The 115,343-nt window shown below is 59.4% G+C and carries 102 protein-coding genes and 2 pseudogenes (1 of these 104 running past the window's edge); 44 read left to right on the top strand and 60 right to left on the bottom strand.

The features are described 5' to 3' along the window. From BUA94_RS23855 to BUA94_RS20995, 3 genes are all read left to right on the top strand, one after another. Positions 1-345, top strand: partial view of a LysR family transcriptional regulator gene (locus tag BUA94_RS23855; protein ID WP_073015339.1) — the 3' portion only. Its footprint begins 762 nt before the window's first position; 345 of the gene's 1,107 nt are visible here — the last part of the coding sequence; its start codon lies beyond the left edge, outside the window; it ends in the stop codon at positions 343-345. Positions 346-411: 66 nt separating this feature from the next. Further along, entirely contained in the window at positions 412-825 is a 414-nt protein-coding gene (locus BUA94_RS21000; protein ID WP_073015396.1) for an MbcA/ParS/Xre antitoxin family protein, read from the top strand. A gap of 3 nt (positions 826-828) precedes the next feature. Next, positions 829-1,521: an RES family NAD+ phosphorylase gene (locus BUA94_RS20995; RefSeq protein ID WP_073015338.1), complete on the top strand. Its 693-nt coding sequence runs from the start codon at positions 829-831 to the stop codon at positions 1,519-1,521. A gap of 531 nt (positions 1,522-2,052) precedes the next feature. Here the strand turns inward: BUA94_RS20995 and attM are convergent. The 3 genes from attM to BUA94_RS20980 all read right to left on the bottom strand — a co-directional run bounded on the left by attM (position 2,053) and on the right by BUA94_RS20980 (position 5,558). Next, positions 2,053-2,847: an AttM family quorum-quenching N-acyl homoserine lactonase gene (attM, locus tag BUA94_RS20990; RefSeq protein ID WP_073015337.1), complete on the bottom strand. Its 795-nt coding sequence runs from the start codon at positions 2,845-2,847 to the stop codon at positions 2,053-2,055. Positions 2,848-2,914: 67 nt separating this feature from the next. Then, complete coding sequence (locus BUA94_RS20985) at positions 2,915-4,069, bottom strand: iron-containing alcohol dehydrogenase (RefSeq protein WP_408011979.1); 1,155 nt, start codon at positions 4,067-4,069, stop codon at positions 2,915-2,917. Between the two features lie 34 nt (positions 4,070-4,103). After that, positions 4,104-5,558, bottom strand: coding sequence for an NAD-dependent succinate-semialdehyde dehydrogenase (locus tag BUA94_RS20980; RefSeq protein ID WP_073015335.1), 1,455 nt, complete (start codon positions 5,556-5,558; stop codon positions 4,104-4,106). A gap of 79 nt (positions 5,559-5,637) precedes the next feature. Here BUA94_RS20980 and BUA94_RS20975 point away from each other — a divergent pair, with 79 nt between their 5' ends. The 3 genes from BUA94_RS20975 to BUA94_RS20965 are packed head-to-tail and all read left to right on the top strand — an operon-like array spanning position 5,638 to position 7,593. Then, complete coding sequence (locus BUA94_RS20975) at positions 5,638-6,447, top strand: IclR family transcriptional regulator (RefSeq protein ID WP_073015334.1); 810 nt, start codon at positions 5,638-5,640, stop codon at positions 6,445-6,447. An 8-nt stretch (positions 6,448-6,455) separates the two neighbouring features. Next, positions 6,456-6,686, top strand: a complete 231-nt coding sequence (locus BUA94_RS20970) for a hypothetical protein (protein ID WP_073015333.1) — start codon at positions 6,456-6,458, stop codon at positions 6,684-6,686. A gap of 58 nt (positions 6,687-6,744) precedes the next feature. Next, positions 6,745-7,593, top strand: a complete 849-nt coding sequence (locus BUA94_RS20965; protein WP_073015332.1) for an SseB family protein — start codon at positions 6,745-6,747, stop codon at positions 7,591-7,593. A 233-nt stretch (positions 7,594-7,826) separates the two neighbouring features. Here BUA94_RS20965 and BUA94_RS20960 read toward each other — a convergent pair whose 3' ends face one another. After that, positions 7,827-8,441 carry a TetR/AcrR family transcriptional regulator gene (locus tag BUA94_RS20960; protein WP_073015331.1) on the bottom strand — a complete coding sequence of 205 codons (615 nt, stop codon included), beginning with the start codon at positions 8,439-8,441 and terminating at the stop codon, positions 7,827-7,829. A gap of 74 nt (positions 8,442-8,515) precedes the next feature. Between BUA94_RS20960 and bdcA the strand changes: the two genes are divergently transcribed. Beyond that, positions 8,516-9,226: an SDR family oxidoreductase gene (gene bdcA, locus BUA94_RS20955; protein WP_073015330.1), complete on the top strand. Its 711-nt coding sequence runs from the start codon at positions 8,516-8,518 to the stop codon at positions 9,224-9,226. A gap of 92 nt (positions 9,227-9,318) precedes the next feature. On the opposite strand, the gene BUA94_RS23205 is transcribed toward bdcA, so the two are convergent. The 8 genes from BUA94_RS23205 to BUA94_RS20910 all read right to left on the bottom strand — a co-directional run bounded on the left by BUA94_RS23205 (position 9,319) and on the right by BUA94_RS20910 (position 16,123). Continuing rightward, on the bottom strand, positions 9,319-9,816 hold the full coding sequence (locus tag BUA94_RS23205) for a hypothetical protein (RefSeq protein ID WP_084082169.1): 498 nt from the start codon (positions 9,814-9,816) through the stop codon (positions 9,319-9,321). Between the two features lie 73 nt (positions 9,817-9,889). Next, positions 9,890-10,168: a YrhB domain-containing protein gene (locus BUA94_RS20945; protein WP_073015329.1), complete on the bottom strand. Its 279-nt coding sequence runs from the start codon at positions 10,166-10,168 to the stop codon at positions 9,890-9,892. A 305-nt stretch (positions 10,169-10,473) separates the two neighbouring features. Continuing rightward, complete coding sequence (locus BUA94_RS20940; protein ID WP_235860668.1) at positions 10,474-11,106, bottom strand: hypothetical protein; 633 nt, start codon at positions 11,104-11,106, stop codon at positions 10,474-10,476. Between the two features lie 1,233 nt (positions 11,107-12,339). Next, positions 12,340-13,371 (bottom strand): leucine-rich repeat domain-containing protein, encoded by a 1,032-nt coding sequence (locus BUA94_RS20930; protein WP_073015326.1) that lies wholly within the window; start codon positions 13,369-13,371, stop codon positions 12,340-12,342. Positions 13,372-13,596: 225 nt separating this feature from the next. Then, positions 13,597-14,979, bottom strand: a complete 1,383-nt coding sequence (locus BUA94_RS20925) for a nicotinate phosphoribosyltransferase (protein ID WP_073015325.1) — start codon at positions 14,977-14,979, stop codon at positions 13,597-13,599. A gap of 248 nt (positions 14,980-15,227) precedes the next feature. Further along, positions 15,228-15,542: an HNH endonuclease gene (locus BUA94_RS20920; protein ID WP_073015324.1), complete on the bottom strand. Its 315-nt coding sequence runs from the start codon at positions 15,540-15,542 to the stop codon at positions 15,228-15,230. Between the two features lie 40 nt (positions 15,543-15,582). Continuing rightward, positions 15,583-15,861 (bottom strand): Txe/YoeB family addiction module toxin, encoded by a 279-nt coding sequence (locus tag BUA94_RS20915; RefSeq protein WP_073015323.1) that lies wholly within the window; start codon positions 15,859-15,861, stop codon positions 15,583-15,585. 10 nt (positions 15,862-15,871) lie between these two features. Then, the gene (locus tag BUA94_RS20910; protein WP_073015322.1) at positions 15,872-16,123 is read right to left on the bottom strand and encodes a type II toxin-antitoxin system Phd/YefM family antitoxin; all 252 of its coding nucleotides are present in this window, start codon (positions 16,121-16,123) and stop codon (positions 15,872-15,874) included. Between the two features lie 423 nt (positions 16,124-16,546). Between BUA94_RS20910 and BUA94_RS20900 the strand changes: the two genes are divergently transcribed. Further along, positions 16,547-17,158, top strand: a complete 612-nt coding sequence (locus BUA94_RS20900) for a hypothetical protein (protein ID WP_139251237.1) — start codon at positions 16,547-16,549, stop codon at positions 17,156-17,158. Between the two features lie 135 nt (positions 17,159-17,293). Here BUA94_RS20900 and BUA94_RS20895 read toward each other — a convergent pair whose 3' ends face one another. Then, the gene (locus BUA94_RS20895) at positions 17,294-17,638 is read right to left on the bottom strand and encodes a hypothetical protein (protein WP_139251236.1); all 345 of its coding nucleotides are present in this window, start codon (positions 17,636-17,638) and stop codon (positions 17,294-17,296) included. 8 nt (positions 17,639-17,646) lie between these two features. Further along, positions 17,647-18,075: a hypothetical protein gene (locus BUA94_RS20890; RefSeq protein WP_073015318.1), complete on the bottom strand. Its 429-nt coding sequence runs from the start codon at positions 18,073-18,075 to the stop codon at positions 17,647-17,649. Positions 18,076-18,245: 170 nt separating this feature from the next. Here BUA94_RS20890 and BUA94_RS23420 point away from each other — a divergent pair, with 170 nt between their 5' ends. Together BUA94_RS23420 and BUA94_RS23415 are read left to right on the top strand one after the other, a co-directional pair. Further along, positions 18,246-18,476 (top strand): hypothetical protein, encoded by a 231-nt coding sequence (locus BUA94_RS23420; protein WP_139251235.1) that lies wholly within the window; start codon positions 18,246-18,248, stop codon positions 18,474-18,476. Between the two features lie 209 nt (positions 18,477-18,685). Further along, positions 18,686-19,003: pseudogene (locus tag BUA94_RS23415) on the top strand (DDE-type integrase/transposase/recombinase); the annotation flags it as partial. A gap of 13 nt (positions 19,004-19,016) precedes the next feature. Here BUA94_RS23415 and BUA94_RS20875 read toward each other — a convergent pair. The 4 genes from BUA94_RS20875 to BUA94_RS20855 all read right to left on the bottom strand — a co-directional run bounded on the left by BUA94_RS20875 (position 19,017) and on the right by BUA94_RS20855 (position 23,955). After that, the gene (locus tag BUA94_RS20875; RefSeq protein ID WP_175558097.1) at positions 19,017-20,771 is read right to left on the bottom strand and encodes a TRAP transporter large permease; all 1,755 of its coding nucleotides are present in this window, start codon (positions 20,769-20,771) and stop codon (positions 19,017-19,019) included. Positions 20,772-20,959: 188 nt separating this feature from the next. Beyond that, positions 20,960-21,931: a TRAP transporter substrate-binding protein gene (locus BUA94_RS20865; RefSeq protein ID WP_073015316.1), complete on the bottom strand. Its 972-nt coding sequence runs from the start codon at positions 21,929-21,931 to the stop codon at positions 20,960-20,962. A gap of 46 nt (positions 21,932-21,977) precedes the next feature. Then, positions 21,978-22,745, bottom strand: a complete 768-nt coding sequence (locus BUA94_RS20860) for an SDR family oxidoreductase (protein ID WP_073015315.1) — start codon at positions 22,743-22,745, stop codon at positions 21,978-21,980. Positions 22,746-22,755: 10 nt separating this feature from the next. After that, positions 22,756-23,955 carry a mandelate racemase/muconate lactonizing enzyme family protein gene (locus BUA94_RS20855; RefSeq protein ID WP_073015314.1) on the bottom strand — a complete coding sequence of 400 codons (1,200 nt, stop codon included), beginning with the start codon at positions 23,953-23,955 and terminating at the stop codon, positions 22,756-22,758. Positions 23,956-24,168: 213 nt separating this feature from the next. Between BUA94_RS20855 and BUA94_RS20850 the strand changes: the two genes are divergently transcribed. Continuing rightward, a complete protein-coding gene (locus BUA94_RS20850) occupies positions 24,169-24,888 on the top strand; it encodes a FadR/GntR family transcriptional regulator (protein ID WP_084082167.1) in 720 nt (239 codons plus the stop codon). Between the two features lie 15 nt (positions 24,889-24,903). Then, a pseudogene (locus BUA94_RS23410) lies at positions 24,904-25,041 on the top strand (IS3 family transposase); the annotation flags it as partial. A 203-nt stretch (positions 25,042-25,244) separates the two neighbouring features. On the opposite strand, the gene BUA94_RS20840 reads toward BUA94_RS23410, so the two are convergent. From BUA94_RS20840 to BUA94_RS20815, 6 genes are all read right to left on the bottom strand, one after another. Continuing rightward, a complete protein-coding gene (locus BUA94_RS20840) occupies positions 25,245-25,661 on the bottom strand; it encodes a hypothetical protein (protein WP_073015313.1) in 417 nt (138 codons plus the stop codon). Positions 25,662-25,767: 106 nt separating this feature from the next. Next, positions 25,768-25,965 carry an Imm27 family immunity protein gene (locus BUA94_RS20835; RefSeq protein WP_175558096.1) on the bottom strand — a complete coding sequence of 66 codons (198 nt, stop codon included), beginning with the start codon at positions 25,963-25,965 and terminating at the stop codon, positions 25,768-25,770. 92 nt (positions 25,966-26,057) lie between these two features. Beyond that, entirely contained in the window at positions 26,058-27,410 is a 1,353-nt protein-coding gene (gene repC / locus BUA94_RS20830) for a plasmid replication protein RepC (protein ID WP_073015311.1), read from the bottom strand. A 279-nt stretch (positions 27,411-27,689) separates the two neighbouring features. After that, positions 27,690-28,934, bottom strand: coding sequence for a plasmid partitioning protein RepB (gene repB / locus BUA94_RS20825; protein WP_208980184.1), 1,245 nt, complete (start codon positions 28,932-28,934; stop codon positions 27,690-27,692). 106 nt (positions 28,935-29,040) lie between these two features. Continuing rightward, a complete protein-coding gene (repA, locus tag BUA94_RS20820; RefSeq protein WP_073015310.1) occupies positions 29,041-30,300 on the bottom strand; it encodes a plasmid partitioning protein RepA in 1,260 nt (419 codons plus the stop codon). Positions 30,301-31,085: 785 nt separating this feature from the next. Beyond that, positions 31,086-31,379: a hypothetical protein gene (locus BUA94_RS20815; RefSeq protein ID WP_073015309.1), complete on the bottom strand. Its 294-nt coding sequence runs from the start codon at positions 31,377-31,379 to the stop codon at positions 31,086-31,088. Between the two features lie 156 nt (positions 31,380-31,535). On the opposite strand from BUA94_RS20815, the gene BUA94_RS23190 reads away from it, so the two are divergent. From BUA94_RS23190 to BUA94_RS20800, 3 genes are all read left to right on the top strand, one after another. Further along, positions 31,536-31,991: a nucleotidyltransferase domain-containing protein gene (locus BUA94_RS23190; RefSeq protein WP_084082165.1), complete on the top strand. Its 456-nt coding sequence runs from the start codon at positions 31,536-31,538 to the stop codon at positions 31,989-31,991. After that, on the top strand, positions 31,992-32,360 hold the full coding sequence (locus BUA94_RS20805) for a HepT-like ribonuclease domain-containing protein (protein ID WP_073015308.1): 369 nt from the start codon (positions 31,992-31,994) through the stop codon (positions 32,358-32,360). It begins immediately after the preceding gene. Positions 32,361-32,454: 94 nt separating this feature from the next. After that, positions 32,455-33,492 (top strand): glycosyltransferase family protein, encoded by a 1,038-nt coding sequence (locus BUA94_RS20800; RefSeq protein WP_073015307.1) that lies wholly within the window; start codon positions 32,455-32,457, stop codon positions 33,490-33,492. Positions 33,493-33,495: 3 nt separating this feature from the next. Here the strand turns inward: BUA94_RS20800 and BUA94_RS23645 are convergent, their stop codons facing one another. Then, positions 33,496-35,025 carry a glycosyltransferase gene (locus BUA94_RS23645; protein WP_175558095.1) on the bottom strand — a complete coding sequence of 510 codons (1,530 nt, stop codon included), beginning with the start codon at positions 35,023-35,025 and terminating at the stop codon, positions 33,496-33,498. Positions 35,026-35,169: 144 nt separating this feature from the next. Here BUA94_RS23645 and BUA94_RS23400 point away from each other — a divergent pair, with 144 nt between their 5' ends. The 16 genes from BUA94_RS23400 (at position 35,170) to BUA94_RS20715 (ending at position 55,227) form a co-directional block, all read left to right on the top strand. Next, positions 35,170-36,369 carry a glycosyltransferase family 4 protein gene (locus BUA94_RS23400; protein ID WP_073015305.1) on the top strand — a complete coding sequence of 400 codons (1,200 nt, stop codon included), beginning with the start codon at positions 35,170-35,172 and terminating at the stop codon, positions 36,367-36,369. Next, complete coding sequence (locus BUA94_RS20785; RefSeq protein ID WP_073015304.1) at positions 36,369-37,343, top strand: glycosyltransferase family 2 protein; 975 nt, start codon at positions 36,369-36,371, stop codon at positions 37,341-37,343. Before BUA94_RS23400 ends, BUA94_RS20785 begins: the two co-directional genes overlap by 1 nt. A 129-nt stretch (positions 37,344-37,472) precedes the next feature. Continuing rightward, positions 37,473-38,246 (top strand): methyltransferase domain-containing protein, encoded by a 774-nt coding sequence (locus tag BUA94_RS20780; protein ID WP_073015303.1) that lies wholly within the window; start codon positions 37,473-37,475, stop codon positions 38,244-38,246. A 63-nt stretch (positions 38,247-38,309) separates the two neighbouring features. After that, positions 38,310-39,380: a hypothetical protein gene (locus BUA94_RS20775; protein ID WP_073015302.1), complete on the top strand. Its 1,071-nt coding sequence runs from the start codon at positions 38,310-38,312 to the stop codon at positions 39,378-39,380. Positions 39,381-39,534: 154 nt separating this feature from the next. After that, positions 39,535-42,558, top strand: coding sequence for a hypothetical protein (locus BUA94_RS20770; protein WP_073015301.1), 3,024 nt, complete (start codon positions 39,535-39,537; stop codon positions 42,556-42,558). A gap of 8 nt (positions 42,559-42,566) precedes the next feature. After that, a complete protein-coding gene (locus BUA94_RS20765) occupies positions 42,567-43,610 on the top strand; it encodes a hypothetical protein (protein ID WP_073015300.1) in 1,044 nt (347 codons plus the stop codon). A 32-nt stretch (positions 43,611-43,642) separates the two neighbouring features. Next, entirely contained in the window at positions 43,643-44,320 is a 678-nt protein-coding gene (locus BUA94_RS20760) for an acylneuraminate cytidylyltransferase family protein (RefSeq protein ID WP_073015299.1), read from the top strand. A 3-nt stretch (positions 44,321-44,323) separates the two neighbouring features. Next, entirely contained in the window at positions 44,324-45,301 is a 978-nt protein-coding gene (locus BUA94_RS20755; protein ID WP_073015298.1) for a phosphoglycerate dehydrogenase, read from the top strand. Between the two features lie 86 nt (positions 45,302-45,387). Further along, a complete protein-coding gene (locus tag BUA94_RS20750; RefSeq protein ID WP_073015297.1) occupies positions 45,388-46,344 on the top strand; it encodes a glycosyltransferase family 2 protein in 957 nt (318 codons plus the stop codon). An 8-nt stretch (positions 46,345-46,352) separates the two neighbouring features. Further along, positions 46,353-47,330, top strand: a complete 978-nt coding sequence (locus tag BUA94_RS20745; protein WP_073015296.1) for a hypothetical protein — start codon at positions 46,353-46,355, stop codon at positions 47,328-47,330. 513 nt (positions 47,331-47,843) lie between these two features. Next, a complete protein-coding gene (locus BUA94_RS20740; protein WP_073015295.1) occupies positions 47,844-50,021 on the top strand; it encodes a glycosyltransferase family protein in 2,178 nt (725 codons plus the stop codon). Continuing rightward, a complete protein-coding gene (locus BUA94_RS20735) occupies positions 50,018-51,061 on the top strand; it encodes a hypothetical protein (RefSeq protein WP_073015294.1) in 1,044 nt (347 codons plus the stop codon). Before BUA94_RS20740 ends, BUA94_RS20735 begins: the two co-directional genes overlap by 4 nt. A gap of 231 nt (positions 51,062-51,292) precedes the next feature. Continuing rightward, positions 51,293-52,303, top strand: coding sequence for a hypothetical protein (locus BUA94_RS20730; RefSeq protein WP_139251232.1), 1,011 nt, complete (start codon positions 51,293-51,295; stop codon positions 52,301-52,303). 248 nt (positions 52,304-52,551) lie between these two features. Continuing rightward, a complete protein-coding gene (locus BUA94_RS20725; protein ID WP_139251231.1) occupies positions 52,552-53,373 on the top strand; it encodes an SGNH/GDSL hydrolase family protein in 822 nt (273 codons plus the stop codon). Next, a complete protein-coding gene (locus tag BUA94_RS20720; protein ID WP_139251230.1) occupies positions 53,364-53,660 on the top strand; it encodes a hypothetical protein in 297 nt (98 codons plus the stop codon). Before BUA94_RS20725 ends, BUA94_RS20720 begins: the two co-directional genes overlap by 10 nt. Before the next feature lie 7 nt (positions 53,661-53,667). Further along, positions 53,668-55,227, top strand: a complete 1,560-nt coding sequence (locus tag BUA94_RS20715; RefSeq protein ID WP_073015290.1) for an HAD-IIIC family phosphatase — start codon at positions 53,668-53,670, stop codon at positions 55,225-55,227. Positions 55,228-55,369: 142 nt separating this feature from the next. Here the strand turns inward: BUA94_RS20715 and BUA94_RS20710 are convergent, their stop codons facing one another. From BUA94_RS20710 to BUA94_RS20660, 11 genes are all read right to left on the bottom strand, one after another. Continuing rightward, positions 55,370-56,080, bottom strand: coding sequence for a hypothetical protein (locus BUA94_RS20710; protein ID WP_073015289.1), 711 nt, complete (start codon positions 56,078-56,080; stop codon positions 55,370-55,372). 155 nt (positions 56,081-56,235) lie between these two features. Then, entirely contained in the window at positions 56,236-57,444 is a 1,209-nt protein-coding gene (locus BUA94_RS20705) for a hypothetical protein (protein ID WP_139251229.1), read from the bottom strand. A 151-nt stretch (positions 57,445-57,595) separates the two neighbouring features. Beyond that, positions 57,596-58,417, bottom strand: a complete 822-nt coding sequence (locus tag BUA94_RS20700; RefSeq protein WP_084082162.1) for an ABC transporter permease — start codon at positions 58,415-58,417, stop codon at positions 57,596-57,598. 23 nt (positions 58,418-58,440) lie between these two features. Then, positions 58,441-59,706 carry a KpsE/RkpR family capsule polysaccharide export protein gene (locus BUA94_RS20695; RefSeq protein WP_073015287.1) on the bottom strand — a complete coding sequence of 422 codons (1,266 nt, stop codon included), beginning with the start codon at positions 59,704-59,706 and terminating at the stop codon, positions 58,441-58,443. A gap of 32 nt (positions 59,707-59,738) precedes the next feature. Next, positions 59,739-60,392, bottom strand: coding sequence for an ABC transporter ATP-binding protein (locus BUA94_RS20690; RefSeq protein ID WP_073015286.1), 654 nt, complete (start codon positions 60,390-60,392; stop codon positions 59,739-59,741). A gap of 2 nt (positions 60,393-60,394) precedes the next feature. Next, positions 60,395-61,603: a KpsE/RkpR family capsule polysaccharide export protein gene (locus BUA94_RS20685; protein WP_073015285.1), complete on the bottom strand. Its 1,209-nt coding sequence runs from the start codon at positions 61,601-61,603 to the stop codon at positions 60,395-60,397. A 144-nt stretch (positions 61,604-61,747) separates the two neighbouring features. After that, a complete protein-coding gene (gene rfbD / locus BUA94_RS20680) occupies positions 61,748-62,566 on the bottom strand; it encodes a dTDP-4-dehydrorhamnose reductase (protein ID WP_073015284.1) in 819 nt (272 codons plus the stop codon). Next, positions 62,563-63,636: a dTDP-glucose 4,6-dehydratase gene (gene rfbB, locus BUA94_RS20675; RefSeq protein WP_073015283.1), complete on the bottom strand. Its 1,074-nt coding sequence runs from the start codon at positions 63,634-63,636 to the stop codon at positions 62,563-62,565. The genes rfbD and rfbB overlap by 4 nt, the downstream gene beginning before the upstream one ends. Positions 63,637-63,639: 3 nt before the next feature. Next, the gene (rfbC, locus tag BUA94_RS20670) at positions 63,640-64,206 is read right to left on the bottom strand and encodes a dTDP-4-dehydrorhamnose 3,5-epimerase (RefSeq protein ID WP_073015282.1); all 567 of its coding nucleotides are present in this window, start codon (positions 64,204-64,206) and stop codon (positions 63,640-63,642) included. Continuing rightward, entirely contained in the window at positions 64,206-65,081 is an 876-nt protein-coding gene (gene rfbA / locus BUA94_RS20665; RefSeq protein WP_073015281.1) for a glucose-1-phosphate thymidylyltransferase RfbA, read from the bottom strand. The genes rfbC and rfbA overlap by 1 nt, the downstream gene beginning before the upstream one ends. 247 nt (positions 65,082-65,328) lie before the next feature. Continuing rightward, on the bottom strand, positions 65,329-66,174 hold the full coding sequence (locus BUA94_RS20660) for a hypothetical protein (RefSeq protein WP_073015280.1): 846 nt from the start codon (positions 66,172-66,174) through the stop codon (positions 65,329-65,331). Positions 66,175-66,914: 740 nt separating this feature from the next. Here BUA94_RS20660 and BUA94_RS20655 point away from each other — a divergent pair. The 6 genes from BUA94_RS20655 (at position 66,915) to BUA94_RS20630 (ending at position 72,306) form a co-directional block, all read left to right on the top strand. After that, positions 66,915-67,658 (top strand): GntR family transcriptional regulator, encoded by a 744-nt coding sequence (locus tag BUA94_RS20655; protein WP_073015279.1) that lies wholly within the window; start codon positions 66,915-66,917, stop codon positions 67,656-67,658. 224 nt (positions 67,659-67,882) lie between these two features. Beyond that, complete coding sequence (locus tag BUA94_RS20650; protein ID WP_073015278.1) at positions 67,883-69,013, top strand: ABC transporter substrate-binding protein; 1,131 nt, start codon at positions 67,883-67,885, stop codon at positions 69,011-69,013. Between the two features lie 68 nt (positions 69,014-69,081). After that, complete coding sequence (locus BUA94_RS20645) at positions 69,082-69,963, top strand: branched-chain amino acid ABC transporter permease (protein WP_073015277.1); 882 nt, start codon at positions 69,082-69,084, stop codon at positions 69,961-69,963. Between the two features lie 2 nt (positions 69,964-69,965). After that, complete coding sequence (locus BUA94_RS20640; RefSeq protein WP_073015276.1) at positions 69,966-70,808, top strand: branched-chain amino acid ABC transporter permease; 843 nt, start codon at positions 69,966-69,968, stop codon at positions 70,806-70,808. Further along, positions 70,805-71,593 carry an ABC transporter ATP-binding protein gene (locus BUA94_RS20635; protein ID WP_073015275.1) on the top strand — a complete coding sequence of 263 codons (789 nt, stop codon included), beginning with the start codon at positions 70,805-70,807 and terminating at the stop codon, positions 71,591-71,593. Before BUA94_RS20640 ends, BUA94_RS20635 begins: the two co-directional genes overlap by 4 nt. Continuing rightward, complete coding sequence (locus BUA94_RS20630; RefSeq protein WP_073015274.1) at positions 71,590-72,306, top strand: ABC transporter ATP-binding protein; 717 nt, start codon at positions 71,590-71,592, stop codon at positions 72,304-72,306. The genes BUA94_RS20635 and BUA94_RS20630 overlap by 4 nt, the downstream gene beginning before the upstream one ends. A gap of 207 nt (positions 72,307-72,513) precedes the next feature. On the opposite strand, the gene BUA94_RS20625 is transcribed toward BUA94_RS20630, so the two are convergent. Continuing rightward, positions 72,514-73,932, bottom strand: coding sequence for an RtcB family protein (locus tag BUA94_RS20625; protein ID WP_073015273.1), 1,419 nt, complete (start codon positions 73,930-73,932; stop codon positions 72,514-72,516). Between the two features lie 531 nt (positions 73,933-74,463). After that, entirely contained in the window at positions 74,464-76,017 is a 1,554-nt protein-coding gene (locus BUA94_RS20620; RefSeq protein ID WP_073015272.1) for an RNA-binding protein, read from the bottom strand. Positions 76,018-76,226: 209 nt separating this feature from the next. Here BUA94_RS20620 and rtcR point away from each other — a divergent pair, with 209 nt between their 5' ends. Further along, positions 76,227-77,846, top strand: coding sequence for an RNA repair transcriptional activator RtcR (gene rtcR, locus BUA94_RS20615; RefSeq protein WP_073015271.1), 1,620 nt, complete (start codon positions 76,227-76,229; stop codon positions 77,844-77,846). A 57-nt stretch (positions 77,847-77,903) separates the two neighbouring features. On the opposite strand, the gene BUA94_RS20610 is transcribed toward rtcR, so the two are convergent. From BUA94_RS20610 to BUA94_RS20580, 7 genes are all read right to left on the bottom strand, one after another. Then, on the bottom strand, positions 77,904-78,899 hold the full coding sequence (locus tag BUA94_RS20610; RefSeq protein ID WP_073015270.1) for a Gfo/Idh/MocA family protein: 996 nt from the start codon (positions 78,897-78,899) through the stop codon (positions 77,904-77,906). Then, positions 78,896-79,777, bottom strand: a complete 882-nt coding sequence (locus tag BUA94_RS20605; RefSeq protein ID WP_073015269.1) for a sugar phosphate isomerase/epimerase family protein — start codon at positions 79,775-79,777, stop codon at positions 78,896-78,898. Before BUA94_RS20605 ends, BUA94_RS20610 begins: the two co-directional genes overlap by 4 nt. Positions 79,778-79,814: 37 nt before the next feature. Next, positions 79,815-80,648 carry a carbohydrate ABC transporter permease gene (locus BUA94_RS20600; protein ID WP_073015268.1) on the bottom strand — a complete coding sequence of 278 codons (834 nt, stop codon included), beginning with the start codon at positions 80,646-80,648 and terminating at the stop codon, positions 79,815-79,817. Beyond that, on the bottom strand, positions 80,645-81,568 hold the full coding sequence (locus tag BUA94_RS20595; protein ID WP_084082161.1) for a carbohydrate ABC transporter permease: 924 nt from the start codon (positions 81,566-81,568) through the stop codon (positions 80,645-80,647). Before BUA94_RS20595 ends, BUA94_RS20600 begins: the two co-directional genes overlap by 4 nt. Positions 81,569-81,665: 97 nt before the next feature. Then, on the bottom strand, positions 81,666-82,865 hold the full coding sequence (locus BUA94_RS20590) for an ABC transporter substrate-binding protein (protein WP_073015267.1): 1,200 nt from the start codon (positions 82,863-82,865) through the stop codon (positions 81,666-81,668). Between the two features lie 30 nt (positions 82,866-82,895). Continuing rightward, entirely contained in the window at positions 82,896-83,894 is a 999-nt protein-coding gene (locus BUA94_RS20585) for an alpha/beta hydrolase (RefSeq protein WP_073015266.1), read from the bottom strand. Continuing rightward, entirely contained in the window at positions 83,891-84,580 is a 690-nt protein-coding gene (locus tag BUA94_RS20580; protein ID WP_073015265.1) for a GntR family transcriptional regulator, read from the bottom strand. The genes BUA94_RS20585 and BUA94_RS20580 overlap by 4 nt, the downstream gene beginning before the upstream one ends. 155 nt (positions 84,581-84,735) lie before the next feature. On the opposite strand from BUA94_RS20580, the gene BUA94_RS20575 reads away from it, so the two are divergent. Continuing rightward, a complete protein-coding gene (locus BUA94_RS20575; RefSeq protein WP_073015389.1) occupies positions 84,736-85,812 on the top strand; it encodes an ABC transporter ATP-binding protein in 1,077 nt (358 codons plus the stop codon). A gap of 96 nt (positions 85,813-85,908) precedes the next feature. Here BUA94_RS20575 and BUA94_RS20570 read toward each other — a convergent pair whose 3' ends face one another. The 6 genes from BUA94_RS20570 to BUA94_RS20545 form a co-directional block, all read right to left on the bottom strand. Continuing rightward, positions 85,909-86,409 carry a hypothetical protein gene (locus BUA94_RS20570; protein WP_073015264.1) on the bottom strand — a complete coding sequence of 167 codons (501 nt, stop codon included), beginning with the start codon at positions 86,407-86,409 and terminating at the stop codon, positions 85,909-85,911. 415 nt (positions 86,410-86,824) lie between these two features. Next, positions 86,825-88,111, bottom strand: a complete 1,287-nt coding sequence (locus tag BUA94_RS20565) for a TRAP transporter large permease (protein WP_073015263.1) — start codon at positions 88,109-88,111, stop codon at positions 86,825-86,827. Continuing rightward, positions 88,108-88,635 carry a TRAP transporter small permease gene (locus tag BUA94_RS20560; RefSeq protein ID WP_084082160.1) on the bottom strand — a complete coding sequence of 176 codons (528 nt, stop codon included), beginning with the start codon at positions 88,633-88,635 and terminating at the stop codon, positions 88,108-88,110. The genes BUA94_RS20565 and BUA94_RS20560 overlap by 4 nt, the downstream gene beginning before the upstream one ends. 6 nt (positions 88,636-88,641) lie before the next feature. After that, positions 88,642-89,634 (bottom strand): TRAP transporter substrate-binding protein DctP, encoded by a 993-nt coding sequence (dctP, locus tag BUA94_RS20555; protein ID WP_073015262.1) that lies wholly within the window; start codon positions 89,632-89,634, stop codon positions 88,642-88,644. A gap of 175 nt (positions 89,635-89,809) precedes the next feature. Continuing rightward, on the bottom strand, positions 89,810-90,766 hold the full coding sequence (locus tag BUA94_RS20550) for a beta/alpha barrel domain-containing protein (protein ID WP_073015387.1): 957 nt from the start codon (positions 90,764-90,766) through the stop codon (positions 89,810-89,812). Further along, positions 90,766-91,953: a CaiB/BaiF CoA transferase family protein gene (locus BUA94_RS20545; RefSeq protein ID WP_073015261.1), complete on the bottom strand. Its 1,188-nt coding sequence runs from the start codon at positions 91,951-91,953 to the stop codon at positions 90,766-90,768. The genes BUA94_RS20550 and BUA94_RS20545 overlap by 1 nt, the downstream gene beginning before the upstream one ends. Before the next feature lie 90 nt (positions 91,954-92,043). Between BUA94_RS20545 and BUA94_RS20540 the strand changes: the two genes are divergently transcribed. The 3 genes from BUA94_RS20540 to BUA94_RS20530 all read left to right on the top strand — a co-directional run bounded on the left by BUA94_RS20540 (position 92,044) and on the right by BUA94_RS20530 (position 95,785). After that, entirely contained in the window at positions 92,044-92,973 is a 930-nt protein-coding gene (locus BUA94_RS20540; protein WP_073015260.1) for a LysR family transcriptional regulator, read from the top strand. Positions 92,974-93,202: 229 nt separating this feature from the next. Continuing rightward, a complete protein-coding gene (locus tag BUA94_RS20535; protein WP_139251228.1) occupies positions 93,203-94,780 on the top strand; it encodes a B12-binding domain-containing radical SAM protein in 1,578 nt (525 codons plus the stop codon). A gap of 48 nt (positions 94,781-94,828) precedes the next feature. Then, positions 94,829-95,785 (top strand): hypothetical protein, encoded by a 957-nt coding sequence (locus BUA94_RS20530; protein WP_139251227.1) that lies wholly within the window; start codon positions 94,829-94,831, stop codon positions 95,783-95,785. Positions 95,786-95,805: 20 nt separating this feature from the next. Here the strand turns inward: BUA94_RS20530 and BUA94_RS20525 are convergent, their stop codons facing one another. From BUA94_RS20525 to BUA94_RS20495, 7 genes are all read right to left on the bottom strand, one after another. Then, positions 95,806-97,494, bottom strand: a complete 1,689-nt coding sequence (locus tag BUA94_RS20525; protein ID WP_073015257.1) for a carbamoyltransferase family protein — start codon at positions 97,492-97,494, stop codon at positions 95,806-95,808. Continuing rightward, entirely contained in the window at positions 97,491-97,748 is a 258-nt protein-coding gene (locus tag BUA94_RS20520; RefSeq protein WP_073015256.1) for an acyl carrier protein, read from the bottom strand. Before BUA94_RS20520 ends, BUA94_RS20525 begins: the two co-directional genes overlap by 4 nt. A gap of 20 nt (positions 97,749-97,768) precedes the next feature. Continuing rightward, positions 97,769-99,943 (bottom strand): cytochrome P450, encoded by a 2,175-nt coding sequence (locus BUA94_RS20515; protein WP_073015255.1) that lies wholly within the window; start codon positions 99,941-99,943, stop codon positions 97,769-97,771. Next, positions 99,940-101,607, bottom strand: coding sequence for a fatty acyl-AMP ligase (locus tag BUA94_RS20510; protein ID WP_084082158.1), 1,668 nt, complete (start codon positions 101,605-101,607; stop codon positions 99,940-99,942). Before BUA94_RS20510 ends, BUA94_RS20515 begins: the two co-directional genes overlap by 4 nt. A 291-nt stretch (positions 101,608-101,898) precedes the next feature. Beyond that, positions 101,899-102,597 (bottom strand): pirin family protein, encoded by a 699-nt coding sequence (locus BUA94_RS20505; RefSeq protein ID WP_208980182.1) that lies wholly within the window; start codon positions 102,595-102,597, stop codon positions 101,899-101,901. Between the two features lie 2 nt (positions 102,598-102,599). Continuing rightward, positions 102,600-103,259: an alpha/beta hydrolase gene (locus tag BUA94_RS20500; protein ID WP_073015252.1), complete on the bottom strand. Its 660-nt coding sequence runs from the start codon at positions 103,257-103,259 to the stop codon at positions 102,600-102,602. Positions 103,260-103,322: 63 nt separating this feature from the next. Then, positions 103,323-104,255, bottom strand: a complete 933-nt coding sequence (locus BUA94_RS20495) for a ring-cleaving dioxygenase (RefSeq protein ID WP_073015251.1) — start codon at positions 104,253-104,255, stop codon at positions 103,323-103,325. Between the two features lie 122 nt (positions 104,256-104,377). Between BUA94_RS20495 and BUA94_RS20490 the strand changes: the two genes are divergently transcribed. After that, complete coding sequence (locus BUA94_RS20490) at positions 104,378-105,277, top strand: LysR family transcriptional regulator (RefSeq protein ID WP_073015250.1); 900 nt, start codon at positions 104,378-104,380, stop codon at positions 105,275-105,277. 515 nt (positions 105,278-105,792) lie between these two features. Here BUA94_RS20490 and BUA94_RS20485 read toward each other — a convergent pair. Both BUA94_RS20485 and BUA94_RS20480 read right to left on the bottom strand, forming a co-directional pair. Then, positions 105,793-106,491, bottom strand: a complete 699-nt coding sequence (locus BUA94_RS20485) for a response regulator transcription factor (protein WP_073015249.1) — start codon at positions 106,489-106,491, stop codon at positions 105,793-105,795. Further along, positions 106,488-107,990, bottom strand: a complete 1,503-nt coding sequence (locus BUA94_RS20480; RefSeq protein WP_235860666.1) for a sensor histidine kinase — start codon at positions 107,988-107,990, stop codon at positions 106,488-106,490. The genes BUA94_RS20485 and BUA94_RS20480 overlap by 4 nt, the downstream gene beginning before the upstream one ends. A 251-nt stretch (positions 107,991-108,241) precedes the next feature. Between BUA94_RS20480 and BUA94_RS20475 the strand changes: the two genes are divergently transcribed. Then, positions 108,242-115,343 (top strand): YDG domain-containing protein (locus tag BUA94_RS20475; RefSeq protein WP_139251226.1); only part of this gene is annotated, 7,102 nt, incomplete at its 3' end.

Here is a 115,343-nt window from a genome sequence, read left to right as displayed (position 1 = left end):
GAAAAAGGTGCGCTGGAGCAGGAAGCCGGAAACCGGGTCACAGAAGGCACAGGCAGCGCCAGCCCCGCAGCGGCCGCATGCGGCGCCTTTGGCAACGGGCATCTGGAACAGGCCAGCCTGACCTTCGACTCTTCCATCGCCATGGCCGAGCTTGCGGCCAGCGGCTATGGGGTGGCGCTTCTGCCCTGGCGCATGTTCGAAGCGCAGCTTGAAAGCGGCCGCCTGGCCCGCCCCTTCCGCACCGAACTCTCCAAGGGCCGCTACTGGCTCACCCGCCCAAGCCTCAAGCCCGCCACCCCGGGCGTGCATGCGCTGGAGGTGTGGCTTAAGGCAGAGGCGGGGTGAAATCCAACATTTTGGTTGTCAATTGAGGAAAATGATATAGATTTCCATCAAATGATGGAGGTCGATATGCAACTACGGCCTATAACACCGACACCTTCGCACACGCTCAACCCGGTCATCACGGATGAAGAGGCCGGCGCCTTGGCTCGGGCGACGGTCAACCTGTTCAAGGCATGGGGCCTCACCGATGCCCAGTCGCGCACCCTGCTTGGCGACATGTCGCCAAGCACATGGGACCGCTGGAAGCGCGGAGAAATCAGCCGGATGGACCGTGACCGCAAAATGCGCATGGCCCACCTCATGGGCATCCACAAAGGTATCCGCCACCTCTTCAACGACCCTCAGCGCGGGTACGCCTGGGTGAAGAAGAAGAACACCGCATTTGGGGGGCTTTCGGCCCTTGATGTGATGTTGCGCGGCGAAATGTCGGATCTCGAATCCCTGCGCAATTGGCTGAACGCAGAACGTGGGGCGTGGTAATCCATGCCTCACATCCGGCGCGTTACGTGGCCTCGGACCTTCCGCATCATTCGCTCCATCTATCCACCCATAGATTTATTTGAAGACATTGCAGACCCACGGGACTGGGAAGCGATTGCCTCGGTTGAAGCAAAAACCAATCCCCGTGTGCGCGGTGAAATCGGAGATCTGGGCAAGGTGCCGGTGCATCGCCGTGTGACGGGTCCCGGCGCCAGCTATGTGATGGCCCCCTTTGTCCATTGCTCACCGCTCCGGCCCGGACGTTTCACAGACGGCAGCTACGGGATCTATTACGCGGGAGACTCGGAAGACGTCGCCCTTGCCGAGACCATTCATCACCACGCCAAATTCATGGCATCCACTGACGAACCGGCCGGATGGACGTCTCAGTTCCGCCTGCTGGTCGGAGCCGTCGACGCTGATCTGACTGACGTCAATGATTTGCCAGGCGTCCTGCACGCTTCGGATTATGGTCCCTCCCAAACAGCGGGTGCGAAACTCAGAGCTGAGGGCAGTGATGGCCTCGTCTGGAACAGTGTCCGCAGTCCGGGCGGTGAATGCATCGGCGTGTTTTGGCCCGATGTTGTGCCGGTCCCCGTCCAGTCCTCTCATTTCAGCTACCATTGGAGCGGAACGCGCGTGGACTTCATCAAGCGCCTTGATACAGGTGACGTTCTGGAAGTGACGGACCACTGAATAAACCGGGACTGAGCACTGCCCCAGCGTTCAAACTCACCCCTTCGTCTTCGTCCTGCCATGGCTTGACCCACTGTTGTCCGGTTAAGATGCCTGCGGTTGCCGGACAAACGGTTCGGCAGGCTCCAATCTCCCCCCTTGCGGGGGAGATGCCCCCAAATTGGGGGCAGAGGGGGGAGTATAAGCCCCTCGGAACATTCCAACTTTTTCTGATTATGCCGAAGCCTCACCCCCCTCTGTCAGCTGAAGCTGACATCTCCCCCGCAAGGGTGGAGACGGGCGTATGCCGCGCCACTTTCGTGTCTCATTCAGCTTTGGGCCGGAAATCAGGTCTGATTTGAATACCTAAAATGAAAATCCGAAACTTAAACTGGACACCAGGGGCTTGACCCGGCCATCTGCAAGCCATTGACTTGCATAAATCCTCGGCTCAAGGCAGAGGATGACGATGGAGGGGATGCAACTTTGCCCTCAAGCAAAAGGGGCCAAGCGGCCCCTTTCCCAGTGTCGTGATCGTCCTGTGCCGGAGGCTCAGGAGTAGAAGTCCGGGGCCTTCTTGAAGGTGGACCAGGCGTCCGGGTCGTGGCCGGTGACGACCAGGGCGTCCGTGCGCTCTGCCAGGGTGCGCAGCTTCTGGACCGAGCGCACCGTGTCGACGGTGGAGGCCAGGAAACCCGGCAGGGCCTTTTCTTCCCAATGATCGACCGTATAGGCCGCATCGATGGTCAGGAGGATCGGCTTCGGGCTGTTCGGCAGGCGCACCAGGAAGGACTGGTGGCCCGGCGCGTGGCCCGGGGTGAACACGGTGGTCAGGGTGCCGTCGCCATAGATGTCGTAATAGTCATCCTGGGTTCCGTTCAGGAACTGCCACTTCAGGCCCGGACGGTCGAAATCCTTGCGGATATAGCCGCCACCGGCGAACCAGTCCGGCGTGAAGGCATATTCATACTCGCAGCGCTGGACGATGTGGGTGGCGTTCGGAAAGCGGCCGATGGCGCCGGTGTGGTCGAGGTGCAGGTGGGACTGAACCACGTATTTCACGTCGGCCGGGTCGATGCCCAGAGCCTTCACCTGGTCTACGCAGCCCTGGTCCTTGTCCAGAACCGGCGTGTAGACGTCACAGATGCCGCCCCAGTAGCCCCGCGGATCGGTGGCCACCTCGATGGCGTTGCCGCCGTCGATGATGGTGTGACCGTCCGGATGGGTGATCAGGAAGAAGGGAACCGGGATTTCATAATCCGCGCCGTCGCCCTGGTTCATCTTGATGTTGTGCACCTTGCACTTCAAGGTGCCGGACTGGAGCATGTACAGTCTGATATCGGTCACTTGGGTCCTCCCGTTTGATGTGACATTCCGGATTTCAAAAGATCGGGTTTCAAGCCGTCTGGCGGGCTCAATAGGCTTCCCGGTAAAGGGCAAGCGCATCTTCCTCGCTCACTTCGACAGGGTTGTTGACGAGCAGGCGGGTCTGCTTCATCGCGTCGGCAGCCAGCATGGCCAGGCTGTTGTCGGTCACGCCCACATCGCGCAGGCGGCGCGGCGCACCGCTTTCGTCCATCAGCTTTTCCATATGGGCGACGAAGGCAGTGGAGCGGGTGGCTGCATCACCGGTTCCCGGCACGCCCAGAACATCGGCGAGTTCCGCATAAAGCGGGGCCGCGGCCTTGGCGTTGTAGCGCAGGACCGGCCCGAGCATCAGCGCGTTGGAGAGGCCGTGAGGGATGTGATAGTGGCCGCCGAGCGGATAGGCGAGCGCATGAACCGCTGCCACCGGCGAGTTGGCGAAGGCCTGACCGGCCAGCGTCGCGCCCAGCAGCATGCCTTCGCGGGCCGCCCGGTTGGTGCCGTCCTTGCACACGGCAATCAGGTTGGCGCCGAGCAGGCGCAGGGCTTCGCGGGCCAGCGCATCGGACAGCGGGTTCTTCTTGTGCTGGCTGGTATAGGCCTCGATGGCATGCACCATGGCGTCAATGCCGGTGGCGGCGGTGTGGATCTGCGGCAGGCCAACGGTGGTTTCCGCATCCAGCAGCACGTAATCGGCATAAAGCTGCGGGGAAACGACACCCATCTTGGTGGTCTCGCCCGTGGTGATGATGGAGATGTTGGTGACTTCCGAGCCGGTTCCGGCGGTCGTCGGCACCAGGACCATGGGCAGGCGTCCGCCCTTCACATTGCCGATGCCGTACATTTCGGACAGCGGCTGATCGGACTTCAGCAGGATGGCCACCAGCTTGGCAATGTCCAGAGACGAGCCGCCGCCCAGACCCACCACGATGTCCGTGCCGGCCTTGCGCGCATCTTCCACACAGGCCTGAACCACATGTTCCGGCGGATCGGCCACCACCTTGTCGAAGATGGTGACGGTCAGGCCGGCAGCCTTCATGTTCTGAGCAATCGGCGCGATCAGCCCGGCCTTGACCAGACCGGCATCGGTCACCAGCAGCACATTTTCCGCCGCAAAGCGGGCCTTGAGGATCTCGCCCAGCCGCTGCGCGCCGCCCCAGGCCACTTCCATGGCCGGAACCGTGCGGAATTCAAAGGGATTCATCGTCATCTTGTTTCCTCCTTTGCGCCCGTCCGCTTCACGCGATGGCCGAGCACAGGTATTTGACTTCCAGATATTCCTCGATGCCGTAGTGGGACCCTTCCCGCCCCAGCCCGGATTGCTTGACGCCGCCAAAGGGGGCAACCTCGTTGGAGATCAGGCCGGTGTTGTGGCCGACCATGCCGTAGTCGAGCGCCTCGGCGACCCGCCAGGTGCGGCGGACGTTCTCGGTGTAGAAATAGGCGGCGAGGCCGAATTCGGTGTCATTGGCCATGGCCACCACTTCCTCTTCGGTCTCGAAGCGGAACAGCGGCGCGACCGGGCCGAAGGTCTCTTCCCGGGCAACCTTCATCGCCTGGGTCGCCCCGGTCAGCACGGTCGGCTCGAAAAAGGTGCCGCCGAGCGCGTGGCGCTTGCCGCCGGTCAGGACGCTGGCGCCCTTTGCCAGAGCATCGCCGATGTGGTCCTCGATCTTGGCAATGGCATCGCCGTCGATCAGCGGGCCGATCAGAACGCCCGCGTCCGTGCCCACGCCAACGGAAAGCGCCTTGACCCTTGCCGCCAGCTTTTCGGCAAAGGCGTCATAGACCCCGGCCTGAACATAGATCCGGTTGGAACAGACGCAGGTCTGCCCGGCATTGCGGTACTTGGAGGCGATCGCCCCCTCCACGGCCGCGTCCAGATCCGCGTCGTCGAAGACGATGAACGGCGCGTTGCCGCCCAGTTCCAGGGACAGTTTCTTGATGGTCGGGGCCGACTGGGCCATCAGGATGCGGCCGACCTCGGTGGATCCGGTGAAGGACAGTTTGCGCACGGTGTCCGAGCCGGTCAGCACGGCACCGATCTCACGGGCATCCCCGGTCACGACCTGGAAGACACCGGCCGGAATGCCGGCTTCCTCGGCCAGAACCCCAAGGGCGAGCGCGGTCAGCGGCGTCTGCTCGGCGGGCTTGACCACCATGGTGCAGCCAGCCGCCAGGGCCGGGGCCGCCTTGCGGGTGATCATGGCCGCCGGGAAATTCCACGGGGTGATCGCGGCGCAGACGCCGATCGGCTGCTTCAGCACGATCAGCCGCTTGTCCGCAGTCGGCGAAGGAATAGTGTCGCCATAGACGCGCTTGGCCTCTTCCGCGAACCATTCCACGAAGGAGGCCGCGTAAAGCGCCTCGCCGCGGGCCTCGGCCAGGGGCTTGCCCTGTTCGGCGGTCATCAACGCGCCCAAATCATCCGCATTCTGGACGATCAGGTCGAACCAGCGGCGCAGCAGCGCGGTGCGCTCGCGGGCAGCCAGACGGCTCCAGCTGGCAAAGGCCGTGTCGGCAGCGGCAACCGCCTGTTCCGTTTGGGCACCGGAGACAGAGGGAACCGTTCCGATCACGTCTCCCGTCGCCGGATTGGTGACTTCGATGACAGCGCCACTGGCCGCATCGACCCAGGCTCCGCCGATCAGGCACTTGCTGCGCAAGAGCCCCTTATTTTTCAGGTTGACCATTTGATCCTCCCTCTGTAAAGTTCAATATATTGAACCAGAGTCAATTTGTTGAACTCATGAGTGAGGGGGGCTGAGAAAAATGTCAAGGCCATTATCTGCAGTTGCAGACGCGGGCGAAGCTGTGCCCTCGACGGACTCCGTGCCCGCGCTGCGGCGCACAGTGCTCATTCTGGATCTGGTCTCCGCCTCCTCCACGCCGCTGAATGCGGCCGACATCACCCGGGCCTTGAAGCTGCCGAAAAGCACTGCGCACGGGCTGCTCAACGTGATGCAGGAACTGAACCTTCTGGCCCGCAATCCGGACGGCACGTTCCGCCTCGGGCCCCACCCCATGCGGTGGGCCAACAGCTTCCTGTCGGAGATGGATGTTCTGTCGGTTTTCCGCGAGTATTTCGCAAAAGACACGGCGCTCGCCAGCTACACGCTGACCCTGACGATCTTGGATGGGCCGGAGGTCGTCTATATCGGCTGCCGCAACTCCGATCAGCCGCTGGGGCACACATTCCGCATCGGCATGCGCCTGCCCTCGCCCTTCACCGCCACCGGCAAGATGCTGCTTTCAGAACTGCCGGACGCGGAGCTTGACCTGCTTTTCGCAGACCGGTTTCCGGAGCCGATGACCCAGCATGGCGTGGCCAGTCTTGCTGCATTGCGGGAGGAACTTTCAGCGACAAAAAATCGCGGATATTCCATCGATGACGGCCAGATCCGCGAGGGCATGGTCTGCGTCGGCGCCGCCGTGCGCGACCATTCGGGCAAGGCCATCGCAGGCCTCGCCGCCAGCCTCCTGCACAGCGAAGCAACCGATCAAGCCATTGCAACGCTTGGCGAAAACATCCGCGACACGGCCCAAAACCTCTCCCGCCAGCTCGGCCATCACGGGGTGTGAGACGGGGCATGGCAGCGAATCGCATTGCACGAACGCTGGTGCTGGCTGGCCTTGCAGCAGCCTGTGCCACCCTGTTCGTGACCCGCTACTGGGTGAACCGGGCATGCATTGCCGCGGCCGCGTCGAGCTGCCGTCTGGAGGATGGCAGCAATGTGACCGGCGGGGCCATGCTCTGGGGGGGCGTGGCCGTGGTTCTTGCGGTGCTGACCCTGCGCTCCGCCTTGGGAAAACGGCGCTGAACGGCCGGGCGCCCTGCTTGCCATGATGCGGGCGCAGTTGCTTTCTATTTAAAGCCGTATGAAAAAGATCCTCAACCTTTTCAAGGCTCTCTCCGGCGGTTCAGCCCCTGGTGAAGCCGACCGCCAGGAACCTGTCTTCACGGAGCCCCAGCACCGCGCTCCGCTTCAGGAGCCTTCCGGCCACCCCGCCTTTCAGCCGGTAAATGATCTGGAGCACGGGCTGATCACGGCAGCCAGGAACGCGGACTACCGGTCGCAGTTCACCCAGTTCCTCCTGGATTCGAAGCTTTATTTCGCGACGCCGCCTTCGGCAGAGCCCAGGGGACATTTCGTCACCGAGGAAGACACGCAGATCTCCCTGTTCGAGGTGGACGCGCCCGATGGCAGCCGGGTGCCTGCCGCCTTCACCTCTCCCCTACGCCTGTCCCAGCTGATCAGCGAAGAGGCCCAGTATCTCGAAATCCGCCTGCGCGACCTTCTGGAAGGCACGGCCCTGCCCGGTCTCTATCTCAATCCGGGCCATGAATATCAGGCCCATTTCAGCGCCGCAGATCTCGATAACATGATGGGCCGGCCGCACCGCTATCAGCTGGAAGAGGAAACCCAGGTTCTGCTGGGCGTGCCGGCCGAGGTGCCGGAAGAGGCCGTGGGCCGCATTCAGGCCACCCTTGCGGCGGATCCAAGGGTGGAGGAAGCCTGGTTCGCCCTTGCCCAATGGCCGGGCGACCGGGGCTTTTCCTTCTACATCGACCTGCGGTCCGGCGAGGACCCGGAGACCTTGCGCGACCTCATCGCCGCTCTTGGCGGCGCCTGCGAGGGCCTGCCCCACCCGGTCGACATCGCCGTCAATGCCGCCACCGGCACAGAGGGCACCGGCATCCCGCTCAAGACCAGGGAACTGGCTTAGCATATGGGAAACCTGAGGCCCCTCCCCCAGGCGGGGAGGGCTGCGGTTGATGACAAAGCAACCAGGCCAGTTGGTCATCCCGGTTTGGCGCGAGCGTCAAGACCGGGATCCGGTACGCGCTGGAGTAGCGCCTTGAAAAAGGCAGTTACCTCAGACGGTTACGGGATCCCTGCCTTCGCGGGGATGTCATCAAATTCTTCGCGCTTGGCCGTGACGACGAACGGAGGGGTTTATCATTCCACCCGCGCGCCCGTATCCCCGCCAAGTGCCAGGTCAATCGCGGTTCCGGCCAGACGTGCGGTGCCGAGCAGCTGGTCAAGGCTGTAGCCATTGCGGGCCTTGGCTGAGAGGCCTGTCATCGTCGTGCTGACGAAATCGGTCAGCGGGCCTGCCTGCTCGGGATGGCGCCGTGCGATATAGTCCCGGATCAGCTTTTCCGCAGCCGTGTTCAAGGCGCAGGCGACGTCCCGGGCATCAGCATCGTTTGAGCGGGTGCCCTCGATGACGAGACAGCCTTGCCCGTCGCAGCCGCTGGCATAACGCCGCGCCGCATCCTCCAGCAGACTGACAAGCGCCTCGGCCACCGGACGGTCCTCCCGCAGGATCTCCGTCATCGGGATCGCCCCCGTTTGCGACCAGCGGTCGAGAACCTGGGCATAGAGGTCTGCCTTGCTGCCGAAAGCCGCATAAAAGCTGGGCGGATTGATGCCGAGCGCCTTGGTGACGTCGGTGACACTGACCGCATCATAGCCGCGCTCATGGAAAAGCGCCTGCGCCTTGGCAATCCCGTCCTGCGGATCAAACCGCCGGGGCCGGCCTCGTGGCTTCGAATTATTTGTAGTGCTCATTACAAAAAGCCTTGAACGCGTCTTTCAGATAATTATGTAACGCCTCGTACATTAATCTGCAAGGAGGCCACACGATGGCGTTTCAGGGAAAATCGGTTCTTGTTCTGGGCGGTAGCCGCGGAATTGGAGCCGCAATCGTCGAACGGTTCGCAGCAGAAGGGGCCAAGGTCACCTTCACCTATTCCGGGTCGCCGGAAGCTGCGCAGCAGCTGGCGGCAAGGACAGGGGCCAAAACGGTCCAGACCGACAGCGCCGACCGGGACGCGGTGATTGCCCGCGTCCGGGACAGCGGCCCGCTGGACATTCTGGTGGTCAATGCCGGCATTGCCCTCTTCGGGGATGCGCTGGACCAGGACCCGGATGCGGTCGACCGGCTGTTCAGGATCAACATTCTGGCGCCCTATCACGCCTCGGTGGAGGCAGCCCGGCAGATGCCGGAGGGTGGCCGCATCATCGTCATCGGCTCGGTGAACGGCGACCGCATGCCCGTCCCCGGCATGGCGTCCTATGCGGTCAGCAAATCCGCCTTGCAGGGGTTGGCCCGGGGCCTTGCCCGTGATTTCGGCCCGCGCGGAATTACCATCAATGTGGTGCAGCCCGGCCCCATCGACACGGATGCCAACCCTGAGGACGGCCCGATGAAGGACCTGATGCACAGCTTCATGGCCATCAAGCGCCATGGCCGCCCGGAAGAAGTCGCCGGCATGACCGCCTGGCTGGCAGGACCGGAAGCCGGTTTCGTCACCGGCGCCATGCACACCATCGACGGCGCCTTCGGCGCCTGATGGCACGCAGCGAGGGCTATGGCGGCACCCAACTCCCGTCATCGCTCTTGCTGACCCTGCAGGGGACAGCTCAGGACCTCAGGGAAATCCAGTCACTCAGCCACAATAACGCCAACGCCAAGCAGTTGAGTGGCATTGTACAATTCGATCTGCGCGCCCGCTTTCAGCCATGAGGCGGATGGAACATCGCTGATCAGAGAACACTCGGCAATCCAATAGCCATCGGGCTCAGAGCGGGAAACCTCGACCAATATTGCATCTCTCGACATGGAAAGAGACGCTTCAAGATGTTTCATCCACCTGATCTGGCAGCGCACCCCATCCTGAGGATCAGAACTCAAGCCGCCCAGCTTCGCCGGAAGCCAAAAGAATTGTATTTTCATAAGATCCAAGTACAGGTTGATATAAAAATTGGTACCTATCCACGAAACAAAGGCTGGGAGAAAATAGAGCCAACACCTGCACGGTTCAGCCAATAGGCCGCTTCTGGGAAAAAGGCATTGATTGATGCCGTATCGCTTCGAAAGAGCCCTCAGGCTCTCTTGACTATTTTGTATTGCTCGATGGATCGCCTCTGTCGTTGAGGGCATAGCGCTAATTTCCCGCGAAACAACGATAGGAGCGCACGTAAAGAGAACGACGCGTCGAAGCTGTTGTCTGTCGTTAGCGGATTTTTTTTATGGCCTCATCCCAGGGTTCTGAAGTCGTCAGTTCGTGAACTCCGCCTTCACGGGTCACAAAAATTGGGCCATTACCAAGCAGTTGTGATGAAAAGCTGCCAGTACGAAGGTACTCACTTGAATTGTAGAAAAATACCCACCCTCTATCGATTTCTTCAATAATATCAGAAATTATCTCCGAATCTATGCCAGTAGATTTGATGTATTGATCAACTATTTTCTGGGCCAACTGGATTGCCTTTTCCTTATTGATATTGACCATCAGTTCGTCCTGAGAAAATGGAAGCCGTTGTAACCGGCAAAAATGTGGCAAGAAACAAGGGAACTACTGACAACGTGTTGGCAAAGAAATATCAGAAAGCTAATCATCGGAAAATTGCAGCCCTACAACCTAAGGTCAACGGGCAATACAGTAGACTTATTTCAAGGTTAATATTGCAAGCCTTTGTTTCGTGGATAGGTACGTAAAAATTCAAAGGTCTGACTTAATTTACCCCTATCGAGGAGCTACGGTGCCGTAGATCCTAAAAATTATTGCCGGACACATCATCTTGTAAGAGCGAGAAATCACCGTGAAACTCGCAAGCCCTGCGAAGTCATTTCATAAGGCCAAATGTTCTTCGAATATACACCATGTTTCAGGAAGAAGCGCTTCGATCTGACAAACTGGGCGTCCGAGGGCGGGGCATATTTGCCTGACAGGACCGGCTTCCCGTCCACCGAGACCGCCACATCGAAGGCTCCCTGCCCGTCGAATGTCATGGCGACCTTCAACAAATAGGCGGTTCCATTGCGCTTCAGGGAGGGGCCGCGGTAACGCACATTGCGCAGGGACCGGTTCTCCACGCAACCAGCCATGCCCTTGCCCTTGGTGTAGTCGCTATCGAAACTGAGGCTGCCATTCCCCTGCCATCTCAGGCTCAGGGGCGGTGAGCAGCCGTTCCTGCCATCATGGATCTGAAAGACGATAAAGGGCTCTCTCGACTTTGCAGTCATCGCCACGCTGGTCGAAAAAACGTAAGTCGCTTTGCGGCTCACCGAGAAGTCGTTGCTCGTCAATTCCGCCCGCTGCTTGAAAATGCCGCCAGTGCAATGGTTCTTGCTGGTGGAGAACACATAGGACGACCCGCTGCGCCTGATTGCACCGGGATCCACCTCGCAGGAAGTCCGCCAGGACAGGGCGCTGGCTTGCGTGGACATGAAAGCGAAAAGTAATAGCGCTGGAAGTAAGCTGACAATCCTCATCATCTGCCCCTCGCTTAGTGAGGAAAATGCTTTTCAGAGTACTGAATACAGTAAAATCTCCCCGGTTACTTTGATCCTGTCGATACTTGCGGTCAACCGCCGGAGCTGCGCCTTCTGAAACGAAAACGGGCGGCCCCGACAAGCCACCCAGCTTCGCCGGAAGCCAAAAGAATTGTATTTTCATAAAATCAAAATACCGTTTTTAGGAGCCAGAAATCACTGGGAAACACGCGTTATTCTTTGCACCAATTCTCCCGATTTTTTGGGTGGGCAATGGATGCTAAGATAGAACAGCCTGGAGCTACACCAGTGCGTTAGCTACCGCTTCAAGTTAGACCGCAAGGTTTTGATGAGATTTTTTGGCCTCAAAGTGAGCTCGGATGAGCTCAGGTGTTATTTTGGCGCTACGTTGATTGTTCTCGCTAAGAATTTGAGAGGAAAAATTTGAGCCAGCAGTTGTTCCAGGAAGTATTAGTTCGAGCGCAGTCCGATCAGACAAGGACAGACCAGTCCCATGTGTCGCACAGCACTATCTTTCCAGTGCTATCATCAGACGAGTTGTCTGAGACCATTCGTGAAATCGGTTTCGAGCCTTCCACTCTCTTTGTCCAACTTCTTCAAGCCGTTGGGAATGGAGGCTTCGGCCCGGGATATGGGGTGCTGGGACTCGTGGGAGGCGCGACGGATGACACGGGGAAAACCGCGGTAGGACTGTACAAGAATTTCATCCAACCGGATCCGAATGATCCGACCTGGAAATGGCCGCATGGTATGCTCCCTATATGCCATTGGGGATGTGCCATTTACTCTTGCATCGACTGTTTGAGCGAAGAGGCGATGGTCATGACATGGGATCCAAACCGATGGGAAGACGGTACTTCTCCGGCACTTGCTATCTGCCCGACAGAAATGGCCCTAGCAGATTGGCTTCAGGATTGGGCTGATGGAGTTGACCTTTGGGAAAAGATGTCTCCGTCTTCCTGAAACCATAGCTTCCTCGGTTCCCAAACTAGCTCTCTTTAAACCTGCTCCTTAATCTGATCTGTATCGTAACTCATTTCGGGAGCACCCAACCAACCCTGTTTTGTGGTTCGATACGCTGTTCTTCGATCAGGTTTGGGGCATGGCTCAAGCTGAAAGGATGCCGGACGGATACCGGGCGCCTGTGTCTTTGCCCCTTGCTTCGGATCAAAGCCAAAGGTCTTCGCCCCTCTCGGTGAGGTTTCGGGCAGTCAGTCTAGCTGCAGCGTCCTCGTTCCATGTGTTATTGCCGGAAAAAAGCCTGACGGATCGGGTAGCTGAAGGCCATTCCCGATCACGCAGGCCGTCAAGATCGAGTGCTACGCGGAATGCTGAGAATTCCCGGAGTTGATCCTGTTGCTCCAGGCCGGGCAACTCCGTCAGGTTTTTGCAATTGATCAGTGCAAGGCGCTTCAGGCGCGCTCCCTTCAAGTCCACCTGCTTGAGCTGAATCTGGTCCTCGATGCGAAGAGCTGTTAGTGCGGGCAATCGGGACAGATCCCCCATCCTTGCCAATCCCTTCACTCGGATAACTTGCAAGATTTCAAGAGACTCGCTCGACAGGTCGTGAAGGTCGGCGCGGCCTCCCAATATCAGCTTCAGCTCCTTCAGCGTCGATATGCCGTTCACAAAATTCAGCGCATGTTTCTGGGCATAGCTGCTTAACGTCAACGACCCCAACCGAGGCAAGTCTGCCAACCCGTCGATCCCATTTGAGTGACCTTGGATAAAAAGGCTGCCCAGTTGCCCGCAGTCGGCCAAAGGTGAAAGATCAAAGTTCCGCTTGCGGTTTTCGCCAAGTGAAAGCCGCTCCAAATGGCGAAGTTCTATCGTTCTCAGAAAGTCAGGGCGGTCCAGTTCAAAGACCCCGAAGCCCAGGGACCTCAGATTTGGGAGCTGCCCGATCTCATCCTCATTGTCTATTGCAGTCAGGCAATCGACTGCGAGGTTACGTATTTCAGGCAGATGACGGAGAGTCTTTGCATCGAAACGCCCGTCGTAATGCCCAAAGAACCGCACTTGCAGGCGATTTTTGACAAGCCTGCAGGCTTCGTTCAGCGACGCCAAAATTTCGGGCGTATACGCGTCTGGCCTGCTGAACTGAACAATCAGCCGTCCACGCGCCTCGCACTCCTTGGCAATCTCGATAGGTGAAAGAAATTTCGGGTCGTGTAAACGCCCGCTCTCAATTTTCAGCATGCTTCAATCAATTCATTGAGGATGGCTAGAAATACTAGCGAATCCAAGAATGAGTGCAATTTCCCGAGAAACTTGTTCTCCTATCTGCCCCCATTCGGAGCCGTCTCCCCGCAAGGGTGGAAGACGGGAGCAAGCAGAAAGGATGCCGGATTGCTCAGGACGTCTCGTCACCCGAACTGCTGACAGGCGCCCCTCCCCTGGCCGAGAGGAGCGCGCCTTGGCCCCTCAGCCATTGGCCCTGGCACGGACCTCGTCGAAGCTGTGGCGGATGAGGAGTTCGCCGTTACGCCAGACCGGTTTCAGGAGATCCTTTGCCGGGTCAATATCGTCCAGCCGGGCCGCCGTCAGCGTGCCACCTTCGAGGATCACCGCCTGGCGGCCCGCCTTGCTGGCCTTGCCCGGATCGGTCGCGGGCTTCTTGGCCACATCGCGCCAGATGCCGTCCGCATCCTTCAGGGCGTCGGCCTTGAGGGCAAAGCGCATCGTGTCCCGGTTGATCCGCTGCAAGAGCCCGCCGCCCATGCCGAAGGCGATGTTGTCGATGGAAAAGCCTTCTTCCACCATCCGGTCCACCAGCTTTTCAATGCTCTGAAGGGTCATGCCGTCGCCCTGGATCACCCGTACATGCGGGTCCAGCACCTTGTAGCCCTTGCCATTGACCGTACCGCCGAAAGCCTCCCAGAGGCTCTTCACGGTGCGCAGGGGCGTCTCGATCGGGTCGCCGCTGTCCGGGCGCACCACCAGCGTGCCCTTGCGGCTCAGCACCTTGTCCTTCAGCGTGCCGCCCCAGATGCCGCGAACGGCCGCATCCAGGTCGTAACTGTCGGAGACGACGGCCACCAGCCGCCCCTCCCCTTCGAACGTGTCGAGCATGTTTTCATAGGCGGCCGCTTCCCGCGCCCGGCCCCAGCTGGTCATGGTGCTGTGTTCGGCCGCCGGGATCGAGAACCCGGCCATGTCCGCGCCATAGTAGCGGCGGGCGGCCATCAGCGCTTCCATCGTGTCCGTGCCCATGAAATTGACCAGATGGGCCATGCCGCCAAGGGCCGCGCTCTCGCCGCTGGAAACGCCCCGGGCGCCGAAATCATGCAGCTTGAACGGCAGCTGGCCCTCCGGGTCGTCGGAGGTCTTTTCGAGACCGGCCCGGATCACCGCCTTGCACATCCAGCTGACAGTTGCCACCGTGGTCGGATACCAGAGCGCGCGCAAAAGCGCGGTCTCGATGAAGGTCGTCAACCAGGGCATGCGCTCGTCGGTGTTTTCCACCTGCAGCAAAGGCACCCCCGCAGGCACCACCATGCCTTCCGGCAAAGCCTTGAATTCCAGAGGCAAATAGCCGCCATGGTCAGTCAAGACCGCCGTCCAGCCCTGCCGGTTGAACGGAACGCCATGGGCCGCGCACACCGCCTCCGCCTCGTCGATGTCCGCCGCCGTGACCGGCTTGCTCAGATAATCGATCAGATAGGGCTGAAGGCCCAGGAACACGACATGATCGGAAAACTCATTCCGCCGCGCCTCCGCATAGGCACTGATGACCCGCGCTTCCGGCGGATATTGCAGAAAATGGCTCTGCTTGTAGCTGTCGGTCGCCAGGATAAGGTTGGGCATGGAGAAAGTTCCTCACAAGAGCCGGGCACATTGCAACAGGACAGACCGGTTCCACACTCCGCCGCCCTGTGCAAGGGCTCCTGTATTCACAGCAGCATATGCCAACCTTTGGTCCGGAATGCGGCTTTCTCGCTCTCCAGCCCAATTGTTTAGCTATTTATTGTGACTGATAGAAATAATCAAAATATTGGACGCATCGGATAAGTGTAACTAAAAGATAATGTTAATTTAATATCCGCATCTCATCTTCACCGATCGTTTTCGATTGCCATTTTTATAATCGGAGCAACAGTTTCAAAAGAAATCTTCTTCTTTAAACAATAAGGAGATGAGAGCCAATCTACGAGCCGTTTCTGGCCTTTGCTCGCATTGCAGCTGCGGCAGCATAAGGCGATGTTCTCCAAAGTGATGATGCGCGCATCGTTGATGATGTGCTCCCAACTAGCCGAAGATTTTGTGGAGACGATCGACGGAGTGAAATCTATTCCGCAGTATACGCAACTTGTGTCGCGTTGACGAACTTCCTGTTCAAGCCACTCCGGAATATCCCATCTGTTCGCCATACCTACCTCAAAGTCCCCATCACGCCGACATCCACCACCGTCAATAATGATAGCGAAGCTGCGCGATTTCCAGGCTTTGAGCCTCGCCGGAGCCTGTGACCCGGTAAACCATGCGGTCTGACTGGGTGATCCGCCGTGACCACCAGCCGCTCAGGTCGCCTTTCAGGGCCTCGGGCTTTCCTATTCCTTGAAAAGGCGTGCGCTTGCATTGCTTGATCAGGTCGTGGATCCGGCCAGAGAACTTTTCAGCGATCTTTTCATCGCTCTTTGCCCAGTAAAGGTAATCCTCCCAGGCCTCGTCGGAAAAAATCAGCCTCACAAAATCCGGGTCATTCTGGCAGCTCGCGCTCTTGCCCCCGCCCCGCGTCCAGCTGGGAGATGGAGGCGCGCAGCCGCGCAGCATTCGCCGGACTGGACAGAAGATGCAGGGTTTCGTTGATCGCGTTCCACGTTTCCAGAGACACAACCACCACCGCTTCCCCCTGCTTGCGGGTCACGATCACTTCCTGCTTGTCATTGATCGCGCTGTCCATGACGCTCTTCAGCTGAGCGCGCGCGTCGGAATAAGTCATGACATTCATGGAAATCTCCTTGATATTTAATATGTACAAAATTTTGTACAGATCAAGAGTGTTCTGAAGTGCCGATGCCGGCGCACCGCCTTAATCCGGTGTTTCGGATCGTCGGCAACTCTGCTTGCTCCCGTCTCCCCCCTTGCGGGGGAGATGCCCCCGAATGGGGGCAGAGGGGGGTATAGGCCCCTCAACAAACACCAGTTTTTCTGAATATGCCGAAACCTTCCCCCCCTCTGTCAGCTAAAGCTGACATCTCCCCCGCAAGGAGGGAGACGGGTGTATGCCGCGCCGCTTTCGTGTCTCCTCCCGTTTTGAGCCCGAAATCAGGCCTGATTTCACCGGCTTGAATGAAATTCCGGATTTTAAACCGGACAGCACAGGGTTCGTGCCGATAGTATCGTGCCAGCACCGGATCAAAAAGGCCCTCTCGTGGAAAATAAAGAAATCATTTCAATTCGTTACGAGCCTGTTGCGGCGCATCTTCCGGATATGATTGCCGGGGCCAAGCATCAGGCTTACGCGAACCACCGGATGATTTTCAGCAAGGGCTGGGACCGGTATTTCCGGGCGGGGATGTTCAATGGTGCACTGCTCTCGGCCTTTGCTGCGGCCATGGTCTTCGCCCTGTGCCTGCCCTGGCTTCCCGGCGTCTGGGAAAGCTCTGGCTACTGGGTATTTGCCCCTGCCCCACTGGCCGTTCTCGCCGCCTGGCTGATGCTCTATGTGTCCGCGAAGACCACGGAGAAGGCCTATATGGAGGCTTTCCAGCGCTGGAACCTTGACTATACCCGCAACTTTTTCCCGCCATTCGAGATTGAAATCGGCCCTTCGGGCTTCCGGCAGGTCACGAAAACCGACACGATCCTTCTTTCCTGGGCCCGCTATCACCTCGCCCTGCTTCAGCCGGAAAATCTGGTCCTCGTCTTCCATGGCACAGTCTCCGTCATCCCCAACAGCTCCCTGCCCCTTCCCGCCAGAGAGCTTGCTGAGAAGATCAATGGCTGGGCTGAGCAGCAGGTCCGGGACATGACGCCGCAGTAAATTTTGCCTGTTCAATCACGAATAGAGGAGACATCTTCAAAATTATTCTTCGTATCCAAATCGATATTTCATTCTAAACTCAAAATAAGATAAAAACTCAAAATATTGACTTCTTAAACTTGCAGAAAAGAAATTCTATTTGGCAGAATGTGACAGAAAGTCCTTTGCACAAATTTTTACATCCAGCCAATGCTCTCCCTCGATGAATCTAATTCTCTCTTCTCCGGGAGACGTTGTCTGGAGATAATGCTCGAGTGCCTGTCCAAATTTATCCATCAAACCGACCTCTTCGCGAGAGACAAGTGCCACACCTAGATAATCTGCCGGCGACGTCACCAAGGAAGAAAGATCATAGAAAAAAGCCACTAACTCTGCGATTTCCTCCTCTGGATGACTTGAATATTCAATCTTCTCAACACCGTTGAGGAAGAAAAGAAGAGTCTTGCGGATATCCGGAAATTGAAGATCAGATAAATTCACGGTTTGTCTCATGAGCTGCACAATACCTGATCAACTGGGCCTTCAAGACAAGGGTCACTTTTCATTTCGACCTTGATCTCGAAATTTACCCCTAAGGCTCCAAGTTCCTGATGTATTTCTCCCGGGGTTTCAATGTAAATTGAATCCTGAAAGGTAAAGACGTGTATAAAAACGATACCCGAGTTCCCAGGTTGTCTAAGCAAACTCCTGATTCTCTCGCCTGACGCAGATATAGTTTCCGACAACCATTGCAAGTGCTCGGAAACTGGTCGATCAAAATCAACTTCACCATCACTTTTCAAGATGAATACGTTGAGATCTCGTCCGGATCCCAGCTTTTCCGGGACAGGCAACTCAACTTCCTTGGCAATGCGGGTCGCCGTGCCCAGAGAATCGGACCTCAGAATGAGCCAAACGCTATGTTCATCAGCAATCATTGAAAATTCCACTCATTTGAACATTGGCGATGCAGTTCCGTGAACTGCTCGCAGCAATCACTGGAGAAGAAAGCTGTTCACGGCCCTGAATCGAGCGCGAAAGAACTCTCTCCCCTTCTACAGATAGCTCCTGCATCGGGCCCCGTCTTCTCTATGGTCGCACAGCCAGCTTGACCATCGTCAGTACGGAAAGCAGTCCTGAGACGAAGAAGACGAGCAAAAATGGGTCCCAGTTTCCAATCATGGTGGTTGCAAACTCTCCGCAGTCAGAGCTTTGCAGCGCAATCCATATGCTTGCCCCCATTATTCCAAAGAAAATGAAAGCCTCAGTTCCACTGGCCTTCCTCTTCATTCTGAAAATCCTGAACAGCGCCGGGTTTTCCGGAGGCTTCAACTCCTGAGTAGGATGGAGCGTCGTTGAGCAAAACGACGAACAAGTTTTCCCCTGAAGTCCGCGAGCGATCGGTTCGCCTTGTGCTGGATAATGAACGCCAGCACGGGTCTCGCTGGCAGGCGATTGTATCGATAGCGGCGAAGATCGGCTGCTCTGCGCACACGCTGAACGAATGGGTCAAGAGATCTGAGGTTGATAGTGGTGCGCGGGCCGTCATCCCGGCGCATGTTCGGCTGGCGCGGCAGCCGGACAGCGCATGCGACCTTCGTTTTCGATGCTCTGGAGCAAGCGCTTCATGATCGGCGTCCCGTTCATGGCGGTGGCCTCGTGCACCACTCTGACAGGGGTGTTCAATATGTGTCGATCAGGTATTCGGAACGATTGGCCGAGGCGGGTATCGAGCCCTCAGTCGGGAGTGTCGGCGACAGCTGCGACAATGCTCTCGCCGAAACGATCAACGGTCTTTACAAGGCCGAGGTCATTCATCGGCGCGGGCCGTGGCGAAGCTTCGAAGCTGTCGAGGACGCCCTCCTAATCTGTTTTGCGATCAGCTTATGATCTTCCACAGACCAAGCGTGGTCAACGGTAGCGAAGCGACAAGTGCCAATGCAAATGCCACCGCCACGAGGAATGGTAAAACCTCTCGGAAAATAGCTGCCGGTCGTGTTCTGCTGATTTGTGCCGTGATAAACACCAGAATCCCAACCGGCGGCGTCACGCCTCCGAGTTGCAGCACGATGATCATCACGATCCCCACATGGATCGGGTCAAAGCCGCCACTTGCCATCAGCGGCAGGAATAGCGGGGCAGCGATGAGCATGGCCGGGGTAAGATCGAGAAACATCCCGGCAATGAACAGAACGGCGATCAGGATCAGCATCAGGACAACTGGCCCAAAGTCGCCGGAACGCGCCCAGGAAATCAGATCTTGCGGCAAACCATCCGCGATGAGTATCCAGGCGAAGGGAACCGAAGCGGCGATCAGGAAGCCGATCAGGGCGGCGTCGATGCCGCAGTCCACAAGCGCGTCATAAATCTGTCGCCAGGAGCATTCGCGGAACACGAACTTGCCAAGGATGAACGCCCAGACGAGCGCGACGACACCGGCTTCCGTGGCCGTGGTAACACCGAAGCGTATACACCCAAGGACAAGAACGGCAATCACCAGGGCCGGCAGTGCGCGCACGAAGGTCTTGCCGATAACACCAAGAGGCGCGCGGGCTGATGCCTTCTCATAGCCCCGGCGCCGGGCAATGATGTAATTGACGATCATAAGGCCAACAGCGATTAGAAGGCCCGGAACAATGCCTGCCACGAAAAGCTGTGCGATCGACACGTTTGAAACGGATGCATATACCAGCATCGCGATCGCGGGTGGCAATATGTTCGGCAGGATGGACGAGACCGCCGTCACAGCACATGAAAACTCGGGCGAGTAGCCGCGCTTGACCATTTCGGGCACGAGTACCTTGGTGGTGCTTGCCGCATCGGCCCCGGATGAGCCTGAAATGCCGCCGACCAGGACACTGTTGAACACGTTGACCTGCGCCAGACCACCCCGGAGGTGTCCGAAACAGGCGGCGGCGAAGTCGATCAGGCGTGATGACAGACCGCCCAGATTCAGAAGATACCCTGCGGTGAGGAAGAAAGGGATCGCCAGAAGGATGAACTTGGTCGAACCGGCAACCATGTTCTGGATCATGGCAGGTGGTGGCAGCAGTCCGCCGCTCCAGGTCGTTGCGAATGCGCCGAGTACCATGCAAAACGCAACCGGCACGCCGAGCGCTAATGTGGCGAAGAACACCGTAATAATGACGAGGCTGGCCGACATCCCCGAAAACGGTGAGAGGGCCGGATATTGCATCAGGGCATAGAGCGCGAAACCTGTAGTGACGCAGGCGATACTCCTCAGCAGACCGGACTGGATGGCGATGCGCAAGGTGAGCGATATCAGTCCGATTGCGCCAGAAACCGGTATCACGCCGTAACGCAGCGCGTTTGGCCATTGCAAGGCCGCATTGGTGCCGCCAATCATCGCGGAAAGCTTGTAGCCGGCCAGCAGAAGGACCACCAGGGTCAGCGCGGTAAAGGTGTCGCGCGCGAAATACAGAATTGAACGCGGCGCGCCTCCGATGCCCTCTGCAAGCATGTCCATCGCCACATGGCGGTCATTGGCGACCCCGAGGGCCGCACCGAGGAAAATGAGCCAGGTGAAGCACCAGATGGCAAATTCCTCGATCCAGGGGAGCCCCGAATTGAAGGCGTACCGCGCAATGACGCCAAAGAAGACGACGACAATCATGGCAAGCAGGATTGCCACATTCAGGAACCCGCCAGCGCTCAGGACACCATTCAACAGCATGGCCGACCGGCTTGTCGCAGGGTCCCGCTGGATCTTATTCGACGCAAGAACTTCCGGCATGGTGCACACTCCCACTTTGCAATCGCAGATTTGGCAGGGCCGGCCCCAGGAGGGCCGGCCCGCAATCTTTATTGAATTGCTTCGATTGCCTCGATGGTCTGCTGCGCATCCGGGATCTTCGGGATGAACTCATCCCAGACCGGCCGCATCAGGCTTCTCCAAGCCTCTTTGTCTGCAACTTCATGAATGGTGGCGCCGTTCTTGACCGCTTCGGCGAGCGACTGTGCGTCGACCTTTGCCTGCATCGGCGGCAGATCGCGTTGGGCTTCGATGGCCGCTGCAGAGATCGCTTCCTGGCTTTCTGCCGGCAGGTTGTCCCACCAGGTCTTCGATACCACCCAGGCGCCGATCGCATAGATGTGACGCAGATCCGTATAGTGCGGTGCGACCTCATAGAACTTAAAGGTGAGGTAGTTGGTCGCAGTGTTGTCGAAGTAGTCGACCACGCCGGTCTGCATCGAGTTATAGACTTCCGCTGCCGGGATCGCGACTGGATTGGCGCCCATCTGATTCCAAAGGGCGATATGGATCGGGCTTTGCAGCACGCGCATCTTCTTGCCCTTAACGTCTTCCGGCTTTTCAATCGGGAACGTGCTCATCGGCTGGCGGGCGCCGTTGATGGAAAAGCCAAGCAGGTGGAAACCCTGGGCCTCGAACTTGTCCTTCAACCGATCGGTGAGCAGAGCATTCGACGCGACGACGTGTTCGTCGTTGCGAAACAGGAATGGCAGGTCCAGAACCTGGACTTCGGGAATCCATGAAGCGAAGACCGAAGAGGTGATGATCCCCATCTCCACCGACCCTAGGCGCATGCCCTCGGCGGATTCAGTTTCACCGCCCAGGAGTCCATTAGCGAAGAGTTTGATCTCCACCGAACCATTGGTCGCTTCCGCCACCTTTTTCGCAAAACCTTCCGCAGCAACGTATTTCGGGTTACCTTCCTGGACGTCGAGCGACAGTTTTGCGGTATAGTCTGCGGCATGGGCGGGCAGTGCCACGCACAGTGCGGCAACCGCGGCAAATATTGATAGTGCTTTCATGATATTTCCTCCCTGATTGGTTGAAGCTGCTTCATTTGCGCGGCGCTCAAAGCACCGAAATCATACCTCCATCGGCATAGACGATCTGTCCGTTGACATAATCCGACGCACCGGACGCGAAATAGATCACCGTACCGGCCAGCTCCTCCGGACGACCCCAACGGCGTGCGGGGGTGCGTCCCTTGACCCAGGCGTCAAACTTGGGATCAGACAGCAGAGCCTCATTCATGTCGGTAATCATGTAGCCAGGGCCGATCGCATTCGCCTGAATGCCCTTTTCTGCCCATTCGGCGGCCATGGCCTTGGTCAGCATCTTGATGCCGCCCTTGGCGACCGTATAAGGCGCAACGGTTGCCCGCGCGAGTTCGGACGTCAGCGAGCCGACATTGATGATCTTGCCGAAGCCACGCGCCGCCATCCTCTTGGCGGCCTCGCGACCGACCAGAAATGCAGAGGTGAGGTTGGTGTCGATCACCCGCTGCCAATCGGCGGACGCCAGTTCGAGCATCGGCTTGCGGAACTGGATGCCGGCATTGTTGACCAGAATGTCCACGTCGACGCCATCGCGGTCGAACGCCTCGAAAGCTGCAACGACAGCCGCTTCATTCGTGACGTCGAAGGCCGCAGTCAGCGTGTTCAAGCCCTGACCCTGCATCTCGGATGCCGTTTGCTGTAGCCGCGCTTCATCGATGCCGTTGAGGATGATCCTCGCGCCGGCGCCGGCAAGGCCTTCCGCAAAGGCGCGACCGAGACCACGCGACGAACCGGTGATCAGCGCGGTCTTGCCACTGAGATCGAAGAGAGAAATGCTCATGTCCGCACCCTCACACTTCAGAGGAACGGATGGTGAGATCGCTGCGATCAAAGAAGTCCGACCGCAATTCGGTCCCGAGACCCGGGCCCTCCATCGGATAGACAAAGCCGTTCTCGATGCGCGGCACTTCCGTGACCAGCTCGCGATACCACCCCTTGTAGAAGGCACGTACACTCTCTTGGATGAGGGTGTTGGGTTGCGAGAAACTCATATGGATTGCCGCAGCAAATCCAACCGGGCCGATGCAGTCATGCGGCGCGAAGGGGCGGTGGTATGTCTCCGCCATGGCGGCGATCTTGCGTCCTTCGGTCAGACCGCCGGTCCAGCACAGGTCCGCCATCACGACATGGGCCGCGTTTCGGTCAAGGTAGTCTTTATAAGCAAAACGGGTACCAAGCGTCTCTGATGCACAGGTCCAGACCGTCGTCGCGTCGGCATATTCTGCCAAGGCCTGCGGAGAGTTCATCCGGATTGGATCTTCGTACCAGGTAGGCTTGAAAGGTTCGAGCTCGCGAGCGATCTGCATCGCCGTCGGCAGGTTCCATAGGGAATGGAACTCGACCATGATCTCCATCTTGTCGCCAACGGCCTTGCGGATCAGCTCAAACGGGCGGATCGCCGTCTTCATCTGCTCGGCGGAAATGAACAGACCGCGGTTTTCCATCGCCGCCGGGTCGAAGGGCCAGATTTTCATTGCCGTGATGCCGTTGGACAGCAGGTCTTCGGCAAGCTCGCCGGCGCGGTTCATGAAGCCATCGAGATCTTCGTAGGGGCCGGTTTCCTCACCGAGGTTCCAGGTATCGACGGGCTTGATCTTCTTGGTGCGCACATAGCGGCTGCCGGCGCAGGTATTGTAGACGCGCATCTTGTCGACGCATAGGCCGCCCAGCATCTGGTGGACTGGTTGACCGCAGACCTTGCCCCAAATATCCCACAACGCGATGTCCACGGCGGAAGCGGCGCGATGCTCCGCCCCTGTCGAGGCATGCCCCATGGGGAGGTTCAGCATTTCCCGGTGCAGCGCCTCAATGTGCAGCGGATTTCGGCCAAGCAAACGGCTCGCTAGCGTATCATGGATATGCGCCTCGACAGAAGCAGCTCCGTAGAATGTCTCGCCAAGACCAGTAATACCCGCATCTGTTTCGACGTGAACCCACAAGACGTTAGAAAATTCGTCTACGCGGAAGGTCTTGATGGCTGTGACTTTCATACTTGCTCTCTTTGTTTCGATCAGGAATGACCGAGAGGTCAGCATTAGCGAGACGTTGCGACGCAGAATTCAAGCTATCCAAACTTAATGATTTGGTACGCTTGTGTTTCCTCCTAAACCGACATATCGCTCGACCTATGCACTCTTCTTGCTCATAAATAAGCAGATAAACCCAAAAGCTGTCAACCAAAATTGACAAGGATATGCACTAAAATGAAAAAACCTATACTACAGGAAGGTTCGGCCGATCAGGGGCTTGTTGAGCAAACGATTGGAGGAATCCGCAATTTCATTCGGGAAAACCAGCTTCTCCCTGGAAGCCTGATGCCAAGTGAGACCGCAATGGCGGCGCACCTGGACGTCTCCAGGACCGTCACACGGGAGGCATTTCGAGCACTCGCAACACTCGGGATCATTGAGGTCAGTACGGGCAGACGCGCAAGGGTTGGAGCGCCGGACGCTGCGCCTTTGAGCACGATCATCGACCACACGGTCGACATGAAGGAGCTCAGTATTCAACAAGTTCTGGATGTCAGAAGGACCTTGGAGCTGCGCACCGCGAAACTTGCGGCGCTTCGACGTAGCGAGCAGCAGGCCCGAGAAATCCTGGAGGTCTCATATCGGATGATGGAAGCGATAGACGACCCGGAGACCTTGATGGAACTTGACATCGGTTTCCATGAACTGATTGCCCAGTCCTCTGGCAATTCGCTCTACGGGATCTTAGTTGGATCATTCCGCGTCATCACAAAGCGTACGTGGCTGATCGGCTGGAAAAGCCGTGCCACCATAGAGAACCGAAAGGGCAACATTTTATGCCACCAGAGGCTTGCGGAAGCGATCATGACTCAGGATGCCTCTCTCGCCGAGGAAACGATGACGGAACACTTCGATTCTGCATCAAGCGTCCTGCTTAGTGCTGGAATAAGCTGAGGCGTAACAGGTGCTTCGATTGAGTTCGCTACACTCGAATGGGTCGACTGGTTCAACCACCGGCGTCTTCTGGAGCCCATAGGAAACATCGCTCCGGCTGAAGCAGAGCAACAATATTACGCTGCGTTGGAACAAACGGCCGTGGCCGCATAACTTAAACCAAATAGCCTCCGGCAAACCCGGCGCGGTTCAATCAGCAATCATTGAAAAATTCCACTCATTTGAACGTTGGCGATGCAGTTCCGTGAACTGCTCGCGGCAATCACTGGAGAAGAAAGCTGTTCTCTGCCCTGAAACGAGCGCGAAAGAACTCCCTCCCCTTCTACAGATAGCTCCGGCATCGAGCGCCGTCTTCTCTAAGGTCGCACAGCCAGTTTGACCATCGTCAGTACGGAAAGCAGTCCTGAGACGAAGAAGACGAGCAAAAATGGGTCCCTGTTTCCAATCATGGTGGTTGCAAACTCTCCACAGTCGGAGCTTTGCAGTGCAATCCATATGCTTGCCCCCATTATTCCAATGAAAATGAAAGCCTCAGCTCCACTGGCCTTCCTCTTCATTCTGAAAATTCTGAACAGAGCCGGAAAAACGAGCCCTGCAAAAACCAGCATGATCACTTCATCGTCCCCACCGGATGAGACAAGATCTCCGCATTTAAACAGCTGCCCATCAGACAAGGAATAAAACCCATCAGAAAACATCGAAAAGAGAATTGCGGACAGTATCTGAACAACGACGGTCGCAATAAATAAAATAGATATACTTTTGTTGCTCATATCAATTTTTTCCTGCGGAAATGAATATTTCTTAGAAAATCGCATTATGGAAGATCGTGGCGGATTATAATCCGAATTATTTATTTCTCTGCAGTGACGTGAGCTTTCAGAATTTTCTTCTGAGCCTCGGGCTTCCACCGCCGTGAAGGTGAGAATTCGGGTAATCCAGTACCCATAGATCTCCTGTTTCCATGTCCTGATACAAGGTTTCCCATTTCTCAGGGTCAACACGGATCTCGGTCAACTTTGTCCGCCTGGAAAGCGCGTCTGCGCCAACATATTCATCTTCCTCAAATGCGCTCATTCTACCTTCGCTCATAACTTCTTGGTGCAAAACACGATTGTGAAATCTCAGGATTTTCCTGCCAGTTCACGTCGAATTCAAGCGCCCAGCCCTCACTCCCGGTTCAACAGCGAGTCCAGCATCGGGCGCAGGCGGAACTTGCCGGCGTCGGCCTTCAGGGTCAGGGTGCGGATGTAGCCGCCGGGGGATTTGATCTCCCCTGCCCGCTCGATCAAGTAGGCGATGGTGACAATGGCGCCGGCCAGGCCCATCGCCTTTTGCGCCCTGCCCCAGGCATCTGCGGAAATGCCGAGCATCGGCCGGGCCAGATCAGCGGCGGCCCGCGCATCGGCCCAGGTGATCAGCCCGTTGAGCGCGTAATCGGCAAATTGAGGACAGGCCCGCTTCAGATCCGACAGGGGAACCGCTTCCGCCTTCTGCTCGACATTTGGCAGGGCATCCGCTTCCTGATTGACGGAAGGAACAGCGCTTCGGCCAAGGGAGAGATTGGTCAGATCCGGAGCATCCGCCGCTTCACTGTTTTCTTTGAGATATTCATATGAGAGTTCTGTTTTTGAATTCTGAATATGGAGCTCATTATGGTGGTCATTGCCGCTCATATTCAGATCTAAATCATTGTATTTACGGGATTCTTCCTCTTCATAAGCACAATCGACAGCATTCAGGTCGGCTTCGCTCATGCCCGCCAGGAAGGCAGATTCCACCTCGGCCCTGAGACGCAGGAGCCCGTCCCGGCGCTGGTTCAGGTCTTCCAGTGGCGCATGGCGCAGAACACGGCCGGAGAGGGCTTGCAGGCCCAGGGTGAAGTCTTGCCAGAGCGCAGGCTGGCGGAGCGCGTGGCCATCCTCGTGAGCCGCCGCAATCATCTTGGCAATGTCGCGCAGATGCAGCGTGATTTCCCCGCGCACCTTGCGCACGGCAGCCGAACGCGCCCGTGCCGCTTCCGCCTTCTCGAAGATCTCCGGCGCGCTGAGCGCCAGCGGCGCGAGATTGAAGCCGAAAGCCTCGTCCAAGCCACCGGACGCATCCCGGCGGACAAACCGCTTGCCATTGGGGCTGTCCCGGCGCAGCAGGAGCCCTGCCTGGATCAGCGCCGCGATATGACGGCGCAGGGTGGCCGGCGCCATGCCGCGGGTGCGAATGGACAGTTCCGCATTGGACGGGAAGACGATCATGTCTGCCGTTCCATCCAGTTCCTTGCCCGGATGAAAGCTTGTCAGCGCTTCCAGCACCGCAATGGCGCGATCGGACAGGCCGAAATCGGCGCGGGCTTCGGTCAGGGCGCGCAAAAGCTGCCACTTGTCGGCCTTGGCCGTCAGGTTGCCGCCCTGCTCCGCGCTTTCGCGGGCCGAATCACGCAAGCGATCCATGCGCTGCTGCGCCTTGAACAAGGCAATAGTATACTGTCCGCCGCCAAAAGGCGTCGTCGCAATCCGCTCCGTCATGGCCAATCACCTTGAAAAAGGCAATAAATCAGGGTGCCCGCAAGCTGGGGTCAGCTGCGCAGACTTGACTTTCGTCGGAGGAAGTGATTCTCTGAGATTGCTACATACAAAGAGGGCTTCCGAAGTGATCTGCTTTGGGGGCCTTTTTTGTTGCCTTGGTCCTTTCCTGTTTCGTCCGTTCCGGTTCATCCGCAAGGACGGAAGGTCTGATCCCCCGCCCCTGCCGATCTGTTGACAGCTGTCAAAGGCTTGCCGGGCCGCTCGGCCCAGGCCAGAGCCTCAGTCAGTCTGATCCTTTTCAAACTCTTCCAGCAGCCCCGGCAGACGGTCCGCCAGATAGCTGGAGAAGGCTTCGGGAACCGCCTTGCCGAGTGTCAGTACCGGGCCCTTCAGCTCGGCAAGCGGCACGCCCTTGCGGTTCTTGATCACCCGCGGCTTGTCCTTCTGCTGCAGGCGGCGGGCAAGGCGGTCATAAAGCCGCTGGAACCGCCGGTCGCTGTCAGCGGCCCGGAACGCGTCGGAGTGGATTTCGTCCTGCGCCAGCACCCGCGCCACCTCAAGCTGCAGCATGTCGCCAAGCGCATGCCAGCGCGGACGGCCCGCCTTGGGGGCAGGACCAATGGCCAGGGCAATGTGCTTGGGCACCCATTTGGCCACCTGCACCAGCCGCGTCAGTTCCGACCGCTGAATGCCAAGCGCCTCGCGCACCATGGCGCGGTCAAAACCGGCGTCCAGAAGGTTCTGGGCAAAGAAAGCCCGCTCGATGAAGGACAGATCCCTCCGGCCGGCGTTTTCCTGGCCCTGGGCCAGAACCAGATCCTCATCGCTCAGGGGCTTGACCTGTGCGTGGATCTTCAGCCCCAGTTCCCGGGCGGCGCGTACACGGCGGTGGCCATAGGCGGTCTGATACCAGCCCCCTGCCCGCTTGGCGCTGTCCGGATGCGGCCGGACAAGAACCGGCACCTGCTGGCCATGGTCCTTGAGGCTCTGCTTCAGCTCCTCGAACCCGTCATCCAGCAGGCTTTCGGCCGTCAGACGGTCGGCAATCGGAGACGGCTCGATCTTCTCCGGATCCAGCTCGACGATGCGCTCCCCCGGCTCGTCCCGGCGGGCCATCTGGCCAAGGCTGAGGCCCATGGCCTTGATCGCGCCCGACGCGCTGCGGGAGGGCGCTGCCCCGGAGGGAGCCGCCGTGTCTGCAGGCGCACCGGCCGCAGCCTGCGACTTGGCTGCGGAAGCAATGCCCGCCGCCATTCCCGTTGCCATGCCGGACACGGGACGGGCAGATGAAACGGCGGGCGCCTGCCCTGCCTTGGCAACGGCCGCAACATTGGCCGGATCGGCCACAGTGTCCCTGCCCTTCTGCTGCGGGATGGCCGCTTCGCTGCTGCGGGCTTCAACAGGCTTTGCCGTCTTCACCTCGGGCGCAGGCTGAGCAACAGTCTCCGGCACGCCGGCAGCCGCAGCCTCCGGGGCCGGGTCGGGATTGAACAGGGCCTTCAGCCGGTCCTTGCGCTTGCTCATCGGGTCACCTCGCTCGAGGACGGCCGGACCAGAGTGTCAGCCGCCGTGCTTGCGCCCATTATCCGCCAGGTCATGGGGGTGGGGGATAAGTTTTCTGACATGGTTCTCAGCTCCCCCTTGGCACACGGCCCCAGGCCGCGGAAATCAAAGCTTCGATCTCGGCGTTGACAGCTGTCAACGACTCCATCGCCCGGTCATAAGTGGCTCTCGTGAAGTTTTCACGGCCCACTTCATAAAGGGTCTGCTTGGTGAGGCCAGCATCGGAAATGGCGGTCGATTTCACCATCGGCGCGGTCAGCACCCGGTCGCCGAACTGGGCGCGCAGGAAGCCGGAGATCTGGGTCTGCGGCCCGTCCTGGGGCTCGTAGCGGGTGATGAGATAGCGCAGGAAATCGAAATTCAGCGTGCCGCCGGCCTCACGCACCACGGACAGAAGATCCGAGGTCATGAACAGGAACTGGCTCATGGAGGCCACGTCCAGCATCTGCGGGTGGACGGTGACCAGAACCGAGGTCGCGGCGCACAGGGCGCCGAGGGTCAGATAGCCAAGTTGCGGAGGGCAATCGAGCACGATCACGTCATAGTCGGCTTCCACCGACATCAGCGCGCTCTGCACCCGGGCAAAGAACAATTCGCTCGGCACCTCTTCCCCGTGGCGGGTGGCCAGATGCTGGGGCGTGGTGTGCTCGAATTCCTGGAGCTCCAGATTGCCCGGAACCAGATCCAGGCCGTCCACATAGGTCTCGCGGATGACATTCTTCAGCGGCACCCGCTGTTCGTCATAACGGATCGCGCCATAGATCGTGTCGTTGCCGGTCAGATCCAGCTCCGGCTGATAGCCGAGCAGGGAGGAGAGGGAGGCCTGCGGGTCAAGGTCCACCGCCAGGGTGCGGTAGCCCTGCATGGCCAGATACTGCGCCAGATGGGTGGACGTGGTGGTCTTGCCGCTGCCGCCCTTGAAATTGGTGACCGCGATCACCTGGCAATGTTCGCCAAGCGCCGGATCCCGGTGGCGCACATAGGCGCGGGCCTTCGCGCTGCCCGGCTCGTGCTGGGAGGCGAGGAAAACGCGCAGGGCGTTGATGTCGGACAGGGTATAGACCCGGCGGCCGCGTTCATCCGTGGCAGGCGAGGGGCCTTCCTCGGACAGGGACAGCTGGCGCAGGTAGCCGTCGGAGACGCCGATCAGCTTGGCCGCTTCGCCGGAGGTGAAGGAACGCATGATCTTGCGGCTGGAAGGCGGGAACAGCCGCATACGCATTTCGCCGAGCTGCGCCGACAGCACCTCCGCATCCCGCGCGATCTGTTCGTCTGCCACCATCACATCACCATCCTTCTGCGGCTTCTGCCGCCTGCCCGGCCACATCCTGCCGGTCGTACCAAGGCGCTCTTGCCCAATTCCCTTGCCGGTCCGCTCTGCCATGCTCAGCTTTGGCAGCCCGGGCGTTGACAGCTGTCAACGGACCGGACCAACGGCAGAACCCGAGGCCAAAATCAGAGGGCAAGGTCCCTTGCCGTGCGTGGCCGAATGCCGCCAAACCTGCGTGTCTCCGTTCACTGCACGGATTCGCAAGTGGCGGCAAGCCGATCAACGCTCTTCTCTGCTGCCAACGGCCCCTTTCCCCGGTTACGGATCATGGGGCCTGTACCGGCCTCTTTCCGTAAATTACTCCAGAGAACTCGAGTCGGGTCAAGCATTTTAGGGTTAATGTGGATTAGGGTTTGTGCAGCGGCAGCGAGAAGAGCGGCTCAGACAGGGTAACAGTGGGAGGACCCATATCGATGAACAGGGCAACTGGATCAGTCCATGTGTTCCCTTTATGAGGACAGGGAGTGGAACAAGCCCATAGGAAATAGCGAATTCGACAAGACGCAAGTGGCCCATCCTTCGAGACGCAGCTTCGCAGCTCCTCAGGATGAGGACGTGCGAACTGCAGGCGCCCGGGCAAACCAAACCGTGTCTTGAAGTCCTATTTAATCACTCCCACTGACACCTCATCCTGAGGAGGGTCGTAGACCCGTCTCGAAGGATGGGCCACTTGAACCAATAGGTTATGGGACAGAACGCATGAGACGCTGGTTTGGAGGAAGCCGCGGAACCAGCGCTGCTTCCGCATGAACAATCACGAGCGTCACGTCAGACGAGGTAGCTCACCCCACATAGACCAGATCATAGACATAGCTCTTTTCCCCCTTGCGGCTGACCCAGATGCCGGCGGGAGGATGATCGGTCTGCTGGTCGGGCAGGACGTTCCAGGGGCGGCCCATGCAACCCTCCTCCTCGTCCCAGGCCACCCAGCCAAGCCCGGGACGGAAGGTGATCCAGAGATCCGCATCCTGCCGCCTGTAGCCAATCCGGCCTTCCGGCCCGGCCATGCGGTCAAACCGGTACACCAGATCGTCACTCTGCCGGCGCAGCTCAAAGGCCTGAAAGGATCGTGTCATGCTCGTTGCCCCCAATCACGCCCGATGGTCCGCCTCACGTTGACAGCTGTCAACGCTTGAAAGGAGGAGGGGAGGGGTGAGGACACAAAATCCCTTAGGCGCTCTCCCAAAGAACTGGTATTGTGCAGTTGTGCACAAATTTACGAGGCGAGATCCATGAGCGAGCAGACCACCGCCTATCTGTCGGCGCGGGTTCCCGCACAACTGAGAAACCGGTTCAAATCACTGGCGGCCCGCAAAGGCGCAAAAGTTCAAGAGCTCCTGAACGAAATTATCGAGGAGTATGTCGCCCGCGAAGACCGGCCAGCCGTCACGGCGACCGAAGCCATCAAGGCTTTACGCAACCTCCGCCCAGACCTGGAAGCAGCAGGCATTGCGCACCTCTATCTCTTCGGGTCCGTTGCCCGCGGCGAGGCCCGGCCCGACAGTGACGTTGATCTGGCCTATATGCCTTCCCCCAAAGCCAGTCTGTCCCTGATCGATCTCGGGAGATTGACGCAAAAAATAGCTCAAGCCCTTGGCCAAACTACAGAAATTGACCTGGTTCCGTTCGCCAGTTTGAAGCCCCATGTTCGTGAGACCGCTGAAGCTGACATGATTTCGGTGTTCTGAATGCCGCGCAGCACCACCGGCAGACTGAATGACATACTGGAGGCAATTGAGGACATCCGCGCCTTCACGGAAGGCATGGACAGGCCTAGCTTTCTGGAAGCTCCGGTCAAAGACCGGAAGACCTATTGGGCCGTTCTGGCATCCCTGCTCGTGATCGGGGAAGCCGTCAAAGGACTTCCCGGCACAGTCACAAACCAGCATCCGGGTATCTCGTGGCAGGCAATTGCCGGTCTCCGGAATCTGCTCGCACATGAATACTTCCGGGTTGATGCGGACCTCGTCTGGCGCATTCTGGAGAATGGCGAGCTTGACGTGCTGGAAGCCTGCATTCGCGAGGCGCTGCTGCCATCGGGCGGGAAGAGCAGTTGACAGCTGTCAACACTTGCCAGGGGGAGGGGATGCTTGCGCCTTTTCCGCCAGCCCGCTAAGTCCATGGAAGCGAAACGGATGCTGCCGGGGACACATGCTGGTCTGGGACTTTCTGCGATCTGCCTATGATCATGCCTTGGGGCGGCCGAAGTCGGCCTTTCCGACCCGCTATCACTATATCGAGATCCTGGGAGAGGCCCTGAGCGCACGCGGGCTGACGATCCGCCGCTTCGGCCAGCATTGCCTGGTGCTGTCCCGCCGGGACGGGAAGGGGCGTCTGATCATCGCCGTGCGCTATACCTCTGACCCGGATCTGAAGCTCCTGCAGAAGGCAGCGCGCCAGCCCGGAACACGGATCGCCTATCTGCTCGATGATGATCTCTGGGCCATGCTGGAAGACCAGAAGCTGAAGCCCGACTACCGGGCCCGGCTGCAGCATTTCCTGGACCGGCACTATGCGCAGCTGCGCCCCCTGCTGCAGGAGGTGATCGCCCCAAGTCCCCAGATCCTAGCCCGCATGGCGGAATTGCCTGGCACCTATCTGCCGCCCGCCCATCTGTTTCCGGGCGAAGATCTCAGCCATTTCAATGATGACCGCCAGATCCGCATCGTCTTTCTGGGCACCAGCACCCATGGCGTGGATTTCGGCCGCATCGCGCCGGGTATCTCGGCTGCCCTGAAGGCCAACCCGAAACTTCACCTCACCACGCTGCAGGGCAAGAGGGGAGGGGAGCTTTTGCCGGACGGGCCGCAGGTCACCCATCACGGCGACATGTTCTTCGCGCCGTTCCAGAAATGGCTTTCCCGCCAGCGGTTCCACATTGCGCTTGCCCCCTATCAGGTGAACCCGGTCAACAATGGCCGCTCGAACCTGAAATTCCATCAGCATGCCCTTGTGGGGGCAGCAGGTCTTTACACCGCGACCGAGCCCTTCGAGGCTTGCGTAAAGGACGGGCAGAACGGGCTGATCCTTCCGCACACGCCGGAGGCCTGGCAGGAGGCCATCCTGGGCCTTGCCGCCGACATGGAGCGGACGCGGGACATGGCAGGGCAGGGGATTGCCGGCAGCCTTGCGACCGGCAGTCACGACCAGCTGGCAAACCTGTGGGACCGTCTGGTGCCGAACGGCTAGGCGTCAGCGCGCCTGATGCCACCAGTTGCGCACCGCAGGCAAGGACCTGCGCCAGCGGAACCGGAACCGGCCGGACCGTTTCGACAGCCAGGGACTGAAGGCCGGATCCTCGAAGTCTTTCGTGCCATGAAGGCCCTGAAGAGCTTTCTTCTCCGCGGCAAACTGCGTCTTGCGCTTGCGGCTCCTGTCCTTGCCGCGGGTCACGGATTCATGGTGATAAAGCACCGCGTAGGGGGTCCAGACCGTGCGGATGCCGGCCTCATAAGCCCTGAGGCAATAGTCCACGTCATTATAGGCAACGGCGAAATTCTCTTCGTCCCAGGGGCCGAGCCGGGCGAGGCACTCTTCCGAGATCAGCATCACCGCGCCGGTGACGCAGGTCAGGGAATTGCGGGCGGTGAGCCGGCCGAAATGACCCGGAATTTCCGAATAACATTTGTAATACCAATGACTTGCGAGGCCACTCATGCCCGCGATCACACCTGCATGCTGCAGGCGGCCATCCGGATAAAGCAGCTTTGCCCCCACGATCCCGGCTCTTGGAAGTTCCAGGCAGGAGACCATTTCCTTGAGCCAGCCGGCGTCCGTCACCTCCACATCATTGTTCAGAAGAAGCACGTGACCTGAGCTGACCTTGGCAAGGCCCCGGTTGACGGAGCGCGAGAAGTTGAAGGGCTCTTCGATGATCTCATAGGAGAAATTCGGGAACCGGCGCCGGGTCTCCTCATAAAGCGCCAGCACACGGGCATCATCCGAGCCATTGTCCTGGATGAACACCTTCAGATCCGGATAATCCGTCTCATCAAGCAGCCCGCGCAGCACCTGGGAGGTCAGCTCAAAGCCGTTACGGCTGGGAATGACCACATTTACCGGCGGCCAGGCCGCCCGTTCTGCGGGCACATTGCGGGTCTCACGGCGGCGCTGGGGCGCAACAGCGGTCCGAACCAGCGGATAGGGCAGGTGAAGAATGTCTTCTTCTGCCAGCCCCTCCAGAACCCGCTCGACGGCCTCCGCGCCAGGCCGGGAGGCAAGAGGGAGAGCGGGGGAGGGGAGAGCAGGTGCAACAGCGAGCAGCCTGTCGCGCCGGAACACCGCAAAGGGGCTCAGATAATCGATCTCGCGGAAGAGGGCAGGGTCAAAGGCGGGCTTCAACACCGGTTTCAGGCTTTCATCGTCCGGGCCAGCCAGCAGCGCATCGCCATACAGCAGCCCTGCGTCCTGGGCAGGCCCTGCAAGCACCTGCACCAGGCTCTTCAGCGCCCCCGCACACAGCCGGTCCTGTTCCGGCAGAAAGGCTATGAAGCGTCCACTTGCCGCTTCTGCGGCCTGCCGCCAATCTTCCGAAGCCTCAAGGCACTCCACACCCGCAATCTCCGCGGCACCATCCGGCAGGTCTGCGGGTTTGTGGCACACAAGGCTGAGAAGGGGGGCAGCAACCTGCTTCCCTTCAGCCGTGGACGAAGCTGCCGCCAGAACAGCGGCCTTTCGCGCGAAACAACGGGCAGGCAAACTGGCGAAAAACCGGCGCATCATCAGGCCAAGCCGCCTGTCATGAGAGAAACACACTTCATAAATAATTGACTTCCCGCCCGGATCAGGCATCAAGGGCCCTATTACATCCTCTATATAGACCTGACTATTCAAAGCCAGTCTTGGCGATAAAAATCGAGTTCTTCCATGCCTTATGTGCAGTTGTTGAAATTTCTCGGCCTCAAGCGGAAAAAATCGCGGCTTGAGGTCCGGGCGGAGCACCTGCGCAAATTCGTCAGCTATGCGCCAACCCCCGGCATTCCGCCGGTCGCCGACTTTAGCCCGGAGCGGATGCGCATCACCTGGGTCATTCCGGACTTCATGCCCGGTGCGGGCGGCCACATGACGATCTTCCGCATCGCCCGCTATCTGGAAGAATTCGGCCACGAGGTCAATTTCCTGGTCCAGAACCCGACGGAGCACAAGACCGGAGAGGCGGCCAAGGCCACGATCAACGCCCATTTCCAGCCCTTCAACGGCACGGTCGAACTGTTTTCCGAAGAAACACCGCATGCGCAGGGCGATGCCCTGATCGCGACGGACCGGTTCACCTGCTATCCGGTCGAAGCCATGGGCGGCTTCATCCGCAAGTTCTATTTCGTGCAGGACTATGAACCCGCCTTCTATGCCGCCGGCGCCGAAGCCCTCCTGAGTGAGGCAACCTATCATTTCGATTTCGACTGCCTGTGCGCCGGAGAGTGGCTGCACAAGATCATGAGCGAAAAATACGGCCGCTGGTCTACCTCGTGGCCGCTCGCCTATGACGCTTCCGTTTACAATCTGGGGGAGGGGGCTTTGGAGCCCGCGCCGCGCAGCGGCAACCGCATTGCGCTTTATGCCCGCTATGTCACCTCCCGCCGGGCGGTGGAACTGGCGTTTCTGGCGCTGGAAATCCTCCACGCGCGCGGGGTCCAGTTCGAGGTGGATTTCTTCGGCTGGGACCTTGGCAACCTGACCACCAGGTATCCTTTCGTGGACCACGGCGTGCTCGGCAGCGCCGAACTGGCCGATCTCTACCGCAAGGCAACCCTGGGCGTCGTCTTCTCCGCGACCAATCATTCGCTGGTGAACAAGGAAATGATGGCCTGCGGGCTGCCAGTGGTGGATCTGGACCTGGACACCGTGCGCTCCATCTTCCCGGAAAGCACCATGGCCTTTGCCCGGCCGACGCCGGAAGGGATCGCCGATACGCTGGAGGCCCTGCTTGCGGATGCTGACCGGCGCAAAGGCCTGCAGCAAGGCGGCCTGGACTTCGTGAAAAACCTGTCCTGGGAGAAGTCCGCAAGACTGGTGGAAGCAGCTCTCATTGAACGGGTCGGCCAGGCAGCAAAGGGGGAGCCCGCCTGATGGCCCGTTACCGCTGCTCCGTCGTCATTCCGGCCAAGAACGCCATGCCCGGGTTAACGCAGGTCCTCGAGAGCGTCCTGACCCAGGAAACACCCTGGCCGTTCGAAGTGATCGTGATCGATTCCGGGTCGCGCGACGGCACAGTTGAGCATGTCACAAGCCTGAAAGGCGTTCGCCTGATCGAGATTGCGCCGGAAAGCTTCGGCCATGGCCGCACGCGCAACATGGGCGTTGCCGCAGCCGATGCGCAATATGTGGCGTTTCTGACCCACGACGCGCTTCCGGCGGACCAGCACTGGCTGGCCAATCTGGTGGCGGCCGCAGAACAGGACAGCGGCATAGCCGGTGTCTTCGGCCGCCATATCGCCTATGAAACGGCCTCGCCTTTCACCAGGAGCGATCTCGACCGGCATTTCGAAGGCTTTCTGACCCATCCGCTGGTGGTGCACCGGGACCTGGACCCGCAGAAATACGAAAACGACATCGGCTGGCGCCAGTTCCTGCATTTCTACTCGGACAACAACTCGCTGCTGCGCAAGTCCGTGTGGGAAAAGATCCCTTATCCGGACGTGGAGTTTGCCGAGGACCAGCTCTGGGCAAGAGCCGTGATCGATGCCGGATATGCCAAAGCCTATGCACCGGAGGCCACCGTCTATCATTCCCATGACTACAGCCCGCTGGAACAGCTCCGCCGCGCCTTCGACGAGTCCCGGAACTTCAAGAAGTACTTCGGCTATGAGCTCGGAGGCACCTTTCTGTCTTTCCTGAAGTCCCTGGTCGAAATGCCGGCACAGCCGTTCTTCCAGCAGCTCGACCAGACACGGTTCGGCAAGGTGACAGTCCGCCACCGCCTGATCAGGTCCGGCCAAAGAGCCGGCCTTGTCACCGGCCATTTCCTCGGTGCCAGACATCAGCTGCTTCCTGCAGGCGTCAGCCGGGTACTATCTCTCGACCACAAGCTCTATAAAGCGTAAGCCAGACGCCGAGGGAACGAGCCGAGTAGAGGCACTAAGTTGTTCAAATTAAATAATTTATTCAAATCCAGAAGAAAAAATGCGCCCGGCCCGGTCAGCGCGGACTATCCGCCGGAGATCCGTAAGCCCATGACGCCCGCTGATTTCGAGGCTCTGGAAAAGAAGATCAACTTCCGCCACCTGAACAGCAAGAAGAACCTCGACCTTCTCTGCCACTTCGACCTGAAAAGCCGGGAAGAGTTTGCTCTGCGCACGAAGTCACCGGTCATCTATTTTCCGGATGAGGTTGCGCTGGTCAAAAGGAATGAAGAAACCGCTGCGATGCTTGCGGCGCCGCGGACTTTCGATCCGTCAGCACTGAACGGCCTCAACATCGGCTGTGGAGACCGCAGGATCAACCCGCACCTTACGCCTGTCGATATCATGCGCAGCGGGGACAAGAGCGCTTCGGGGTCCCATCATGCCTTTCTGCCGGACGCCATCCTGGCAAATCCGGACGACTTGCCTTTCAAGCCGGAAAGCATTGACTTCATCGTCGCCCTCCACATGCTGGAACATGTGCCGGATCCCGTTGCCATTCTGAAGCACTGGGCCAGCGTTCTGAAGCCCGGTGGAGGCATCGGCCTCATCCTGCCGGACTACAAATACACCTGGGACGCACGCAAGGACCCGAGCAAGTTCGGGCACAAGTGGAATTCGGATGCGGACACATTCAGGATGCTCCACGCAGCGCATCTGGCGGACGACCTGCGCATCGAAGCCATTGGAACGCTGGAGCACAGGATCAGCTTCGATGTGGTGCTTCGAAAGCCCGGCAACTTCACGCCATTCTCAATATCGAACAAAACCACGGAGCTCTCGGGAGCAGAACTCTTCGCCAATGGAAAAATGATCACTAAATAGTATCTGATCTTCTGGAGAAGGCAGGACCGGAGGCAACGGCACTCTGGTCCCGGAGGCGGCAGAATGTACTTCAATGTCTATAACGATGGCGGCGCAATCCTCCATGGATACCTGATCCCGGACGGGTTCTCGGCAAAGCCGTCGATCGTGGTCCGCTCCGCCGGTGAAGAAGTCTACCGGGCGGAGTGCGATGTCTTTCTCGAGAACACCTATCAGCACCGGCATCATGAGACAGGCATCGTCGGCTTCATTCTGAACGAGAAGAAGATACCCGGGCTCAAGGAGATGAAGGATCTCGAGATCTCGGACGCCAACACGGGTTTCACCTTCTATCGCCGGTTCCAGGAGCATCTGCACATCGAGAAGCGGGTCTTCCGTCTGGAAACCCAGTTTGCGCCCCACAGCGAACTCGATCAGAGCCTGCGTTCGAACTTTCAGTTCTATGCCTGCAACGTGGAGCATTTCGGCTCGGAAAGCGTGAGACAGACGCTCGAAATCGTCAATCAGAAGTCGACCTATGTCAGCGGGCGCGTTCTGATCAAGAATGTGCAGCAGTATTTCACGGACGACACGCTCACCATCACGTCCGTCCGGGATCCATTCTACGAGCTGGCCATCCGGTTGACGACAATCAGCCACTACAAGACCAAGCCATTCTCGTTCATCTCGGAACGCGACAAGATCTTCTACGAGCCGGCGATCAGCCATTTCCACGGCATGAACATCACCGACGAGGCGGATGTGCGCGCCCGGTTCAAGTCAGCACCCAAGGATGTCCTCGGGTTGTTCGAATCCCCCTTCACCCATCAGCTGGTGGCCTCCAGCCCCACGGATGACGTTTCGCGCGACTCCGTCGCCTCCGCCCTCGACATGCTGTCACAGTTCTCGATCTTCAATTCCAACGAGAAGGACGCTCAGCTCGCCACAGATATCGGCGAGACCCTGGGCGTCGACCCGGACCAGATCCGCTTCAATCCAACACAATCGCTATTTGAAGAAGTCGCAGCAATATTCCGCAACGTTCCGACCATCGAGCATATTCTCGAAAAAGATCTCATCCTCTATCATTTCATCCGGGAGGCAGAAAAGCGGACAAGAAGCAAACGAAACCCCGCACATGTCAGGCGGAGATAGACCCTGCACGCCCACAGGTTTGATCCGGATTTTTGACATGAATTGTCTGACCGGAACGTCTATTTAGGGCCATATAACCTTTTTTTTTCATAGTGATCTGAGGAAACTCATCTGCTAATCAGATTGGGTCCGGGGATACAGGCTTTTAACAGAAATGAATAAACAAGAAGAAACATCCAGCAAGACTGCGATCCTCGTTCTCGGAATGCACCGCTCAGGCACAAGCGCCATCACCAGGGTCCTCAGCCTGGTTGGAACCGCGCTCCCTCTTCGCTGCATGGGCGCTGCCGAAGGGAATGAGACCGGCCACTGGGAGCCGGACTATCTCGTTCAGTTCAATGAGAAATTTCTGTCCAGTTTCGGTCTGGCGTGGAACGACTGGTATCCCCTGAACATGGCCGACCTCACCCCGGAGCGGGAAGAGGAAGCCAGGCGCGAGATCGCGGAACACATTGCGCAGGACTATGGCGATGAGCCGCTCATCATCGTCAAGGATCCCCGCATCTGCCGTTTTGCCGATTTCTTCATGACTGTCATGAAGGACCTCGGCTATGACATCCGCATTCTGTTGCCGTTCCGCAATCCTCTTGAGGTCATGCGTTCCCTTGAGCGCAGGTCGCGCTTCTGGCCCACAACGCACACCAGGCAGGATGCCGCATTGCTTTGGCTCATCCACGTCCTGGAGGGCGAGATTGCGACCAGACACATCCCGCGGTCCATCATCAGCTATGACGCAGTGCTCCGGGACTGGAAGCAGACCGTCGCCAAGATCGGCGCGGATGCCCAGATCGACTTCCCGCTGAGCGCAGAAGACGCGGAAGCCGAAGTCGGCGATTTCCTCAAGGACTCGCTCAAGCACAACTCGCAGACCTCCAGTGAAGTCGGCATCGACCCTGTGACCCGGGGATGGCTGAACCGGACCTACAAGGCCCTGCTGCAGCTGGAAGAGACACCTGAGCTTGCCGAAGCGCTCGAAGCCCTCGACACCGTCAGGCATGAACTTGCCAATTCCATGCCGTTTCTGGAAACCGCGAGCCGGGAAGAACGCCAGGCCAAGATCGCGCTCAGTGACGTTCAAAGCGACCTGAGCCTGACCCGGAACGAACTCGTCGCGCTCAGGGAAACCCACGAAAAGACCGCCGAGCTTTTGAGAGCGACCGAGGCCGCCCGGAACCACGAACTCGACCTTCTTGCGGCATCCCGCACCGAGCGGAACGCCTACGAAGCCGCCCTTGTCTCTGCCCACAAGGTCGTTGAAGATCTTCAGGAGGCGGTTCACATCCGGATCGATGAAGTCGTTGGTCTGAACGCCGCAATGAAGAAGTCGGACCATCTGATCGAGGAGCTCCGCAAGGAGCTTCAAATGTCCCGCGAGGGTGAGGTCAACCTGGTTCAGTCCATTGCGCAGGTCGGCAAGCAGCTCGCAGGCAAGGAAAAGCAGCTCAAGTCTGCAAGAGACGAGCTTGCCAGGGCCAACAGTGAGCATGAGGCAAGGGCGGCAGAAGACCAGCAGCGCATGGAAAGCCTCCGGCAGCAAGGCTTTGACCTTCATGCAAAGCTGCACGCCAGCCAGAAGAAACTCACCGAGCTGGAAGCGACAAGCGCGCGCGCCATGCAAAGGCTGCAGGAAGACCTTTCCCGCCAAACCGCAGAGCAGAAGAGCATCCTTTCAAGGCAGGCGGCCGAAATCGATGACCTGAAGCATCAGTTGTTCCTGACCCGCGAGGCCTTCCAGAACACTGTTTCCTGGAAGATCACCGGGCCACTGCGCGGGATTGCGAACGGAAGCGCTGAAGTCGGAAGGGCCGCGAAAAAGCTGTTCCGGGTATCTTCCGGCTCAGGCAACGCAAGGCAGATGAAGCCTTCCGAACAGGTCCTTTCAGCCAAAATCGAGCATATCGAGAGCCTGCCCACCCTGGACGCGGCGCTTGCCCGTCAGGACGCAGCGGTGGCGACCAAGGCGCAACTGTCCACCGGTGAGCTCAAGAAGCTTCTCGGCCGCCAGCTGGCGAAATCCCCGGCCGGCCTTGCTGTCGCAGTCACGGCAAGCCGGACCGGCAACCAGGGTGAAACAGCCGATCTGTTTCCCGTTGAAGAGCGGGAGCTGTTTCAAAAAGGCGGCACGCTCTACCTCGAACTGAGGCCCGCACGCCCGCTGCCGGTTCTGGCATCTGCAGAGGCACCTGAAGCCTTCATTTTCGAGATCCTCGCCAATGGCTCCCGGATCGGCACCGCAACCACCGAAACCGTCAACGGGGCGCTCACCGGGGCACTGGCGGAAAGCTCCGGAAATCAGGGCAACACGCCTCTGATCATTCATTCCCTGGAGGGGCATGCACCCGAGGCCATCGAGCTTATCATGGCGGCCATCGAGTTCAGCCAGAAGCTGTTCTGGCTTCATGATCATTTCACGCTTTGCCAGAACCCCAAGCTGCTCAGAAATGATCTGACCTATTGCGCGGCCCCTGCCACGGATTCGAATTCCTGCAACGTCTGCTACTACGGGGCAGGGCGGGCAGAACACATGAAGCGGATCGACACGCTGCTTGACCGGGAAGATCTGACAGTCATTGCCCCGACCCAGCCGGCCCTTTCGTTCTGGCAGGAAAGGGCCGGCGCAACAGCCCCCAATACCGCCGTCATTCCATACCTCGACATCACGGCGTCCGAGACCGCTTCGCGCATCTCCCAGCCCGGTTCGGTTGTCAAACTCGCGTTTGTCGGACCTGCTCGCAAGGAAGAGGGCTGGCCGGCCTTCAGTGCGCTCGCAGCCATGTTTGCCAAGGACAAGCGCTATCAATTCCTGCAAATCGGCGGCCAGGACGCCAGAAGCCGCGGCATCCAGCATGTGCCGCTGCACGTCTTCAACCCGCCGAGCCTGACAGCGGCCCTGAAGGAAAATGGCGTCGACGCCGTGGTTCTCTGGCCAGACTACAGCGGGGTGGTTTCGCTGCCGCTTTATGCCGCCAGAGCCGCCGGCTGCGTGCTCGTCACCGCAAGTCATCTGCCTGCAGGGTGCGAGACAAGCCCTGGCCTGCGTTCCTGCGCAAGCCCTGACGAATTGGCAACGAAACTGAAAACCGGAGCCTTCCGGGATGACGTTGTAAAGCTGAGGTCTGCGAGTTCGGAAACCGGGACCGCCACGTTCAGCACTCTTTCCAAGCACTTCCTCGGCTAGGAGCATCAATGTCCGTACATTGTTTTACCAGTATTTCCTACGCATACCTCGACCGTGCCCGCGTACTGGGTGCAACGATCAAGCAGTTTCACCCGGACTGGACGCTCTGGCTGCTCCTGACGGACGAGGAGCCGGAAGGCTTCGAGATCAATCTCGACGTCGAGTCCTGGGATCATCTGTTCCGGGCAACTGATCTCGACATCCCTAAAATCAAGGGCTGGATGTTCCAGCACGATGTCGTCGAACTCTGCACGGCCGTGAAGGGCCCCTTCCTGGAGAAGTTGCTGAACGACGGAGCCGACAAGGTTTTTTACATCGATCCGGATATCGCCCTTCTCAATCCGCTCCATCCGCTGGAGAAACTCCTCGACCAGCACTCGGTTCTGCTCACGCCGCACCAGACGGGCTACGACGAGGACCCGATCGCGATCCTCGACAACGAGGTTTCATGTCTTATCCACGGAACCTACAATCTGGGTTTCATCGCGGTCAGGAATGACGAAAACGGCCGGGAATGCGCCAGATGGTGGTCTGCACGCTGCAGAAACTACTGCTACGACGACAAGCCGAGGGGCCTGTTTGTCGATCAGAAGTGGTGTGACCTTATTCCTGCCTATTTTGACAACGTCCATATCGTCAGAGACCCTGGATACAACGTTGCGAGCTGGAATCTGAACAGCCGCGTCATTTCGAGCAAGGACGATGGCCGGTTTTACGTCAATTCCGAACACATGCTGCGCTTCTACCACTTTACAAAGCTCGGCCCGATCGGCGACACCATGACGCGGCGGTATGCAAAGGATAATACCGAGGTTTATGAGATTTGGGCGTGGTACAAAAAGCTTGTGGCAGCAAACGTTGATCGCCGCATTCCGGAGAGATACTGGTTTTATGGAGTATATAGTTCTGGAAACCCTATTCCAAAAGCGGCACGTGAGCTTTACAGATACCGCGGCGATCTGAAGGAAGCATTTCCGAACCCATTTGACTCAACAAACGGCGGCTACGAAGCTTGGTACGAAGCGGATTTGAAGCTGCAGCAGAACAATTAGATTTCCGATAACTTAACCGGACAGGTTTGAAGATGGAAAAACACACTCTAGTTGCATTGATGCCTATGCGTCACAACTCTGAACGCGTGAAAGGCAAGAACTACCGTCCCTTTGGCGACGGCAAGCCGCTCTTTCAGCACACGCTTGAGACGCTATTGGCCTGCGACAAGATTGACCGTGTCGTGATCGATACGGATTCTCCGAACATTCAGGACATTTGCACCAAGGATTTTCCCGAAGTCATTCTTCTCGAGCGCCCGGCGCACCTGCGCGACGGCATGACGCCGATGAACGATGTGCTTCTGCACGACATTTCCCAGGTGCCGTCCAAATATTACCTGCAGACGCATTCCACCAATCCGCTTCTGACCGTGGAAACCCTCCGGAACGCGGTCGACCGCTTCTTTGAGAACTACCCGATCTATGACTCCCTTTTCGGCGTCACCCGCATCCAGTCCCGCTTCTGGGATCAGCTTGCCCGGCCGATCAACCACAACGCCAATATCCTTCTGCGTACCCAGGACCTTCCTCCGATCTATGAGGAAAACTCCTGCATGTACATTTTCGAAGGTGAAGCGCTGCGCGAACGGCACAACCGGATCGGCTTCCGGCCCTACATGTTCGAGATCCCCAAGATCGAAGCACAGGACGTCGATGAGGAGATCGATTTCCTCCTTGCCGACATGATCTACAAGCAGACCAGGATGTAATTGATGAAGATTCTGCTTACCTGCAAGCACCTTCAAAAGCGTGTTTCAGACTTTTCCGGCCTCTTCGAGAAGGCAGGCATCGAAGCGATCGTTCCTGAGGTGAAGGGACAACAGCTGGATGCCGACGAAATGCTTTCCCTGATCGAAGGCATCGACGGCATCATTGCGGGCGACGATATCATCAACAAGAAGGTGATTGACGCCGGCAAGGCCTCGAAGCTCAAGGCGATCGTGAAGTGGGGCATCGGCGTTGACGGCATTGACCTGGTCCACGCCCGTTCCGTCGGCATGCCGGTCTTCAACACGCCTGGCTGCTTCTCGGAAGAAGTCGCTGACGTCGCCTATTCGCACCTGCTCATGCTCGCCCGCCACACGATGAAGATGCACAACATCATCATGGACAACGGCTGGCAGAACATCTCCGGCACGACGCTTGCCGGCAAGACTGTCGGCGTCGTCGGCCTGGGGTCGATCGGTCTGGGCGTTGCCCGCAGAGCTGGCGGATTTGGCCTCGACATCCTCGGCTACGATGTCCGCCCATGCGACCAGGAAACTCTGGACAGCATCAAGATCCGCCAGACCGATCTGCCGGAACTCCTGGCCAAGAGCGACATCGTCATCATCTGCTGCGCTCTGACCCCAGAGAACGCAGGCCTGTTCTGCAAGGACACGTTCGATCAGATGAAAGACGGCGTGATCGTGATCAACGTGTCGCGTGGCGGCCTGATCAACGAGCCGGATCTCTGCGATGCGCTCGAGTCCGGCAAGGTCAAGGCCGCCGGTCTGGATGTGTTTGCGGCAGAACCTCTGCCCGCAGATGCCCGGATCCGCAACTACGCGGACCGCTGCACCTTCTCGGCGCACAGCGGCTCGAACACCGTTGAGGCCGTGAACCGGATCAACGCGATGACGGTTGACATCCTGCTGAACCAGCTGCTGCCGGATCACGCTGTCGACTTCACGCCGAACAAGCTGACCTAATCTCAAATTGGTCACCAAAACAGGTGTGCTCACGCAACGGGCACACCTGTTCCAAGTGCTGACCCCTGAAGACATACGGCGAGGCCATGGAAAAGAAAAAGGCATCCATAGTCATTCGGACCTACAATGAAGGCCAGCATATTGCGAAATTGCTGCAGGGCCTGTCTCATCAGGACTATCCGAATTTTGAAGTCATCCTGGTCGATTCCGGATCGACGGATGGGACCGTGGAAATTGCGCAATCCCAGGGCATTCCGGTCAAGCACGTCCCGATTTCCAAGGCTGAATTCTCGTTCGGCCGTTCGCTGAACATTGGATGCCGGGCTGCAGAGGGCGAATATCTTGTCTTCGTTTCGGGCCATGTCTACCCGTTCAGCACTGACTGGCTTTCGCGTCTGCTCGCCCCGTTCGACAACGAAAAGGTCGTGCTGTCCTATGGCTGCCAGCGCGGCAACGAGATCACGAAATATTCGGAACACCGGATTTTCCTGAAGTGGTTCCCGGGTAAATCGGCAAACCCTCAGGCCAACTACTTCTGCAACAATGCAAACTGCGCCGTTCGCCGGTCCGAATGGCTCAACCTGCCCTATGACGAGGAACTGACCGGACTCGAGGACCTCGACTGGGCAAAGAAGGCGCAAAAGAACGGCGGCCAGATCGCCTATGTTGCTGACTCCATCATCATCCATGTCCACGACGAGACCTGGGCAGGCGTGCGGAACCGCTACCGGCGCGAAGCCATTGCCATGTCGAAGATCGAAGACAGCTACCATGTCCATTTTCTGGACTTCCTGAAGCTGCTCACGCTGTCGGTCTATACAGACGTCCGCTCGCTTTCAAAAGAGCAGCTCACTTTCAATAAAATAAAAGAAATATTCCAGTTCAGATTCAACCAGAACTATGGATCTTATCTTGGATACAAAGAACGCAAGAATGTTCGGGATGACCTCAAGGAACGCCTGTATTACCCGGCAAGCTCTAAGGAGCTTGAACACTTCAGGCACTATGGAAACTCTGAAAAGATAATTAATTACAAGCCTTAGGATCCGACATGACTCTTCCCAAGATCATTAACTGCAGCGGTTTTGCCCAGACGGGCTGTACTGCTCAGGTCGATGTATTAAGACAGTATCACTCGATCGCCGGCTTTGTTGAGCCGTATAATGAATTCGGTATTCTGAAGAACCCCTACAGCTTTGGCGGCGTCCTGATTTCGCTCATCCACAAGCACAAGCTCGCATCGAAGGAAGAAATGCGGCTGTACCTGATGGGAGACGACGCCCTCAACGTGAAGGAAGATTTTTCGCTCGGCCTCTATCTGAAGGTCATGCGCAATCTCAAGACTCAGGTTGGCGAGCACTATGTCGACATCAGCGACAAGGCGCTGGCGATGCTTCCGGACAACTATCAGGAGCTTGAGTTCAATGACCTGTTCGACGTTCTGAAGGCAAGCTTCATCTACTGGATCGACGGTCTTCGCGAGGCCCTCCTGCCTGCGCACTGGCCAGACGCCCCCCAGGATGGCATCGAGCGCATTCTCGGCCTCAAGAATGACCCGACCGGCGCGATGCCGGCACTGACCGGCTTCTATCCCGAAGGTTCCATCTCCTCAGCGATCATCCGTGATCCGCGGGATACCAACATGGACTTCAACCGGCACTACGGCCTCGGACACAGCATCGAGACGGTCAACCGTCAATGCGCGATCTACAAGTCCCAGCTTCAGTCCTGCATGTACCATGTGAAGAATTTCCGTGACCGGTTCGAAGGCCGCTACTTCATCATTCAGTTCGAGCGCCTCGTACAGGAAGAGGACTACCGGGAAGCCTACGTCCAGAAGATGATCGGTAACCGCCCGAAAGTCCGGAATGTTTTCGACGCAGAAAAATCCGCGAAGAATGTTGGTCTTTACAAGGACTACGATCCGGTACTGGTCGAGATTGCCAAGACCACGTGCATGGACCTCTACGAGGATTTCCTCCGCTTCGCTGAAACCGAAGGTCTTTTGTTCAAGGGCGCGCAGTCCTGACGGAACCAATCCGGATTGATCTGGCAGGCCGGTTTTCATTCGAGACAACAGGATGGAAACCGGCTGGCCGATGCCAAAGCATGACGGTCACACGCTCGCCGCATTAAGTAAGGATATTCGCTCCCGGGATTCGAGTGAGACTATGCATGTCATTCCCAAGGACAGGCACATTGATATTCTCAAGTTCGACTTCTTTTACTTTCCATGCGTTTGACAATCACTCCCTATCCAACAGGACATCTTGTGTGAAAGACAGGGACTTTGGAAAAGATAGAATTCCCTTGATTTTGGGGGGGCGCTCTTCCAAAACAAGAGTGTTAATTCAGACAATGACCTTCCGGACGAGTTAGTATTGGTGCTTTTGCCCCAACATGTGTTTACCTTCTAATTAAAAAGCGAAATGGGTTCATACGGATGCGAACCAAGTTAAAGTCTCTACTCCATGGGTCCATGTTCCGTAAAAGCCAGTCAAATCCGGCAACTTACGGTCTGGAAAACCTTAGCCCAGCTGAGTTGGACCGAGTCAGATCCATTTTCGATGAAACCTACTACCACAAGCGCTATCCAGACATTGCCCTTCCCGGCATCGACGCTTTTGACCACTTCATGAACTTCGGCTGGAAAGAAGAGCGCGATCCTTGCGCGATCTTCCATACCGCCACTTATCTGCAGCAAGTTCCTGAATTACGTGAGAAAAACGTCAATCCGTTTGTTCACTGGATCATCGAAAACAAACACCTGATCAAGGGACAGAAGACCACTCCCCCTCCTGTTCTCGCCTTCCTCGAGGATTTTACTTCCGAGCAGATCAAGCTGATCTGGGAAGAATTCGACGAGGCGTATTATCGGGACAGATATCCGGACGTCGGCAAGTCAACGCTGTCCGGCTTCGAGCATTACATGCAGCAGGGATGGCGCGAAGGCCGTGACCCTTCTGCCAACTTCAGCACGAATTATTATCTGGAAGTCTGTGAGGACGTTAGGGACTCCGGCATAAACCCGCTTACACATTGGGTTTTCGAAGGCCGGAAAGAAAAGAGACGGGGTGTGGCCGCGCTCGCCCCCACCAAGAAGTCTACCACGCCTCTCAGTGGCCTCGAAGGCTTTAGCGAGGGCAAGATCGCGCTTATCCGGCAGGCTTTCGACACCTACTATTACAATTCCCATTACCTGGATGTTGTTGCTGCAAAAGTTGACCCCTTTGAGCACTACATGAACCATGGCTGGAAAGAAGGCCGGGACCCCTCGGCGGACTTTTCAACGAACTTCTATCTGGAACAGGCGCCGGACGTGAAGGCTGCCGGCATGAACCCGCTTGTGCACTGGGTGCTGGCCGGCAAGTCGGAAGGACGCCTGGTCCGGCATCCGGGCGGCATCCGCTACGACCTGCTGCTGCAGCAGCGGCCGTTCAGCGAAATGGCGCGGGAATGGAAAAGGGAACTGCCCGAGGATATCGAGATCAAGTCGGGTGAGGAAGTCGTCAGCCTCGTGCTCGCCGGCAAGACCTCCGAGAACAGCGGCCTGATCATCAGCGTGTCGCACGACAACTACCGCCGTATCGGCGGCGGCGTCCAGTTGTGCGTTCAGCGGGAAGAGGCTGCGGCAACTGCGGGCGGCAACACATACCTGAACATTCACCCGGCAAGCCCGCTACCATGCCTGGCAAATGAAGACGATGATCCGGTCATGCAAATTCTCCTGAATGGTCAGGAGCTTTGCCTGATCAGGATGTCGGAGATGATCATTGCCGCTAAAAAGCTTGGCCCGTCCTACAAGACGACGAAGGTCATCGTCCATCACATGATGGGTCATGTGCCGGAGCTCGTTTCCAAGCTTGTGGCCGCAACCGGAACCCGCGATTGCTTCGTCTGGCTCCATGACTTCTTCACGATCTGCCCGAGCTACGCGCTTCAGCGCAACAACCTGACCTTCTGCGGAGCACCGGACATCAAGTCCAACTCCTGCAAGATCTGCCTGTTCGGCAAGGAACGCGCGAGCCATCAGAAGCGGATGCAGGCCTTCTTCGCCTCGGTGGAGGCGAAGGTCCTTGCGCCCTCAAACGGCGCGATGGATCTTTGGAAGGCCAACAGCAAACTGACCCCTGCGTCGGCCGAAGTGCTGCCGCACGTCAAACTGACGAAAAAGAACAAGAAGGCAAACGGCACAGCATCTGAGGCTGATGCGCCCAAGCGCATTGCCTTCGTCGGCTATCCCGGGATCCACAAGGGCTGGCATACGTTCGTGAAGCTGCACAAGCAGTTGAACACGCGCGAGGGATACCGGTTTGTCTATTTCGGATCGAACCCGCCGCCTGCGACCGAGAACCTCCAGCATGTTGCCGTCACGGTGACTGCGGAGAACCCCGGCGCGATGATCGATGCCCTTGCCGAGAACCAGATCGACCTGGTCCTCCACTGGGCCTCGTGTTTCGAGACATTCTCCTTCTCCACCATCGAGGCGATTTGTGCAGGGTCCGCTGTTCTGACGAACGCAGGATCCGGCAATGTCGCCTCGCTCGTTCGCAAGTATGATGCAGGTGCGGTCCTGAATGACGAAGAAGATCTGCTCGAACTATTTGAAGACGGCCGGGCAGAGGACCTTGTCTCCAAAACACGGGACCTGCGTGAAAAGCAGCAATGGAAAGCGGATCTCAGCAGCATGACTTTTGACGTACTGGAGGCAAAGCCGTGACCATTCATGCCTATACGAGCTTTTCCTTCAGCTATTTGAACCGTGCACGCGTTCTGGCGGAAACCCTTCGCGAGCAGCATCCCGATTGGGTCATCTGGGCGGTCCTGACGGACAAGGCGCCTGAGGACCTGGATGAGGCCTGGGCAGAAGGTTCATTCGACAAGGTCGTCACCGCCGAGGAGTTGTTTGGCGAGCAGACAGGCCCCTGGCTGTTCGGCATGGACGTCGTGGAAGCCTGTACCGCGGTCAAGGGAGCCGCGCTTCAGCTCCTGCTTTCGCAGCCCGGATGCGAGAAAGTCTTCTATTTCGATCCGGACATCGCCGTCTTCAACTCGATGTCCGAGGTCTCGGATCTCCTGGACCAGTACTCGATCGTGCTGACACCGCACCAGGTCGATCCGGAGCCGAAGAGCGACATCACGGCGATTCTCGACAACGAGGCAGCCTCGCTCACCTATGGGGTGTTCAACCTCGGCTTCATCGCCGTCAACAATGACAGTGAAGGCAACCGCTTTGCCGCCTGGTGGGCAGACCGCCTGTACGACTGGTGCCACGACCGGCTGGATATCGGCATCTTCGTCGACCAGAAATGGTGCAATCTCATTCCGTGCTTCTTCGACAATGTGAAGGTCTTGCGCGATCCTGGATACAATGTCGCCAGCTGGAACCTCAGCCAGCGGACCATGTCCTTCGACAGCAACGGCACCGCGTTGATCAACGACCGGCCGCTTCGCTTCTATCATTTCACGAAGCTTGGTCCGATCGGCGATGCCATGACGGTTCGCTATGCGAAAGACAATCTGGAAGTCTATGAGCTCTGGCTCTGGTACCGGAATGCCGTCGTCGCCGCCACCGACGACGCTATTCCGCCAAGATATTGGTATTATGGATATTTCGACAACGGGGAAGCCATTCCCAAGCCCGTGCGAACGCTCTACCGCGACCGCAAGGATCTGAGGGATGCCTTCAGCCAGCCCCAGTTTGTCGGCAATGGCTTCTACAACTGGGTCAAGGCTGAGACCGACCTTCTCCAATCCTAGGATACCGACCACCGTATCGGCAGTGGCTCATTGACAGCAATGATCCACTGTCCTCACCCATGCCCCACTGGAAAGGCGACGAACGGCGATAGTTACAGCGCTCAAGATCTGCCGTAACAATCCCTTATGATCAAGAAATCCAGTCCGAACGAGGCTCAGACCATGACGCGTGGCTGGCAATCCGTTTTGAAAAAGATACAACGTGCCAAGCAAAATCTCGGGAGAACAAGAATGACGGATGAAGAGCTTGCAGAGAAATACGTTGCCGAATTCAATGCGCTGACAAGTCAAGAAGAACGCAAACTCTACATCCTGAATCTCAAGCCGGTGGACAATGCAGCGAAGGGCTTCCTGCATTATGCGAAGACCTGGGATCTGACGATCCCCGACACGGATCAGCGCCCGCTCGTTTCCGACGACGGCACCGCGTCCTATTACCATGGCGTTCCGGCCATCTTCATGGGATCGAATGCCTGGACCGGCAAGCGCTTCTGCGACAGAACCACGCTGGAGAACCGCGCCAATTCCGTTGCAAACCGGTTGATCGCGCAGGCCCGTCCGCTTCAAGGCAAACTGATCGCCGTGATCATTCCTGAAAAGGATTTCGTGGTCGACATGCTGCTGGGGAACCGCGAAACCCACGGGAACTGGCAATACAGCGTTGAAATTCTGACGAAGAAGCTGGCCGGTTCCAATGTGGAACTGATCGATTTCGAGGAAACTCTGAAAATCGTGGTAGAAGGTGCCCACATCACGGATTTCCGCTATCCGGACACGCATCTCTCTCTAACCGATTACATCAAGATCGAGCAGGATATCCTCAAGAGAGTTGGCTACATTGAGGACAGCGAACAAAGCTCGTTCAAGATTACGACTGAGAAGCTTTTCTACTTTGATCTTTCTGCAAAGATCAAACTGAACAATGCGGACTTCAAGTACCCGATGCTTGAAAAGGAATGCTACGAGAGCATCACGCTCGCGGATGGCAACGAGCAGTTCGCAGACCCGCTGGGCGACACCTATCAGGTCCTTCGCAACAGCCAGCCGGCGTTTGAGAAGAAGGTCACCATCTATGGCGACTCTCACAGTTCCATTCTCGGCAAGGGCAAGCTGACGGACGTGTTCTCCCAGCATTTCGCCGAGACGGAGTTCTACTGGAACCCCTGGGCAGTTCGGGCAGACATCGCGGAAAACGGTTCGGACCTCTGTGTCTTTGAAATCTCCCAGCGCTTCCTGACCTGAGCGGTGAACGGAATGGGGCAGGCGCAATACCAGGCAGAAAAGGCACAAGGGGCAGGTCACCAACCTGCCCGCTGTACCGTTCTGCGAGGGACTGACAGAGACAGGACCGGCATCTTCCGGCAAGCACCTGCCATTGCAAGCTCGAAGCCGTGCGAAAACGAACCTCTGGGGTGGGCCGCAGAATGAGGCTTCTGGTTATTGGCGCCAGCGAGACAAACCGCAGAAGGCCGCCCTCCTTCGGAGAAGAGGTGAACCTTTCCTGGGCGCAGGAGCTAGAGGCAAACACAGCTGTTCTCGGTCAGTGGCCAACCTTTCTGATGCACTATCTGGATGCTGAAGCAGAAGGCATCCCCTTTCCCGAGGCCGCGGATCTCACGGAACACGGCCGTGGCCTATATCTCTATGACAGGGGAGCCATCTACCGCTCAAGGCACAGCACGCTCTGGAACGTCGCGATGCCAGGCGCCATCACGCGTTCCTGCGCGTTCTACCTCAAGGCGCATATGGAGCGTTTCCAGGCCTTTGCCCCCGACGCAATTGTCATCTGCGTGGGGTCTGTCGACTGTCTCGAGCACCGTATGATCCGCACGACGGCTGACATGAGCGAGCCGGGGCCCATCTCCGCCATGGCGGAAGGCCAGACCATCACGTTCGAGCCTTGCCAGAGCGCTGACGAGTTTGAAAGCGCGCTCACAAGCATTTCGGAAATGCTGCCCCTCATTCGCGCTGATGCAAGGATCGTGCATCTGGATATCATCCGCAGCCGAAACCGCAGCCGGTCTCTGAATGCCAAACTGAAGTCCTTCAGCCAGGTGATTCATGGAGTTTCCGCACAGTTCGGCCATCGGCTGGTCACGCATCCATACCTGGATGAGGCGACGGAAGCGGGCATTGACCAGTGGCTGCGCACGGACGATGGACATCCGACCGAAGCAATGAACAGTCAGCTTGCGATGCAGATCCTCCATCACCTTCTGGACATGACGCCAGCTGCAGGCTCCAATACAGACTTTCCAGTTGAAACCATTGATATTGCCGATTGGTCCGGGAGATCCAAACAATGCAATTGAGAATTCCTGTCGCACTTCAAGATGAAAATGTTAAATGCGACGTCCGCGGTCTCGAAATAGAAGTTGGCCAGCAGATCAATTCCGGCGACTACATTGCAGAACTGCGCTATGAGGTCCTGAGCGACGTTCCGCTCGACTGTCCGGTTGTTCTGTTTGGCGATCTGATCGCGCAAGCGGGCGGGACCGTCATCAGCATTGCAACAGAACTGACGGGCCCGATGGGCATGGTCATCGCCGAGATTGGCGAAGAGACCGGTGATTTCCCTGTTACCTTCGAAACGATGTGAGGAAAGAATGTCCGATCCGATCAAGCTGATCCTTCTTGACCTGGACGAGACCCTCTGGAAGGGAATCCTTCTTGAAGATGGTCTTGAAGGCCTTCACCTCATGCAGCCGATGGCCGACAGGCTGCGGGCGCTGGACAAGCAGGGCATACTCATTGCCGCCGTCAGCAAGAACCATGCTGACGATGTTGACGCTGCCCTGAAGCACTTTGGTCTGTCAGACCTCTTCTTCACGAAAGAAGTGTCCTTCGAGCCCAAATCCTCTGCTGTGGCCCGAATTCTCGCCCTCGTCCGGTTTGCCCATGAAGCGTGCCTCTTCGTCGATGACACCGCTTTCGAGCGCGAAGAGGTAGCACACGCCTTTGCGGGCCTGCGCACCGTGACTCCGGAGCAGTTTCTCGAGTCCTTCCAGCAGCCCGGCGACTGGGCCATTTCCAGTTCGGAAGAGGAAAGCCAGCGCCGCAAGTCCTCCTATATCTCGGAGCAAGTGCGGCGGCAGGCCGAAGCCCAGCATTCCGGCACGTTCCGCCAGTTTCTGCGCGACAGCGCCCTGGCCGTAAAGGTTGGTCCCGGCTCCCTCGAAGCTGCAGGCCGCATCAGCGAGTTGACGCTTCGAACCAACCAGATCAACTTTTCTTCGAACCGTTACCAGGTTGACCAGGTCAAGGACCTTCTCGCTTCCGCTCAACACGAGAGCTATCTGGCAGCCGCTGCAGACCGCTATGGCGACTATGGCGTCATCGGCTTTGCCTGCCTGCGCTATGAAGGGGAGATCGCGGTCGTGCAGGACCTGATGCTCTCCTGCCGGATCCAGGGCAAAGGCGTGGAAGCGGCGCTGATCACCGTCCTCGCCGAAAAGGCGAAGCTGCGCGGTGCAAAGCAGTTGACCGGTCTTTACCGCCCGACCCGCCGGAACGGCCAGATCTCGGGCGTCTATCAGTCGCTCGGCTTCGCCCAGGCCGGTGATGAAGGCGAGTACCAGCGCTTCACCTTGCAGCTGGACACAGCAGCTCTGCAGGTCCCGCCCCATGTCAGACTGGTCGTCTCCGACGCCCCCGTGACCGACAAGGACATCGGCATCCCGTTCGTCCGGGACGTCGTCGAACGCTATACTGCAGCCTCTACCGTACATGGCGGCATCATCGACATCGGTGCTGGCTGGGATGGCGTCCTCGGTGAAGACTGTGACACCTTCCTGGAAGTGAATGGCAACAAGCACATCCGGCTGGACATGGACCGGTATCCGAAGACCGATATCGTTGCCAACGCCCAGGACATGAAGGACGTTGCAGACGAGAGCTTTGATTCAGCCCTGTGCCTTGAGGTTCTGGAGCATTGCACGGATCCCTTTGCGCTCAGCCGCGAGTTGATCCGCGTCCTGCGCAAGGGCGGTCATGCCGTCGTATCCGCACCGATGAACTTCCCGATCCACGATACGCCGGGTGATTTCTGGCGCTTCACCCCGGATGGACTGAAGCTGCTGTTTGCCGGTCACGCGAAGGTCGTATCCGAATATATCGAGGGCCAGAACGACTATCCCGTGAGAACCGTTCTCGTCTTGCAGAAATAGGGCAAGTCCGGCGGCGCGTGCACGAGCCCGTTCGCGCGCCGCAGGTTCTGACCGGCCCCGACCTCAATGGCATAATGCCCGCCGGGCCGGCGCTGCCTTGCACTGCTCCCCGGAAAGACCAGAGGCGTAGCACACACGCAAGTCACGGCCACCGGCGTGTCATGGCCAGAAATTCCATAAGGTTGTCTGCCTTGGAGAGTTCCTGCCGGGCATGTTCGATATTAAAAATATTCGAATGATCCGAGTAAAAATCAGCAGCCACATTCATTGAAGACCATTCTTCTGGATCATCGTGGAAAGTGAGCACATAGACTTCATCTGAAGTTTTTACTGATTTCCTTGAATACCTGCCAAGGTCCTGCAGGTCTATGCTATGCCGCTCTGCCAGGTCCTTCGAAAGCACTGTGAGCCAGTACAACCCGGGAAGATACTTGGATATATCTCTCCCTACCCAGCCTTCTATGGTATTGGCGCCAAATTGCATGACAATTCGATTCCGCTGCTCCCGTTCTTCGGGCTTGCATGCAAATCCGAAGAACGGCTTGGCCACCAGAAGGTGCTCCAGAAGCGTTTTGGCTGTTTCGGGCGTAGCATTCAAAAAGCAATCGAGACTGATCGTATCATCGGCAAGCGCATTGAAATAATACGACACCTGATCTCCGATTAAGAAGAAACCGGTCCTTTCCCCGGCCAGAAATTTTCGAAGCTTGTCCTTGTCGGAAACAAGGTTCTTTTTACTCTCAACCAGCTCTCCGGAACTAAAATACCTTGGTCTCAGAACTTCCGGAAGGTTTGAAACGACATCGACCAGGGTCTTGAACTCAGATTTGAATATCAGGCCAACCTCTATCAATCTTCCTCACTCCGGCTCAGGATAACTCCTGCCCATAAGCCTTCCAGATGCCCGGCTGCAAGGCTGGACAAGGGAGGTCCAGACTTTTGCGCCATGTGACTGAGATCCGGGGAACCAAAAGCCTCACGCCAGGACATTTCCTCTTCGGAAGGTCATTACTTGCGGGGAAGACTGGCGAGAAGCTTGTCTCTCTGGCTTTTCATGTCCTCGAACCGGCGGGTCCCCTCCGCCAGGATACGGTCGCGCTGAGTTTTCATGTCCTCAAAGCGTGCGCTCCAGTCCGCATTGGCCTTGTCCCGCTGACCCTTCATTGCGTCGAACATCTTCTCATGGGAGAGGGCAGCAGCGGCAGAACTACGCTCCGAGGCGCGGCTTTCAAAAAGGGCCTGATACGCCTGTTCCAGTTCAAGCAGGCAAGACGTGTAGGGGGAGGGAGCCTCGGCTGGACCATCTTCGAGAGAGGCCGGATAGAACTTCTCGAGCAAGTCACCGAAATCCCGCCTGATTGTCCGGACCAGATCCGGTGGCAGAAGGGCGCGCCACTCCTCCTGATTGCCGCTTCTCAAGTGGCTTTTCTCGTCGACCTCCCCGGGCTTACGGCCTCCCGACTGATATTCAAAAGACAGCATCTGCGGCGGCACGAAAGTCATTGACTGCAGGTCCCCGCCAAGCTGCTTCCAGAGGGACAGCAGGAATGAGGTCGGCGAACTCGTGATGTCTTCCATCTTCACAACGGCCGGTCCGCCTGTGTCTGCCGGCCAGTTCGCCAGTGTCCACAATGGCCCTTCTGAAAAATAGGAAAAGCACTCTTCGCAAAGGAAGTCATAGGTCCTGCGAAGGCCTTCCTCCTGGGAGAGGGAATTAAGCAGGTCCCGTTGCCTGCCAAGACGCCCCCAATTGTGGATGCTGTGCGTGACCTTGTGAGAAAAATAGGCCGATTTGACGATGGACATCGGGTTCCGGATGACACGGACCGAAGGAACAGCAGGCTCCAGTTCATAGACCTTGCGGCTGGAATTCCGGTAGAAGTGAATCCGCCCCCGGCTGGTCTCATCACCGGTCGAGGTAACCCGGACTGCTCGTATCAGCGTCCCGAGAAGCTCCGAGAAACTTTCAACTTCCGGGTAGTCAGCCTGGCCGAATTCAAGCCATTTCTGCTTCTGTTCAGGCGAAAGTCTCAGAATCGTCTCGACCCCGGCCCGGTCCATGGCCATGGGAAAATCCCCGTATGCCGCCATTGGCAACATGCCGGTGGAAACACTCACCAAAGCAACCGAGTTCTGGTGGCAGAAATGGGAGAGCGCCTTCATCAGAAAGGAAGTGCCAGCTTTGTGCATTCCGAACACACGAAGGACTTCGGTCATCAGTCTCTCCAGCTTTCGCGACATCAATGCTGGATAGGAAACTCTCCAGCGGCTTTACCAGAGCTCGATGGACTTTCACGGAGCTCTGCACAACAGACCTTGTCCCCGCCGGGCAGCGCATGGACAACTCATAATCGGAAACACGCGTTCGTCAGCGCTTCAAAATAGTCGTCCGTAGCAAGCGCTCAAAAATCAGGCCGCAGGATACGCTCCCCAGTGCCCAGCCGAGAAGATATCCCTTGCTCAGCCACTGCGTCGGGTAACCCAGATAATACGCACTCCGCATCCATTCCACCGCATGAAAGATCGGGTTCCAGGACACGATCGAAATCACCTGCTCAGGGAAGGCATGCAAATAGATCGGCGCGCCGGACGTGACATAGGTCAGCGCCATTGTCAGCCCGTAAACCGTCGTGAAGAACGGAGCGATCGACGCAATGATGCTGGCGATAATCCCCATGCCGATCGCCAGCACGCAAACCGTCAGCATCACATCCAGGGCCTGAGCCGTGTCGAATGGATAGGGATCTGACCCGGTGCTGAGCAGAATGACGAACATGACCCCGATCGAGAGGATCATACCTGCCATCTCCAGAGCCGCTCGCGCCAGAACGATGTCGAGCAGGCGCACAACGGGAAAGGCCATCATCGACTTGTTCGCGAGCAGCGAGATGGACATGAACCGGGAGACGTACATGAACATCATCGCGGGAATGAGGCCTGTCGCGAAGAACACGCGCAGGTCATCCCCGAAAGCCGACTGACGCCCCATCACACTGTAAACAGTAAGAAGAAAACCCATGTGAAACACGGGCATCATGGGAACAAGCAGGAAGCCAAGGCCGTGGTTGAAATACCGGCTGCGGATGTCGCGCAGAATGACCGCATGCATGACGTTCCGCTTCTGCAGCAGGGCATCCTTGAACGTGATCGAGGTGCGATACCGCCTTTGCTGCCCGTCAACGACCGTCATCTAGGAATTCCTCACCAATCGCATCAATCAAGCTTGTGCCGCAGGAGCACGATCAGGCCGGAGGCCACGCCCCATGCCGTCAGGCAGCCAAGCAGGGACAAGAACAACGACAGCGGAATGTCGGGATAGGAGCTCTCATCCGCCAGCGTCGGCTCGGTGAACTTGTCCAGATAGACAAGCTGCAACGTGCTGACGAGCTTGATTTTCTCAAGATCCTCGACGGCGGCGGTGAATTGCTCCTCGGCAATCTTCTGGTCAAGCTCCAGCTGTTCGAACTGCTTCGAATACTCGGCAAGGTTCTGGTCCTTGCCGCCATCGCCGCCTGCGGTCTTGTCCCGCAACACCTGAACCTGGATCTTGCGGGCAGCGATCTGCCTATCGATGTTGACCAGGGTCGGTGAATCCGGCTCGAGACTCTTGCTCAGACTGTCCTTGCGGATATTGAGATCGGCAATTTCCGTCTCGAGCTTGGTCAGAACCGTGCCAAGGCTTTCCGCCGCAAGACCGATATCAAAGACACCCGTCTTGTTCTGGGTGTCCTGAACCGCGCGCCGAAGTGTCTCGAGCCGGGCAGACGCCGTCTCGACCCCTTTTTCGGCACCCGCAAGCAGGTTGCTCCAGATGTCGCCATTCATCGTGTTGATGCGCTGCTCCGCGAGCTTCAACACCACATTCATGATCTGCGTCGCTTCCTCCGGGGAGAAAGCATAGACGGTCAGCTCGACAATACCGCTCTTCGGATTGATCGAGCTCGAGAGATGGCGCTCCCAGTATTTGACGTGCTTTTCCCAGGAGGCTTCCGGGTCGATGCGCGAGAACCCGTCGATGCCGTCGCGCCCGAATACGGAGTTCAGGCTGATCTCCTTGTCGAGGTCACGAACGAATTCGGGACTGTTCAGGTAGTTCACCACCACCTGCGTGTCCTGAACGATCTTGTCCTTCAGGGAAACCGCCCCGCCGGCGAACCGGTTTCGCGTCAACAGCGGCGTGGCGGACCTGACGACAAACCGCACTTCGGAGGCATATTGGGGAGACACATAGATGGTGTAGTGGAAAACCGACCATGCAAACGGGATCAGGAAGCAGAAGATGAACGCACCGATGAGCAGCTTCTCGAACACCTTGTCCCGCATCTTGGGGGCAAGGCCGGCCAACCGGTACAGATTGCGCCGGCTGCGGTTCTCAAACGTGAGATGGCGCGCATAGGAACTCAACGCCGCAGCCATCTTCTGACTGCGGACGACAACAGCGTTATCTGTCTGGTTCGCAACCTGTTTCTTCTGGCTCACACCCGACTCCTCATCATGCGCTCAGGTCCTTGTCAGCGGTTGAGTCGCATGTAGGTAGCAATAGCATCTTCCACATTGTCGAACTTGACCATGTGACCATCGATGAGAACGATCGCCATATCGCAATACTCCTTGATGGTGTTCATGTTGTGGGAAATCATGATGACGTCCGCTGTTGCCTTGCGCGCCTGAAAGGCCTCGCGGCAACGCTTCTGGAAATTGGCATCGCCAACCGCCGTCACCTCATCCACCAGATAGCAGTCGAATTCGATTGCCATCGAAAGCCCGAACGCAAACCGGGAACTCATCCCGGAAGAATAGGTTCTCAGCGGCTCGTTGATATAGCTGCCGATTTCGGCGAACTCGGTCACGAAGCGCAGAACCCGCCTGAAGTCTTCCCCGTAGGCCCGCGCCACGAATTTCAGGTTTTCCTTGCCGCTCAGCATGGGATTGAAGCCGCTGGCAAAACCGAGCGGCCATGACACACGCACCGACCGCCGGATCCGGCCGCTGTTGGGCAGCTCCGCCCCGGCCAGCATGCGCATGGTGGTCGACTTCCCGGCCCCGTTCACCCCAAGCAGACCATAGGAACGGCCACCAGAGAAATTCATGCTCTGCTTGCGAAGGATATACCGGCGCCGGCCTGCCGTCTTGTAGTACTTTACGACGTTCTCCATGACTATCATGGTCAGACCCTGTGATCTTCGACAGACATCCAGATCAATGTCGCTGTCGACCAGAAGGCAAGCATGCCGATCGTAAAGATGAACCAGGCAGACATTCTGGCCGGATAGACCGTGTCCTGCGGCAGGTACGGTTGCGAGAACACGGCAATGAATGTGGTCCGGCGGATAGCGGCGGCCTTGGCCGTGTCGAGATTGCGGGCGGATGCCTTGTAGATGGCTTCGGCAACCGCACGGCGCGTTTCCAGCCGGGAGAACTCAGCCAGGTTCTCGGTCAGCTGCCCGCCAACGGCCTTCTGGCCGGCAAGGCTCTCCTGGCGTTCGTCCATCTGCCGCTGCAGGGCATCGGCATTGCGGCGCAACTGCCGGGCTTTCGCGGAGTCCCCGGCATTGGCAGCCTCCAGAGCGGCAAGTTCCACCTCGATCTTCAGCTTCTCTTCCAGAAGCTTCGCCACGATCGTCCCGGACAGCCGGGCTTCGGAAATCGGATCGAAAATCCCGGTCTCGTTCTGATATTGCCGCAGATCGTTGAGCGCGCTGTTGTAGTCCTCGAGGCTTTTGACGACGTCATTCTCAGCGCGGACGGTCAGATCGGCCTTCGCCCGGTCGGACAGGCGGTTGACCATCTCCTCCGCCGCCTTTAGCGCAGCGTGCGAAATCTTCAGGGAGTCATCAGGGCTGAAGGCACGCACGCGCAGGATCAGAATTCCCGACGGGCCGTCCACGTAGGTGTCGATGTGCCGGTTCCAGTACTTGTGCAGCTTCTCGAAAGGCGCATCGGCGGACAGGCGGGACAGGCGGTCGATCTCGGAGCCGCTGAACATCTGGCGCAGGCCGATTTCCTTGTCCAGGAACTCGACCATTTCCGCAGAGTGAATGTAGTTGTCGACGATATATGCATCCTGGGTGAGGGAGTCCCCGCCGATGATCGACTGGCCTTCGCGCTTCTCGCTTGTATCGAACTGTTCGCTGACCCCGATCGTGCGGACGATCATCCGCGTCTCGCTCATGTACTGATTGCTGGCGATCATTCCATAGTAGGCAGCGCAAAACAGCGCAGGGATCACGACAAACGCGAAGAAGGTAGCCTTCTTCGTGATGTACTTGAGAATAGGATGCTGGCGGTCGAACTCCTCATCGAAATAGGAGTCTTCGTCCTCGATCGCGTTCGCTTCAATCACATTGTTTCGGGCATCATGCGCTTCGATGCTCATGGATCGAACTTACTCTTTCAAAAGGACGCAGCCCGGCAAAGGCGGCCGCCCGATAAAATAAAAGCCAGTCTCCCGTCCAGATCCAGCCAGATCGTCCCTGACCTTAGACCTGAAACCCTGCCCCAGATACCCGGAATACAAGAGCTACGCGGGCTGCTCCAGCCTCGAATTTGCCGGCCGCTTTGCCTTGGTGGGATAATCGGCCGTCGATATGGCATTTACATGGCAGGAGGGACCGCCGGAGGCTTTGCTCTCGGCGAAGATCTTGCGGGCAAAACCGCACCAGGTCATGGCGTCGGGCCCGACCAGGTGAATGGTCTCGCCAAGGCGCTTGCTGCCGCCCTTTTCCCAGTCGTCGCAAATTGCCAGCAGGCCATCGGCGATTTCATAGGCAGAGGTCGGGTTGCCGATCTGGTCGTCGACCACGGAAATCTCGTCCTTCGTCTCCGCAAGACGCAGCATGGTCTTGTAGAAATTCTTGCCATAGGGACTGTAGACCCAGGCCGTGCGGGCAATCACATGATCCGGATTGGCCGCACGCACCGCTTCCTCGCCGGCGAGCTTGGTCTTGCCATAGACGCCGATCGGGTTGACCGGATCAGACGGCAGATAGGGCCGGTCCAGATCGCCATCGAAGACATAATCCGTGGAGATATGGATGATCTTCGCACCGATTTTAGCCGCTTCTGCTGCCAGGATACCAGGAGCCGTGCCGTTGACGGCCATGGCCAGGTCCGGCTCGTCCTCGGCCTGATCGACGGCCGTATAGGCGGCCGCATTCAGGATCACGTCCGGCTTGTGAGCTGCGACTGCTGCGCGGATCGTGTCCGGATCTGCGAGATCCAGAACCGTGTCTGTGCCCTCACGCGCTACGAAGATCAGTTCCAGTTTCGGATGATCCTTGGCGCGGTCGGCCAGACAGCGGGCAACCTGGCCCTCCTTGCCGGTAACGAGAATCTTCATTCCGCAGCTCCCGCAAGCTTGAGCGTGCCAAGACGCTCATAACCCTGCGCTTCGCGGATCGGACCCCACCACCAGTCATTGGCAAGATACCAGTTGACGGTGGCTTCAAGACCGCTGTCGAAGGTCTGGGCCGGCGACCAGCCTAGCTCGCGCTTGATCTTGCTGGCATCGATCGCATAGCGGCGGTCATGGCCCGGACGGTCGGTGACCATATTGATCAGGTCCGCATAGGACGCGCCATTCTTGCGCGGACGCTTGCGGTCCAGAATGGCGCAGATGCCGCGCACCACGTCGATGTTCCGGCGCTCGGCATTGCCGCCGATGTTGTAGCTCTCCCCGGCAACACCCTTGGTCGCCACCAGATGCAGGGCAGCGGCGTGGTCATCGACAAAGAGCCAGTCGCGCACGTTCTCGCCCTTGCCATAGACCGGCAGTTCACGCTCATCGAGCGCGTTGAGAATGACCAGCGGGATCAGCTTTTCCGGGAAATGGAACGGGCCGTAATTGTTGGAACAGTTGGACAGCACAACAGGCAGGCCGTAGGTCTCGTGCCAGGCGCGGACCAGATGGTCCGACGAGGCCTTGGACGCGGAATAGGGCGAAGAGGGCGCGTAGGGCGTTTCTTCGGTGAAAATACCGCTGTCGAAGGGCAGGTCGCCAAAGACCTCATCGGTCGAGATGTGATGGAAGCGGAAGCGCTCGCGCTTTTCCCCGGTGAGGCTTTCGTAATAGCCCCGGGCCGCGTTCAGCATCTGGAACGTGCCGATGATGTTGGTTTCGATGAAGGCTCCCGGACCGTCGATCGACCGGTCCACATGGCTCTCGGCGGCAAGGTGCATGATGACGTCGATGTCATGCTGGCGCAGTAGGGAACCGATGGTCTGGCCGTCGCAAATGTCGGCCTGAGCGAAAGCGTAATTGGGCAGATTGTCGATGGCCTTGAGCGAAGCCAGATTGCCCGCATAAGTCAGCTTGTCGACGTTCAGAACAAAGTTGGACGGGTCACTGGCAATCCGCCGGCAAACCGCGGAGCCAATGAAACCGGCACCGCCCGTGATCAGAAAACGCATGTCTCAACCCTCAAAAACAAAGCCGGTGTCGGTGTCCTTCAAAAGGCCTGCGGCCTCATCCTTGGCCGACAGCGTCACGGTCGAAAGATCCACCGGCCACTCGACGCCGATGTCCGGATCATCAAAGCGGATCGACCGGTCACACTCCTTGGAATAGTAATTGGTGACCTTGTAGAGGAACTCGGTGTCGGGCTCCAGGGTCACGAAACCATGGGCAAAGCCCTTGGGGACCAGAACCTGGTTCCACTTCTTCGCAGAGATCTCGACACCGACCCATTTGGCAAAGGTCGGCGACCCCTTGCGGATGTCGACGATCACATCGAAAACCGCACCGCGCGTCACACGCACCAGCTTGTCCTGGGCAAAGGGAGGGGTCTGGAAATGCAGGCCCCGCAACACGCCGACCGAAGCGGAATAGGAATGGTTGTCCTGGACGAAATCCAGATCAATTCCCGCATCCTTGAAAGCCTTGGCGTTGTAGGTCTCGGAGAAGAAACCACGGTCATCGCCGAATTTCTGCGGCAGGATCTCGATGACACCATCAAGACCAAGGGAACGAAACTCAGGCATTATTTTCTCCCGCTGACGCAACGGCGCAGATAGTCACCATAGCCGGACTTTCCATGGGTGGAGGCCCGGTTCAGAACTTCATCGACCGTCAACCAGCCGTTGTCAAAAGCGATTTCCTCAAGGCAGGCGATCTTGAAGCCCTGGCGGTGCTCGATCGTCCGCACGAAGGAAGAAGCCTCATGCATGCTGTCGATGGTGCCCGTATCCAGCCAGGCGTAGCCCCGGCCAAGAGTTGCGACCCTGAGGTCGCCACGCTTCAGATAGGCCATGTTCACGTCGGTGATTTCCAGTTCACCGCGCGAGGAGGGCTGCACGTTGGCGGCGATGTCGACGACATCATTGTCGTAGAAATAGAGACCGGTGACCGCCCAGTTGGACTTCGGCTCCGCCGGCTTTTCCTCGATGGAGAGGGCCGCACGGGTCTTGGGATCGAAATCAACCACGCCATAACGTTCCGGATCGGCAACGTGATAGGCAAAGACCGTTGCGCCGCTCGGCTCGGAAATCGCCTTGCGGCACAGGGCGGAAATGCCCGCACCGTAAAAGATGTTGTCGCCCAGAATGAGTGCGCAGGAATCGTTGCCGACAAATTCACGGCCAATGATGAAAGCTTCCGCCAGGCCGTTGGGTTCAGGCTGCACCGCATAGGACAGGCTGATGCCAAATGCAGACCCGTCTCCGAGCAACTCCTGGAAGACCGGCAGATCCCTTGGCGTGGAAATGATCAGAATGTCCGAGATCCCCGACAGCATCAGAACGCTTAGGGGGTAATAGATCATCGGCTTGTCATAGACCGGAAGGATCTGCTTCGAAACAGCAAGCGTCAGCGGATAAAGACGCGTGCCGCTGCCGCCAGCAAGGATAATACCTTTCAACGAAATGCTCCGTTTTTAAAATGAACCCGTTGGATTTCCGGAAGGTCCAGCCTGTCTTCCCTTTTTTAGCCCCACATTTCAAGCTTTGATCGGGATTAAGCTGCCTGCGGGAGGAAAACGAACTGCCTGGTTTCAGGGCATGCTCGCGGATTTCATTGTTACCGATTGTCCGAGCGCATGGGGTGAGGGGCCAAATTTCTGCATGCGAACGAAGAGGTCCGTTTTGCCGAAACGTCCTCCCGGCTTGTCAATCAATCGCCCATTGCATCCTTTCAGCTTCAGCCAGACGGGCATCCAGGAAATGGACATCTGCCTGGAGATTTTCCCGTATTTTTTCCCGGCATTGCAGCGGGACCTCGCCCCTGACGAAGGCAGGATTCGGAATGACGTAGAGTAGAGCCTGCGCAAACCGTCTTCCGACCGTTCCGCCAAGGTTCCGGTTCGTCCAGTGAACGAGCCGCAGTTCAACCGGCGAAAGGGACCTGTTGATGATCCGGGAGGTGGACAGGCCCGGCATGCCCCCGGACGGCAAGGATGGATCCACGATTGCAAGGATCCTCTCCGTTATGCCCGACCGGATCCGGGAGTAGTTCAGCACGGAAACCGGAATGCCTTCCGCCTCGCAGAACCTGACGAGATTGGTCGCGTGATTGATGTGATTTTCCCGCTCGGCGATCGCCAGCAGGGTGCCGGTGTATCCGCCCCGTTTCACGGCTTCATTGAAATGGGACTGCACCATTTCGACGGGATCGCGCACCGAGACGATGAAGTGGAAGGTGAAGTCACTCTTCCGGGCTCTCACCAGATCAACGAACTCGTTCTGGCGGAGGATCATGTTCTCGTTTGAAAACACCAGCGTGCCGAACTCCTTGCAGGCGTCTGCAACATCAAGGATCTGGCGCTGGAACCAGCCCGGCACTTCCGGCGTGACATTTCCAGAGGTCGTGCCGCCGCGAAGGGCCTTCCTGCGGCTTGGATGATCTGGATAGAGGATGCCCCGGCTCTTCAAGGTATCCTGAAGCTCCATGAAAGCTTTCTGCGTGGCAGATGTGCCGGTTTTTCCATGTCCGACATGCAGAAAGATCGTCTTCATTTTATCCAGTTTCAGTGTCTGCAGCTCAATCCGGCTGAGATATCTCTGCAAGACACGTCAGAAATGTGACCTGATTTTGGTTTCGTGGGCAGCGAAAGTACGAGTGTTCCCGGATCAGGATAGAAACCTCTTCAGACTGCTTCATCAAGAACCTGCTCACCTTATCCCGTTTACACAAGCTCCCGCTCACCTTTCTGAACCTCCACCATGCCTCTCTTCCCCTCCTCCCAGCCCCCTTTCTGCACAAAAGCGACGCAGCGTCAGATTTCGGGCGGCAAGTGAACGGATCCCTCGAGATCCGGCAGACCTCAACACCCTGATTTTTAAGGGGAACGTTCCGGGTTAGCAGAAAGCAATGTGCAGACTATATTGAATTCAAAGCTGATATACGGACAAGAGACGCAGACTAAAGATACTGCTCAGCTCAGTAATTTTTGATTTTTTATCAAGTGCTTAAAAGACAACCTAAGGGCTCCTTACAAAAGTCTTGCCAGCCCGGATGCCATCCGGTATCCATGCTTTGAATTCAATGAAGCCGCAGAACTTCATGAAGAGATCCGAAAGCGCGCCATCAGGCCGGTCAGTTTGACCGCCGCGCGGGCTCAAGGACATTCAGGTTCATCCCCCTTTTTACGGGCCTGCCGCAGCTCCCAGGGCTTTCCGGAAAGCCGCAGGTGCTCATGCCCGTCCTATGAAGAAGGGGAGGGACCAGGGCAGGAAAGACAGGCAGGAAGACCGGCGTGGCCAGCAAGGGTGAAGCAGAGACGTTTGTCGCACGAGGGGACGACTCTGCCTCAAACCGGTCCGAGTGGGCCTATCTGGCGATCAAGGAAAGCATTGTCGGCGGCGATCTCGCGCCGGGCATGCATCTTGTCCAGGAAGACCTTGCGGTGAAACTGGGCGTCTCCCGCCAGCCGATCCAGCAGGCCATGATGCTGCTCAAGAATGACGGCCTCGTTGTGGGCACCGGCTCGCGCGGGCTGAAGGTCGCCCCGCTCGACGCAACCGACACCGCCTGGCGCTATCAGATCCGGGCAGCACTCGAACAGGTCGCCCTGCAGGCCGTCGCCCGCCGGGCCGCGGCCTCCAGCCGCTTTGCCGACAAGCTGCGCCGCAATGGCGAAGCCCTTCTGGAACACGGCCTCAAGATGGTCGAGGCCCGCTCGCCCCGCGGCGCGGTGGATGCGGACATGGCCTTCCATCAGTTCCTGTGCCGGGAATCCGGCAATCCCCTGATCGACCGGACCACCGAGGCCCACTGGGTCTATCTGCGCCGGACCATGATCGCCGTGGTACGGGTGGAGAACATCGGCACCTCGATCTGGACCGAGCATCAGGAAATCCTCAGGGCCATCTGCGCGGGCCGCATCGAAGAGGCCGTCGCGCTGGCCATGGCCCATCTCTACCGCTCCGAGGGCCTGGTGGCCCGCTCGCTGGCGGCCATGACTGCCGAAAGCACCCCGGATCTGGGGGCGACCGGCTGAGGCAACAGACTTCCCGGCAGGCGGAGCCAGGGGCCAAGCGGTCCGTGCCCCGCCCAAGGGCGACACATCTCGAACGTCAGGCCTCAGACATCAGGCCGGTTCAGGATCAACCGGAAGCCACCGGCGCCTCACGGCGCAAAGGCGGCTCCAGAACTTTGAAAACCGATCAGCACCACGGCCTTCCGCCAATCCGGTTGAAGGTCAGCTGATCCAGGAGGAAGCACATGTACCGTTCTTTGCGGGCCGCAGCCTTGGCCCTTGGAATCGCATCCGCCGCCACCGTTCCTGCCCTGGCGCAGGACACCGTCACCGTCGGTGCGGTCGAGATCCTCTCCGGCCCGGCCTCCGGCTACGGCATTGCGATCAAGTCCGGCCTGGAAATGGCCATGGACGAAATCAACGCCGCTGGTGGCGTTCTGGGTGGCAAGAACCTCGCCCTGATCGTTGAGGATTCCGCAGGCAACAAGGACCAGGCGGTCAACGCTGCCCGCAAGCTGATCGGCCGTGACAAGGTTCCGCTGATCATTGGCCCGACCCTGTCCAACGAGATGTTCGCTGTCGGACCGGTTTCCAACGGCCGCAAGATCGTGACCATCGGCACGTCCACCACGGCTGCCGGCATCACCGCCATGGGCGACTACATCTTCCGCACCGCGCTGCCGGAAGCCGACGTTATCCCGGTCACCTTCAAGACCGCCAAGGAAAAGCTCGGCGTCAAGACCATCGCGATGATGTATGCCAACGACGACGCTTTCGCCAAGTCCGGCTTCGATTCCATGAAGGCCGCCGCTGAAGAGCTCGGCTTCGAAATCGCGACCATCGAGACCTTCGGCAGCAAGGACAGCGACTTCTCCGCCCAGCTGACCAAGATCAAGAGCCTGAACGTCGACGCGATCGCCGTCTCCGCCCTGGTCGAGCCGGTTGCAGGCATCCTGCTGCAGGCCCGCCAGCTCGGCCTGCCGGAAACCGTCCGCTTCATCGGCGGCAACGGTTCCAACTCTCCGCGTCTGGGCGAAATCGCCGGTGAAGCTGCCAATGGCCTGCTGGTCGGCAGCCCCTGGTTCATCGCCAAGAAGGACGAGCTGAACCAGAAGTTCGTCACCGACTTCCAGGCCCGCTACAACAAGGCTCCGGACCAGTTCGCAGCCCAGGCCTATGACACGATGAAGATCGTTGCCGAAGCCATCGACCGCGCCGGTTCCGCCGAAAGCGACAAGATCCGGGAAGCCCTGCTTGCCACGGACCACACCGGCGTCATGGGCCCGTTCAAGTTCACCGAAGGCCGTGACCCTGCATCCGCAGAAGGTGTGGTCGTTCTGACCATGCAGGGTGGCAAGTTCGAGATTTTCGAATAAAAGGCCGCAAAACAGGCCCTGCGCACCCGCGCAGGGCCACCACTGCCGTTTAGGGGATATCCCAATCGATGCTTGCACAGCAGCTAGTCAACGGTCTCGTGCTGGGTGCCACCTACGCGCTTTTCGCGCTTGGTCTGACCCTGATGTTCGGGGTCCTGCGCGTCATCAACCTGACCTATGGTTTCTATTTCTCCGTGGGGGCGCTCGTGGCGCTCTGGCTTGCGCGCTCGGTCGGACTGCCGATCTGGGCCGTCGTCCTGCTGGGCGGGGTTGCTGCCGGCCTCGTGGCCGTCGTCGTGGACGGCGTGCTTTTGACGCGCCTGCGCCGCACCAAGGCGGGTGAACTTCCCTCCCTGATGGTCACGCTCGGTGCCGTTCTGGCGCTCTATTCCCTGTCGGCCATCTGGCTCGGCACGGAAATCCAGCGTTTCCCCTTCGATTTTGTCGACAGCTCCGCATTCGAAATCGGTGACCTGCGCATTTCCCTGGTGCAGATCCTGATCGTCTGCGTGACCTTTGCGCTCGTCGGCCTGCTATTCGTGCTGCTGCATTACACCCGCGTCGGCCTGATGATCCGCGCCCTTGCCGAGAATGAAGACACCGCCCGCCTGATGGGCATCAATGTCGATGCCATCGTCATCGTCGTGTCCTTCGTCTCCGGCCTTCTGGGCGGCGTCGGCGGCGTGCTGATCGGCCTGAACTTCAACGCCATCCAGCCCTTCATGGGCGAAACCATGATGCTGCGCGGCTTCGCCGTCATCATCATCGGCGGTCTTGGCGACATCCGCGGCGCGCTGATCGCAGGCGTCCTGCTCGGCATGTTCGAGGTTCTGACCGCAAGCTACATCTCCTCCAGCGCGAAGGAAGCTGTCGCCTTTGGCGCGCTGGTCCTGACGCTCTGGTTCCGGCCCACCGGCCTGTTCGGCCGCAAAGAGGTCAAAAGGGCATAAACATGGCTGAATGGCTGGACGATTTCTTCTTCACCTATGAGACGCTGATCCATGGCATCGGCGTGCATGGCCTTTTGGCCCTGTCCATGTATTGCGTCATGGCCGTCGGGCAGCTGTCCCTCGGTCAGGCCGCCTTCATGGGCCTTGGCGCCTACACGGGCGCGCTGCTGACCCTCAAGCTGGGCCTGCCCTTCTATGTGGTGCTGCCGGCATCGGCCTTCGTGCCGGCGCTGATTGCGCTGCTGATCGGCGGACCGACCCTGCGCCTCAGCGGCGTCTATCTTGCCATCTCGACCGTGGGTCTGGGCGAGGTTCTGCGCGTCATCTACATCAACTTCGAAAGCCTCACCGGCGGGGCACTCGGCCTGTCGGGCATTCCGATGAAGGCCAGTGTCAGCCTGATCTATGCCCTGCTGCTGATTGCACTGATCATGTTCTGGGCGGTTGGACGCTCGCGGATCGGCCGGGCCATGGAAGCCATGCGCGAGGACGAGGTCGCCGCCGGCGTGATGGGTATCAACGTGCCTGTCTACAAGCTCGGCGCCCTGATTGTCTCCGCCATGCTGGCCGGGATCGCCGGCTGCCTGGCGGCCCATTCCAGCAGCTTCATCGGCCCGAATGAATATGGCTTCGAAACCGCGGTCACCATCCTCAGCTTCGCGCTGCTGGGCGGCATCGGAACGCCCCTGGCGCCGGTTCTGGGCGCCCTGGTCCTGACCGCCCTGCCGGAAGTGCTCCGGCCCCTGGCGGACTTCCGCCTTGTCATCAACGGAATGATCATCGTCGTGGCAATTCTCTTCCTGCCCCGTGGTGTCCTGCCGCTCCGCCTGAGGAGATCCGCATGACCACGCTTCTGACTGTCGACAGCCTGTCCAAGTCGTTCCGGGGCGTCCATGCGATCCGCGATGCCAGCTTCGACGTGACCGCCGGAAAGGTGCATGGCATCATCGGCCCGAACGGCGCCGGCAAGACGACCCTGTTCAACCTGATCTCCGGGCTGCTGGAACCCACGTCCGGCACGGTGAGCCTGAACGGCAAGGACATTTCGGCCCTGCCGCCCTATGCCCGCACCCAGCTCGGCATGGCGCGCACGTTCCAGAACATCCGTCTCTTTTCCGAGATGACGGTGATCGAAAACGTGCTGACCGGCATGCATATCCAGCTGCACACACCCTTCTGGCGCACGCTCGTTCCCTTTGCGGGGGCCGAGGAAAAGCAGGCCAAGGCCAAGGCTGCGGAGCTTCTGGAGCTGGTCGGTCTTGCCGACAAGGCCTTGACCCGCTCGGCCAGCCTTGCCTATGGCGAGCAGCGGCGGCTGGAAATTGCCCGGGCGCTCGCCAGCGATCCGAAGATCCTGCTCCTGGACGAACCGGCCGCCGGCATGAACCCGCTGGAAACCCAGGATCTGGCGGTGCTGTTGAAGAAGCTCAACGAGCGCGGCATCACCCTGCTTCTGGTGGAACATGACATGCGCTTCGTCATGGACCTGTGCGACCAGATCACGGTTCTGAACTTCGGCAAGGTGATTGCCGAGGGTGAGCCCGCCGAGATCCGTAGCAATTCCGCCGTTATCGAAGCCTATCTCGGCCCCAAGGTTGCCGAGCGGCTGCTGAAGGAGGCGTCGGCATGAGCGACTTTCTCTCTGTCTCCGGCCTGCGGCTGAGCTATGGCCGCACCGAAGCCGTCAAGGGCATCGACCTTGAGGTCCGCCAGGGTGCGGTGGTCTGTCTGATCGGCGCAAATGGCGCAGGCAAGACCACGACCATGCGCGGCCTGTCCGGCCTGCTGAAGACCGCCGCCGGGTCGATCCGCTTCTGTGGCGAGGACATCACCAACGCCCCGGCCCACAAGATCGCCCGCATGGGCATCCGCCAGGTGCCCGAAGGCCGTCAGGTCTTTGCGGAAATGACCGTGGACGAGAACCTGAGCCTGGGCGGCCTGCAGGTGGGCGACAGCGCAGACTTCCGCCGCCGCCGCGAGGCGGTGCTGGACCGGTTCCCGCGCCTGCGCGAGCGCCTGACCCAGCATGCGGGCTATCTGTCCGGCGGCGAGCAGCAGATGCTGGCCCTCGGCCGTGCCCTGATGGGCGGCCCGAAGCTCCTGCTTCTGGATGAGCCGAGCATGGGCCTTGCGCCGCTGTTCGTGGAAGAGATCTTCAAGATCGTCGCCGATCTGCGCCAGGACGGCACCACCATCCTGCTCGTCGAGCAGAATGCCCAGGCCGCCCTGGAAATCGCCGACCACGCCTATGTGCTGGAAAGCGGCCGCATCACCCTCGAAGGCCCCGCCGCCGAGGTCGTCAACGACCCCCGCGTCATCGCCGCCTACCTGGGCGATCACTAAGGGCAGGGGGGAACCTCGCCCAAGTCTTCTCCCTCACCCCAACCCTCTCCCTCAAGGGAGGGGGGGCAGGCCGGGCCTGTGGCGGGTGCGGTGTTTCTTTAAAAAGTTCCCTTGCCGCTGCGCCAGTTGACCAGCGCTGCGGCAAGGGAGTTTCTTTCGGTTCCCGATGTAGGTCTTCAAGACCTCAACGGGACACCGCTGGATGGCTTAGCGGCGCTTCTTCCGCCAGGGAGCGCCCCGTTTCCAGTCTCCCGCCATGATGCTTCCGAACGGCAGCACCTCATCAACCACATCTGCCAACCCGTAATGGCCGATTTGCGAGCGAACGCTTGCGGCTGACTTATAGGCACTCGGCAGTTCGGAAACGTCCGCATGGCCGGAGTAGAAGCGGACATCCAGGCCGTTGGTTTCCTTGGCCAGGATCTCGGCAATGTTGTTGGGGCTAAGGCCACGACCATCTGCACCATACTCTTCCGCAAGACCCCGCATGTGAGCCGTTCGTGACATGTTGCGGCCGGCGCCATGCGGCGCAAATCCAAGCCCGTGATCCGCATTCGAACCGCACGTGATCAGGATCGGCTCGCCCATGTTCATCGGGATAAGCGTCAGATCGGTTGCGTCCTCCGCCCAGCCGTTGAATGCCGGTGTGGCTCCCTTGCCATGATAAAAGAGACCGTCAGACTTCCGGAAAACGAAGTTATGTTCGTTCCAGAAGCGGTCGGAAACCTTCGCTGACAGCTTTTCTGCAGCCATGTCGTGAATGGCGAAGTGGTTTTCCTTCGTCCATTGACGGATCGTCTGAAGGGCAGACCAGTAGAGATCACCTTCCTCCGTATCGGCCGGAATCCAGGCATTCTCCGGATAGGTCTCAGGAGAAAGAACCTCGCGGAACTTGTTGGCGACCTTCATCCCGCGCTCATAGAGACGTGCTCCGGGCGCGCGGGATCCGTGGTGGGTGACCAGAGCCGTTTCGCCAGTGGATTTCATTGTTCCCACGAAGGCGAAATGATTGCCATCGCCCTGGGTTGCGAACTGCTCGACGCCAACAGTCAAGGCCGCGCCTGACAGGTAGGCATTTTCCTGGAAGGCCTTCAGGGTTGCCTCGGAAGGCGTCAGCTGCTGTCCGGCAGCGCGTCCGCCCGGTCCGAAATGGGTCACCGAATGCACTGCATCGAGGAGCGCCTTCGGGCTGACGGACGGGAAAACGGAAATCGCCATCGAGCAACAGATATCGGAAGAATGCATCCCCGGGTGAATGGCCTCGGAAGCCACCACGCCGCCGACGGGGATCGTCCCGATCGGGCCGGCAGGGCAGGCATCGGGCATGATCGCGGCTGCCCTGACGACGGGTGTACGGACCACCGCCCGCATCGAGGCATGAACCTTCTCGACATTTTCCTGCTCGAAGGCGTTTTCCGCCAGAATGTTCGAGTAGATACCAATGTCACCTTCGCCGCGCAAAGGGACCGTGGGGGCCGGCTGATGGGTCAGGGCGGCCTTCAGCGCCGCTTCCATGGAGCCACCTTCGCCCAACACTTCATTTGCAGCCTCGAGAGCCGGGGCAAACCATTTGCCCTGCGTCATGCCTGCGTCGATCAGATCCTGTCCACTTACGATATTGCTCATGCTACTTCCTGCTACTGCAGTCCTTCCCCTTGTTCCGGGTTTTCCTCGGGCGGTGGAGTCGCCCAGGCATAGGTGTGTTCATGAAATCGGGGTACGGCGACGAGGGAGAACGAAATCGGGTGGCCCCGCCCATGCCAGAGAGCGCCGCCAAGGATGGGAGTCGAACCCATCTGACCAACCCTTGGTGAGGCTGTATTTCCGTTCGGCATTCGCCGTACCCGATCCTGATGACTATTGGTGGCAGGACAAATTGAGCTTCGGTCTCCTTTCAGATCCCGGGATGGCTCGAACATCCACCTCCCCGTCAGACGGGGCGCTCTACCTGTAGTCCTGCCTGCATTCATCAGGAGCTGTTTCAAATTCGTCATGACGACTAGGCTTGGGGGAACACCCGCTCTATCCGCTGAGCTACGAAGCGGCAAAGGTCCGCTCCGGCAGGATTTGAACCTGCGACCTGGAGATGTAGAATCTGTAGTTCCGCCCGGCATTCGTCATGTATTTGCAGCGCCACAGATCGTGACGCAGCAGATATCACAGTTCTATTGACTCGATCCTTTGCACCCACGCGTCCGGGTTCGACCGGCCACTTGCAAAAAGAGCGATCATCTCAAAGACCGAGTCCGAAAAACCTCCTACATTCAAAACGCTTTCTCCTCTTGCCGACGTGGTCGCGTAGGGCTGGATGTCGAGACAGACCAACCGCGCTGAGGGGTTATGTCTCTTGATCCTGCTCCATTCAGCCATGACCGCTGACACGCTTCCCTTTTGGCCGGCATCTACCCAGGACTGGTTGTCCGACACCATGACCACCAGGTCGACGCGGGCCTTTTCATCCGCCAGCTGCCGCAGGGGAGCGGAGCAGTTGGTTCCGCCGCCACACACGGCCGCCAGCTTGGCGGCATTGGCCATGATGCTTTCGCTCGGGTCCAAAGACACCGGAACAACCTCGACCTCGAACGGCAGAACACGCGTCGAACGGTTCCGGCGCAAGAAGGCCGCCGAGACCAGGGCCGCGATCTCGACACAGCGGACCTTCGAAGTCGCCGTGCCGAGGAAGCCCGTGACTGGCGAGCTCATCGAGCCCGAGACATCCGGGCACACGACAACATTGCCTTCGAACTGGGGCACGCTGGCGACCGCTATCTCCATGGCCTGCTGCAAGGCGTCGCCGATCTCCTGCGGCACCAGTTCCGAGGTGTTTTCCCAGGCAACCATCAGCTGGTAGGGAAGCACTCTGGACCTGCGTATTTCCTCGGGATCCGCGATCCGGCGGGCCAGTTTCTGTGTCATTCCTTCAATCTCGAAGACGCCATTGCGGGCAAATGTGTTGAGGTTCTGACGAACCATCTGCCAGGAGCCCGTGAGGGCAATCTCCGCCCATTGCTGAGCCGTCATCTGCAGTGAGGTCAGCATCTGGAACGGAACACCGGGCAAAGGCCTGCTGGTGTCACGCTTGAAGGCCTCGAACGCTGCCACTTCCTCGGGAAGCGCCGAAACGTCATAGGGCTTTCCAAGTGCCCAGGCATAGAAGGCAGCCCTCGCCGCATCCTTCGGCTTCGGGTGCACCATGCGGATCACATCCCGCAGCGACGGGTCATTGCCGACCATCGCGTTCAGCAGCTGCGGAACGGTCCGGCTCTCAAGCCAGGCCTGCACCATCTTCTTCGGCCGAGTGCCGAGCGACTTCCGGCCTGTGACGCCCGACCGCATGACTTGAACAAAGCCACGCATCATCTTGCCGCTTTTCACGACCCGTGGAAACGCACGTGAAAATGCATCGCTTTCCAGGCTGGAAAGGATGGCCAGCAACATGACCGGCATGTCTTTCATGTGCCCCTTTTCAGCGGCATAGATCGCAAGCTTTGCGAGAAATTCCGGTTCCACTTCAGCGGCGCGCTTGATGACCTCTTCCAGCTGCTCCCCGCCACCTGCATAATAGGTGTCATTGAACGTGCCGGTGACCGCGTATTGCGCCAGGGCTTCACGTGCAGTGAGCGCGTAAGCCGCAGCGCCAGTCCGATTTACGTCATCCGTGCCCTTCGGCAACTTGCCGAAGTAGGTCTTGAAGACCGCCTTGATCCCCATGGCATCACCTCACTTGCTGGTTTTGCCATATCTATTTCAAGCATCGTGCCAGTTTGACTGGAAGTGGGAAAATGCCTCTCAAGAAACTTTTAATCCATTGATATAATTGACTTAAATTTTTTCCATCAACTCTGGAGCCATGATGAGAGACTTTACAATCAGAGAAAATAATTATAAGAATGTATAAGATTTATATGATTGGATAAGTCATGAAGCGCAGGGTCGCGATCAGCATTCTCGGCACAAAGCTCGACATGGGTCATAGGGGTGACCGGTGGAAACGGTGGCGGCCCAACGTCAGTCTCGGACAGCAGGCTGGCCTGTTCATTGATCGCATTGAGCTCATCCATAGCATTCAGTTCGACCGCCTCGCGGCCACCATTTCGAAGGATATAGAAACCGTCTCTCCGGCGACGAAGGTCCGGAGCACCATCCTCAATCTCGTTGATCCCTGGGATTTTTCAGAGGTTTACACCAAGCTCCGGGACTTTGCCCGGGCCTATGATTTTGATCCCGATGAAGAAGAATATCTGGTCAACATCACGACCGGAACGCATGTCGCCCAGATCTGCTGGTTTCTTCTGACAGAGGCCCGGATCATCCCGGGCCGCTTGCTGCAGCTTTCCCCGCCAAGGGATAGGGAGCCGGAAAGTGACTATGCCGGCACGCATACGATCATCGATCTGGACCTGTCGCGCTATGATGAGATCGCCACGCGTTTTGCCTCAGAACGCGCCGAGGCCACTTCGTTTCTCAAGTCTGGAATTTCAACCCGCAACACGACCTTCAATCGCATGATCGATGAAATCGAGCGCGTCGCGATGCGTTCGACGGCCCCCCTTCTCCTGACCGGCCCCACAGGTGCCGGAAAATCCCAGCTGGCAAAACGGATCTACGAGCTGAAAAAGTCGCAGCGGAAGGTGAGCGGTCCGTTTGTCGAGGTAAACTGCGCAACGCTGCGCGGCGATCAGGCAATGTCCGCCCTGTTCGGTCATACACGCGGGGCCTTCACCGGCGCCTCGGTTGAACGGGCCGGTCTCCTCAAGTCCGCGGATAAAGGCGTCCTGTTCCTCGATGAAATTGGTGAGCTCGGACTGGACGAGCAAGCCATGTGCCTGCGCGCCATCGAGGAAAAGCGGTTTCTCCCCGTCGGCTCCGACAAGGAGGTGTCCGCAGATTTCCAATTGCTGGCCGGCACCAATCGTGACCTTCGGGACGAGGTGAAGGCCGGGCGGTTCCGGGAGGATCTTTTTGCGCGCCTGAACCTCTGGACGTTCGAGTTGCCTGCGCTCCGGGAGAGACGGGAAGACATCGCCCCCAATCTGGACTTCGAACTCCAGCGCTTCCTGGAGCGGGAAGGCCAGAACATCACATTCAACAAGGAGGCAAAAGAAACGTTCCTGAAGTTTGCAGTCGCTCCTGACGCGATCTGGTCTGCAAATTTCAGAGACCTGTCTGCCTCTGTCACCCGCATGGCGACCCTTGCCCCTCAGGGCCGGATCACCATCGAGGTCGTGTCGGATGAGATTTCCCGCCTGAAGCGCGCCTGGGGATCGCAGGCGGATAATGATCCCGCCCAGATCGTCAGAGCGGTTCTGGGAGAAGAGGCCGCAGCTTCTCTCGATCTCTTTGATCTGGCCCAGCTGACAACAGTTCTGGACGTTTGCTGCGAGCATTCCAGCGCCAGTTCCGCCGGGCGCGCCTTGTTTGCCATGTCCCGGCTCAACAAGAAGAGCAGCAACGATGCCGATCGGCTCAGCAAATACCTTGCGCGCTTCGACCTGAAGTTCGAGGACATCCACCAGCGATACAGGCTAGAAGGCCGATAGTCCTAGGCCGCATCCCCCGCACCGCTGTACTTTGGAGACGGCGGTGCGGAGGGGTTTTCAGATGCCGAGTTCGCGGCGGAGGGTTTCCAGGCGGTCCATGGCGATGACGCCGTCAGCGATGGTGGGGGCAGGGGTTTCCTTGCCCTGAAGCGCGGGGACCACATCGGCCAGCAGCGAATGATAGCCCTTCGGGTCCTCGTTGGCCGCCGCCGTGAAATTCGGCTTCCAGGTCAGGCTGTCCACGTCATCGGCCAGAATGGCCTTCGGATCGTCCACTTTGAAGGGCGGGTTCCGGTTCCAGCGGACCTCGATGACATTGTCGACCTCGATGCGCTGATGATCGCCCATCACCTCGATCCGCTCCACCGGAGCGCCGCGAGACTGGACCGTGCCCATGGCGATGGTGCCGATGGCGCCGCATTCAAAGTCGAAGTTGATGTGGAACAGCACCCGGCCCGGCGCCTTTTCCACCTTGCGGGCGGTCAGCTTCGTCACCGGCGAGACCAGGAAGGACACCAGGTCCATGTAGTGGACGCAGTGGTGCAGGAAGAAGCCGGTATAGTCGACGTTGCCGGCAAAATAGCCGGGCGCGGTCATGTAGTAGCCGGTCAGCCCCAGCACATCGCCGAAACGGCCGGAGCGCAGGATGTTGGCGGCAATCTTGTTGCCCGCCGAATAGCGCTTCATGAAGCCGACCAGCAGCGGCTTCTTCGCCTTTTCCGAGGCGGCCAGCAATTCCCGCGCCCCGGCGGCACTGCCCGACGGCGGCTTTTCCATGAAGACGGGCAGGCCACGTTCAAGGGCAGCCTTGCCGAAGGCCAGATGCTGGTCCGGCCCGACGGCCATGCCGACCGCATCCAGGCCTGGCGTCGCGATCAGCTCCTCGGCGCTGGTGGTCAGGGTGCGGACGCCGAACTGGCGTCCGGCGGTCTTCAGCCGCTCCGCGTCGATATCACAAAGCGCCACCAGTTCCACATCGTGGCGCACCAGTTGGGGAAGAAGCATCTGGGTTGCGTGAACGCCGCACCCGATCCAGCCGATTTTCAGGGTCATCTGCGATAGTCCGTCAGCATGATGTGAGACTTGATGAAGTCGGCGCTGGCCTTGAGCCGGGCGCTTTCGTCCTCGTGCGGGGCGCGCCACTGGGCAAAGGGCACGCCGAAGCGGTCGTCGTTGCGGCGGAAGGGTTCGAGCGAGACCGGGCCGGTGTAGCCGACCTCGTGCAGGGCGCGGAACACTTCCACCCAGTCGGTGGCGCCGGTGCCGGGAAAGCCGCGGTGGTTCTCGTTGGCCTGGAAATGCACCAGATGCCTGCCGCCGAGCCGGATCGCCTCGGCCAGATTGGCCTCTTCCATATGCATGTGGAACGTGTCGAGCATCAGCTTCACCGCGGGATGATCGACCGCTTCCAACAGCTCCATGGCCTGCTGGGTGGTGCAGAGCACGTCGCTTTCAAAGCGGTTGAGCGGCTCGACCGCGAGCAGGATGCCGAGCTTTTCCGCATAGTCGCCGGCTTCCTTCAGGCCATCGACACAGCGCTGCTTGCGGGCCAGGCGCTCGGCCTCTTCCACCGGCTTGGGCGCCCGGCCCGCGAAGACCAGCGGATTGCCGGTCAGCGGGCCGCCGACGATGGTGGCGCCAAGGGCCTTGGCGCTGTCGGCCGCATATTTCAGGTAGTCGATGCCCTTGCGGTGGCAGGCCGGATCGTCGGAGGACAGGTTGCGCTCCAGATTGACCCGGGCGGCCAGCACCACGCCGAGACCAGCGTCGTCCAGTGCCTTGCGGGCCTCTGCCGCATCGATCTCGCCGGGTTCTGGAACCAGCAGCTCGACGAAGTCGTATCCAAGATCCTTCATGGTCTTGAACAGGGGGAAATGCTCGGCGGTGAACGGCCTTGCATATTGCATTGATATCAACCCGACGGGGTTCATTTCAGGTCCTTCTTTCTTCTCGAAATGCCGGTCCGCATCAGCCCTTGACGGCGCCCTGGGTCAGGCCGCCGATCAGCCGGCGCTGAACGATCAGGAAAAGCAGGGTGGCGGGCATGGCCCCGACGACGGCGCCTGCGGCAAGCAGGCCCCATTCGATCTGGTACTCGCCGATGAGGGTCTGGATCGCCACGGTCACCGGGCGCACGTTCCGTCCGCCCAGGGTCAGGGCGTAGAGATATTCGTTCCAGGCCGTGATGAAGATGTAGATGCCGGTGGAGATGATGCCCGGCATGGTGAGAGGCAGAACCACCCGTCGCAGGGCCGTCAGGCGGGAGCAGCCGTCGATCATGGCCGCCTCGTCCAGGCTCTTCGGGATGGCGCCGATGTAGCTGGTCAGCATCCAGACCGCGAAGGGGATGGCGACCGTGGAATTGGCGAGGATCAGCCCGAAATGGGTGTCCAGAATGCCGGCCTTCCGCATCACCATGAACAGGGGCAGGATCAGGAGCACCACCGGGAACATGTTGATCAGCAGGAACTGCAGCATGAACAGCTTGCGGCCGGCAAAGCGGAACCGCGAGAAGGCATAGGCCGCCGTGACCGAGACCACCAGGCCCAGCACCACCGTGCCCCCGGCGATGATCAGACTGTCCAGCATGTTGCCGAGAAACGAGGTCTGGCGCAGCAGGCGGGCGTAATTGTCCAGGCTCCAGCCGGAGGGCGAGAGGGATACACCGGTGGCATCCAGAACCCGGCTCGGGGTCAGCGAGGTCAGAATGATCCAGGCAAAGGGGCCCATGGCGAAGAGCACGATCAGCAGCACCGGCAGGTCGGTGGTCATGATGCGGCGCAGGGTCGAGGGCTTGGTCATCTTTCGACCTCCCGCATGGTGCGCACCAGATAGAGAGCCACCACGGCGCCGAGCAGGATGGTGAAGGTGACGGCGATGGAGGTGCCATAGCCGAAGTCCAGGTTCTGCCGCGCCTTGACGAAGGCATAGAGCGGCAGGGTGTGGGTGGCATAGCCCGGCCCGCCACCGGTCATGACGAAGATCACGTCCATGGAATTGGCGACCCATATGACCCGGAGCAGCCCGGCCGTTCCCAGCACCGGCGCGATGCCGGGCAGGGTGATGTGCAGGAACTGCCGCCAGGACGAGGCGCCGTCGATGGAGGCGGCCTCATACTGGCTCTTCGGGATGCCCTGAAGTCCGGCCAGGATCATGACGGCAAAGAAGGGGAAGCCCTGCCAGGTCAAGGTGGCGATGATGGCGTAAAGGGCCAGATCGGGATCGGCGAGCCAGGGCACGGCCTGCTGCACGACGGAGAGATAGATCAGGATGTCGTTCAGGACGCCGGTGTTCGGGTCATAGATCCACCGCCACATCAGCGCGATCACGACACTCGGCAGTGCCCAGGGAATAATGATCATCGCACGGGCCAGGCCGCGCCAGGGAAATTCCCGGTTGAGCAGCAGGGCGGTGACCAGGCCGAGCGCCATCTGAAGCGGCACGGTCAGACCGATCCACAGCGCCGTGTGGCCGAGCGAGATCCAGAAGACCTTGTCGCCGAACAGCTTGATGTAATTGCCGAACCCGACAAAGCGGCTGGCATTTGGCTTCCACAGGATCAGGTCGAAGAAGCTGGTGTAGACAGCCTGCACCATGGGAAAGAACACGATGAACAGCGTCACCACGAAGGCAGGCGCCAAAAGCGCATAGGGCATGAGCCTTGCCGAAAGAGGCGGGCTGATCTTCGTGCCCGGTGAAAGTGTCTTGGCGGTCGTCAGCATGGGTCCGGCCTGATAGGGGAAAAGGGTCCCGAAGCGGCAGCGCTGAGGCGCCGCTTCGGGCAGGGGTCTTCGATGGGGTAAGACCCGGGGGAGGGGCTTACTGGTCGAACAGGCCTTCGAGCTGTTCCATCATTTCCTTCGAGGTCACCTGACCTGTCAGGGCCTGCTGCATGCCGATCTGCCAGGCCGTGTTCACGAACTCGGAAGTTGCCGGGGTCTGCGGCAGCACATGAGCGAAGGGCAGGGAGGCGACGGTCGCGTCGACGAAGCGGCGCTCATGCAGGGTCCAGTTTTCCGAACCGCTCTTGGTCACGGTCATCTGACCGGTGGCCTTGTTGAACTCCACGTTGTTCTCGCCTTCCGCGAGGAAGGAGATCCACTTCCACGCCGCGTCCTTGACCTCGGATGCGGAGAAGACGGCCAGGGATTCATCGCCATAGGATGTCCAGCGGCCCCCGCCGCATTCGGGCACCGGAACGGCGGACACCTTGTCGCCAAGCGCATCGACCATGCTCTTGGACGAACCGATGTGGTGGATGGTCATGGCGGTCTTGCCGCTCTTGAACGCACCGGTGATTTCCTGGAAGCCGTCGTTCGGCGCAGACGGCGGAATGACCTTGTCCTTCTGGTAGAGGTCGATCAGCCACTGGTTGGCGGCAACCGCCTTGTCGCTGGTCAAGCCGCCCTTCTTCAGCTCGGCGCCCTGGGAGAGCACGAAGGCGCCCCACTGGTCCCAGCCGCCCTTGCCGCCGCGCAGGCCGAAGCCGTAGATGTCCGGTGCCTTGGTCAGCTTGATGGCCGCATCGCGGAAGTCTTCGCAGGTTGCCGGCGGCTTGAGGCCTGCCTCGTTGAAGAGGTCGGCGCGATAGTAGAGGTAAAGCACCACATACTGGATCGGCAGATAATACTGGTTACCGTCCGAGGCCTTGGTCAGGTTCAGCAGATTGTCGAGCAGATCCGCCTTGCCGGCCCAGGCGTCGATCCGCTCGCCGATCGGCTCCAGAGCGCCCATTTCCATCAGCCGGGGCTGGGCGAACAGCTTGACCATGGCCGCATCGGGCGCATTGCCGCCGATCAGCGAGGTGTAGAGCGTGTCGTAATAGCTGTTCCACGGCACGTTCTCGGCCTGGATCTCGATGCCAGGATTGGCAGCCTCGAATTTCTTGACCAGATCCTCCATCGGGTTTTCCGGGTTGTCGAAGTGGTACCAGAACCGCACGGTTTCGGCGTTTGCAGCGCCTGCGGCAAGCATCGCCGAAAAGGCGACACCCGTTGCCAGTGTCTTCAAGAAAGTCATGAACTCCTCCTCCTCAGGTTCAGCGGACAGCTAGTCTTTGGCGGCCATCCGTCTTGCATCCATGCCTGCGCGGCGGAGCGCCTCCCGTGCCGCCTCCAGGTCGATGGTGTTCTGTAAAAATCCGTGAGTGACGCCCGGCACGATCGTCAGCCGTTCAGGCCGGCCGACCGCTTCCAGCCGGGCGGCCAGATTGATGCTGTCCGACAGCAGCGGATCGACGCCTGCCGCCATCAGATGCATGGGCGGCAAAGCGCCCAGGGCCGCATCCGTGGCCTGAAGCGGACAGGCCAGCACATCCTGCGTCTGATCGTCCGGACCCGCATACCAGGTCCAGTAGCGCTGCATCTTGCCCCGGGTCAGGCCCGGGCCTTCCGCGAATTGCCGGTAGGACGGGGTGCCGAAATCCCGGTCGAAGGTGCCGTAGAAAAGCAATGCGCCTGCGGCACCCGGCTTTCCGGCGGCCTGTTCATGGAGCAGAACCGAAAGCGCCAGATTGGCCCCGGCGGAATCGCCCGCGACCAGCAAGGGGCCTGGCTTCACGCCAGCACTTGCCGAGGCCTCGAAGGCCTGGCGGAAGGCGGCGATGCAATCCATCAGCCCGGCGGGGTAGGGATGCTCCGGCGCGAGCCGGTAGTCTGGCACCAGAACCGGCAAGCCGCTCTCGATCGCCAGAAGACGGGCGCAGCGCTCGTGGGTTTGCGGGCTGCAGAAGGCAAAGCCGCCGCCGTGAACGAACAGGATTGCTCCTGGCGCGGCGGCCTCCGGCACGATCACCTCCATCCGGCAGGCAATGCTGCCGAGAGACGCATCGGCGGTAAGGTGAACCGTGCTGCGGGTGGCAATGGCAGGCAGATCCTGGTTCCAGCGCCTGTTGGACCGCTCGCTCAGGTCGCGCCCTTGCGCAGGCGCGAGCGTCGTCGGGTCGGGCTGTGGGCCATCTTCGGCCACCACGCGGGCCATCAGCGCCGCCATCTCGGGCGCCAGTTCCGCCGGCAGCCGGGCTTCCGCTTGAATATCCGGAGCGCTCATTGCGCCGGCTCCACGAAGACATCCGGGCCGAGATCGACAATGGTCGCGATATGGTGGCGCAGAGCCTGGCTGGCGCGGAACAGGTCCTGCTCCTCGATGGCGTCGATGATCGAGCGGTGACGTTCTGCGGTGGCCACGAGATCGCGCGGCGTGCTGCTGCGCAGGATCTTGAAACGGTGATTGTGGATCAGGCACCTGTGCAGGATGGGGTCCAGCGCAGGCAGATCCGCATCGTGGAAGATGCGCCGGTGAAACTCCCGATCATGAGCCGCCAGCTCCAGTTCGTCATCCGCCTTTGCAGCTGCGATCATCTCGCCCAGCAGGTCGTTCAGGTCGCCAACGAGCGAACGGCTGGGGCGGGACAGGGCCCGGATGATGCCGCTGCATTCGATCTGCTGGCGAACCTTGAACATCTCGATGGCTTCCGCCTCGGTGCATTCGGACACCTGCGTGCCCCGGTGCGCCTTGCGCAGGACAAGACCTTCTTCCTGAAGCTGCAGCAGCGCCTCGCGCACGGTGCCCTGGCTGCAGCCGAAGTGATTGGCCAGCTCCAGTTCGGTCAGTACGGTACCGGCGGGCAGAAGCCCCAGCATGATCTCCCGCTTCAGAGCACTGAAGGCCGCCGCCGACTTGGCCGGCTTGGCGGCGATCGTCTTTCCTGTGGTCCGCTCTGAAAAATACGACATCGCACTCGCTTTCCGCATATCCGCTTGACGCGTTAGGTTCATTATCGATAATGATATTGATAATGATGGTCAAGCCGGAATTTGCAGCAAGAGACGCTGGACCAGACGCTGCAGAGCCGCAAAGCCTGACCGGACTTTCAAAGGGAGGACATGATTTGAGCGCGATTTCTTTGCGGCAGCTCCGCAAGACCTACGGATCCCTTCAGGTGATCCATGGGGTGGATGTCGAGATCGAGAGCGGGGAATTTCTGGTGCTCGTCGGTCCCTCCGGCTGCGGCAAGTCCACGCTGCTCAGGATGATCGCCGGTCTGGAGGAGATCAGCGGCGGCGAACTGGAAATTTCGGGGCAGGTGGTCAATGCGCTGCCGCCCTCCGAGCGCAACATCGCCATGGTGTTCCAGGACTATGCGCTCTACCCGCATATGAGCGTGCGCGAGAACATGGCCTTCGGTCTCAAGATGCGCGGATCGGACACGTCAGCCATCGACAGCCGGGTCGCCAATGCGGCCGAGATCCTGAAGATCCAGCCTTATCTCGACCGGCGCCCGGCCCAGCTTTCCGGCGGCCAGCGCCAGCGTGTCGCCATGGGCCGCGCCATCGTGCGCGAGCCTGCCGCCTTCCTGTTCGATGAGCCCCTGTCCAACCTGGATGCGGCCCTGCGGGTCGAGATGCGTCTCGAAATCGCCAAGCTGCACAAACGGATGAAGGCGACCACCGTCTACGTCACCCACGATCAGGTCGAGGCCATGACTCTCGCCGACCGGATCGTGGTCATGAACGGCGGCGTGATCGAGCAGATCGGCGCCCCGCTCGACCTCTATCACAAGCCCGCCAGCCTGTTCGTCGCCCGCTTCATCGGCAGCCCGACCATGAACACGGTCGCCGCCGAGATCCAGCCGGACGGCGCGGGCGGCACGGCAGTCACCGCGCTCGGCTCCACCTTCCGCCTGGACGGGACGGGCCTGCCACAAGGGGAGGTCACCTTCGGCATCCGCCCGAACGATCTGACGCCCTGCGCTGCGGAAGACGCCTGGTTCAAGGGCGAGATTTCCGTCGCCGAGCGGCTCGGCAGCCAGACCTTTCTCTATGTCGAGGTCGGCAATGGCCAGATGTTCTCCGTCGAGATTGACCGCAATGCGGACGTCACCGTCGGCGATCAGATCCACCTCGCTGGCGACCCGATTGCCATCCATCTCTTCGACAAGACCTCCGGCCGCCGCCTGAACGCCTGATCTGGTCTGGTGGCGGCCAGTTTTCAGCCAGCCGCCCATCCTTCGAGACGCCCGGCATTGGCCGGGCTCCTCAGGATGAGGGAGTTCACAAAACGTTTATTCGCGCTCTTTATCAATTAGATTGATGATCCGCCTGCCGAGGCCCATAAGAGATAATCCAGATAAACCGAGTATCTGATATTTCTCTTCTAAGATCGCCAGCGAAACATTTGTTCTAACTATTTCGCCCAGTGGGTCATTTATTGCGACCGGCCGGGCAACCATTATAGATTTATGATCAGAAAAACCGATACTCGTTTTAATGCCATGAACAATATCGTGCCGAAAATTTGATTCAGAACTCAGCGTATCAGTTAATGCATAGATCTCATCCTTTTCGTTGCTGAGAGCGTCTAATTTCCCAGACGCTTTGCGCAAGAATTTAAGTCTTCGGCTCAGCGACTGCGGGCAGTCCTTTTCGATCAGTTTGCCGTCGAGGTGCTCGAAAATCATCTGAACGATAAGTGCCAGATTAGTTTCAACGCCCGCCCATGTGCTAATATAGAGACCGACCCAAGAATAATAATCGCGCTCAAAATCAGACTGGAATGGACTCATTTCACACACCGATAAAGATCCAAACCGGGAAAAGGCGAAAAGATCCTAGGACGGATACTCAACACACGGCCTGAATCGAACGTTACGCAGGATTAGAATCTATCTGAAAAAAGTCGAATTTCCAGAGATGGCTACAAGATATTTGCAACCCCAGTCTGCGGAGCGGTATATAGAGCTGATCCACCTCGCTGGTGACCCCTCTGCCCTCCATCTCTTCGACAAGACCTCTGACCGCCGCCTGAACGGTTGATCTGGTCTGGTCGCGGTCCTCTCCCCCGCAAGGAGGAAGACAGGAGCAAGCCGCACGGCCTGAAGTCTCTCGCAACTCCTCCCCCCGAACAAAAAACACCCCGGAACGCTTTTGCGCGGCCCGGGGTGTTCTGGTTCGCAAAGCCCGTTTTCCTTACCGTTCCTGTTACCGGCCAAAGCCTGCCGTGTAGGGCAGCCAGGTGGCGAGGCTGGGGAAGGCGATGAGGAGGGCGAGGCTGAAGATCATCAGGAGCACGAAGGGCGAGGCGCCCTTGACCACTTCCGACAGGGGCGCGTTGGTGATGCCCTTGATGACGAAGAGGTTCATGCCCACCGGCGGCGTGATCAGCGCCAGTTCCAGGTTCACCATCAGCAGCACGCCATACCAGACCGGGTCGATGCCGAGATGGATCATCGTCGGCAGCAGGATCGGCGTGGTGATCAGGATGATCGAGATGGTCTCCAGGAACATGCCCAGGATGAAGATCAGCACCATCACCGCCAGGATGAAGCCGGTGGCCGACAGGCCCATGCCCGCCACCATTTCCGTGATCGCCACGGGCAGGCGGATGATCGTGATCGCATGGCCGAAGACCGCCGCGCCCGCGATGATCATGAACACCATCATCGAGGTGCGCATGGTCTGGTAGGCGCAGTCATAGAGCATCTTCCAGGAGAAGTTCCGGTAGATGAAGACGGCGATCAGCAGCGCATAGATCGATCCGGCCGCTGCCGCCTCGGTGGCGGTGAAGATGCCGAAATAGATGCCGCCCATGACGACCGGCGGGGCGAGCAGCGCCCAGATCGACCGCTTGATCGCGGCCATCGCCGCTTCCCAGCCCGCCCAGTCGGGCGCGGAGATGGACGTGCGGCGCGAGGCCTGAAGCACGCAGAAGGCTGCGAAGATCAGGGCGATCAGCAGGCCGGGAATGATGCCGGCCAGGAACAGCGCCCCGATGGAAGCCTCGGACACGATGGCATAAAGAATCATCGGTCCGGAGGGCGGGATGAGAATGCCGAGCGTGCCGCCCGCCGCAATCACCCCGAGGGCGTCCCGCTCCGGATAGCCGAAGCGCTTCATCTGCGGAATGGAGCTGGCGCCGATGGACAGGGCGGTTGCGACCGACGAGCCGGAAATGGCGGCAAACACGGTGCAGGCAGCAACCGTCGCGACCCCGAGCCCGCCGCGCAGGTGGCCGATGACCGTGTTGGTCATGTCGTAGAGGTCTTCGATCACCTTGGCCTTGATCATCACCTGGGCCATGAAGACGAAGAGCGGAATGGTGGTCAGGGTGGAAAGGTTCAGCGTGGAGAAGACCACGTCCGACACCGCCCACAGCTTGCCCTCGTAGATCCACAGCACCGCGCTGCCCATCAGGCCGAGGGCGGCGAAGATCGGGATGCCGGTCAGGAGCAGGGCGATCAGCCCGCCGAAAATCAGGAGTGTCGTCAAGAGCCGGTCCTTCCGGTGAACTCCTGGACCAGGCGGCCGAAAGCGGCCAGCGCCAGCAGGAACGCGCCCAGAAGCAGGGCCGATTGCGGGATCCACATGGGGGTTTCCAGATAGCCCGCCGAATAGGATTCGAAGTCTCTGGAGAAGCTGACCGTGTGCCAGCCGGTGCTGCCGAGGATCACGGCAAAGGCCAGGACGCTGCCGTGGTAAAGAACGTTCGAGACGTGCTTCAGGCCGGGAATGCGCGTCGAGCGGATGAGGTCGATGGCGATGTGGTCGCCGCGCCGATAGGCTTCGGCCGCGCCCGCCATGACCAGCGCCACCACCAGGTAGCCGGTGAATTCTTCCGCGCCGCGAAACGGGTTGCCGAGGGCATAGCGGCCCACCACGTTGACCGCGGTCACCGCCAGCATCACCAGTATGAGAACTGCGCTTAGCACTCCGCCGACACGGACGATCAGATCAATCCCCAACGGCAGACGAGAGGTGGATTGCTCCACCTCTCCCTGATGTGGCTTGCCCATCAGCGCTTACTGCAGCTTTTCGATCAGCTCGAGAAGCTTTGCGCCATCTTCGCCGGTTTCCTTGGCGAACTCGGCGTCGAAGGCAGGCTTCATGGCGGCCTTCAGCGCAGCGTTTTCCTCATCGCTGGCGATGTAGACCTGAACGCCCTTTTCTTCCAGCTGCTTGGGCGCAGCGGCGGCGGCTTCCTGGGAGGCTTCCAGCGCCCAGCCGGCAGCTTCCTCGCCAGCCTTCTGAAGAGCGGCCTTGGACTTGTCGGACAGGCCGGCATACCAGGACGGGTTCACATAGCCGTGCAGATAGGCGGCCAGAACCGGAACCACGGTGAAGTGATCCTGCACTTCATAGTATTTGCGGGAATAGCCGGCGGCGACGTCGGTCACGGCGGCATCGATCGTGCCGGTTGCCAGCGCCTGATAGACTTCGGAGCCGGGCATGGCGACAGTGCTTGCGCCCATTGCGGTCAGGCCAGCGTCGAAGGCCTTGTTCAGGCCGCGCATCTTGATGCCCTGGAAATCGGCCGGAGCCTTCAGGAAACGGCCCTTGGTGGTGAAGACCGAGGTGTTGGTTTGGAACATCCAGACGACGTTATGGACGCCCTTTTCCTCCAGCTTGTCTTCCAGCAGCTTGGCAGCGTCAGACGTCGGCCACTTCTTCCAGGCATCGATGGAGGACATGGTGTAGGGCCCAAGCGTCACGTTCATCAGCGGCAGGGTCTTGCCCCACTGGAAGTTCAGCGAGAAGGCGCATTCGATGTCGCCCTTGGCAACCGAGACGATGTTGTCATTGGCCTTGACGAGGCTGTCTGCACCGAAGACCTGAACGTCGAGTTCACCTTCGGACAGCTTCTCCACTTCAGCCGCCCAGCGGTCGACGACCTTGGCGATGTGGTGCGCGGGCGGCAGCTGGTGGCTGCAGCGCATTTCGGTCGCGGCAGATGCGATGGTTGCCGTCGACGCGGACAGGACCAGAGCCAGTCCAAGAGCTTTCAATGTTCCCATTCTTTCCTCCCATGGGTGTGTCTCGAAACACGATCCGTGATCCGAGCATCTGCCCTTCTTCCCGGACGCCTGAGCGTCGGATTGAATGGCTAAAATGCTCTATCACGTTCAGATATCAAGCATTTTCGTCATTTCTCCGCCGAATGTCCTCTCATTCGGCGGGAGAAGTCTTGCTTCAGGCCCGCCACTCCATGTTTTGCGGTGCCCCGGATTTCGCCAGCGCGCCATAGAACACTTCGCCTGTCATGGATCCTTCCGCGACCTGCCGCGCAGCAGCAAGGCCGGTCAAGTCGATATCCGTTCCAAAGCCCATGGTCTCGCACAGGAAGACCAGATCTTCGAAGACCACGTTGCCGGTGGCGCCGGGGGCAAAGGGGCATCCGCCCAGCCCGCCGAGCGAGCCGTCCAGAACCCGCGCGCCATTGTCGAGACCGGCCGCCGCATTGGCGATGCCCATGCCGCGTGTGTCATGGAGATGCAGGATGAAGGGACGGTCGCCGCATAGTTTGTCCAATGCTGCGGACAGCGTGCCGATCTGTTTCGGTCCGGCATAGCCGACCGTATCGGCGGCGCCGACGATATCCGCACCGGCGGCCAGGCACTCTTCCGCCAGCCGCAGCACGTCTTCCGGCGGCACGGCGCCCGAAATCGAGCAGCCGAATGACATGGCGATGCCCGCATTGACGATCTTGCCCGGCGCCACTGCGTCGCGCATTTCCGCCACCCGGCGCACCAGCCCGACGGCTTCGGCGCGGGACCGGCGCATGTTGGCCTGGCTGTGTTCTTCCGTTGCCGAGACCACGCAGACGATCTCACCGGCAGCAGTGGCCATCGCATCTTCCGCGCCGCGCTCGTTCAGGGCGAGAACGGCGGAATGGGCGCCCTCTAGCGCGGCCACCGCGTCGACCATCTCGCGCACATCGGCAAATTGCGGAAAGCGGCTGGCGGGCAGGAACGAACCGACTTCGAAATGGCGCACGCCGGCAGCGTGTTCCCGGACCAGCCATTCGCGCTTGGCATCCGTGTCCGGAAAGGTCTTCACCAGCTGCAGGCCATCGCGCAGGCCGACCTCACGCAGGGTGACCCGGTTCGCCGGATAGATCCGTTCTCTGCGGGCGTCCGTCGTGCTCATCATGCGGTTTCCTTCAAGCTGCCGGTGGCCGCTGCAATGGCCGCGTCGTCAAGGCCAAGGCTGCCGAGAACCGTGGCCGTGTCTTCGCCGACCTCCGGCAGGTCCAGGCCGAAGGGCACGGGCGCTGCGCCATCCACCTCGAAGGGGAAGCCCGGGGCCCGGAAGGTCTGGCCCTCGGGAAGCTGGGACGTATAGAGCCCGCCTGGACGGGTGACATGCGGGTCGGCATACATTTCCGCTGGCCGGTGAATGGGCGAGAAGGGAATGCCTGCGGGCTCGAAGGCCTTGATCAGGCTGTCGAATTCGTGCCGGCGCACGGCCTCTGCCACAATCGGGATGGTCCAGTCGCGGGCGTTGATCTGATCCATGCGGGTCTGCAGGCGCGGGTCGTTCTTCAGGGCGCCAAGGTCCAGCAGATCGCACAGGATGACCCACTGGCCTTCGGTGACGGCGCCGATGAAGATCTGCCGGTTGTCGCCGGTTTCGAAGATGTCGTAGACCGGCCAGGAGAACTCGCGCTCGGGCATGGGCGGGGCTTCGCGGCCCTCGATGTCATATTGCACCATGTGCTGGGCCACGAGCAGCAGGCAGTTCTCGAACAGGCCGACGCGCACCGCATGGCCCTTGCCGTCCTTCTGACGCTGGATCAGCGCGCCGAGCACGCCGAAGGCGCCGAACAGCCCGCCCATGATGTCGTTGGCCGAAGAGCCGATGCGCAGCGGACGGCCGGTCGGGCCGGTCATATAAGCCATGCCGGTCATCATCTGGACGACCTCGTCCATGGCCGTGCGGTTCTCGTAAGGGCCCTTGAGAAACCCCTTGCAGGAGGCAACGATCAGCGAGGGATAGCGCTTGCGCAGCTCGTCCGGCGAGAAGGCCATCTTGGCGAGGGATTCATCGCGGAAATTTTCCAGGAAGACGTCGGCGGTCGCGATCAGCTTGTCCAGCGCCTCGCGCCCTGCGGCGGTCTTCAGATCGAGGGTCACCGACCGCTTGCCGCGGTTGAAGGTCGGGAAGAACCCGCGGCCCATGCCGGTCAGGTGGCGGGTCTTGTCGCCTTCCGGCGGCTCCACCTTGATCACTTCCGCGCCCAGAAAGCCCAGGAACATGCCACAGGACGGACCCATGATCATGTGGCTCATCTCGACGACGCGGATTCCCTCCAGCGGCATAAAGGCATCAGACATTTCGCTTTCCTCCTGCCTGAAACCTAGCCAAAGCGCCACCATCGCGATATTACAATGTTTCTACAGGGTCATTCTATTTTATATAACGCTATGGACAGCCGACAGCTACGCTATTTTGCCGCCATCTTCGAGCATCGCAACCTGTCCAACGCGGCAGAAACCCTGCGCATTGCCGCCTCGGCCCTCAGCCATCACCTGTCCAATCTGGAGACGGAGCTGGGGGTGATCCTGTTCGACCGCAAGCCGCGCGGCATGGAGCCGACGGCTGCCGGGCACCGGCTTTACGAACATGCCAAGGTGATTCTGAAATCCATGAGCGCGGCGGAAGCGGACCTGCGCCAGGCGGGCGGCAAGATCGCCGGCGCCGTCTCCGTCGGCATGGCCTATTCGGCGGTGAAGGCGATTGGCGTTGATCTGGCCCGCCGGGTGCTGAGCGACTATCCGAATGTCGATCTGGCGCTGACGGAAAGCCTGTCCGGGGCGACCCTGATGAGCCTGATGGCCTCGGATGTGGACATTGCCATGGTCTATAATCCGCCGGTCGACCCGCAGCTGCGCACCCGTCCGGTTCTGGACGAGCAGCTTGTGCTGGTGGGCAGGCCGGAGATCATCGGCGGCAGCCCGGACCCCATCCCCTTCAACGAGGTTCTGGAACTGCCCATGATCCTCCTGCGCCAGGGGGTGTCGGCCAGGGCCATTCTGGACGACATGAACCTCCTCAAGAAGATCGAGAGCCGGGCGAAGCTGCAGATGAACTCGGTGCAGGCCATTGCCGGATCGCTGGAGGCAGGTCTTGGCTGCGTCATCGGCAACAAGCTGTTCATGGCGGACCAGATCGCCCGGGGCGATGTCCATGTGCGGCCGATCACCGACCCGGAGCTGACGCGCACGCTCTATATCTGCGAACTCACCAGCCGCCCGCCTACCTACGCCATGGAAGCCATCCGCAACCTGATCCTGGACCTCACCCGCGCCGCCGTCCGCTCCGGCAAATGGGAAGGCACACTGATCGACGTGTAAAAGGGCAAGGGTCTGATCAATAAACTCATTTCTTACGACTGTGGATCAGTGTAAACTTGATTATTGCTTGACCTGGCAAGGATGAATGTTTCCGACAGAAATAAGGGAGCATTTTCCCGTCTTCTGCTCACCGGTAAAAATGATTTCATTGATAGAGGAATAGCGCATGCATTTATATTGTGCAGATTATTGGATGACTTTCCGCAGCAGAGCGTTTTAGGAGCATCGCGTGACTACTGCTTCGCCAAAGAAACGAATGCTTATTATTGCGCCGCTGTCCAGCTTTTCTGCGGACAGAACGGCGGAGCGTACACGTGACCGGGTCATTATGTCAGATGAGCCCGTGGTTCGTGTCGCCTCACTCGCAATCGCGACTGTGGCTGCTTTGATCCCCGACGGCTTGTTTGACATCACCTTGTGCGATGAAGAGATCGAGTTCGTCGATCTGGACATTGACGTCGATGTGGTGGCCATCACTGCAAACGTATCCCAGGCCCAACGCGCAATCTGGATGGCAAAAGAATTCAGGAGCAAAGGGAAGACCGTTATTATCGGTGGCCCACATGTCTCGCTCGCACCGGAGATCTTCGAAGGTGTTGCCGATGCAATGGTCGTCGGCGAACTCGAACCGATCGCAGAGAAATTCTTCACAGATCTCCACGAAGGCAGACTGGAAGCGAAATACCAGGGCCACAAGGCCGACATGTCGACGACGCCAATGCCGCGCTGGGATCTTTATCCGAACAGCCGCGCGGTATCTGGCGTCGTGCAAACCAGCCGCGGCTGCCCGTTTGAGTGTAATTTCTGCGATGTTATTCAATATCTTGGCCGGGTCCAGAGACACAAGCCTGACGAGCAGATCCTCGCCGAGATTTCAAGGCTCTATGAAATAGGCTACCGCCATATCACGCTGTCCGACGACAATTTCACCGTCTACAGAAAACGGTCGAAGGCACTTCTGACCCTTCTCAAGAACTGGAACGGCGCGGAAGGACGCGAACCGGTCTCCTTTCAGACGCAAATGTCCATCGATGTTGCGCGTGACCCGGAACTCCTTGCCCTGTGCAACGAAGCCGGTCTGAGGCTGGGGTTCTTTGGCATTGAATCAAGCAGTGCCGAGGCGCTGACGGAGAGCAAGAAGCGTCAGAACCTCAGGGTAGACCTGAGGGAAGAATGCGAAAAGATCGTCAGGGCGGGCGTCATTCCGGAAGCAGGACTGATCGTGGGATTTGACTCCGATGGACCGGATTGCTTTCAGCGCCAGTTCGACTTCGCCATGTCGCTTCCCGTCATAACCTTCAAGGTCGCTGTTCTTGTCGCCCCGATTTCAACCCCTCTCTACGACGAGATGGCCAAGGCAGGCCGGATTATCGAAAGCGATATATCCGCCCAATTCCCGGGCGGCTCGGACTACCAGACCAACATCATCCCGGCCCGCATGTCGCGTGAGGAGTTGGCAGAGGGCGCAAGGTGGCTGTTTGAATCTCTTTTGCGCCCCGAGAACGTGCTTGTTCGCTTCAAGCGTCTTGCAGAGCTTCTCCAGCCTGCTCCCTGGGCACGGGACGACCCATCCCACCGGGTCAGTGTTCGTCCGAATATTTCACGAGCCTACCTAAGTGTTATCGCTAAGTGGTCACGAGATGCGAGCATTCGGAACCTGATCGGGCAAGTGCGCGACCTGGCGCAGGAACGGCCTGAAATCAAGAATGATCTGATGGATTCACTTTCACACTATCTCGTTGTATATGATGGGATTTTCTCAACTGACGACCGCAGACAATTGCCCCGGTCAGTCAGCAGGGCCTGAACTGATATGCTGAATATGGAAAAATGTCTCCGGCAGCTCCGGGGAATCGTGTCTGAATGGCCGGGAGAAACGCTTGACGAAGGTGGACTGATCCATGTGCTGAACCCGGAGGGCACCCGCCCTCCGCTGATCTGGTGCTTCAACGCCGCGTCGGAATTTCCGGCCCTGGCCGCAGCACTCGGCCCGGACCAGCCGGTGATCGGGTTGAGATCTCTCAATGTGATCGTGGACTTCCGCAAGAAGATCGCGGACGACGACGCCCTTATGGCCCGGCACTACGCAGATGTTCTCGCGGAAAAGCTTGATCTCAAGAACTGCTGGATCGGAGGAAACTGTCAAGGCGCGCCGGTGGCTATTGAAATGGCCAACTACCTGATGCTCCAGGAGAAGCCGCCGCTCGGCATCTTCAGCATGGAGTGGCAGCCGACCGTTCCCTATCCGGGCAATTTCTCGATGCTGTTTGGCAGCAACAGCCATGAGTTCAACCCGTTCCTGCGCGGCGAGGATCCCTGGCCGCTCTGGAATACGATGTTTGGCAGCGTGACTTGCGACTTCCTCGATGGAGAGCATGGCGCCTATTTCAGCCAGAGCGGTATTCCCTACCTGGCCGATGCACTGACGATGCGGATGAATGGAGAGCCGATTTCGCAAGACAACCTGCCAGATCTTGCGTCAGAGAACATCCCGGACAAGCTGGTCGCTGACGCTGTGCCGGAAAGGCTGTCCTGCGGCCAGGAATTGATCATCAAGGTCGATCAACCGGAAAACACCGAAGTGATCGCCGTCTGGACGTCCAGAATCCCGCGGATGTTCGGCATGGCTGCAGTCAAGCTGGCAGGTGTGGAGCCGAGCCTGCATCACGTGAGCAAGGACGGAACCATCTGCCTGCCGTCTCCGATCCTGCTCGGTGACTGGGTCTTGCAGCTGTTTCCGAGTTCGGGCTCCAGCGATCCGGGTGCCTGGAAAAAGAGAATGCTGGACACCTATCTCTTCACTGTGGAGTGACAGGTGCCCCGCCTTCGGGCCTAGTCGGGTTTCGTGACGAGGGTGTTCTCGATGAGCACCCCGTCCAGCCCCGATGTCATCAGCACGGCGATCGCATCTTCAACGCTGTGAACGATCGGCTTGCCCATGATGTTGAAGCTCGTGTTCAGCACGATGGGCACCCCGGTCATGCCTTCGAACGCCTCGACAACGGCATTTAGCCAGGGGGCATTTTCGGAGGTGACCGTCTGGACGCGGCCGGTGCAGTCCTCGTGCACGACCGCAGGAACGGTGGAGGCAGCCTCTTCCCGCCACGGCAAGGTCATGGACATGTAGGGGACCGGCTGGGCATGCCCGAACCATTCGGCCACCTTTGCGTGAGGAACCACCGGCGCAAATGGCCGGTAGGATTCCCGCCCCTTTACCAGCGCATTGATCCGGTCCTTCATGTCCGCAGACCGGGGATCAGCAAGAATGGACCGGTTGCCAAGCGCACGCGGTCCGAATTCAGCACGGCCGCGCATCACGCCGAGGATCTTGCCCTGGGCCAGGAATTCCGCGGCAACCTGGGCTGAATCGCCGTCATCCAGCTCGCAAACAACCAGGCCGCGTCCTGCGGACTTGCGAAGCCGGTCCAGTCCCTTCGGCTTTGCACGGCTGCCCAGGAAAGGAGACAGGTTGCCGACCGGAATCCGGGGGGTTTCGTAGACCTTCATCCAGCCGAGCAAGGCCGCACCGATGGCGTTGCCGTCGTCGGCAGGGCAGGGAGGAACAAACACCCGTTCGAACGGCAGCCGTCCGGCAATCGTGCCGTTGTAGGACGAGTTGAGCGCACACCCGCCTGACAGGACCAGATCGGAATGACCCTGGCTTGCCACCTCGCCCAGAACGAGATCGGCAAGCGCGGCATAGGCAGCCTGTCCGGAGGCCGCCAGAACAGCGGCCTTTTCGACGGGTTCATCGGGCCGGCGGCCGAATTCCTGCGCCTTCTTGCGGATTTCGAGCAGCACATCGTCTGCAGCAAACCGGAGCCGCCCGCGGTCGACAATAAGCATCTGCTTCAGGTTTTCGACAAGCTCAGGGTTGGGGGAGCCATAGGCAGCAAGGCCCATGACCTTCCACTCTTCCCCCAGCCGCCAGTCGAAACCGCACATCTGGGTGAGCCAGCCATAGAATGTCCCGAGACTTCCCGGGCCCCATGACCGCCACTCCCGCGTCAATTCCCTGTCCTTCATGGTGAAGGATGAGCTTGCGCCCACATCTCCTTCTCCATCGATCACCAGGCAGGCCGCAGTGTCCGTTGGAGCAAAATAGCAGGCGGTGACCGCGTGGGTCAGGTGATGGTCAAACCGCATGGGAGACGGGCGCTCGCTTGCCAGTCCCAGGCGCAGAAGCGAAGCCCCCGCGCTTTCCTGAAGCTGGAGCTGCATCCCCTGCATCCAGATCGTATCAGGGGCGGGCAGCATGGCGTCATGAACGCCACGCTTCAATTCCGCCTTCGCGGATGCCCAGCTGGTCGCAACCGCTATGGTATCTCTGCCTGGGACGAAATCAGTCTCCGCAAGGGCTTCGGCCAGATGACCGATATGATCCGGTGCAATGCCCCAGGCGCGCTTGTCCTGCAGGAACCGCTCGGTGGCTTCTGCAAACACGATTTCGCCGGCAGGATTGGCAATCGCCAATGCAGGATCATGCCCTGACGTGGCAAGCCCCAGGATCCAGACACTCATTTTGCGTTCAAACGGCGGGTGATTTCGGCTGCAAAGCTCTCGAACGTGTCATGCTCGAATACGGTCGACGGATCGAGCTCGATCTTGAAGTGGTCTTCGATCTCGCCGGAGATCAGAACCGCATCGATAGACTGAAGACCAAGGCTGATCAGATCGGCATCTTGTGCAATCTTGTCCTGATCCATCTTTGTATAAAAGGACAGTCTTTCCTTCAGGAAGGACTGAACTTCGGGCGTGATCGAATGAGCGTTCATTATCTTCTCGTGTAGAAATATTAGCCAAGACGGCAGGGAAGTCGTGACAGAGCAACGGTTTGCGTCATGTCAAAATAGGTTTGTTGCTGGGCATGCAGGTGAAGCTTGGGGAACCGTTTGAACAAGGCGGGCACTGCGGTGCGCAAGAGCCGCTTCGACAAAGCAGCTCCCACACAACGGTGCAAACCGTGTCCGAACGCAAGATTTCCGGAGGAAACGCCCCGGTTGATGGCCTGCAGGTTTAAACGCAGCGTGTGTCCGGCCCCCATCTCGAACCCCTCGAAGTTCAAGGGCTTGCGCGCCATGCGATAGATATATCTGGGCGAGGCGCAAAGGGAGATGAACTCTTCCAGCCGGACATTGTCCTCGGCCAGGGACAGAGCCATATCTGTGCTGTCCGCATGCAGCGTCAGCAGCTGATGAAGCACATTGCCAAGCGTATGGGACAGATTGAAGCTGGCTCCATAGAGGATCAGCACAAGCGACTTCAGGTCGTCGCGGCTTGTCCCGGGCAGCTCCGCCTTGATCAGCGCCGCAAGCAGCGGGTCCGAAGGCAGGGACGGATTGGGAACCGGGTCCTTCATGTCCGCGATCAAGGTCGCAAAGATGCCTTGAAGCCGTTCCAGCTCGCGCATCGGCAACCAGGGCTCCAGGACATCCTGGAGAATGGGAGCAAGCGTATCGAATTGCTGCGGGTCTCCGGACTCAAGGCCCAGAATGGTCTTCGCAACTCTCCGGAAAATCGGATCCGCAAAGTCGCCGATCAGGTCAGGCTTCTTTTGTGCCTCCAGCTCATCGAGGACCGTGCTCACCACGTCATCGATCATCGGTTGCCAGGCAACCAGCCGGTTGCCGCCAAGACAATCCATCACCTCGGACCGCAAGGCCGCGTGGCGGGGACCGGACATGAAGAACATCGCATTGCGGGCAATGTTGAGGGCCTGGGTCAGGTCCTTGCCGGACCTGTCCTGCAAGACCGACAGATGCGCTTCCATCGTCGGCGGAGACCAGTTCTCATCATCATTCACGATGGCGCGTGCTGCAGCCATCTCCGAAATCTCGACCATCCGGGAGTTGATCCGCTTGTTGGATGGCGCGAGTTCGCAAGGAAGCTGCTTCGGATATTGCACCAGCATGGAAACGTGGAAATTCACCTTGTGACGATGCAGGATCAGATCAGGAAACCTGCGGGCCAGTGCAGGAAGGACTTCTTCGAAAAACACTTCTGAAAGGGGTGCGCCAAGACACTTGTGCGGCCCGAAACCGAAGGACATATGCCATGCCCCGTCGCCCTTCTGGTCACGCTGCTGCCGGAGCGCCTTGTTTATGCGCGGCATCGACATGACGACCGCCTCGCCCTGTGCGTGGGGGCAGCCTTGAAACTTGGTGTCTTTTGACGCTGCCCGGATCAGAGTCTGTGTCGACGTAAACCGGGACAAAAGCTCGTCAAGCCAGTCAGACGTGCACTTATTCGCAGCCAGGGCCTTCCACTTGTCAGGCGTATCAATCAGGAGCGCATAAATGGAAAAGGCAACCCCCTGCGCCATCGTGTGGGACGCCACAAGGGTCGTGAGCGTCAGGTTGACGGCTTCCCTCTTGGTCATTCCCGGCTGCTCTTTCAGCGCCTGGAACACAGTAGGGATGCCGGAGGGATCAACAACGCTCTCATCTTCCATGAGAACATTGATCAAATGGCCGATGGCTTCATCAATCTTGATAAGTGTCGCGATTGGCAGCATCGGTGTCACAAGCGAATTCAACTGCCGGATGGACCCGGCCAGCTTTTGACGTTCGCTGCTTGCAACCCCAAAGACCGATGACGCGACACTCAGAAAGGCATCTTCAACAAAGCCGGACATCAAATCCGGATTTGCCGATGCCGCAAGATTGTCCAGCGCATCCTCGACTGCCTTCCGGATCCTTGGGCGCCAGCCTTCGACAAAGCGGGGCGAAAAACAGGGAGCGACCCGTCTACGGCCATTCAGGTGCACTTCGCCGTTGTCGAAGAGAAAACTCGAATGGATCAGATCGACAACATTGGACAGAGGCTGGCCGAGCCTTTGCTGGATGTGCTCCAGATAAGGCGCAAAATCGGTAATGACAAAATCCTGATTGCGCAGAACACTGCGCACAGTTGCAGGATCGCCTAGAAATGTGCCGGGATCAGACCAGACATCTGTCTTCTGGAAATTCATTTCTCTAGCACCTGATTGTGGCGTTCGGACTTAGGGAAATCAAAACCACCCAAACAGAATTTCTCGGCCACCGCACTGCGGCGAATTTTCCCGCTGCTGGTCCGGTCCAGCGTTCCGCGCGGCACGAAATCAATCTGCGTCAACTCAAGTCCCCATTCGCCTCTGGCGATCTGCAGGATGTCTTTCTTTACGTCCGCCTCCGGCCGGGACAGCGTTTCCCGGCTGTTCAGTTCGGCAATCAGAACTGCCTGACCTGTAGCAGCTGGATCCGGCATAAAAACGGCGGCAGCCAGCGGATTGAGCGCCGGATCCGTCGCACAGACCACCCACTCGATCTCCGGAGCTGAAAATTTCCGGCCATTACAAATCACGATGTCTTTGTATCGTCCAGTAATGAAAAGCTTCCCGTCACGAATATGACCAATATCACCTGTTCTCAACCATTCAGATTTCTCATCACCGCTTATTTTTTGAAGAAAAGTCTTGTCTGAATATTTCGATAGGTAAAGATAGCCGTCTGCCTGAGACGGGCCTCGTAGCCAGATTTCTCCGCTTTGGCCATCCGGAAGCTGTTCTCTAGTTTCATGATCAATAATTACAATACCCTGCCGCAGCTCATCGTTCAAGTTGCAGGGAGCAGTCTTTGCCAGCGAAGGCTTTTCCGCAGCAAGATCATCATCAGGCAGTCCTGCCGCAAACAGCGTCATTTCCGCCATCCCGTAGCAGGGGAAGAGCGACTGTCTTCTAAGGCCGGCTGCCTTGAAATGCGCATGGAAGCGATCAAGCAGATCTGCAGGAACCGGTTCGGCACCGCAAAACGCACGATCCCAACAGGAAAGATCAAGCTGAAGGGAATCCGCATCCGGCACTCTGCGAAGACAGGCGTCGAAGGCGAAGGCAGGTCCACCGCTGAAGTTGGCCCGGTGCGTGGCGATGGCTTGAAGCCAGCTTTCCGGGCGTCGAATGAAATCCAGCGGGCTCATCTGGAAAGAAACACCGCCGCAGAGCAGAGGATAGAAGATGCCGCCCATCAGACCCATGTCATGATAGTGCGGCAGCCAGTTCACGAAACGGGTTTGCTCGTCCATCTGCCAGCTGCGGGCAACAAGGTCAGCATTTGCGAGGATGTTGTCACCCGTGACGCAAACGCCTTTGGGTGCACGGGTCGAACCGGAGGTGTACTGGACGACCGCTATGTCCTTTCCGGTGTCCGCCGAGCGCCGCTGGAATGCAGGCAGCTCCGCATCCGGCTGATCCAGGGCGATGAGGGAAAACGGCTTTTCTCCCTCCCGGCTCAAGGCCTGGGTCAGCAGGGAACGGCTGGATTCCAGGCACAATATGGCATCGGCCCTGCAATCCCTGGCAATTGTAAGGAGTCTGTCCGTATGGCTTCCCGGTCGCGGCAGTGTCACCGGTACGGCGGTGATACCGGCAAGCACGCACCCCAGAAGGGCTCTGGCAAAGTCTTCGCCAGCCGGCAAGGCCAGAATGACGATGCGCTCGCCTTCGCCCATCCAGCCACGCAGCACCTGTTCGATCTGCTGAGCGGACGCGAGCAACGTCTGCCCGCTGTGAAGTTTGCTGTCCCCGTTCCGGGACAGGAACCCCATCACCTCGGTTGACGTTCGAGAGACAAGCGCCTCTACGACCCGATTTCTCAGCATATCGCACTCCACTTCCACTAGGCGGATATCACGCCTGAGAGAGAGCGTCTTCACTCAAACTTGGTGGGTGCAGAACGTCAATTCGGAAGGCTGTGGATGATCCTATCGCAGGAACGCGCATCTTGCCTGCAGAAACGGATATATTGCTGAAAGATAAGTATTTTTCCCAGTTCAACAGAAGGCCCGCCTGATCGAGGCCTCAAAAGTGAAAAACGCTGGTCCCTGTCCGGTGGGGCAGGACAGGGGCCAGCAGAAAAGTCCCGCAGCGGCATCAGTCTTCTGGTCCGGTCCTCACTCCATATCGAAGAGCAGGGCCTGACCGTCCGTGACCCAGATCAGGGGCGGGAGGGTGTCTTCTGAGGTCTGGAGACCGTCGCCGGCGGTCAGGCGTTCGCCGCCGATGGTGGCAACCCCTTCGACGATCTGCACGAAGGTCCGCCGCCCCTTGCCGGACGGCACCGCCAGCGAGCTGCCTGCCAGCGGATAGGCGATGGAGAGCTTTGTGTCCGACAGGAGGCTCAAGGGGGCTTCCCCCCTGGTGCCGCTGGCGATCAGCGTCCAGTCCCGGGCGTTTTCCTGTTCCGGCAGACTGGCCTGCTGATAGTCCGGCGCGCCGCCCTGACTGTCCGGAAGGATCCAGATCTGCAGGAAATGCGCGGGAGCCGTCTTGGAAGCGTTCATTTCCGAATGACGGATACCGCTGCCCGCCGACATGAGCTGGACCTCGCCGGGGGCGATTTCCGTCTCGTTGCCGAGCGTGTCCTGGTGGCGCAGCTTGCCGGCGAGGACCAGGGTCAGGATGTCCATGTCGCCATGGCCATGTTCGCCAAAGCCGGAGCCGGGAATGATCCGGTCCTCGTTGATGACCCGCAGGGCGCCATAGCCCATGCGGGCCGGATCGCGGAAGCCGCCAAAGGAGAACGTGTGGAAGCTGTCGAGCCAGCCCGTGGTGGTGTGGCCCCGGTTCATGTTTTCGTGGATCAGGCTCATGGTCATGTCTCCAGGTCTGTCCTTGCCAGTCCTGCCTTGGTCAGACCTGCGCCTTGCGGCGCGCTCAGGAAGCTGGCGAGGGCGTCGATTTCGGGCTGGCGGATTTCATGTCCGCCGTCATGGATTTCCAGCGACAGGTCAGCCCCTTGCGCGTTGAAATAGGTCACCAGCGCCTCGGTCAGGGGCAGGGGGCAGATCGGGTCGCGGCGGCCTGCGGTCAGCAGGATCGCCTTGCCCGCAAGGCCGGCCTGCTCTGCCGGGGTCCAGGGGATCAGCGGGTGGAGCAGGGCAATCCGGTCAAAGAGTTCCGGATGCCGGAAGGCCACCGCCGCCAGAATGTTGGCGCCATTGGAATAGCCGAAGGCATAGACCGGGTGACCGGGATTTTCCTGCCGGTGCGCCGTGATAAAGGCGGCCATTTTCTGCGTCCGCAGCTCCAGATCCGCCATGTCGTAGACCCCTTCGCCCGTGCGGCGGAAGAAGCGCAGCGCGCCGTGTTCGGATACGTCGCCCCGCGGCGAGACAAGCCCTGCTTGCGGCAGGATGTCCTCGACGAAGCCGGCAAACTGATGCTCGTTTCCGCCCGTGCCGTGGAAGGCCAGGACGAGGGGCTGCCCGGCGGCCGGAGCCTTCACGCGGGCGGTATAGGATGAAGTCGTCATGATCTGTCTCCTGTGATCCGGGCCGCCTGCGCGGGGAGGGGGCTCCCGCGCAGGCGCGCTTCGTCAGTCGGTGATCGGCTCAAGAAGCGCTTCGATCTTGGCCCGGTGCGGCTCGTAACGGCTCGGCAGTTTCAAGGCTTCGCCCAGATGTGCCGTGTCCTCGTCCCGGTCGAAGCCGGGCTCGTTGGTGGCAACCTCGAACAGGATGCCGCCCGGAGTGCGGAAATAGATCGCCCAGAAGTAATCCCGGTCGATCACCGGCGTGACCTGGTAGCCCGTGTCCAGAAGCGCCTTGCGCACCTCCAGCTGCGCTGCCCGGTCCTCGACCGCGAAAGCAATGTGGTGGACGGAGCCTGCCCCAAGCCGCGCCCTGTTGGCGGAGGGGAGGGTTTCAATGTCGATGAAATCGGCACCATTGCCGCCTTCCACCGCAAAGCGGGTCCAGTTGTCCTTCCGGTCAACCTCCTGATAATTCATGAAATTCAGGAGTTCAGCCGTGGCACCGCCGTCTTCCAGACGGAAGCTTGCGCCATGGAAGCCGCGGATCGCCTCGGCGCTGCCGATGCCATCCACCGTCCAGCCGCTGCGCCCCTCTTCGCCGGTTTCGATCAGGGAAAAACCGTCCCGGTCCGGCCCCTGGAAGCGCAGGCGCTTTTCGCCAAAGGCCTCATATTCGGCGAGGCCCTGGACGTTGAGGCCGGAGAGCCGCTCCTTCCAGTAGCCGAGGGAGCCCTCGGGAATGGCAAAGTAGCTTTCGCCCACTTCCCCGGTGCCCTGGCGCCCCTTGGCGATGTGCGGAAAGGGGAAATAGGTCATGACCGAGCCGGGCGTGCCCGCTTCGTCGCCGTAATAGAGGTGGTAGACCTCCGGATCATCGAAATTGACGGTCTTCTTGATGCGGCGCAGGCCGAGCGTCTTGGTGAAGAAGTCGCTGTTGGTCTGGGCACTGGCGGCCATGGACGTGATGTGGTGCAGACCCTTGATTTGCGTAAGCATGGTGACTGTTCCTTTCAGGCTGCGGCTGTTCGCGCCGTTGAGAGAAAGATGGCCCCGGGACAGACAAAAGAGAATGGCAATAAAATTGCGGATATTATTTCAATTTATGCAATAGTTGCTTCATGATCGATCTCGACCACATCCGCATCTTCCTGGCCGTCGCCGAACAGCGCAGCTTCGTGGCCGCCGCCCGCGAGCTGTCCATGACCGCGCCAACCGTCACCCGCGCCGTCAGCAGCCTCGAAGACCAGCTCGGCATTCAGCTTCTGCTGCGCACGACCCGCCATGTGTCGCTGACCTCGGCGGGCGCGGTCTATGCCGCCCGTATTGCGCCACTGCTCGACAGGTTTGAGCAGGTCAACGAGGAGCTGCGCGAGGAGCAGGGGGATGTGGCGGGCCTCATCCGCATCAACGCGCCCATGTCCCTTGGCCAGCAGATCCTGCCTGATGTGGTGGCCGGTTTCCGGGTGGATCATCCGCAGACGGTCCTGTCCCTTTCGCTTACTGACCGGTTCATCGACATTGTCTCCGATGACTTCGATCTGGCGATCCGGATTTCCGAGGCGCCGCGCGACAAGTCCACCATCTGGCGCAAGCTCTGTCCGGTCCGGCGTGTTCTGGTGGCCTCGCCCGGCTATCTCGCCGCCAATGGTGTGCCCCAGGCGCCGGAAGACCTGGAACGCCACACCTGCCTTGCCTATGACGAGCGTTCGGCCTCGGAAACCTGGGAGCTGCGGTCGCAGGGCAAGACCCGCAAGATCCGCGCAGGCCAGACGCTTGCAGGCAACAATGGCGAATTGATCGCCCGGCTGGCGGCCAATGGCGAGGGCATCGCGCTTCTGCCCCATTTCATCGTCGAGGAGGCCTTGCAAGGCGGGCAGTTGCAGCAGGTTCTGGAAGACTGGAGCCCGCCGGAACTCTGGCTGACCCTCTACTACCCCCCCTACGACCGCCTGCCCATGCGCGTCGCCAGGTTCTCCGATTTCTTCGAAACCTACGTGACCCGGACAAGGCCGCTGTGAGGGGAGAAGATGCAGAACGTCTTGGGCTGTCACCCCGGGCGAGCAACGCGAGACCCGGGGCCTACTCGCCTGATCGGGAACGCAGGCAGTAGAAGGAAGCTGACGGAGTTCTGCCGAAACGGCTCTAAATATACTTTGGGCTGCGGGCCGTTGCCGTTTCAAGAAAAGCTCTGGGAATGAGTGGGTCCCGGGTCTCGCTTTGCTCGCCCGGGATGACGACCTGGAGCTTGATAGCTTTGACGGCAGGACGAAGACGGAGGGGATTTCTCATGCGGAAAGGCTGGTTTAGCCAGTTTTCCAGCTCGGAACCTCTTAGGCCGTCATCCCGGTTTGGTGCCCTGCACCAAGACCGGGAGCCAGTACGCGCTAGAGTGGCGACTTGAAAAAGGCAGTTCCCTCAGAGGTGTACTGGATCCCTGCCTTCGCAGGGATGACACTCAATTTTTGGCGATTTGTGGCCTTCAAGGGTGATTGGGTCTTTGTCAGCAGGTCCCCGATGCGCTGCTTCCCGCGCCTCACAAGCTCCCGACCTTGCAGGCGGCGCTGAAGGAATAGCCGACGCCGTAGACCGAGCGGATCGGGGGCTCTACCCCAGTGTGATCCTGGATCTTGCGCCTCAGACGGCTGACAACCGCATCCAGATGGCGGTTTTCGAACTGGGTCTGGCGGCTCGACAACAGCCCGGCCAATTCCTCGCGCGAGCATGGGGCGCCGGAGTTTTCGATCAGGGCGGTGAGAAAGGCGAGTTCGGTCGAGGTCAGCTTGATGGCGCCACCCTCCGGCGGCATCAGCTTCCAGGCCACCGTATCCAGCATCCAGTCGGGCACCGTCAGGTTTTCAGCCTCAGGAGCGGACAGGCGGCGCAGCAGGCTCTGGATGGCCGCCAGGATTTCCCGCAGGCTGGTGTGCTTGACCAGATAGATATCGGCGCCGCTGTCGAAGCCCCGGACCCGGCTTTCCGGGTCACCATGGGCGGTCAGCATGATGATGCCGCAGTCGAACATCCTGCGGATCTTCGGCGCAAGCTGGAAGCCGTTACCGTCGGGCAGGGAAATGTCGAGAATGACCACATGGGGCGGCTCCATGGTCTGGAGGGCCATCTCCATCTCCCGCACTGAGCCCACGCCCTTCGTCTCGAAGCCATGCAGGCTCATGTAGTCGACCAGGTCGGCCCGCAGGGAATCCTCGTCCTCGACAATCAGGATGCGGCTCATGATGTTGCAGTCTCCACATGCTGCCAGGATTGGCCGGAAAGCAGACCGGACAGGGGCAGGCGCACCGTTGCGACCGTCCCCATGCCCGCATCCGGGCCCGTTTCGGAGCTGGATTCCGTTCCGGTTCCGCCTCTGGGCCTCAGGCTCAGGGAGCCATTGTGATAGTTGAGCAATTGCTGGCAGGTGTGCAGACCCAGCCCGCTGCCGGATGTCGCCCGCGTGTTGGACGCGCGGAAGAAGCGGCGGCCGATGTGGCTCTGCTCGCCCGCCGGAACGCCGATGCCCTGGTCCGACACCTCGATGATCAGGAGATTGTTGCGCACGAACAGGGCGATGTCGACCTTGGTCTCCGGCGGCGAGTATTTCAGCGCATTGTCGACGAGATTGACCACCACCGTGCGCAGCATTTCCGCATCGGCCCAGTAGTCCTCAAGGCTTTCCACCCGGGTGAAATGCAGCCGCCACCCAAGCGCGACCAGATCGAAGTGGTTTTGCACCTGCTCGGTGAGGGCCAGCGTGTCGATCTTCTCGACCTTCAGCAGCCCTTCGCCCTGCCGTTCGCTCGCCAGGAACCGGTCGATCAGCATTGTCATGCGCGACACCGCATCTTCAATTGCCCGCAGCCGCTTGGCGACGGCTTCCTGCGGGCGCTCCAGCATCACGTCCAGCATTTCGCCGGCGTAGCGGATGGCCGCCAGCGGCGTGCGGAATTCATGGCTGACCATATGCATCAGCTGGCGCTGTTCCTGCCGGGCGGCCTTTTCCGCGTCCAGACTGGCCGACAGTTCGCTTTCAAGCCGCCGCCGCTCCGCAATCTCCCGCGCCAGTGCGGAATTGCGGTCCCTGAGATCCATGGAGAGCCGCATGCCGACCATGAACAGAAGGCACAGGAAGAAGCCCAGCAGGAACAGGTGGCCCTGAAAGAAATACCAGGAATTGATGTTGCTCAGAATCGGGCCATTGCCGACGGTCGCCGGATAGAGATAGACGAGCGCGCTCTGCAGCACGCTGGCGCCCATGTATTCGGCCAGCAGCGCGATCGTGATCCAGCGCAGGAAGGCCGGCTGGCTGCGATCCTGCACGAGGGTCCGGATCATCACCGCCATGAGCGCCAGGGTGAAAATCGTCGAGGCGTGAATGCGGATCGAAAGGGCCTGGGGCGCAAGCAGCAGGGAGGCGCCGACACAGAGGAAATGCGCAACAAGACAAAATACACCGAACCGCAGGCAGCGGGGCTGGCCGAGAAACCGCGTCAGGCCGTCGGCCAGCAGGACAACGCCGATCTTGATCACCGTGTTGTCGGTCAGGATGCGCCAGAGCGCCGGGTCCGGACCGCGCTGGATCAGCAACAGCAGGCCGAAGGCGATGGCAAGGAACCCGGCAGCGACCACCTTCAGCTCATAGATCTGGCGCCAGGCCCTCCAGGCCAGCAGCCACGCCACCGCCTGCAAGGCCGTGGTGCAGAATTCCATGATCAGCAGTGTCTTGAGATCCAGCATGGCTTGTTGATGACCCAGAACCACACGCCCCGCAAGCTGCCGTCTCGAGCGTTCCGCAGATGCTTTGCAGCGATTTTCCCGGATCTGTGACATGGAAGCCGCGGGAATTGTAAGAATCTGTCAGGAATGGATGGAATTCAGAGGAATCTATCAGAATTGGTGGGTGGAATTCCGCAACGAAAACCAGCTATCTGAAAGGAATATTATCCGGCGCTTTTTCTGCCGGAGACGTTTTTTGGAGATTGCAGATTATGACGAACGGGAGGGTTCGCCCGGCCAGGTCCGGTAACCGTACGGTTTCGCATGTGTCACCTGTCATGCCGGGCCCGGCTTGCAGGTCCCATTCCGTATCCCGGTCTCTGTCCCGTTCCCTGGCTCTGACCCTGTCTGTCACGACCGCCCTGGTGCCGGTTTCGGCCTGGGCCGGCGAGCCGCTTCCGACCGGTGGCGCCTTCATCTCCGGGACGGGTGCCATCAGCCAGTCCGGCACCGGGATGGACATTCACCAGTCCTCCGCCAGCGGCATCATCACCTGGAACGGCTTCGGCATCGGCGCGGGCAACCAGGTTCACTTCAACAATGGCAGCGGCGCGACGCTCAACCGGGTCACCGGCAATGTGGCCAGCCAGATCGACGGCAGCCTGACGGCCACTGGCAGCGTGTTCCTTATCAATCCGGCAGGCGTTGTGGTCGGCACGGGCGGCATGGTTGCGACCGGCGGTTCCTTCGTGGCCTCCACCCAGGACCTGACCGACGCCGACTTCCAGGACGGCGGAGCCATGACCTTCTCCGGCACCAGCCGCGCCGGAGTGACCAATGCGGGCACCATCCGCTCCGCACAAGGGGACATTGCCCTGATCGCACGCCGGGTGGAGAACTCCGGCACCCTGGAAGCACCCAATGGCACGGCCGGTCTTGCGGCAGGCTATGAAGTGCTGATGAAGGACGGCGCGGATGCGGACGGTCTTCTGTCGGTGCAGGTCGGCGGCGAGGACACGGAAGCGGTCAATTCCGGCACGATTGCCGCTGCCAATGCGGAAATCCGCGCCAATGGCGGCAATGTCTATGCGCTTGCCGGCAACACGGACGGCGTGGTCAAGGCCACCGGCGTCAGCCGCTCGGGCGGCCGCATCTTCCTGACCGCAGGCGAAACCGGCAAGGTTCAGGTCACCGGCAAGCTGAAGGCGCGCACGGTCGCAGCCGACGTCCCGGTTCCCGGGTCCAAGCCCGCCACCGAAGGCGGCAGCATCACCATAACCGGTGGCGATATCAATATATCCGGCACGGTTGACGCCTCGGCAGAGAGCGGTGCGGGCGGGACCATTGTGACGACGGGCAAGGACATCATGCTCGCCGACGGGGCCCTGCTTGACGCATCAGGGGCAACAGGCGGCCTTGTGCTGGTCGGCGGCGATTTCCAGGGCGGCTATAATGCTGCAACAAAATATCTGGAAGAAGATGTCGCGACGGCCGAAACGGTTACGGGCGCCACAGATGCGACGATCCGCGTTGACGGCACCGCCGGCGAGGGCGGCCGAGCCGTTGTGTGGTCGGACGATACGACAATCTTCGACGGCACGATTACGGCGACAGGCGCGGGCACGGCAGCGGGCGGACAGGTGGAAACCTCCGGCCATAACCTGGTGCTTGGGGACAATGTTTCCATCTCGACCCTCTCCGAGCAGGGCGCGACGGGAACCTGGCTGATCGACCCCTATAATGTGACCATCTCCACGTCGTCGAGCAACAATGCTTCTGTCAATGTTGTCGGGAACCCCTGGGTCGTAGCTCCGAATGCAAGCGGCGCGAATCTCAACAACACGACCTTGAACAGCTATCTTTCCAGCAATAACGTCACCATCACGACGAATGGAGCGGGCGTGGAGGCGGGCAACATCACGGTTTCCGCCGCGGTGTCCTGGACTGCTGCAACCACACTCACCCTGCAGGCCGATGCAAGCACGGGCGGCATCTTCATCAATGCGGCGATCACGGGCTCGAATGCCAGCAGTGTACTCAACCTGAGCGCCGGATCCGGCGATATCAACCAGACTGCACCGATCACGGCCGGAACTCTGACTGCAACAACGGCGAATGGCGGGCATGTCACGCTCACCAATAGCAGCAACGCGGTCTCCACTCTCGGTGCTTCCAGCTCTGCCGGCGCTTTCCAGTTTTACAACTCACAGGCGCTCACCGTTACCGGTCCGTTCTCCAGCGGCGGCTCGGTTGAACTTATTGTCGACTCTGGTGACTCTAGCGGTGATCTGACCATCGACACCGAACTCACCGGCACAGGAACAAACGCCTATTATTCCCTGCAAAGCTCAGGCGATCTCAATATCAACAAGAGTGTGTCTCTCAGCGGCGACAGCGCGTTTCTTGTTCTGGATTACGGTGGGAGCTCGGACTACACACTTGGTTCAGGTGCCCGGATCACACTTTCCGGTTCAGCCCCCACCCTCGTCATCGACGGCAATACTTATACGCTGATCCACGACGCCAGCGACCTGCAGACTATTTCCGGCAGTGGCTTTTACGCCCTGGCGGAAACGGTCGATGCCAGCGAGACAGCCACGTGGAATTCTGGCGCGGGATTTGAAACGATCGGGGGGTTTTCCGGAACCTTGGCGGGATTGGGGAACACCGTTGACGGCCTGACGATCAACCGTCCGGGTGAGACATCGGTCGGCTTGTTCAGCTCAACGAACGGTACCTTCCGGGACTTCACCTTGTCCAATGTCTCGGTGACAAGCGGCGGGAGCGCCGGTGCCTTGGCCTATCGGATCGAAGCAGGGCAAGGCATCAGCAATGTTCATGTTACCGGAACAGTGACGTCGCTCGGACCTGGCGGACAGGTTGGCGGCCTTGTCGGCTGGAGTGATCAGATCACGATCTCCAATTCGTCCTCAGCAGTAACGGTCACGGGCTTTGGCGAGACTGGCGGTCTGGTCGGACGTCTTCGGGCAGGAACCATCATAAATTCATACGCCACCGGTGCGGTCACCGGAACAAGCAGCTATGTGGGCGGCCTTGTCGGTGGAACCTTTCAGGGCGGAACCCTGACCAACGTCTATGCCAGCGGCCTGGTCACAGGCACAAGCGCCGTCGGTGGTCTGGTCGGCGGTGCGGTCTTCGCCGGCGCTGTGACTGCCACCAACGCCTATTGGGATGCGGACTCCACTCGCCAGAGCTCAAGTTACGCCGGCACCTCCATCCTCAACCAGGATGCCTACGACCAGACGACCTATTCCGGGTTCGACTTCACCAACACCTGGGTGATGATCGATGGCGAAACCCGGCCGATGTTGCGCAACGAGTATTCGGACAAGATCTTCACGGCCCATCAGCTCCAGCTCATGTCCCTGGATACGACCGCCAGCTACACGCTTGGCACCAATATCGACATGACAAGCGCCTTCACGGCCAACGTCAACGGCTTTTACGGAGATGTCTGGAGCGCTTCGGGTTTCGATCCGATAGCGTCTTTTTCCGGAAGCCTTGATGGCCAGAGCCACACCATCACAGGTCTGACCATCGATCGGAGCGGTGATAGCCAGACCGGCTTGATCAAACTCCTGTCCGGAACCATTTCCGACATAGGCCTTGTTGGCGGCAGTGTCGCGGGCGGAACGCAAAGCGGCACCCTGGTCGGATATGTCGATACTTCCGGCGTCATCACGCGCAGCTTTTCCAGCGCAGACATGTCGGCGAACGGTAATTTCGTTGGCGGTCTTGTCGGGGCAAATGCCGGTCAGATTTCCCTTTCCTATGCGACGGGAGATGTGATCTCCTCAGCTTCGAGTGTAGGCGGTTTTGTTGGTGTCAACGACGGGACGATCAGCAATTCCTTTGCAACAGGGTCGGTCAGTGCCACGACCTATGCCGGAGGCTTTGCGGGCGGCAACCGCAGTGTGCTCACAAGCGTCTACGCGACCGGCCGTGTCCTCGGTTCAGGGACCAACGGCGGACTGACGCCCTATAACACGGGCACCATCACGACCAGCTACTGGGACACCCAGACCTCCGGGACGACTTCCGGATGGGGGACCAGCCAGACCACCGCCCAACTCCAGGGCACCTTGCCGACCGGCTTTTCCAGCGCGATCTGGGGGACGGGTGCAGGACTCTATCCCTATTTCAAGTGGCAATACGCGTCCACGCCGGTCGCCGTCTCCGGCCTTGCCTATGACAATTCCGGCTCTGTTCTTGCCGGTGTGGATGTCAGCGCCCTGTCTGCAGGCAGTCTGCTTGGCACGTCAACGTCCGGAGCAAACGGCTATTATTACATCCTGAGCGAAGCAGGCTCGATCGACGCCACGGGTGCGCTCGCCTATCTGAACGACGGCGCAACCGACGGCGCGGCACTGAAAGATACGGTCGCGAGCACGGGCATCACGGGCCTCGACGTTTATGGCTCGAAGCTCAACCTGATCACGGAGGAGACGAGCCTCTCCGCCACCCAGACGAACCTTTCGACGGCTCTCGGATCCTATTCGGACACGGATCTCGATTTCATCACCACGAGCGCCAGCACCATTCAGACGTCTTCCGGCTATGATCTTGTGCTGGGTACTGCGTCCAACTACGCGCTGGACATCGCCACCCTCTACTCAGGTGCGGATCTTTCTCTCACCAGCGGCGGGACATTCAGCCTCACGAGCAACGTGAGCCTGCAGGGAGATGGAGATCTGGATCTGAATTCGCCGTTCGCCTGGAGCGGCAGTTCATCTCTCAGTGTGACAAATGCGGGCAGCGGGACGACAACCTTTGGCGGCAGCATCACGGCCGCGGATGGCGGACTTTATATTTCCGGAGTCTCCGGCACCGCAACCACGGCGTCCGCCGTCAGTCTCGGCTCCTTCGGGTTGAGTTCCGGCACCTGGAGCCAGATTGCCGGCACCCTGCCGTCCTTCTCCGTCACCAACTTCCAACTCGCTGAAACAGCCACCTTCCTGCGGGTAACCGGTGGCGACGGCAGCAGCAGCACGCCCTATCAGATTGCAGATGCCTATGGCCTTCAGGGCATCGGCGGGGACAGCATGCGAACCCTGTCCTTTGTCCTGGCAAATGATATCGATGCCTCGGGAACCTCTGCCTGGAATTCAGGTGCTGGCTTTGCACCGATCGGGAGTTCCGTTGGATCAGGCTTCACGGGCAGTCTTGATGGCGAAGGACACACGATCAGCGGCCTGACCATCAACCGCGCGGTAACGCAATATGTCGGCCTCGTCGGTGTGGCCGGAAGCGGCGCGGTGATTACCGATCTGACCCTGAATGGCAGCAGCATCACCGGGAACCAATATGTTGGCGCCCTCGCCGGCTATGCCCTTTCCGGATCGGCCTTTTCCGATGTCGTGCTGACCGGTGGCAGCGTGAGCGGTGCCAGCTATGTCGGTGGACTTGCAGGTCAGGCTTCGGCCGGGTCAACGATTACCAATGCGACCTCTTCCACGAATGTCACCGGATCCAACACCGCGATCGGTGGGATTGCCGGTGTCTTGGCCGGCGCCATGAGTGGGACTTCGTCAAGCGGCACCGTAACAGGAACAGGAGCCGTAACTTTCATTGGCGGCCTCGCCGGCCTGGTCATGGCAGGAGGAACCATAGATCTTGCCTATGCAACCGGGGACATCACTGCAGGTGGCACAACTGCGTCTGGCGGAAGTGCCGGAGGTCTTGCCGGTGGCAACTTCGGGTCAATTACCCGGTCGTTTGCAACCGGTGACGTGACGATCGGCAGCAGAAACGCCGGTGGCCTCGTCGGTTTGAACTCCGGATCGGTCACCAATTCCTATGCGACGGGGCACGTCGATGCTTCGACACTGGCGGGCGGATTGATCGGATTGGAAACGACATCCGGGTCGGTCTCCAATGCCTATGCGACCGGCACCGTCACCACGGACGACAGCACCGAGGGCGGCATCGTCGGCCTGGCAGATTCCGGCGCTGGCTCCACCTTCAGCAACGTCTTCTGGAACACCGAAACCTCGGGCCTGACAAACGCAGGCGGATCGGTTTCCGGCGCAGCTGTCGGAGCCACCGGGCTCGATACTGAAGGCATGATGACCCTGTCCTCCTTCACGGGAGCGGGCTGGGACATTGATGACGAAGGCGGCACGGGTTCTATCTGGCGCATCTACGAGGGCTCGACAAATCCCTTGCTGCGCGGGTTCATGACCAGCCTCACAGTCACCGGCGGCACGGGCACGAAGACCTATGATGGCAGCACGTCCAGCTCCAGCACCGGCACCCTTGTCTACGGGGCGTCCTACGACAATTCGCTCATCTCGGGCACTGCCCGCTATGTCTCGTCCTCGAAGAATGCCGGCTCCTATACTGGCAGCAACCTGACCCTCACAGGGCTCTATTCCTCCCAGCTTGGTTACGATCTGGCATTCTCCAGTGGCAGTTTGACGATTTCCAAGAAGAGCCTTTCGGTTACGGCAACGGCAAACAACAAGGTCTATGACGGCACCACCTCGACCACCGGCAGCTTCGGGGCCTTCTCTGGCCTGATCTCCGGGGATGTGGTCAGCATTGCCAGCGGTTCGGCCTTCGCCTTCCTCACCGATGGGGCAGGAACGGGCAAGGCGGTCAATGTCACCGGCATCGGCCTGTCCGGCACGGACGCGGGCAACTACACCATCGCCTCGACGGCTTCGGCCACCGCCGCAATCACGCAAAAGACCCTGACGGTCTCGGCCATTGCTGACAACAAGGTCTATGACGGCACCACCTCTGCCACCGGCAGCTTTGGTTCCCTTTCCGGCCTGATCTCGGGCGATCTCGTCAGCCTCGATGGCAGTGCGCTCTTCGCCTTCCTCACCGATGGGGCAGGGGCAGGCAAGGCAGTCAACGTCACCGGCATCGGCCTGTCCGGTGCGGACGCAGGCAACTACACCATTGCCTCGACGGCCTCGACCACGGCGACGATCACGCCCAAAACCCTGACGATCTCGGCAAGCGCGAATGACAAGGTCTATGATGGCACGACGTCGGCCACCGGCAGCTTTGGTTCCCTGTCCGGCCTGATCTCGGGCGATCTCGTCAGCCTCGATGGCAGCGCACTCTTCGCCTTCCTCACCGATGGGGCAGGGGCAGGCAAGGCAGTCAACGTCACCGGCATCGGCCTGACCGGTGCGGACGCTGGCAACTACACCATTGCCTCGACCGCTTCGACCACCGCCACGATCACGCGCAAGACCCTGACGGTTTCTGCAAGCGCGGACGACAAGATCTATGACGGCACCACCTCGGCCACCGGCAGCTTCAGCGGGTTCTCCGGCCTGATCTCCGGGGATGTGGTCAGCCTTGACGGCAGCGCGCTCTTTGCCTTTGCCGACAAGAACG

Source organism: Roseibium suaedae, assembly GCF_900142725.1.
GTDB lineage: Bacteria > Pseudomonadota > Alphaproteobacteria > Rhizobiales > Stappiaceae > Roseibium > Roseibium suaedae.
This window is presented reverse-complemented; position numbering and strand designations above follow the sequence as displayed.

What these genes read in the sequence shown, in the direction of transcription:
- BUA94_RS20805 (WP_073015308.1), top strand. Translation starts at nt 31,992, where the DNA reads ATGCCGCGCAGCACCACCGGCAGACTGAATGACATACTGGAGGCAATT.
- BUA94_RS20545 (WP_073015261.1), bottom strand. Translation starts at nt 91,953, where the DNA reads ATGTCTGATGCCTTTATGCCGCTGGAGGGAATCCGCGTCGTCGAGATG.
- BUA94_RS20605 (WP_073015269.1), bottom strand. Translation starts at nt 79,777, where the DNA reads ATGAACCCCGTCGGGTTGATATCAATGCAATATGCAAGGCCGTTCACC.
- BUA94_RS20945 (WP_073015329.1), bottom strand. Translation starts at nt 10,168, where the DNA reads ATGGTCAATATCAATAAGGAAAAGGCAATCCAGTTGGCCCAGAAAATA.
- BUA94_RS20495 (WP_073015251.1), bottom strand. Translation starts at nt 104,255, where the DNA reads ATGCTTACGCAAATCAAGGGTCTGCACCACATCACGTCCATGGCCGCC.
- BUA94_RS20960 (WP_073015331.1), bottom strand. Translation starts at nt 8,441, where the DNA reads ATGAGCACTACAAATAATTCGAAGCCACGAGGCCGGCCCCGGCGGTTT.
- BUA94_RS20500 (WP_073015252.1), bottom strand. Translation starts at nt 103,259, where the DNA reads ATGACGACTTCATCCTATACCGCCCGCGTGAAGGCTCCGGCCGCCGGG.
- BUA94_RS20570 (WP_073015264.1), bottom strand. Translation starts at nt 86,409, where the DNA reads ATGAGTCCATTCCAGTCTGATTTTGAGCGCGATTATTATTCTTGGGTC.
- BUA94_RS20890 (WP_073015318.1), bottom strand. Translation starts at nt 18,075, where the DNA reads ATGATTGCTGATGAACATAGCGTTTGGCTCATTCTGAGGTCCGATTCT.
- BUA94_RS20640 (WP_073015276.1), top strand. Translation starts at nt 69,966, where the DNA reads ATGGCTGAATGGCTGGACGATTTCTTCTTCACCTATGAGACGCTGATC.
- rfbC (WP_073015282.1), bottom strand. Translation starts at nt 64,206, where the DNA reads ATGCCTGAGTTTCGTTCCCTTGGTCTTGATGGTGTCATCGAGATCCTG.
- BUA94_RS20720 (WP_139251230.1), top strand. Translation starts at nt 53,364, where the DNA reads ATGCAATTGAGAATTCCTGTCGCACTTCAAGATGAAAATGTTAAATGC.
- BUA94_RS20490 (WP_073015250.1), top strand. Translation starts at nt 104,378, where the DNA reads ATGATCGATCTCGACCACATCCGCATCTTCCTGGCCGTCGCCGAACAG.
- BUA94_RS20690 (WP_073015286.1), bottom strand. Translation starts at nt 60,392, where the DNA reads ATGATAGTCATGGAGAACGTCGTAAAGTACTACAAGACGGCAGGCCGG.
- BUA94_RS23190 (WP_084082165.1), top strand. Translation starts at nt 31,536, where the DNA reads ATGAGCGAGCAGACCACCGCCTATCTGTCGGCGCGGGTTCCCGCACAA.
- BUA94_RS20750 (WP_073015297.1), top strand. Translation starts at nt 45,388, where the DNA reads ATGGAAAAGAAAAAGGCATCCATAGTCATTCGGACCTACAATGAAGGC.
- BUA94_RS20560 (WP_084082160.1), bottom strand. Translation starts at nt 88,635, where the DNA reads ATGGGCAAGCCACATCAGGGAGAGGTGGAGCAATCCACCTCTCGTCTG.
- BUA94_RS20635 (WP_073015275.1), top strand. Translation starts at nt 70,805, where the DNA reads ATGACCACGCTTCTGACTGTCGACAGCCTGTCCAAGTCGTTCCGGGGC.
- BUA94_RS20510 (WP_084082158.1), bottom strand. Translation starts at nt 101,607, where the DNA reads ATGCTGAGAAATCGGGTCGTAGAGGCGCTTGTCTCTCGAACGTCAACC.
- BUA94_RS20685 (WP_073015285.1), bottom strand. Translation starts at nt 61,603, where the DNA reads ATGAGCATCGAAGCGCATGATGCCCGAAACAATGTGATTGAAGCGAAC.
- BUA94_RS21000 (WP_073015396.1), top strand. Translation starts at nt 412, where the DNA reads ATGCAACTACGGCCTATAACACCGACACCTTCGCACACGCTCAACCCG.
- BUA94_RS20580 (WP_073015265.1), bottom strand. Translation starts at nt 84,580, where the DNA reads ATGTCGTATTTTTCAGAGCGGACCACAGGAAAGACGATCGCCGCCAAG.
- BUA94_RS20505 (WP_208980182.1), bottom strand. Translation starts at nt 102,597, where the DNA reads ATGAGCCTGATCCACGAAAACATGAACCGGGGCCACACCACCACGGGC.
- BUA94_RS20660 (WP_073015280.1), bottom strand. Translation starts at nt 66,174, where the DNA reads ATGAAGACGATCTTTCTGCATGTCGGACATGGAAAAACCGGCACATCT.
- BUA94_RS20515 (WP_073015255.1), bottom strand. Translation starts at nt 99,943, where the DNA reads ATGAATTTCCAGAAGACAGATGTCTGGTCTGATCCCGGCACATTTCTA.
- BUA94_RS20800 (WP_073015307.1), top strand. Translation starts at nt 32,455, where the DNA reads ATGCTGGTCTGGGACTTTCTGCGATCTGCCTATGATCATGCCTTGGGG.
- BUA94_RS20940 (WP_235860668.1), bottom strand. Translation starts at nt 11,106, where the DNA reads ATGTCCACGCAAGCCAGCGCCCTGTCCTGGCGGACTTCCTGCGAGGTG.
- bdcA (WP_073015330.1), top strand. Translation starts at nt 8,516, where the DNA reads ATGGCGTTTCAGGGAAAATCGGTTCTTGTTCTGGGCGGTAGCCGCGGA.
- BUA94_RS20970 (WP_073015333.1), top strand. Translation starts at nt 6,456, where the DNA reads ATGGCAGCGAATCGCATTGCACGAACGCTGGTGCTGGCTGGCCTTGCA.
- BUA94_RS20910 (WP_073015322.1), bottom strand. Translation starts at nt 16,123, where the DNA reads ATGAATGTCATGACTTATTCCGACGCGCGCGCTCAGCTGAAGAGCGTC.
- BUA94_RS20760 (WP_073015299.1), top strand. Translation starts at nt 43,643, where the DNA reads ATGGAAAAACACACTCTAGTTGCATTGATGCCTATGCGTCACAACTCT.
- rfbB (WP_073015283.1), bottom strand. Translation starts at nt 63,636, where the DNA reads ATGCGTTTTCTGATCACGGGCGGTGCCGGTTTCATTGGCTCCGCGGTT.
- BUA94_RS20600 (WP_073015268.1), bottom strand. Translation starts at nt 80,648, where the DNA reads ATGACCAAGCCCTCGACCCTGCGCCGCATCATGACCACCGACCTGCCG.
- BUA94_RS20630 (WP_073015274.1), top strand. Translation starts at nt 71,590, where the DNA reads ATGAGCGACTTTCTCTCTGTCTCCGGCCTGCGGCTGAGCTATGGCCGC.
- BUA94_RS20775 (WP_073015302.1), top strand. Translation starts at nt 38,310, where the DNA reads ATGTACTTCAATGTCTATAACGATGGCGGCGCAATCCTCCATGGATAC.
- BUA94_RS20745 (WP_073015296.1), top strand. Translation starts at nt 46,353, where the DNA reads ATGACTCTTCCCAAGATCATTAACTGCAGCGGTTTTGCCCAGACGGGC.
- BUA94_RS20925 (WP_073015325.1), bottom strand. Translation starts at nt 14,979, where the DNA reads ATGCCCAACCTTATCCTGGCGACCGACAGCTACAAGCAGAGCCATTTT.
- BUA94_RS20975 (WP_073015334.1), top strand. Translation starts at nt 5,638, where the DNA reads ATGTCAAGGCCATTATCTGCAGTTGCAGACGCGGGCGAAGCTGTGCCC.
- BUA94_RS20620 (WP_073015272.1), bottom strand. Translation starts at nt 76,017, where the DNA reads ATGGGGATCAAGGCGGTCTTCAAGACCTACTTCGGCAAGTTGCCGAAG.
- repC (WP_073015311.1), bottom strand. Translation starts at nt 27,410, where the DNA reads ATGACGGAGCGGATTGCGACGACGCCTTTTGGCGGCGGACAGTATACT.
- BUA94_RS20985 (WP_408011979.1), bottom strand. Translation starts at nt 4,069, where the DNA reads ATGAATCCCTTTGAATTCCGCACGGTTCCGGCCATGGAAGTGGCCTGG.
- BUA94_RS20705 (WP_139251229.1), bottom strand. Translation starts at nt 57,444, where the DNA reads ATGACCGAAGTCCTTCGTGTGTTCGGAATGCACAAAGCTGGCACTTCC.
- BUA94_RS20645 (WP_073015277.1), top strand. Translation starts at nt 69,082, where the DNA reads ATGCTTGCACAGCAGCTAGTCAACGGTCTCGTGCTGGGTGCCACCTAC.
- BUA94_RS20920 (WP_073015324.1), bottom strand. Translation starts at nt 15,542, where the DNA reads ATGGCGAACAGATGGGATATTCCGGAGTGGCTTGAACAGGAAGTTCGT.
- BUA94_RS23400 (WP_073015305.1), top strand. Translation starts at nt 35,170, where the DNA reads ATGCCTTATGTGCAGTTGTTGAAATTTCTCGGCCTCAAGCGGAAAAAA.
- BUA94_RS20715 (WP_073015290.1), top strand. Translation starts at nt 53,668, where the DNA reads ATGTCCGATCCGATCAAGCTGATCCTTCTTGACCTGGACGAGACCCTC.
- BUA94_RS20590 (WP_073015267.1), bottom strand. Translation starts at nt 82,865, where the DNA reads ATGACTTTCTTGAAGACACTGGCAACGGGTGTCGCCTTTTCGGCGATG.
- BUA94_RS20625 (WP_073015273.1), bottom strand. Translation starts at nt 73,932, where the DNA reads ATGAGCAATATCGTAAGTGGACAGGATCTGATCGACGCAGGCATGACG.
- BUA94_RS20485 (WP_073015249.1), bottom strand. Translation starts at nt 106,491, where the DNA reads ATGAGCCGCATCCTGATTGTCGAGGACGAGGATTCCCTGCGGGCCGAC.
- BUA94_RS20525 (WP_073015257.1), bottom strand. Translation starts at nt 97,494, where the DNA reads ATGAGTGTCTGGATCCTGGGGCTTGCCACGTCAGGGCATGATCCTGCA.
- BUA94_RS20755 (WP_073015298.1), top strand. Translation starts at nt 44,324, where the DNA reads ATGAAGATTCTGCTTACCTGCAAGCACCTTCAAAAGCGTGTTTCAGAC.
- BUA94_RS20840 (WP_073015313.1), bottom strand. Translation starts at nt 25,661, where the DNA reads ATGAGCAACAAAAGTATATCTATTTTATTTATTGCGACCGTCGTTGTT.
- BUA94_RS20815 (WP_073015309.1), bottom strand. Translation starts at nt 31,379, where the DNA reads ATGACACGATCCTTTCAGGCCTTTGAGCTGCGCCGGCAGAGTGACGAT.
- BUA94_RS20540 (WP_073015260.1), top strand. Translation starts at nt 92,044, where the DNA reads ATGGACAGCCGACAGCTACGCTATTTTGCCGCCATCTTCGAGCATCGC.
- dctP (WP_073015262.1), bottom strand. Translation starts at nt 89,634, where the DNA reads ATGGGAACATTGAAAGCTCTTGGACTGGCTCTGGTCCTGTCCGCGTCG.
- BUA94_RS20865 (WP_073015316.1), bottom strand. Translation starts at nt 21,931, where the DNA reads ATGAAAGCACTATCAATATTTGCCGCGGTTGCCGCACTGTGCGTGGCA.
- repB (WP_208980184.1), bottom strand. Translation starts at nt 28,934, where the DNA reads ATGAGCAAGCGCAAGGACCGGCTGAAGGCCCTGTTCAATCCCGACCCG.
- BUA94_RS23645 (WP_175558095.1), bottom strand. Translation starts at nt 35,025, where the DNA reads ATGATGCGCCGGTTTTTCGCCAGTTTGCCTGCCCGTTGTTTCGCGCGA.
- repA (WP_073015310.1), bottom strand. Translation starts at nt 30,300, where the DNA reads ATGTGGCCGGGCAGGCGGCAGAAGCCGCAGAAGGATGGTGATGTGATG.
- BUA94_RS20835 (WP_175558096.1), bottom strand. Translation starts at nt 25,965, where the DNA reads ATGAGCGCATTTGAGGAAGATGAATATGTTGGCGCAGACGCGCTTTCC.
- BUA94_RS20780 (WP_073015303.1), top strand. Translation starts at nt 37,473, where the DNA reads ATGACGCCCGCTGATTTCGAGGCTCTGGAAAAGAAGATCAACTTCCGC.
- BUA94_RS20980 (WP_073015335.1), bottom strand. Translation starts at nt 5,558, where the DNA reads ATGGTCAACCTGAAAAATAAGGGGCTCTTGCGCAGCAAGTGCCTGATC.
- BUA94_RS20595 (WP_084082161.1), bottom strand. Translation starts at nt 81,568, where the DNA reads ATGCTGACGACCGCCAAGACACTTTCACCGGGCACGAAGATCAGCCCG.
- BUA94_RS20585 (WP_073015266.1), bottom strand. Translation starts at nt 83,894, where the DNA reads ATGAGCGCTCCGGATATTCAAGCGGAAGCCCGGCTGCCGGCGGAACTG.
- BUA94_RS20730 (WP_139251232.1), top strand. Translation starts at nt 51,293, where the DNA reads ATGACGGATGAAGAGCTTGCAGAGAAATACGTTGCCGAATTCAATGCG.
- rtcR (WP_073015271.1), top strand. Translation starts at nt 76,227, where the DNA reads ATGAAGCGCAGGGTCGCGATCAGCATTCTCGGCACAAAGCTCGACATG.
- BUA94_RS20480 (WP_235860666.1), bottom strand. Translation starts at nt 107,990, where the DNA reads ATGCTGGATCTCAAGACACTGCTGATCATGGAATTCTGCACCACGGCC.
- BUA94_RS20520 (WP_073015256.1), bottom strand. Translation starts at nt 97,748, where the DNA reads ATGAACGCTCATTCGATCACGCCCGAAGTTCAGTCCTTCCTGAAGGAA.
- BUA94_RS20930 (WP_073015326.1), bottom strand. Translation starts at nt 13,371, where the DNA reads ATGCTGAAAATTGAGAGCGGGCGTTTACACGACCCGAAATTTCTTTCA.
- BUA94_RS23205 (WP_084082169.1), bottom strand. Translation starts at nt 9,816, where the DNA reads ATGCCCTCAACGACAGAGGCGATCCATCGAGCAATACAAAATAGTCAA.
- BUA94_RS20875 (WP_175558097.1), bottom strand. Translation starts at nt 20,771, where the DNA reads ATGATTGTCGTCGTCTTCTTTGGCGTCATTGCGCGGTACGCCTTCAAT.
- BUA94_RS20770 (WP_073015301.1), top strand. Translation starts at nt 39,535, where the DNA reads ATGAATAAACAAGAAGAAACATCCAGCAAGACTGCGATCCTCGTTCTC.
- BUA94_RS20550 (WP_073015387.1), bottom strand. Translation starts at nt 90,766, where the DNA reads ATGAGCACGACGGACGCCCGCAGAGAACGGATCTATCCGGCGAACCGG.
- BUA94_RS20650 (WP_073015278.1), top strand. Translation starts at nt 67,883, where the DNA reads ATGTACCGTTCTTTGCGGGCCGCAGCCTTGGCCCTTGGAATCGCATCC.
- rfbD (WP_073015284.1), bottom strand. Translation starts at nt 62,566, where the DNA reads ATGAAGATTCTCGTTACCGGCAAGGAGGGCCAGGTTGCCCGCTGTCTG.
- BUA94_RS20700 (WP_084082162.1), bottom strand. Translation starts at nt 58,417, where the DNA reads ATGACGGTCGTTGACGGGCAGCAAAGGCGGTATCGCACCTCGATCACG.
- BUA94_RS20995 (WP_073015338.1), top strand. Translation starts at nt 829, where the DNA reads ATGCCTCACATCCGGCGCGTTACGTGGCCTCGGACCTTCCGCATCATT.
- BUA94_RS20785 (WP_073015304.1), top strand. Translation starts at nt 36,369, where the DNA reads ATGGCCCGTTACCGCTGCTCCGTCGTCATTCCGGCCAAGAACGCCATG.
- BUA94_RS20610 (WP_073015270.1), bottom strand. Translation starts at nt 78,899, where the DNA reads ATGACCCTGAAAATCGGCTGGATCGGGTGCGGCGTTCACGCAACCCAG.
- BUA94_RS20850 (WP_084082167.1), top strand. Translation starts at nt 24,169, where the DNA reads ATGAAAAAACCTATACTACAGGAAGGTTCGGCCGATCAGGGGCTTGTT.
- BUA94_RS20855 (WP_073015314.1), bottom strand. Translation starts at nt 23,955, where the DNA reads ATGAAAGTCACAGCCATCAAGACCTTCCGCGTAGACGAATTTTCTAAC.
- BUA94_RS20965 (WP_073015332.1), top strand. Translation starts at nt 6,745, where the DNA reads ATGAAAAAGATCCTCAACCTTTTCAAGGCTCTCTCCGGCGGTTCAGCC.
- BUA94_RS20860 (WP_073015315.1), bottom strand. Translation starts at nt 22,745, where the DNA reads ATGAGCATTTCTCTCTTCGATCTCAGTGGCAAGACCGCGCTGATCACC.
- BUA94_RS20765 (WP_073015300.1), top strand. Translation starts at nt 42,567, where the DNA reads ATGTCCGTACATTGTTTTACCAGTATTTCCTACGCATACCTCGACCGT.